A 112,297-nucleotide genomic window follows, 5' to 3' on the forward strand; every position below is an offset into this window, starting at 1 on the left:
TTCAAACTGTCAACGACCTTTTTCCAACTTTTGCGAATTTTTTGCGACAAACTCCCAAACACCAACAAGACCCTGCGTAACCTCACCAAGAATTCCGTCCCCACCCCCTGCAGACCAAGCCGGCGCCGCACAAAGCCTTCAATCCAGGCGCGAAAAGCCCAATCAAATCAGCTCGCAAGACGCGAGACACCCCCAAATCACCTGGAATCGAACACCGAAAAATATCTAGCCGACGCAGATTTTTCGGCGACGGGGCGATTTAGCGGTGATTCACAGCGTGCCAAGGCCAGCCAGCCATCGAGGCGATCGTGCAGCTTCGGAATCCCGATATCCGTATGCCGCTATATGTATAAAGTATGCGGGCAGATCGGCGGGGTGTCCCATCCCGCCTTATATAGAGAGGTAGGGACAAACTCCCCGCCCCGCCCGGAGCCCTATTCCCGCCCCAATGCGGGCAGATGTCTCGATGCGGCCCTGGCGCGGACGAGTCTGTGTGCGCCACTTACATATAGAGAGGGCAAGTTCGACGGTACCGCACGAGCGGCTTCGTTGACTTGGAGCGCCATGACAGGCAAATGTCTTGGCAACTAAAAGCAAGCGGGCGCGAAGCGTCGGGGATTTTAGCCGCACTGGATGCAGGATACGGACCAGACCATAGCCGAGCTCGGCAATGAGCCGCCGCTGATCGCGGATGGCCGCGCCGGTCCCCCGGACCGTCGCGAGGTCTCGGCGCGCTGGCTGTCGGGTACCTTCCTGACCGGCGTGACTTCCTCCGTCTTGATGGGAGTGGCACTTTTCGCTGCGCTCGACGGCCGCGAGAAACTGGCCACCCCGCCCGAGATCGCCGAACTCGCAACCCTTGCTGCCGGTGGCGACGCCGGCCAGAAGGCCAAGACCACGCGCCTCGCGCCGCTGCGCCAGATCGCCAAGGCCAAGGACCGCCGGCGCATGGAAGTGTCGATGGTCACCAAGCAGGGCGACCGCGACGTGATCCGCACCATGCCGTTCGTGCAGATCAAGATGGCGCTCGCCGCCAGCCACCCGACCACGCGCAATTATCCCGCCTTCGATCCGCTGACGGTGTTTGCCGAGGACGGTCCGGCGCAGCCGGTGGCCGTTGCCGCGACCGGCCAGATCTATGGCGTCAAGGTCGAGAGCGAGATGAGCCTCAAGACCGTCGACTTCCCCATCGATACCGCGGCCTTCGACGAGACCTCCGCACTTTCGGCCAACGAGGTCGAAAAAGTCGTCCGCGACGCCGGCGGCGACCTGACCGAGGGCGACATCCAGGTCGCCTCGCTGCATTACGTCGACCCGCAGCGCTTCGGCGACGCTTTCGCCGACCAGACGCTGGCCGGCTCCTACGGCATCAAGATCGTGCCCGAGAACGTCTCGGTCGCCAGCCGCGCCGATGTCGACCCCGAGACGCTGTCTTATGCCGAAGACATCATCGCCTTCGAGAAGGACCGCAAGATCGTCGATGCGCTGGCCGATTCCGGCTATGCCGGCGAGGATGCGCTCGGCATGGCGAATGCCGTGTCGCGGCTGCTCAACGCCACCGCCCTCAAGGCCGGCACCGTGCTGCGCGTCGGTCTCGAAGTCCGCGGCGATGTCGGCAAGATCGTGCGCACCAGCGTCTACGACCGCACCCAGCACATCCTGACCATCGCGCTCGACGACAAGAGCCAGTTCGTGCCCGGCGACGAACCGGAGCCGAATCCGGAGATCGCCACCGCCTTCGAAGATACGCCGACCGTGCCGACGACGGCGCGCGGCGCGCTGCCCACCGTCTATGACGGCATCTACCGGGCCGCCTATTCCTACGGCATGTCGCAAGACATGACCAAGAAGCTGGTCCGGCTGCTCTCTTCAGACGTCGACTTCCAGTCGCGCCTCAATCCCGCCGACCGCATCGAGGTGTTCTTCTCGCAGCCCGACGGCGACGACAAGGCGTCGGAGGATTCCGAGCTGCTTTATGTCTCGGCGAATTTCGGCGGCAACACCCGCAACTTCTACCGTTTCCAGATGGGCGACGGCGCGGTCGACTATTTCGACGAGGACGGCCGCAGCGCCCGCCAGTTCCTGCTGCGCAACCCGCTGCCCAACGGCAAGTACCGCTCCGGCTTCGGCGGCCGCAAGCACCCGATCCTCGGTTACGTCAAGATGCACACCGGCGTCGACTGGTCGGCGCCGACGGGCACGCCGATCATCGCCGCCGGCAATGCCGTCGTCGAAAAGGCCGGCTGGGCCGGCGGCTATGGCAAACAGACGATCCTGCGCCACGCCAACGGCTACGAGACGTCCTACAACCACCAGAGCCGCATCGCCCCGAACGTCACGCCGGGCGCGCGGGTCCGCCAGGGCCAGGTCATCGGTTATGTCGGCACCACCGGCCTGTCGACCGGCTCGCATCTGCACTACGAGCTCATCGTCAACGGCACCAAGGTCGACCCGATGCGCGTGCGCCTGCCCACCGGCCGCGTGCTGACCGGCGAAGACCTCACCGCCTTCAAGCTTGAACGCGAGCGCATCGACGATCTTCTCAAGGAAGAGAGCAAGGACTCGCTGAAGGTGGCGAGCACCGCAAAGGCCAGCGGCTAAGTCTTTCCAGAATATTGCGGACGGCCGTCGGCAGGATCAGCTTGCGACGCTTGCCCTGGCAGCGCCGTCGCGGCCAAACCCGTCGCTCCTGGCGCGCTTGGCGATGTACATCGCACGGTCGGCCGACGCGATCAGCGCCTCGGCGTCGCTGCCGTCGTCCGGGAAGACCGCAATTCCGACCGTGGCACCGACCGTCAGTTGCAGCAAACCGATCTCGATCGGCTTGGCGATGTCGCGTTGCAGCCGCTGGCTCAGGAAGAGCAATGCCTCGGGATTGCCGACGCCCGAGACGACCACGCCGAATTCGTCGCCGCCAAGCCGCGCCACCGTCGCCCCTTTCGGCGCCGCCTGGGTGATGCGCCGCGCCACCTCGACCAGAACGCCATCGCCGACGGCATGACCATGCGTGTCGTTCACCGGCTTGAACCCGTCGAGGTCGATATAGATCACACCACAGCCGGACGAGAACTTTTCAGCGTTGCCGATGGTCGACTTGATCTCCTCGCGGAACCGGCGGGAGTTGGCGAGCCCCGTCAGCGGGTCGTGGCGGGCGGAATCATGGGCCAGGCGTTCCGCCGCTTCGCGCCGCGCGATCTCGCGCGAGAGCTGCCGGGTGCGAAAGGCGAGCATGACAAGCGCGACGATGCCCGCGCTAAGCAGCAGTGACAGCAACTCGTCCAGTTGCCATTCCTCATAGGTTCGGGTTGCCTCGTAGAGGCGCTCGAACAATTCGAGACGCGTGGCGACAGCGAACAAGGCGACGCTGAGTATCAACCAAGGTGCAAACGCTGCCATCCGGCGCCAATCGGCGCCGGCTGACCGGGTGCCTGTCGCCTCGCCCGTTTGCTGCTGCCGACGCTGATCGGATGCCGACATCGTTGCCACCTTGTCCAGAGGTTGAGACTGGCTTGAAGGCCTTAACAAGGTGCTAAACGCCGTCGGCCGTATTTTATCCATCGGCACCGGCCGGCACAGTGCCGCCCTTGTCCGCGGGCGTCTTTCTTTTCCACGACGGCTGCGTGAACCAGGCGACCGCTGACGCAACGAAGCACATCGCAGCCGAGATGGCAGCGATCGCCGCGAAGGCATCGTTGGTGGCCGCCACCCGCAGTGCTTCCGCCGCCGCATCGAGCGGCGTGCGGACATAGGCGCCGAACTCCGCGCCGGGTGCGGCAGACCCAACGACGTTGGCGAAGACGACGCCGGCGACCGCGCCGAGCGAGGCTACCGCCATCAGCCCTGCAGCACGGGCCAGCGCATTGTTGATGCCCGAGGCGAGACCAGTGTCTTCTTCCGGCGTCGCCCGCATCACGGCTGCCGACACCGGCGAGACGACGATCGCCATGCCGAGCCCCTTGAGCAGCAGGATCGGGAACGTCACCTGCCACAGCATCATCAGCGGCATGGTCAAGGCGAGGCCAAGATAGGAGAGGCCGACGATTGCCGCCCCCACGGTCAGCGGCCAGCGCGGTCCGATAGCATCGGAAAGCCGCCCCGAATAGCTCGACAGGCCGGCGATGAACAGGGACAGCGGCAGGAACAGCAGGCTCGCCTCCCACTCCTTCGCTCCCCAGCCCGAGACGACCGTCATCGGCAGGAAAAACAGCACCGCGTTGAAGGCGAAGAACAGGATCAGCGTATAGAGATTGGCGCCGGTGAAGGCGCGCGAGGCAAACAGCTCGAGCTTGACCATCGGCGCGCGCGCCCGGTGTTCCCACAGAATGAAGACGGCGAAGATGACCGCGCCGCCGACGATCCAGGCCCAGGGCGAGACCGCCCGCGCCTCGACCGGCAGGCCGAAGGCGGTCAGCCCCCAGGCCATCAGGCCGAGGCCGGCGGTCGCAAGGATCGCGCCGACGATGTCGAGCCGGCGCTTCGACGACGGACGGTCCTGCGGCACCTTGGTGAGCAGCATGGTCAGCGCAATCAATCCGATCGGCACGTTGATGGCGAAGATCAGCCGCCACATCCAATCGGCACCGAACGACAGCACCATGCCGCCAACGAACGGCCCCATCGCGGTGGTCAGCGAGGAGAAGGCGGCCCATTGGCCGATTGCCTTGCCGCGCGTCGCGTTGGGATAGGATTTGGCGATGAGGGCAAGACTGCCCGGCACCATGAGGGCAGCACCTATGCCCTGTGCCGCGCGCATGACGATCAGCATCTCGGCGTCGACGGCGAGCGCGCAGGCGGCCGAGGTGATCATGAACAGGACGATGCCTGTGGCGAAGATGTTGCGGACGCCGAAGACGTCGCCGGCGGCCCCGCCGAGCAGGACGAGCGCCGAAAGGAACAGCATGTAGCCGTTGCTGATCCACTGGGCATCGACCAGCGACGCGCCGAGGTCCTCGCGAATGACCGGCATGGCAAGCGAGACCACCGAACCGTCGATGAAGCCCATGCTCGATGCCAGGATCGCCGAGACAAGCACGTAGCGCCGCGCCGCGGGCGGGCAGAAGACGTGGTTGTTGTTCTGGGCAGGCGGGGTGGCGGTGGTGTCCATGGCGCGAGACTATGTGCGGGAGGGGTGCGCGGGAAGTGACCAGGAAGACGAATTCTGGCAGCCAGGCGACATTGGGTTCTCCCGTGGTGGCCGGAGCGGGACACCCTCCCTTCTCCCCTTGTGGGAGAAGCTGGCCGAGCGAAGCGAGGTCGGATGAGGGGGTGTTGGACGGAGTGCGACATCTCCGAAATTCCCTGACACATCTGCAGCCTCTCATTTCTTCCAACACCCCTCATCCGTCGCCTTCGGCGACACCTTCTCCCACAAGGGGAGAAGGGGGCGCGCTCCGTTCTGCCACGCCCCGTTTCCGGTCTGGCCATTGCGCATGAAAAGTTCGGGAAGCGGAGCGCGAGGCCGTGCCTGCCGAATGTGAGTACGTGGCGCGAACCTCGCGTCCCGCCGGCGATTTCTGTCCCCGTCCGTTCCGCTTCCGGGGCATCGGGCATTTTCGCCCATGCCCCCACTAGCGCATCGTCCAGCGCACCCGGGCCGTAGTGCCCGAGGGGGAACCCTTGGACGGAACCTCCCCGGATCATGAGCCACGTTAGCCCACGAGCGGAGGCGCCGGTTCCTCCCCGCATGCCACCGTCGCGACCGGCGTTCCCGCGGGAGGAACTGGCGTGGATTGTACGGGAGGTTTGAGGGGCGTGGAGAATGGGGCGCGGCTATCCACGCGGGATGGTGACAGATGGTGACAGATGGTGACAGGGTGCATCGAATAATTGGGCGGCATTGGGCCGCGGAGGCAGTTGCCACGTCACGGCATGGATCCCCGGGTCTCCGCACGTCGCTTCGCTCTTACTCCGCCCGAGGATGACGATGGCGTTGGGGCTCGCGGCACATCGCGGACGTCGGTAACTGGCAGCAAGCGCTTCACTGCAGCCAAATTCCTGCATTCCTGCCAATCGCTGCCCTTGGCGACTAGCGTCCCCCACCAATGCCGTCGTCATCCTCGGGCGGAGCAGGAGCGAAGCGAACTGCAGAGACCCGGGGATCCATGCCGTGACCGTCCCGTCTAGCTGACGGTGAAGGATCGCGACTGAGGAGATGTTGCGAGAGCTTCTGCGTGGCGATTGATCTCAGAAAAAAGCGAAAGCGTGGAAAACCTCTCCACGTTCGACACCTGTCACCCGAGAACAAAGCCCTATACTTTCCGCAATCGGAAACTTTCCCTTGCCAATCTCCCGACGATAAGATAGTTTCCGCAAACAGAAACCATTGGAGTCGCCCGGCATCATGGCGCTGACGCTTTACAGCCACCCCCTCGCCTCGTTCTGCCACAAGGTGCTGATCGCGCTCTACGAGAACGACGTGCCGTTTCAGGCCGAAACCGTCGACTTCGGCGATCCTGGCTCGGCGGCGGCATTGCTGGAGAAGTGGCCGGTCGGCAAGATTCCGGTGCTGCGCGACGATGCCCGCGACCGCACCGTGCCTGAGACCGGCATCATCATCGAATATCTCCAGCAGCATTATCCGGGCCCGGTGCCGATGCTGCCCGCTCACGCCGACAAGCGGCTCGACGCCCGGCTGTGGGAGCGCATTTTCGACCTCTACGTCAGCGTGCCAATGCAGAAGATCGTGACCGACCGGATTCGCCCCGAAGGCAGCAACGATCCGTTCGGCGTGGCCGACGCCCGGCGCACGTTGGACACTGCCTATGCGATGATCGAGACCCAGCTGGCGGGCAAGACCTGGGCGATGGGCGAAGATTTCACCATCGCCGATTGCGCAGCCGCACCGGGACTGTTCTTCGCCTCGATCGCGCATCCATTCGCCAGCGGCCAGCACAATCTCGCCGCCTATTTCGAGCGGCTTGTCGCGCGCCCTTCGATCAAGCGCACGCTTGCCGAGGCACGCCCCTATTTCCAGTTTTTCCCCTACCGCGAGGCGATGCCGGAGAGGTTTCTGCATGACTAGACGACATGCCGGTGGAGTGTGGCGATGATGGACCCGCAGCAACTGGATCGCATGTTCACCGCCCTCGCCGATGCCGGCCGACGCGGCATGGTCGAGCGGCTGAGCATCGGCCCGGCCACCGTCAAGGAACTGGCCGGACCGGCCAACATGCGGCTGCCTTCCGCTCTCAAGCATCTCAAGGTGCTCGAGGACGGCGGCATCGTCGTGTCGCGCAAGGTTGGACGGACGCGGACCTACAACATGCAGCCGGCGGCGTTCGCCGCCATCGACGAGTGGGTGCGCAAGCGTCAGACGGCCATGAACCAGGCCTTCGATCGCCTGGTCGAGGCGATGAACGAAATGCCCGAGGAGCAAGACCGATCATGACCGCGTCATCCGTCGCCCACACCACCTTTGTCATCGAGCGCGAACTGCCGGCTGGCCCCCGGCATGCCTTTCGTTTCTGGTCGGAGCCGGAGCTCAAGGCGCGCTGGAACGACTGCCATCCCGACTGGACCGTGCTCGAAGACAGCTTCGATTTCCGTGTCGGCGGCATCGAGGCCAAGCGCTGGCGCATGCCCGACGGCACCGAGCTGGCATTTCGCGCCGACTATTTCGACATCGCGGCCGGCCAGCGCATCATCTACGGCTTCGAAATGAGCCATGCCGGCAAGCGGATCTCCGCTTCGCTTGCGACCATCGAGCTTTTGCCCGAAGGGGCGCAGACGCGGATGAGGTTCACCGAGCAACTGGCGTTCCTCGGCCCTGCCGACGCCATGGCGGCGCGCATCTCGGGCACAGGAACGGGATTCGACCGGCTGGTCGAGGTCGTCGCAAGGGAGGCGGCAAGCGTGCACTAACTCGCGTCGAAGCCTTCGTGGAAAGCGACCTCGCCGCTGGGAACCTCGTCGCCGAATGCCAGCCGCTGGACATACTCCGATGGGATGTCGCCATAGGTAAGGTCGGGGTCGGCGACGAAGGCAAAGCGGCTGTAGTAGGCCGGATCGCCGACAAGCACGCAGCCCTTGGCTCCCAATTGCCGCAGCGCTTCGAGCCCGTGGCGGATGAGGGACTGGCCGGTGCCCCTGCCCTGCCGGTCGGGCCAGACTGAAACCGGCCCGAGGCCGTACCAGCCGAGGTCCTTGCCACCGATGGTCACCGGCGAGAACGCAACGTGGCCTAGAATCTCGCCATCGTCTTCGGCGACCAGCGACAGCGTCAAGGCACCGGCATCGCGCAAGGCGTCGACGATGGCCGCTTCGGTTTGGCTCGAATGCGGAGCATCGGCGAATGCGGCGCGAGTGAGCGACCGTATGGTGTCGACATCCTCGGGCCGTTCAGCGCGTATCTTCATCCAGGTGCCCTGTGTTCCTTGCGGTCTTGACCGGTTCATGCCCGGCCATGTCCCTCGTCAGCGGTCAGCACGCCTGAGGGTGCCAAGGTGGTTTTCGTCGAGCGATTCGATCGTCACCGCCGAGGCCTTTCCGTCAGGCCCGATGGCAAAGCGGACTGCCGAAGGCATGTCGGGCATTTCCGGATTTGGAAAAGCCAGGAAAAGATCGCGGTCGAAATGCGTCAACGGATAGGATCGGGCGCCATCCGGACCGACCTGAAGCACAAGGCCGTTTTCCGCGCCCGAAACCACGGCGTCGCCGACGAAATCGTTGGAATAACGGCCCGCATAGGCTCCGTTCGGCAATGCTGGCGTGGCCGGCGACGGCGGCGTGGCGTACGTCGCCTTGGCAGCCGCGACAGCCGGGCCAAACAGGCCGTCGAAGACCGTGTTCCACGACTTCACCCAGTCCTTGTCGACCCTTCCATCGAAGACGAGATCAGCGAAGCTGTCCGACAATCCCTCAGGCACGCCTGTCGGGAAAGCGTTGACGAGGATCACGATACCGAGCTTCTGCTTCGGAAACAGCGTGACCAGGCTGCGCGCACCGACGCTGAAAGCGCCGGCATGGCCCCAGCTCAGGCCATGACGACCGAACTCGACATTCCAGCCAAGACCGTAGAACGAAGCCCCGCCCGTGACAGGGTTGCTGCCGCGGGTCATCAGCGGGACATGGGTCTGATCCAGCGCATCGGCCGCGATCAGCGTCTTTCCGCCATAGACCCCGTTGCCGAGTTCGAGACGGACCCACTGCACTAGGTCGCGCACGGTGGAACTGATACCGCCGGCGGGCGCCTGCGCGTCCGGCTGACGCTGGACCTTTGCTGCCCATGCACCGCCGATCTTGACGTGGAGAGCGGCGCGATTGGCATGCTTGACGAAATCGGCATGGCGAGAACTGGTCGATGTCATGTCGAGCGGGCGGTAGAGCTTTTCCTCGGCGACGTCTTCCCACGCTTTGCCTGTCGATTTGGCCGCCGCGACAGCCCCCTCCGTCAGCCCGAAATTGCTGTAGGAATAGCCGGCGCGAAAACTCGACGACGGTGCGACGAACCGCAAGCGGCGCAGGATTTCCGTGCGGTCGTAGCCGATGTCCTCGAGGTCGTCGCCGGCCGTGCCGGGAAGGCCGCTGCGGTGGGCAAACAGGTCGCGGATGGTGAGTTGGCTTGTCGGATAGGGATCGGCAAGCCGAAAGGCCGGATCCAGGTCAACGATCCTCGAGTCCCAGGAAACGAGCCCCTCGCTGAGCAGCGCCGCCACGACGGTGGAGGAAACCGGCTTGGACAACGAGGCGATCTGGAACACGGTGTCGGCGTCGACCGCTTCGGGCTTGCCTACCTCGCGCAGTCCAAATCCCTTGAGGTAGACGACTTCGTCATCATGCACGACGCCGATGGCGAGGGCCGGCACGCCGCCATCGGCAACGACGGCTTCGGCCTGCTGCTCGAGTTTTGACAGCGCGGCAGTCACTTGCTCGGGCGTGACTTGTTCCGGCGTGACCGTCTGAGCCAGGGCCGGGCCCGGCGCGAGCGTCATGGCCGAAAGAACAACCCAGCTCTTCCAGCGGCGAACAAACCAGTCTGCGGGTAGTCGCATGCGCCCGGCTCCCTCTGCACCCAGCCTGCAGCTTCAGGCTACAGGTTGACGCAAGGGAATCCAAGCTTGGCCGTTACCGCCCTATTCCATGAACTCGACCGGCACGCCCGACTTGACGATCTTGGCGAGCTCGCGCGCGTCCCAATTGGTCAGGCGCACGCAGCCATGGCTCTCGGTCTTGCCGATCTTGGACGGGTCGGGGGTGCCGTGGATGCCATAGGTCGGCTTGTCGAGCGCGATCCAGACCGAGCCGACCGGGCCGTTCGGCCCCGGCGGGATGGTCAGCACCTTGTCGTTTTCGCCCTGCTTGAAATTGATCTTGGGATTGTAGGTGTAGTTGGGATCGAGCGCGACCCGCGACACCGCGTGGATGCCGGTCGGCGACGGCGTGTCGCTCGACCCGATGGTCGCGGGATAGGCGGCGACCAGCTGGCCCTCGGCATTGTAGGCGCGGACCTGCTTCAGGCTCTTGTCGGCGATGATGCGCGCGACCGGCTTGTTCACCAGCTTGCCGAAATTGGCGACCTTCACGATAGTGCCGGGGCGGTTGAAATTGGCCTCCGGGTTGAGGGCCTTGAGATAGTTCTCGTCCATGTGGAAACGCTCGGCCAGCATTTCGGTGACCGAGGTGAAGCTCATGCGCTCGAGCTTGGCCTTTTCGCTGTAGTCGGCCGGAACCGAGGCGACGAACGGGCCGGCGGCATCTTCAGGGGTGATGGTGTAGGAGCCGAAGGCGTCGCCGCCGGTCTCGGCCAGGGCCTGCTTGATGCCCTCGGCGTCGGTCGACTTGAGGCTCGTGCCGGTCAGCTCGTTGTAGGCGGCCAGCGCCTTGTCGACATTGGAGCCGAAGCGCCCGTCGATGACGCCGGGCGAAGCACCGGCGCGGTCGAGCAGGATCTGCAGGGCGGCGACGTCCTCGCGGCCCTTGACCGCGATCGACGGCTCGAGCGGCTGTTCGGTGATGCGCGGCGTCGACGGCAGCGCCGGCTGGTCGTCGGGGCTCTGCAGCGGCTCGCGCGCAACGACGCGCGGACCGCCCGGCGCATCGGGGAAGGCGTTGGGGTCGTCGTAATAGTCGTCGTTGGGGTCGGCCGGAACGGCAGGCGCATCGTCGGAATAATAGCCGTCGTCGGCCGGCCCGATCAGCACGTCGCCCTCGCGGTAGTCGCGGCGAAGCTCCTGGCGGCGCAATTCGCGGCGCAGCGCCTGGCGGTTGAGCCGCGTCTCCGGCGGCTGCACGGCGATGACCTTGCCGGTATAGGGATCGACCAGCACGCGGTTACCGCGGCCGTCGTAGAAGATCTCGACGTCCTCGCTTTGGGCGAGGCGGATGGCCTGCGGGTCCCTCTCCACGCGTTGCGGCGCGGCTTCACCGGTGGGCGACACCGCGGCCATTGCCTGGAGGGCCGACAGGCCGGTGGCCATGGCCGAAAGCACAACGATCTTGCGCAACATGGTCGCCAAATCTCTCCGAATCTCGACCGCCGCCAAGGCGGTCACGGTGGAATCACTGTTGTCCACCGTCATCCAATAACGATCTGCTAACCCTTCCAACATGAACAGGGCATGAAAATGGCCGCTTTGCAGGCATTTGCGGTCATTTCCGGCCGCAGGCAGCGGCTGGGCAGGGCGAGCTAGGTTCTAGACGGCAGCCCGAGCAGCTGGCGGGTTGCCTTGGGAAGTTTCACCGCAATCAGCCGGTGGCTTTCGCCGATGTAGTCGCGCAGCCCCCGGTCATCCATGGTTTCGCCGGTCTGGCGCTGGATCCATTTCATGCCGCGCGAGGCAAGATAGGGCGCGGGTCTCAGGCCCGGCTGCTCCTTCAGGATGTCGAACGCCATCTCGGAAACCTTGAAGGAGACGGCGAGCCCTGCGCCGTCACTCCAGCCGCCGATGGCAAAGACCTTGCCGCCGACCTTCCAGACATGCGCACCGCCCCACTGCACGACATGGGTCGTATGCGGCAGCGAGGCGCAGAAGCCATTGTATTCGTCGAGTGTCATGGTCACGATACCCCCCCGCAATTCTTTCAATTATTCCGCAATGGAAGCTAACTTTACTTTCACGATGCCGTGTGATTAGTCCCGGTGCGCACAAAGGAAAATCGTCGATGGAAAACGGCGGCAACATCTGGTCCACGTCGCTACGCATCATGAAGAAAGAGATCATTTACGTCCTGGCGTATTGCGCGATGATCGTGGTTTTCCTGATGATCGAAGAAAAAATGGAGAATACATCCGCGAGCTCCATCGCGCTGACGTTCGCATCCGCGATGTTGGCAATCCCTGCACATTTATCGGTTCTGTCCCGCCTCGGCACGGCAGACGCCATGCGTGAACTGCAAAGCAAGAGCCCAAGATACATCGGCAGCTTCGTGTTCCGCACAATCGTCCTGGGCGTAATTTCCTGCGCACCAATGCTGGCCCTGGTCATATTCCTGTCTGCAAACAACTGGGGAAGGACCAGCCTCATTGCCACGGCAGTTTTGGTACTGCTTTTGTCGGCAGCCCTGGTTTTCGCAAAGTGGGGAACCATGCTGCCCGCCATCGTCATGCAGAGCGACAAAACATTTGCAGCCGCCGGGCGCCGCGGCAGAATGAGTTTTTTCTATGCATTCCCTCGGCTGCTCGTGTCGTTCGGCCTCTTGAGCGTTGTACAGATCCTGGCTATCGCAGCCGCAGCCAACATGCTGGGCGCAGGGGACTCCTACTTCCCGGCAGCAGGCGGCTTTGATTTCGGCCTCCTGCTCAGCGCGATGATTGCCACAGCCATCAGCAGCTACCAGATCGTCATGACTGCGGTCATTCTCTCACGCTCCTACCTGCGGGCCGAAAACGCCGCCAACGGTCGTGATCTCGTTGCGGTTGAGGCGATTTGAAACTGGCCCTTGCTGTTTCCAGCAAGGGCCAGTTCATCACATTACGCAGCCGCCTCTTCGCTCACCACCGTCGGCTTGGAGCGGAAATTCAGCCGGTCCGAGCCTGCGGTGATCTTGACGGTCGAACCGTCGAGGATCTCGCCGCCGAGGATCTTTTCGGCGAGCGGGTCCTGCAGCTCCTTCTGCATGACGCGTTTGAGCGGACGTGCGCCATAGGCCGGGTCGTAGCCCTTGTGCGCCAGCCACTCGATCGCGTCGGGCGCGAGGTCGAGCGTGATCTTGCGGTCGGCGAGCAGCTTTTCCAGCCGCTGGAGCTGGATCGCGACGATCTTGCCCATGTCCTGCTGGCGCAGGCGATGGAACAGGATGACCTCGTCGATGCGGTTGAGGAACTCCGGCCGGAACGCGCTCTTTACCACGCCCATGACTTCGTCGCGGACCTGGTCGACATCCTCGCCCTCGCCCAGCGCCACCAGATACTCGGCGCCGAGGTTCGACGTCATGATGATCAGCGTGTTGCGGAAGTCGACGGTGCGGCCCTGACCATCGGTCAGGCGGCCGTCGTCGAGCACCTGCAAGAGCACGTTGAAGACATCGGGATGCGCCTTTTCGATCTCGTCGAACAGGATCACCTGGTAGGGCCTGCGGCGCACGGCTTCGGTCAGCGTGCCACCTTCCTCATAGCCGACATAGCCGGGAGGCGCGCCGATCAACCGGGCGACGGAGTGCTTCTCCATGAACTCCGACATGTCGATGCGCACCAGCGCGTGCTCGTCGTCGAACAAATAGTCGGCGAGTGCCTTGGTGAGCTCGGTCTTGCCGACGCCGGTCGGGCCAAGGAACATGAACGAGCCGATCGGCCGGTTCGGGTCCTGCAGGCCGGCGCGGGCACGCCGCACCGCCTTGGACACCGCCTGCACCGCCTCGCCCTGGCCGACGACGCGGACGCCGATCTCGTCTTCCATGCGCAGAAGCTTCTCGCGCTCGCCTTCGAGCATCTTGTCGACCGGAATGCCGGTCCAGCGCGACACGACATGGCCGACATGGTCGGGCGTCACGGTCTCTTCGACCATCGTGCCGCGGCCTTCGAGCGCCTCGGCCTCGACCAGCTTCTTTTCAAGCTCGGGGATGCGGCCATAGGCAAGCTCGCCCGCCTTCTGGAACTCGCCCTTGCGCTGGGCGATGGCGAGTTCGTTGCGCGCTTCTTCGAGCTGGCCCTTGAGGTCGGCGGCAAGGCCGAGCTTTTCCTTCTCGGCCATCCACTGGCTCGTCACCCGGGTCGACTCCTCCTCGAGGCCGGCCAGCTCCTTTTCGAGCCTGTCGAGGCGATCGCGGGAAGCTTCGTCCTTCTCGAGCTTGAGCGCCTCGCGCTCGATCTTGAGCTGCATGATGCGGCGGTCGATCTCGTCGAGCGCTTCCGGCTTGGAATCGATCTGCATGCGCAGCCGCGACCCGGCCTCGTCAACAAGGTCGATCGCCTTGTCGGGCAGGAAGCGGTCGGTGATGTAGCGGTTGGACAGCGTGGCCGCAGCAACCAGCGCCGAGTCCGAGATGCGCACCTTGTGGTGCTGCTCGTACTTCTCCTTCAGGCCGCGCAGGATCGAGATGGTGTCCTCGACCGTCGGCTCCGAGACGAAGACCGGCTGGAAGCGGCGGGCCAGGGCAGCGTCCTTTTCGACATGCTTGCGGTATTCGTCGAGCGTGGTGGCGCCGACGCAGTGCAACTCGCCGCGCGCCAGCGCTGGCTTGAGCAGATTGGACGCATCCATCGCGCCATCGGCCTTGCCGGCGCCGACCAGCGTATGCATCTCGTCGATGAACAGGATGATGCCGCCGGCAGCCGAGGTGACCTCGGACAGCACGGCCTTCAGCCGCTCCTCGAACTCGCCGCGATACTTCGCGCCAGCGATCAGCGCACCCATGTCGAGCGCCATCAACTGCTTGTCCTTGAGAGACTCCGGCACGTCGCCATTGACGATGCGCAGCGCCAGGCCTTCGGCGATCGCCGTCTTGCCGACGCCGGGCTCGCCGATCAGCACCGGGTTGTTCTTGGTGCGACGCGACAGCACCTGGATGGTGCGGCGGATCTCGTCGTCGCGACCGATGACCGGATCGAGCTTGCCTGCGCGGGCGTCGGCCGTCAGGTCACGGGCATATTTCTTCAATGCGTCATAACCCTGCTCGGCGCTGGCCGAGTCGGCGGTACGGCCTTTGCGGATGTCGTTGATCGCCTGGTTCAGCGCCTGCGCGGTGACGCCGGCCTTGGCAAGGATGTCGGCGGTCTTGGCCGACTTTTCGACGGCGAGCGCGGTCAGCAGGCGCTCGACGGTGACGAAGCTGTCGCCGGCCTTCTTGGCCAGGTCCTCGGCGGTCGAAAACACCTTGGCAAGCGGCTGGGCCATGTAGAGCTGGCCGTTGCCGCCCTCGACCTTCGGCAGCGCATCGAGCGCCCCCTCGACGCCGAGCTTGACGTCGCGGGCGCGGCCGCCGGCGCGCTCGACAAGCGACGCGGCAAGGCCTTCCTCATCGTCGATGAGGACTTTCAGGATATGTTCGGGGGTGAACTGCTGATGGCTGCGCGAAAGCGCCATCGTTTGCGCCGACTGGATGAAACCGCGGACGCGTTCGGAATACTTTTCAGGGTTCATTCGATGTCTCCATTCCGTACCCGGCCCGCTTTGCGGCACCGGTCTGGCTCAAGGTGACGGATCCGCCCAAACGGGCCGGACCCAACTGAGCGTGATATGGTGAGTAGGACGATATCCCTCAAGACGTATTGATCGAAGTCAAAAAACAAAAAAAGGCGGCGGGAGTTTCTGGCTCCCGCCGCCTTCTATTCTCAATGTTCCGACGATGTCGGCGTGCTGATCAGCTGTCGGCTACGGCAAGCCCGCCTTCGGGCACCGGTGCCTCGGCAGCGGCCTCGCCTTCCGGCGCAGCGGCGCGTTCGCCGCGGCGCGGACGACGGCCACGACGCGGTGCCGCGGCAACTTCGCCCTCGGCCGCTTCAACGGCAGGTGCTGCCTCGGCGACCGCTGCTTCCGGCTGCGGCTGCTCGACGGCAGCGGCTTCGACCTGCGGAGCTTCGGCCTGAGCGGCCTCAGCCTGCTGGTCGGGCTGGCGACGCTCGGGACGGCGGCCTTCGTGACGCGGACGGCGCTCACGGCGACCTTCGCGCGGCTGACCTTCGCCGGCTGCCTCTGGATTGAGGGCGACTTCGGCGGGCGTGCCTTCGATCTCCGGCTGCGGACCAGTGCCGTTTGCGACCGGCTCCTGCTGCGGCTGCTGGACTTGCGCCTGCTGATCGGCAACGTTGTTGCCAACGCCGTCATCGTCGCGCTCGTCGTCCATGTCGCCGTCGAACTCGTCGCGGCTCTGTTGCTGGTGCTGGATCGGCATCTGCGCCATGGCGGCAGCGATGATGCGGTTGTAGTGCTCTGCGTGCTGAAGGTAGTTTTCGGCCATCACGCGATCGCCAGAGCTTTGCGCGTCGCGCGCCAGCGTGGCGTATTTTTCGGCGATCTGCTGCGCGGAGCCACGGATCTTTACGTCCGGACCGTTGCTCTCGTAGTTGCGCGTAAGCGGGTTTGGACCCTTGCGGTTGCTGTTATTATTATTGTTGTTGCTATTGTTATTATTGTTGTTGTTACGACCGCGCATGCGCCTGTTCTGCTGTTGTGGCCTCATCAGATTCTCTTTGTGTTGAATTCATCCGAACGGGGGCACTTAGGCGGCCTGCCGTTTCGTATCTTTCCGCCCGTGATCGCCCGCAACATCTTTGCGTCGGCGCCACATGCCATCCTGTCTCGGTTTCATGTCACTTGCCGGACGATCCCCGCACGAAGCTAGAGCGTCGTCTACGCAAGAAGGCAGCTAGTTTCGAAGGAAACCGAATCGTTAACAGCACTGCCTGCTTCGTCTCATCCGGTTGCCGGAAACTAGCGGCATTCACTTTCCTTGCCAAGCGGTTTTTTTAGAGCCGTTTGGCGGTGGTCAGCGCCGGAACACGAGCACCCGGTCGTTGCCGCCCAAGTCCTTGTGCTGGGCCAACAAATGGTAACCGGCCTGCTCGAATATTTCGGTCACGTCGCGTCGCTGGTCGCGCCCGATTTCGAGCCCGACAAGGCCATCTTTCTCAAGATGGCGCGCAGCACCCGACGCTATCGTTCTGTATGGCTCAAGACCGTCCGGGCCACCGTCGAGCGCGCGGCGCGGATCAAAATTGCGAACCTCGTTCTGCAAATCCTCGATCTCTGATGAGGATATATAGGGAGGATTTGAGACGATTAAATGGTGCCGGCCATCAATCTCTGAAAACCAGTCGGATTTTTTTGCCGAAAAGCGCGCCGAGACCCCCAATTGCCCGGCATTTGCCGCAGCGGTCGCCAGCGCATCGTCGGAGACGTCGACGCCGGTCGCCACGGCCCGCGGCTCCTGGGTGACCAGCGCAAGCGCAATGGCCCCGGTGCCGGTGCCGAGATCGAGAATACGGCAGATGCCGTCGCGCGCCGCAGTCTCGCGCACAAAGGGCAACACCGCATCGACCAGCGTCTCGGTGTCCGGGCGCGGCTCCAGCGTTTCGGCCGAGAGGCTGAGCCGCATGCCGTAGAAATCGCGATAGCCGAGGATGCGGTGTACCGGCTCGCCGGCAAGTCGGCGGTCGAGTGCTGCCTCGATTTCAGCGACCTGCCCGACGATCCTGTCGGGCGAAGAGATCGCGTCAGTGCGTGTCGTGCCGGAGAAATGCTCGACGAGCAGCCGGGAATCGAATGCCGCGTCCGCGATGCCGGCGTCGGCAAGGCGCTGGCGCGCATGACGCAGGAGTTCGCCGAGCGGACGCTCAGCCATCCGAGCCCATGTCGGCCAGAAGCTTCGACTGGTGGTCGGCGATCAGCGCATCGACGACGTCGTCGAGTTCGCCCATCATCACGCGGTCGAGCTTGTAGAGCGTCAGGTTGATGCGGTGGTCGGTCAGCCGCCCTTGCGGGAAATTGTAGGTGCGGATGCGCTCGGAGCGGTCGCCCGAGCCGACCTGCGACTTGCGCGACGACGAGCGTTCCTCGTCGGCGCGGCTGCGCTCCATGTCGTAGAGGCGCGCACGCAGGATCTGCATGGCGCGGGCACGGTTCTGGTGTTGCGATTTTTCCGCCTGGACCACCATGATGCCGGTCGGCAGGTGGGTGATGCGCACCGCCGAGTCTGTCGTGTTGACGTGCTGGCCACCCGAACCCGAGGCACGCATCGTGTCGATGCGGATGTCTTCGGGGCGGATGTCGATGTCGACCTCCTCGGCCTCCGGCAGGACGGCAACCGTCGCGGCCGAAGTGTGGATGCGGCCGCTGCCTTCGGTCGCCGGAACGCGCTGGACGCGGTGGACGCCGGATTCGAACTTCAGATGGGCGAACACGCCCTTGCCCGATACGGTGGCAATGATTTCCTTGAAGCCGCCGGCATCGCCGTCGCTGGCGGAGGCCACCTCGAAGCGCCAGCCACGCGAGGCGGCGTAACGCTCGTACATGCGATAGAGGTCGCCGGCGAACAGGGCGGCCTCGTCGCCACCGGTGCCGGCGCGGATTTCGAGGATGGCGTTGCGCTCGTCGGCCGCGTCCTTGGGCAGGAGCAGGATCTGGATTTCGCGCTGCAGCGCCTCGATGCGGTCCTCGACCTCGGGCTTGTCCATCTCGGCGAGGGCACGCATCTCGGCATCCGTGCCCTTGTCGGACAGCATCGCCTCGAGATCGACGAGTTCCTGCTCGGCGCCGCGCAGTTCGCGGATCCTGGCAACAAGGTCCTGGATGTCGGAATATTCAGACGCCAGCTTGACGTAGACGTCGGGGGCCGGGCCAGCCGCCATCTGTGCTTCGAGCATGTCGAAGCGCTTGACGACCTGGTTCATTCTGTCGTGGGGCAGGCTGATCATAGGGGTATGGAACGGTCGTCCGCAAAGGCCTGGAGCAACGCGCGCATCGGCAGGTTGGCGGCAGGACCGGAAAGGTTGTCGTCGAGGAAGGATTTCAGCTCGCCGAGAGGAAGTTCCGTCAGCATCGCCTTGACCGGGCCGATGGAGGCCGGGGACATGGAGATCGAGCGGTAGCCGAGGCCAAGCAGTGCCATCGCCGAGATCGGCTTGCCGGCGAGTTCGCCGCACAGCGTGACCGGCGTGTGGTTGCGCGCACCGGCATCGGCGATCTGCTTGAGCACCCGGAGGAACGGCACCGACAGCGGGTCGAAGCGGTCGGCGAGCTGGGTGTTGCCGCGGTCGGCGGCCATGACGAACTGGAACAGGTCGTTGGAGCCGACCGAGACGAAGTCGACCGCCTGCATCAACTCGTCGAGCTGCCACAGGAGCGACGGAACCTCGATCATCGCGCCGAGCTTGAGGCTCGTCGGCAGATGGTGGGCGAAGCGCGACAGGTGGCGCACCTCACGGTCGATGATCTCGCGTGCCTGGGCGATTTCCGAGAGTTCGGTGACCATCGGCAGCATGACCTTGAGCTCGCGCCCGCCGGCAGCCTTGAGCAGCGCGCGGACCTGGGTGCGCAGCAGGCCGGGACGGTCGAGGGTGAGCCGGATGGCGCGCCAGCCGAGCGCCGGGTTCTCTTCCTCCTGCACCGAGCCCTTGAAATAGGGCAGCACCTTGTCGCCGCCGATGTCGATGGTGCGGAAGGTGACGGGGCGGCCGCGGGCGATGTCGAGCACGTCGCGGTAGAGTTTTTCCTGCGCTTCGGCGCGCGGGAAGGTGGAGGCGACCATGAACTGCAGTTCGGTACGGAACAGGCCTATGCCGGCAGCGCCCGCCTCGGCCAGCTGCGGCAGGTCGACGGCAAGGCCGGCATTCATCAACAGGTCGACCTTGACGCCGTCCTTGGTCTCGGACGGCTTCTTGCGCAGTTCGCGGTAGAGTTCCTGCCGACGCGCGCGGAAGCGCACCTTTTCGGCGTAAGCGGCTTCCAGATCGGGCTGCGGACGCAGATGAACCGCCCCCTCCTCACCGTCGACGATGATCGGATCGCCGTTTTCCGACATGGAAACGGCGCCCTTCATCTGGCCGGCGACGGGAATGCCCATGGCGCGCGCGACGATGACGACGTGGCTGGTAGGCGCACCGTCTTCCAGCACCAGGCCGCGCAGCCGGTCGCGGGGATAGTCGAGCAGTTCGGCAGCACCCATCGAGCGCGCGACGATGATGGCGTCCTTGGGCAGCGATGCGGCGATCGTCTCGGGACCGCGGCCCATCAGCTGGCGCAGGAGGCGGTTGGCGAGATCGTCGAAATCGCTCATCCGCTCGCGCAAATAGGGATCGGTCATGTGCAGCATGCGGGCGCGCATGTCGCTCTGGACCTTTTCGACCGCAGCCTCGGCCGTCAGGCCATTGCGGATCGCCTCTTCGAGGCGGCGCACCCAGCCGCGGTCGTTGGCAAACATCCGGTAGGCTTCGAGAACCTCGCGATGCTCGCCCTCGAAGGCGACGTCGCGGCGCTCCAGCATGTCGTCGATCGACAGGCGCAGCGAACCGAGCGCATCCTCGAGCCGGCGCAGCTCCTCCTCGCTGTCCTCGTTGAACAGGTTGGTGACGACGATGCGCGGCTCATGCAGCACGACATGGCCAAGGCCGACGCCTTCGTTGAAGGCGATGCCGGTAAAGCTGGCCGGGCGCGACATGTCGAGCTCGAGGCCGGGCCGGCTCAGCCGGCCGATGTCGCCCGACGCAATCATCTCGGCGATGACCATGGCGGTGGTTTCGAGCGCCTCGATCTCGTCGTCGCGATAGTGGCGCATGGTCTTGTTCTGGACGACCAGCACGCCGAGCGTGCGCCCTGCCCTGAGCACCGGCACGCCGAGGAAGGAATGATAGATCTCCTCGCCCGTCTCCGGCAGGTAGGCGAAGGCGGGGTGTTCCTGGGCGTTGGACAGGTTGAGCGCGCGGGCGCTCGCCGCGATCGTGCCGACCAGGCCCTGGCCGAGACGCAGCTGGGCCAGGTGAACGGCATTCGGGTTCAGACCGACGGTGGCGTAGAGCTCAAGCACCGAGTCGGCGCGCAGCACGTAGAGCGAGCAGACCTCGGCCACCATGTTGGCGGCGATATCGCGCACGATCCTGTCGAGCCGTTCCTGTGGCTCGAGAGGCTCCGCCATCAATTCGCGGAGCCGTTTCAGAAGTACGCGTGGCCCAGCGGCCATGTCACGTATCATTCACCGTCTCCAATGGTTTGGACCCGGCACGGCACATGCTGCACGCCGGCAACGCGGTGACGCTCGACTCCTTGATACTACTGCTTATCGAGACCGTAGACGGAATGCAAAGTGCGAACCGCAAGTTCGGTATACGGGCCGTCGATAAGGATCGAGATCTTGATCTCCGACGTGGTGATGGCGCGGATGTTGATGCCCTTGGCAGCCAGCGCCTGGAAGGCAGTGGCCGCAACGCCGGCATGGCTGCGCATGCCGATGCCGATGACCGACACCTTGGACATGCCCTCGTCGTGCTGGACGGCATCGTAGCCGATGTCGGGGCGGATCTTCTCGAGCACGGCCAGCGCCTTGTTGACGTCGCCCGAGGGCACGGTGAACGTCATGTCGGTGAACTTGCCATCCTCCGAGATGTTCTGGACGATCATGTCGACATTGATGTTGGCCTCGGCCAGCGGGCCGAAGATGCCGCCCGCAACACCCGGTCGGTCGGCGACCCGGCGCAGCGAGACCTGAGCTTCGTCCTTGGCGTAGGCGATTCCGGTGACGACCTGCTGTTCCACGATTTCTTCCTCGTCACAAATGAGCGTTCCAGGCGGATTGAGAAAGTCGCCCATGCCGGGCGCATCCGGATCTTCGAAGGAAGAACGCACGAAGGTGCGAACGCGATGCACCATGGCGAGTTCGACCGACCGGACCTGCAGCACCTTGGCGCCGAGCGAGGCCATTTCGAGCATTTCCTCGAACGAGATGCGCGACAGCCGCCGCGCCTTGGGCTCGATCCGCGGATCGGTAGTATAGACGCCATCGACGTCGGTGTAGATGTCGCAGCGATCAGCCTTCACCGCCGCAGCGATGGCGACGGCGCTGGTGTCGGAGCCGCCACGGCCGAGGGTGGCGATGCGGTTATCCGGGCCGATGCCCTGGAAACCGGCGACGACGGCGACCTGGCCTTCCTGGAAGCGCTTGACCAGGAACGAGCCGTCGATGTCGAGGATGCGGGCGGCACCATGGGAGTTGTCGGTCTTGATCGGGATCTGCCAGCCCTGCCAGGACCGCGCATTGACGCCGATGTTCTGCAGCGCGAGCGCCAGCAAGCCAGCCGTTACCTGTTCGCCCGACGCGACCACGGCGTCATATTCGCGTGCGTCGTGCATCGGCGAGGCGTCGCGGGTCCAGGCGACCAGTTCGTTGGTCTTTCCGGCCATGGCCGAAACCACCACCGCAACCTCGTGGCCCGCGTCAACCTCGCGTTTGACATGACGCGCCACGTTGCGGATTCGGGCGATGTCGGCGACGGACGTACCGCCGAATTTCATCACGATGCGCGCCATAGAAGCGAAATGCCCTTACCATAAACGCCGGCCCCGAGGGGGCCGGAAAATGAGTGAAAACACCGGTCTGCGACACGGTGCCGAATGCGCGGCCTGCATAGCCAAAACACGCGCATTCCGCAAGGACGCCCGGCCAGACAAATCAGCGCGATTTTTTTTGCCGGCGCGCAAAGTCGGCGCGTGGATTTCGATGCAGTGTCGAACCGCAGCGGAATTGTCGCCTTGACAATCCCCGCGCCAGACCCGACTTCCTTGCGCTCGAAGGAGACCACAGCAATGCCAGATCCCCGCCCATCGACCATCGATGCCGGAGAAGTCGAGCGGTTCTCGGCGCTCGCCGCCGAATGGTGGAACCCGAACGGCAAGTTCCGCCCGCTGCACAAGTTCAACCCGATCCGCCTGGGCTACATCCGCGACCAGGTCGCCGCACGCTTCGGCCGCGACACCCATGCCGCACGGCCCTTCGAGGGCCTGCGCATCCTCGACATCGGCTGCGGCGGCGGCCTGTTGTGCGAGCCGATGGCCCGCCTTGGCGCCGAAGTGGTGGGGGCGGACGCCTCGGCCACCAACATCGAAGTGGCCAAGATCCACGCAGCCGAAAGCGGCGTGACGGTAGACTATCGCGCCACCACGGCTGAAGACCTCGCAGATGCGGGCGAAAAATTCGACATCATCCTCAACATGGAAGTGGTCGAGCACGTCGCCGACGTCGAGCTGTTCGTCAAGAAATGCGGCGAGATGGTCAAGCCCGGCGGCATCATGTTCGTTGCCACCATCAACCGCACCTTCAAGGCGCTTGGCCTCGCCATCGTCGGCGCAGAATATGTGCTGCGCTGGCTGCCGCGCGGCACCCACCAATACGGCAAGCTGGTGCGCCCGGAAGAACTGGACAAGGCGCTCACCGGTGCCGGCCTCGCCACCATCGACCGTACCGGGGTGACATACAACCCGCTGGCCGATCGCTGGCAGAAATCCCGCGACATGGACGTCAACTACATGGTGCTGGCGGAAAAGGCGGCCTGAGGCCGCCGCTCCCCGTTTCCAGCGACGTTCGGGATCAGGCGTCGAGCGAGCCCGATAGCCGTTGCGCCAGCAGAGCGCTTGAAACTTGCGCCGTCCGTCCGGAACCCTAAAGTGGTGAACTCGCCACATCGGGATCGAGGAGCCATGACACCCGAGAATGTCAGACGGATCGCCCTGGAGCTGCCCGCGGCGACCGAGAAATCGCATTTCGGCAAGCCCGACTTCCGCGTCCGCGACCGTGTCTTCGCCACCCTGCCCGAAGACGGCAACGCCGTGGTCAAGCTGACGCGCGACCAGCAGGAGATGATGTGCGGCCGTGAACCGGCACTGTTTCAGCCGGTGGACGGCGGCTGGGGCAAGCAGGGCTGGACCCGCGTGATACTGGCAACAGCCGACGAGGCGGCATTGCGCAGCGCGGTGGTGACGGCCTGGCGCAACATGGCGCCGGTTACGTTGCGCAAGGCGTTTGATCTGGCGGGTGGGTGAGGTTGCGAGTTTCTCGGCACTAGCTGGGGTCTTCTGTAACAAGCCTTGGGTGGCGGGACGCGACGCCAGTCCGTGAGCGCGCGCTCGGATCGATTTGCAGTTGGTCTGCACCGGAATTGCGGTGGAAAGGTCACGGCATGGATCCCCGACACTCTCCGCTCCACAAGGGCGCAGGTCAGTCACCAGACCCTAGGGCGTGGCAAGTAATAGCCGTCTCACACAGGGGGAGAAGGAAACGTCTCCCAGTCAGTTCCGGTCGTCGGGGAAAACCGGCAGCGGCATGAATTCGATGCCGTCCTCGGCAAGGCCCTTGGCCTCTTCGATGGTCGCAGCGCCATAGATGCCGCGCGCCTCGGTCTCGCCGAAATGGATCTTGCGCGCTTCCTCGGCGAACTTGTCGCCGACATTCTCGGCGTTTTCACGCACCTTCTCGGACAGGTCCTTGAGCGCTGCCATCATCTTGCGCTGCTGCTCGCCCATGGCGAGCGCAACCTTTTCCTGCTTGCGCGAGGTCGAGACGGCTGGCGCCATCAGTGCCTTTTCGACCTTCTGCGAGCCGCATTCGGGACAGGAGACGAAACCGCGCTTGCGCTGGGTTTCGAAGTCGTCGTTGCTGCGGAACCAGCCCTCGAAGTCATGCGCGCGGTCGCAATGGAGGGAAAATCGTATCAAGATGCGGCTCCCCGGAGCGCTCCCTGGCCCGTGCCACGAAGCGATACGCTGAATTCGCGCGCATTCTTGAGATTGGGGATCTTCTTGCGTGCATCGGCCGAATGCTGGGTGTCGATCTCGGCGACGATGACGCCGGGCTCGTCATGGGCGGCCTCGGCAAGAATGCGGCCCCACGGGTCAATGATCAGCGAATGGCCGAAGGTCTCGCGGCCGTCCTCATGCTTGCCGCCCTGGCCAGCGGCGATGACGAAGGCGCCGTTTTCGATGGCGCGGGCGCGCAGCAGGACATGCCAGTGGGCTAGGCCGGTCTGGCGGGTGAAGGCGGCAGGCGCGGTCAGCACCTCGGCACCGGCAAGCGCCTCGGCGCGGAACAGTTGCGGGAAGCGCAGGTCGTAGCAGATGGCAAAGCCGATCCTGGCGAGCGCCGTGTCGGCGACGACGGCTTCCGTGCCCGGCTCGTAGGCCGAGGATTCGCGCCAGCTCTCGCCATTGTCGAGGTCGACGTCGAACATGTGGATCTTGTCGTAGACAGCTAACGTCGAACCATCGGGCCCGAACAGGAACGCCCGGTTGGCGAGCTTGCCGTCGGCCCGCACGATGGCCGTCGAGCCGACATGCAGGTGGATGCCGAGTTCGGCAGCGAGCTTGCGGCCGGTGGCCACGATCAGGTCGCGATCCTCCGAGGTGAAGGCCGTGGCACGGGCATCCTTGTCGCCGACGATGGCGCCGGTCATCTCGGGTGTCTGCACATACGTCGCACCCTGTCCGGCAGCCTCGCGCACCAGGGCCTCGAAATCACGGGCGTTGCGCTCCGGCTCCTTGCCCGAACGCATCTGCACCGCTGCCGCCTTGAAAATCGCCATGGTCCGTCCTCAGGTCTATGCGCCGGCAGCGAGAAGTTGATCGAGCCTGCCTTGCGCATCGAGCGCATGCAGGTCGTCGCAACCGCCGACATGGGTGTTGCCGATGAAAATCTGCGGGAACGTCGCGCGGCCGTTGGCGCGCGTGACCATTTCCTGCCGAAGCTCAGGCGAGAAGCTAGCGTCATGCTCGGTGAATGCAACGCCCTTGCGCTCCAAAAGGCGCTTGGCCGCAGTGCAGTAGCCACACATCATGCGCGTATAGATAGTCACATCGACCATGACAGAAACCCGTTATCCTTGGTCGACTATATAGGGTCTGCATCGTCGGGCCGGAAGTCCCCAGGCAGCACGCGCGCGAATGTCAGAACGTCGACACTGCGCGCGCCGCCTTTCCTGAGCGCCCGGGTGACGGCCGAAACGGTGGCCCCGGTGGTGTAGACGTCGTCGACCAGAAGCACCCGCCGGCCGCGGATTTCGATCTCCGCCTCGGGCGGAACGACAAAGGCCGCCCGGACGTTGTCTTCGCGCTCACGTTGGCCAAGGCCGATCTGCTGGCGAGTGCGCTTGACTCGGCGCACGGCGGTGGGCGCGAAAGGCAGGCTGGAAAGCGAGGCAATGGTGCGGGCAAGCTCCGCCGACTGGTTGAACTGGCGCCAGAAGAAGCGGCGCCAATGCAGCGGAACCGGCACCACGACCTCGGCATCGGCGACCAGTTCAGTGCCGGCGCGCAGCATCCAGCGCGCCATCCATGGCGCGAGATCGGTGCGGTCGTGGAACTTGAGGCCCTGGACCATGCGCCGGGCGACACCGGAATAAGCAACGGCGGCGCGGGCACGGGCGAAGGGCGGCGGATTGGCGATCGCCTCGGCGGACAGGAAGCCGGCGCCGAAATCGTGGGCAAACGGCGTGCCCATCACCTCGCACCATGGCTTTTCAAGGAAGCGAAGCCGGGGCCAGCAGGCACCGCACAAGGCGCCTGGCTGCGTCACCTGCCGCCGGCAGCCGGCGCAAACCGGCGGGAACAACAAGCGCGCCGGCCAGGTGGCGACAGCGGAAGCGAGGCTCTTGATCTCCGGCATCGGATCGGCCACGACAGGTTTGGGTCGGGCGACCATAACAGAAACCCGGCAAGGAAGGACATCGCCCGTGCAACCGATCTTTGACGCCAGCCTCGTGATCGCCCACCGCCGGCGCGCAGTGGCGCAAGCCATTGCCGGCGCGGATTTCCTGATGGCGCGCGCCGCTGAAGACCTAGCCGACAGGCTGGCCGCGGTGGAGCGCAAGTTCGAACGGGGTGCCGCGATCTTCTCGGTCAGCCCGGCGGCGACCGCCGTGCTGGCAGCCAGCGGCAAGGTGGCCGAACTGGTCCGGGTCGAGGCCGACAAGAGCTTTCTCGGCGGCGGTCCGGGCATCGTCTCCGATCCCGAGACCATTGCGCTCGAGCCGGCAAGCATCGACCTCGCGGTATCGCTGCTGGCGCTGCAGGAGGCCAACGACATTCCCGGCCAGCTGATCCAGATCAGGCGTGCGCTGAAGCCGGACGGGCTGTTCCTGGGTGTGCTGGCGGGTGCGGGAACGCTTGCCGAATTGCGCGAAAGCCTGCTGGCGGCCGAAACCGAGCTGACCGGCGGGGCGAGCCCGCGTGTCATCCCCTTCACCGACGTGCGCGACGCCGGCGGGCTGCTGCAACGGGCGGGACTTGCCCTGCCCGTGGCCGACGTCGAGACGGTAACGGTGCGCTACGACACGATGTTCGGGCTGATGGCGGATTTGCGGGCAATGGGCGTAACGAGCGCGCTCGCCGACCGGTCGCGAAAACCGGCGACGCGGCGATTGTTCCAGCGCGCGGCCGAAATCTATGCCGAGCGCTTTTCCGATCCCGACGGGCGCGTGCGGGCGAGCTTTTCGTTCGTCTGGCTGTCGGGATGGGCGCCAGACCCGTCGCAGCAAAAGCCGCTCAAGCCGGGGTCGGCGCAGGTTTCGCTCGCCAGGGTGCTTGGCGAGGAGGGCAAGAAATAGCCCGGTTCAGGCTATGCCTGTTCAATGCCTATTCAGGCCTTGCTGAATGTCCTTGTTGTTGTCGCCCCAAAGCAGCCTGAGCTGCTCTGCCATCTGCGAAAAGCCGCCGGCCATCACCACTGCAATCAGAGCAGCAATGAGGCCATACTCGATCGCCGTGGCACCCCCCTCGTCCCTCAGAAATCGCTTTATCATCGGTCGCGTCCACCCGTGTCGTTGGTCAAAAACATAGCGGCGACAGATTAAGAAAGGTTAATGGCATAGCCTTAACGTGCAGTGAAGCGCACGCGGCACATCCTCAGCACTGGCCGCTGCGGCGGCCGTTGTCGTGAATGACGCATACCGCCTGCGGTGTGTCCTGCAGGACGCTGCGGCGCAGCGTATAGCTGGCATTGCGGCCAACGGAGCCTGTCGCGGTGTAGTCGAGTCCGTCGAAGCGCGCCTGCCCGATCCAAGGGCGCGTGCGGCTGTCGAGATAGGGCGTGGCGATGAGCGCCAGCGCTACGGCCGCAAAGCCGAACAGCAATGCGACACGCAAGATGCCGGCGCTGGCCCTGGCGGCCGAGGACTGGCGTTCGGGGCGGATGAGATCCCACTCCTTGTCAGCCTGCATAGGCACGTCCCCCGCGAAAACCCATGTCGCCGCACATTGCACGCGACGGCCACTCAATTTTTCACGATTGGATAAACTTTGACTTAACGCTGACTGATACGCGTCAGAGCAGGTCGATCAGGAACGGTATCAGCGGCTCGTCGGCGGGCGGCATCGGGTAATCGCGCATCTGCTTGGGCCGGACCCATTTCAGCACCTGGCCTTCCCGCGGCTCAGGCGTGCCCCAGAAACGGCGGCAGACATAGAGCGGCATCAGCAGATGGAAGTCTTCGTAGGTGTGGCTGGCGAAGGTCAGCGGTGCGAGGCAGGCGATCTTGGTTTCGATGCCGATCTCCTCGCGCATCTCACGCACGATGGTTTCCTCCGGCGTCTCGCCCTGTTCGACCTTGCCGCCGGGAAATTCCCACAGGCCGGCAAGCTGCTTGCCCGCGGGCCGCTGGGCCAGAAGCACCCGGCCATCGGCATCGACGAGCGCGCAGGCGGCCACGAGCAGCAGGCGTTTTCCCTGTTGGGTCAAGTCAGGCCTCCGGCGGGCGGCGATAGTGATAGCGATAGACTTCCTTGAAGCCCATCTTCGAGTAGAGGCGGATGGCGCCGACATTGTCGGCTTCGACCTGCAGCCACGCCTGGCGCGCGCCCCTGAGGCGTGCCCATTTGAGCGCCGACAGGATCAGCCGGTGGCCGAAGCCCTTGCCGCGCTCGGCTTCGGTCGTGGCGATCTCGAACAGGCCGGCAAGGTCGGTGTCGTGGACGCAGATTGCAGCCGTCACCGGCTGCTCGTCCTGCTCGAGCACGAACAGGCCGGCTTCCGGCTGGATGGCGCCGATGATCTCGGACAGGCCGGGCCTCAGCGACGGGTCGAGGCCGTGAACGGCCATCGAGGCGCTGACGAAGCGTCCGATGTCCTTGAGCGGGATCTGGTCCATCGCGTTTTCGACGACACCGTCGTCGAGCGACAGGCGCATCACCATCGATTCGGAGAAGACGCTCCAGCGCTCGCGATCGAGATGGGCGGCGACCGCCGGCCCCGACAAGGGCGACATGCGGAAGGTGAGAGGCCGGCCATAGGCCTCGAAGCGGCGGCTGGCGCGGGCGATGCGGTCGGGAATGTTGCGGATGTCGGCCGGGTCGAGCGGGTTGACCGAGTTGAGCCGCTTGGCCGGATGCCCTGCCGTCAGCCGCACCAGCCAGGTGCCGTCATAATGCACCGCCGCCGCCGGCCAGGCGCGAAAGCCCGCCGCCTCATAGCGGCGGACGATTGCGAGTTCGTGCGACGGGCGATTCTGGTTCACGCTGCTGTCAGCTCCGGTAGTCGCCGTTGATGGCAACATATTCCTTGGTCAGGTCGCAGGTCCATACCGTCGCCTTGCCGCGGCCAAGACCGATGTCGGCGCGGATGACGATGTTGTCGCCCTTCATGTAGGCCGAGGTCGCCGCTTCCGAATAACCAGGGTCGCGCTCGCCATTGTGGGCAAGGCGATTGTCGCCGAACCAGATCGACAGCAGGTCGCGGTCGGCAGGCTCGCCAGCCTTGCCGACGGCCATGACGACGCGGCCCCAATTGGCGTCCTCGCCGGCTACGGCGGTCTTGACCAGCGGCGAATTGGCGATGGACAGCGCGATGCGCTTGGCCGAACGCGCGGACTTGGCGCCGGTGACGGTGACTTCGACCTGCTTGCGCGCGCCTTCGCCGTCGCGCACGACCTGAAGCGCAAGCGTCTTGAGCATCTTGTTGAGCGCACGGCGGAAGGCGCCGAGGCGCGCATCCTTGGGATCGGAAATCTTCGGCGCGCCGCGCTTGGCCGCGGCCCCGGTGGCAAACAGCATCAGCGTGTCGGACGTCGAGGTGTCGCTGTCGACGGTCACCGCATTGAAGGTCTTGGCGGTGCCGCGCGACAGCATGTCCTGCAGCACGTCAGCGGCAATCGGCGCGTCGGTGGCGACGAAGGACAGCATCGTCGCCATGTCGGGCGCGATCATGCCTGCGCCCTTGGCGATGCCGTTGATGGTGACGTCGGTGTCGCCGAGCTTGACCGTCGCGGTCACCACCTTGGGATAGGTGTCGGTGGTCATGATCGCCTTGGCGGCCTCGATCCACTGGTCGGACCTGGCGTCCTTGACCATGCCGGAAAGCAAATGGCTGAACTTGCCGGCGTCGAGCGGCTCGCCGATGACACCGGTGGAGGCGAGGAAGACGTCGCCAGGCGTGCAGCCGGCGGCCTTGGCAGCGGCCTGGCCGGTCAGCGTGGTGGTCTCGCGGCCCTTCTTGCCGGTAAACGCATTGGCGTTGCCGGAATTGACGACCAGAATACGCGCCTTGCCGCCCGAAAGGTTCTGGCGGCAGAAATCGACCGGTGCCGAGGGGCACTTGGAACGGGTGAAGACGCCTGCCGCCGCCGTGCCTTCGTCGAACACCATGGCCACCACGTCGGTGCGACCCTTGTACTTGATGCCCGCTTCGGCAGTGGCAATGCGGACGCCATCGATGGCGGGCATCTTGGGATATTTTTTCGGTGCAAGCGGGGAAACGGCAGTCGACATCAGGGAACCTCTGCGGGCTCGGGAAACGGTGAGGGTTGGCACCGTTTGCCCGATAGCGCGAGGCTTCGCAAGGCGTTTCACCTCACGAAGGCGTGGTCCAGCCTCAATGCACCGCCGGATTGAGGAAGCCGCGGAACAGCCGCTGGACGGCGGGGATCAGCCCCCAGATCATCGTCGCCACCATCAGCGGCGCAATCAGCAGGGTGCGCTGCCAGATCGTCCAGCCATCGGTCAGCGGCATGACGACGTAAAGAAGGACCGTGATCAGCGGATAGACACCGATCAGGACCATCAGGGCGAAGCGCGGGCGGGAAAAGCGGGTTTGGGAGGCAGTCATTTCCAATCTCCATCGGAACGAAACGTTTCGTTATATAAAACGGGCCGTTTCGTTTCGTCAAGAGCTGGTGTATGGATTTGTCGACGAACCGGAGAACGAGATGAGCACTGAGCAAGACGCGGCGCGGAAATCGATCGGCGCACGGCGCAGCCCCGAAAGCGCCGACGCGATCCTGGAAGCGGCCGAGGCGGTGCTGATCGAAAACGGCTATGCGGGCTTCTCGATCGAGGCCGTGGCGCGCCGTGCCCGCGCCGGCAAGCCGACGATCTATCGCTGGTGGCCGAACAAGGCATCGCTGCTGCTTGAGGTCTACCAGCGCCAGAAGCGCGACATCGACTATCCCGACACCGGCAGCATCGAGGAAGACCTGTTCGGCTTTGCCAGGAGCCTGTTCGTCCACTGGCGCGAGACGCCATCTGGCGGCATCTTCCGCTCTCTGCTGGCCGAGGCCCAGTCGGATGCTTCAGCAGCCGAAGCGCTGGCCGAATATGCCGCCGGGCGCAGGGCCAACACCGGCAAGATCGTCGCCCGGGCCAAGGCGCGAGGCGAGGTCGCAGCACATGTCGACCCCGAACAGGTCGCCGACATGGTCGCTTCCTACGCCTGGGTGCACCTGCTGACTGGCCGGCTGGATGAGGACGACGCCACGTTGCGCCGGGCGATCCGCATGATCGTGAACGGCATCAAGGCTTGAGGCATCGCTGAAGCTTGAGGCATCGCTGAAGACTGGCTGCAACGCCGCCGGGCGATTCAGCTGCGCTGGAGCGCGATGTGCACGCCGAGACCGACAAGCACTGCACCGCCGGCGCGCCGCATAAGCCTTTGCGCCCGGCTCGAGCGCTGCAGGCGGCCGATCAGGAGGCCGGCCAGCACAACGCCGACAATGTCGGCAACCGTGAACATGGTGTTGACCAGAATTCCGAAGATGAGGAACTGCAGCCAGACCGGGAAAGTCGCGGATGCGTCGATGAACTGCGGCAGGAAGGCCATGAAGAAGATGGCCGTCTTGGGGTTGAGCACTTCGACTGCGACGCTTTCGACGAAGGCGCGACGGCCGGACTTCTGTCCCATGCCGGAGGGGTTGAAATCGCCCTGTTTGCGGCCGCGGAACATCGAAATGCCCAGCCAGACGAGATAGGCGGCGCCCGCAAGCTTGACCGCCATGTAGAGCCACGGAACCGCGTGGAACAGGAATGACAGCCCGGCGGCAGCCGCAACGACATGCACATAGCCACCAATGTGGATGCCCAATGCAGCCATGAAACCGGAACGGCGCCCGCGCGCCATCGTCTGGGCGGCAGCGTAGAGCATGGCCGGTCCGGGGATGAAGGCGAAGATTGCCGCCGTGGCAAGGAACGCGAGGATCAGGTCGGCAGACGGCATGCGATGCTCCTGGAAACGGGGCACTCCGCTCAGCACCCCCTGAGAAGTCCCAATTTGGCGACCATCGGACCCAACGTCATTCAGCCACCGGCGAGGTGAGAACGCGCCAGATGGTCAAACTGCGAGCGTCGCAAACAAAAAGGGCGGCGCCAACTGACGCCGCCCTTCTGAAATCGAGTTGAAAGGGCCTACTTCGATGCGTCGATGGCGTCGATGGCCTTCTTGAGCTCGGGGTCGGTGACTTCGACCTTGCCGGCGGCGCGGATCTGCTTGACCAGGTCGATGTACTTCTCGCGGATGACGAGCGACTTGACCTCTTCCTTGACCGCGTCGAAGGCCGGCGGCTGCTGCGAGCGCTTGTCCTCTACCTTGATGATGTGCCAGCCGAACTGCGTCTGCACCGGCTCCTTCGAGTAGGCGCCGACCTCGAGGGCGAGAGCCGCCTTCTCGAATTCCGGCACCATCTGGCCGGGGCCGAAGAAGCCGAGGTCGCCGCCCGAGGTCTTGCCGCTCGGATCAGTGGTGTTTTCGTTGGCAAGCTTCTGGAAATCCTCGCCGCCATCCAGCTTCTTGATCAGGGCGTCCGCCTCTTCCTTGGTCTTGACCAGGATGTGGCGGGCATGAACCTCGTTGACCGGCTTCTGGGCCGCGATTTCCTTGTCGTAGCGGGCACGGATCTCGTCGTCGGTGACCTTGCCCGCGACTTCCTTCTCGACGAGTTCGCCATGCAGCGCGCGCTGGTCGAGGAAGGCCATGCGGCGCTGGAAGTCGGCGTCCTTGTCGAGACCCTTTTCCACGGCCTGGGCCGCCATCAGCCTGATTTCGATGATCGACGACAGCGCCGCGGCACGACGCTGCTCCGGCGGCAGGCGGCCAAATTGGGCGCCGAGGTCGCTTTCGGCCAGCGAGATGTCGGCTTCGGTGACGTCCTGGCCATTGACCGTGGCAACGATCGTGTTGGGATCTACCGGTGCCGCTGCGGGAGCCGCGGGCTGGGCTGCTGGCGCAGCAGCTTCCTGGGCGGCGAGAGGCAGCGACGACAGCGCCACGAGCCCGGCTGCAAGCCCGACGCGGGCAAGCGAGGCGCTACGGAACGAAAAAGACATCTAAACTCTCCGATGGGGGGATGACGCACTTCCAAATCAACCTGAATGTGGCGGAATTTGGCGTCTTCGGCAGGCTCTCTGCAACGTTGACATAAGTTGTGCCCCCTCTTATCTGTCCATCGTCTTCGCGTCCAGAACCGTTTTCCGGGCGCTTTTCGCGTTGAACCTGCCACCGCCTTGTCCCCGGCAGGTTCGGCCGGCGGACAGTCGGCTTCATTCGAATTGAAAGGGCCACTTGATGGTCAGTCTCGGCGGTCTCGCCCGTAAGATTTTCGGTTCCTCCAACGATCGTCGCGTCAAATCGACCCGACCCCGGGTGGAAGCGATCAATGCACTGGAAAATGAACTGCAGGCGCTGACCGACGACCAGCTTCGGGCGCGAACCGAGCAGTTCCGTCAGGACCTTGCCAACGGGGCAACCCTCGACGACCTGCTGATCCCGGCGTTCGCCACGGTTCGCGAAGGCGCAAAGCGCGCGCTTGGCATGCGTCCGTTCGACGTCCAGATGATCGGCGGCATGGTGTTGCACGGCCGCGGCATCGCCGAGATGCGCACCGGCGAAGGCAAGACCCTCGTCGCAACCCTGCCCGTCTATCTCAATGCCCTGACCGGCAAGGGCGTGCATGTCGTTACCGTCAACGACTATCTCGCCAGCCGCGACGCCGAATGGATGGGCCGGCTCTACAAGTTCCTCGGCCTTTCGGTCGGCATCATCGTGCACGGACTGTCGGACGAAGAGCGCCGCGCGGCCTATGCCTGCGACATCACCTACGCCACCAACAACGAACTCGGCTTCGACTATCTGCGCGACAACATGAAGTACGAGCGCGCCCAGATGGTGCAGCGCGGCCACTTCTTCGCCATCGTCGACGAGGTCGACTCGATCCTGGTCGACGAGGCCCGCACGCCGCTGATCATTTCCGGTCCGCTCGAGGACCGTTCGGAAATGTATAACACGGTCGACGCCTTCCTTCTCCACCTGGTTCCGTCCGACTACGAGGTCGACGAGAAGCAGAAGACTGCCATCTTCACCGAAGAAGGCACTGAGAAGATGGAGAACATGCTGCGCGAGGCGGGCCTGCTGAAGGGCGAGTCGCTCTACGACATCGAAAACGTCGCCCTGGTCCACCACGTCAACAATGCGCTCAAGGCACACCGCCTGTTCCAGAAAGACAAGGACTACATCGTCAAGGACGACGAAATCGTCATCATCGACGAGTTCACCGGCCGCATGATGCCGGGCCGCCGCTTCTCCGAAGGCCTGCACCAGGCGCTGGAAGCCAAGGAACACGTGTCGATCCAGCCGGAAAACCAGACGCTGGCTTCCGTCACCTTCCAGAATTATTTCCGCATGTACGAAAAGCTCGCCGGCATGACCGGTACGGCGCTGACCGAAGCGGAAGAGTTCGGCAACATCTACAATCTCGACGTCACCGAGGTTCCGACCAACCTGCCCGTCAGCCGCATCGACGAGGACGACGAGGTCTACCGGACGGTCGAGGAGAAGTACAAGGCGATCGTCCGCGAGATCAAGGAAGCCAACGCCAAGGGCCAGCCGACGCTGGTCGGCACGACCTCGATCGAGAAATCCGAACAGTTGGCCGAGCGGCTGCGCAAGGACGGCTTCAAGGACTTCGAGGTCCTGAATGCCCGCCACCACGAGCGCGAGGCGGCGATCGTCGCCCAGGCCGGCAAGCCAGGCGCAATCACCATCGCCACCAACATGGCCGGCCGCGGCACCGACATCCAGCTCGGCGGCAACGCCGACATGCGCATTGCCGAGGAACTGGCCGACATGCCGGCAGGCCCCGAGCGCGACGCCAAGGAAAAGGCGATCCGCGAGGACGTTGCCCGCCTCAAGGAAAAGGCGCTCGCCGGCGGCGGCCTCTACGTGCTTGCCACCGAACGCCACGAAAGCCGCCGCATCGACAACCAGCTGCGCGGCCGCTCCGGCCGCCAGGGCGATCCGGGCCGTTCGAAGTTCTTCCTGTCGCTGCAGGACGATTTGATGCGCATCTTCGGTTCCGAGCGCATGGACGGCATGTTGCAGAAGCTCGGCCTCAAGGAAGACGAGGCGATCGTCCACCCCTGGATCAACAAAGCTCTGGAAAAGGCGCAGAAGAAGGTCGAGGCCCGCAACTTCGACATCCGCAAGAACCTGCTCAAATACGACGACGTGTCGAACGACCAGCGTAAGGTGGTGTTCGAGCAGCGCATCGAGCTGATGGACGCGACCAGCCTGACCGATACGGTCGCCGAAATGCGCCACGACGTGATCGAGGATCTGGTCGCCAAGCACATCCCCGAAAACGCCTATGCCGAGCAGTGGGATGTCACTGGCCTCAAGGAAGGCGTGATCCAGTCGCTCAACCTCGATCTCCCGATCGAGGAATGGGCCAAGGAAGAAGGCATCGCCGAGGAAGAGGTCCGCGAGCGCATCACCGCCGAAGCCGACAAGGCGGCCGCCGACCGCGCCGAGCGCTTCGGCCCCGAGGTGATGACCTATGTCGAACGCTCGGTGGTGCTGCAGACGATCGACCACCTGTGGCGCGAGCATCTGGTCAATCTCGACCACTTGCGCTCGGTCGTCGGCTTCCGCGGTTACGCCCAGCGCGACCCGCTCAACGAATACAAGGGCGAGGCCTTCGAGCTGTTCCAGGCGATGCTCGGCAACCTGCGCCAGGCGGTCACCGCACAGCTGATGCGGGTCGAACTGGTGCGCCAGGCAGCCGACGCGCCGCCACCGGAAGCGCCCGAGATGTTTGGCCACCACATCGACGGCACCACCGGCGAGGACGATTTCGGCGAAGGGTCGGTCGCAGTCCTGCAGGATTCGCGCGTCGTCGCGGCCGAAGACCGCGACCCCAACGATCCATCGACCTGGGGCAAGGTTTCGCGCAACGAGGCCTGCCCGTGCGGTTCGGGCAAGAAATACAAGCACTGCCACGGCACCTTCGCCTGACCGGCGACTGGGACAATCCAGCCTCGAACATTGAACGGCGGCCCATTGGGTCGCCGTTACAGTTTCCGAAGCCTTCCGCTCCTAAATGTGCCTGTAGCTGGCAATGTCGGCTTTGATGCCCAGCCGTGCGATCAACTCCTGCGGGTTGAAATTCGCTTGCGCGTGCATCGACTGCACCTTGGCCTTGGCCGATGCGATCGCAGCCTCGCTTTCCCACTCGACGATCGTGATGACATTGTGCTCTCCAGGCATCGATGGCTGCTCCAGAACCATGTCCTGCAGGAAGCCCGGCTGCACTCTCAGCAACTCGTGCGTCTGCCGAACCTTGTCGAGAAACTCGGCGCGCGCACCGTCTGGAACGGTGAACCTGTCGACCCTGTAGATACGTTGCGCCTTGCTGGCGTCCTGACCCATCTCGTCCTCCTCTCTTCGACTTGACAGAAAGGACTTGTGCAACCTCAACCGTTATTGAGGTCAAGCGCCATTTTCAGATTTGCAGCTCGGTCTGGTTTTGCGGGCAAACAGCTTTTGAAGCATCGCAAGAAATGCTTGTACCGTGGTCGCGTGAAGATCTGCCAATGGCGCAGGAGACGCTGGCGAGACAACCGGTTACCGCCATCCCGAAAGGCGGAAGTGCTTCTTTGCCAACCGGCGGTGACCACATTGTGATTCCAAGCGACGGTCCGGTAGTTTGCTTTGCCCGACGGATTGGCTAGAATGGGATTCCTTAATGATATTCCGAAGAGAAATCTCATTGCCTTCCGATACCGGTTCGAATTCATCTAATTTCATTGCGTCTCCCTTTTTGCTCTTCTGGGTCGCGTTATCTGGACTTGTCGTGAGCCTGCTCGCCGCCGCAGTGATGTCGGCGGATATGGCTGCTGCTTTGCTCCGAGAGAACGGGCCGGTAGAGATGGCAAGTGCCGTCTTGCATTTCGTCGTCGCGATCGTTGCGGCAGGCATCTGGTTTCGTCGGGGCGGGCTGGCTGGGCTGATCGCGCTTGGCGCGCTGCTCCTCGGCGTTCGTGAGCTGGATTGGCATCACGCCTTCACGACATACGGCCTTTTCAATCTGCGCCAGTATCTCAGGCCGGAAGTGCCAATCGTGGAGAAACTCGCAAGTGCGGGGACCGTCCTCCTGATCGGCACGGTGGTGGTGGCGTTGCTGATAAGATCGCTGGATCACATCAAGCATCTGGTGACGCGCAGGCCGCCGGCTGCCTATGGCGCGATCGTGCTTGTCGCCTACCTGCCGGCGCTGAAGATCCTCGACGCCATCCCCCGCTGGTTCCGGGAGGCCGATAGCGCCTTGCCTGCAACGGCTCTGAAGTACGCCCGCGCGCTCGAGGAAATCAACGAGATGTGGCTGCCGGTGCTGGTGCTGCTGTTCTTGCTGCAGCTGTATCTGCCGCCGCAGACCAGCCAACGCAACGCGGTCCCGAGCTACCAGGGCGCGCACCGCTGATCCACGTCACTTGACGCCGCCAGGGGCAGGAGCTACGCGACAGGCCTGTCCACGGCGCCTGGAGCTCATGCCCGGCGCCAGTCCCACTCGCGGAGGAGCGGAGACGACCGTCCATGCTCGAACGGCGCGACACCTACGACACCCTCTACCGCGACTTCCGCTGGAACATCCCGCAGAAATTCAACATCGGCACCGCCGTGTCCGACCGCTGGGCTGCGATCGATCCCGAGCGGACGGCGCTCCTCGACTACCATGTCGAGGGGGCGGCCGAAAAACTCTCCTTCGGCGAGCTGTCCCGCCGCTCCAACGCCTTTGCCCATGCGCTGCGCGCCCGCGGCGTGCGTCGCGGCGACCGGGTGGCGCTGCTGTTGCCACAGAGCTTCGAGACGGCCATCGCCCATGTCGCCATCTACAAGCTCGGCGCGATAGCGGTACCGCTGGCGCTGTTGTTCGGCGTCGAGGCGCTCGAATACCGGCTGCAGACGGCGGGTGTGCGGGCCATCGTCACCAACGAGGCCGGTTTCGCCAAGGTCGGCCAGATCGCCGGCCGGTTGCCCCAGCTTGAAACCATCGTCGTTGTCGGCAGCGGCGGGCTGGACGACTTCCAGCGCCTTGTCGCTTCGCATGCACCTGACTTTACCGCCGAGGATACCGGTCCCGACGATCCGGCGATGATGATCTTCACCTCGGGCACCACGGGGCCGCCCAAGGGCGCGCTGCATGGCCATCGCGTGCTGCTCGGGCACCTGCCCGGCATCCAGATGGCGCATGAGTTCCTGCCGCAGCCGGGCGACCTGATGTGGACGCCGGCAGACTGGGCCTGGGCCGGCGGGCTGCTCAACCTGCTGCTGCCGGGCCTCTATTTCGGCCTGCCGGTGGTGTCCGCCCGCTTCGACAAGTTCGATCCCGAGGCAGCGCTTGTGCTGGTCGAGAAGATGGGCGTGCGCAACGCCTTCATCCCGCCGACGGCGCTACGCATACTGAAGACCGTGCCCGACATCGGCAAGCACTTCCGGCTCGGCCTGCGCAGCATCGGCTCGGCCGGCGAAGCGCTCGGCCGCGAGACTTATGATTGGGCGGCCGGCGAACTCGGGCTCACGGTCAACGAGTTCTACGGCCAAACCGAATGCAACGCGGTGCTCGCCTCCTGCGCGGCCCTCGGTGTGAGCCGCGGCGGGGCCATCGGCAAGGCCGTGCCCGGCCACCAGGTCGCCATCATCGACGACAAGGGCCGTCGCGTACCTGCCGGCGAGCCTGGCCAGATCGCCATCGCCAGGCCCAACCCCGTCATGTTCCTCGAATACTGGCAGAGTCCCGAAGCGACCGAGAAGAAATTCATCGGCGAGTGGATGACGACCGGCGACCAGGGCATCAAGGACCACGACGGCTACGTCACCTTCTTCGGCCGCGACGACGACGTCATCACCTCCGCCGGCTTCCGCATCGGCCCGGGCGAGATCGAGGACTGCCTGACCGGCCATCCCGCCGTCGCGCTGGCCGCTGCCGTGGGCAAGCCCGACGCGCTGCGCACCGAGATCGTCAAGGCCTATGTCGTGCTCAAGGACGGCGTTGCGGGCAACGCGGCGCTGGCCGACGAGATCAAGCTCTGGGTGCGCGAGCGCCTGTCGGCGCACGAATATCCGCGCGAGGTCGAGTTCGTCGATTCGATGCCGCTGACCACCACCGGCAAGGTTATCCGCCGCATTTTCCGCGACCGGGCCAAGCGCGAGGCGAAAACGCTCTAGCGTTTGAGCAGGCTGCGCATGCGGTCGCGCAGCTTGACCGCGAGCTTGCGCGTCTGGCGATAGAGATGCAGCTGCGAGGCGGCCTGGCGGGTGACACGGTCGGCATCGGGCGTCAGTCCGACGACGATGGTGCCCATCGGCTTGCGTTCGCTCCACATCCGGCCGACCAGCGGGTGGTCGGGCACGGCGCAGGAATCGGTGACCATGACGTTGGGGTCTTCAAGATGCTGCGCGGTCACCGCCATCATCAGCAGCGCGCCCGGCGAATAGGCAGACAAGGTCTCGTCATAGGCGGTCTTCCAGGTATAGGCGACACCCGCCTCGACGAAGACGACGAGGCTGGCAATGGTGCGGCCGTCGAGCGTCAGCGAGTGGATGCGGCACATGTCTTGTTCCGACATCCGGTGCACCGCCTCGCGGGCGAAGGCGGCACGGTAGCGGTCGATCGCCATGGCGGTGCGCTGGCGGCCTTTCCAGCCGGACGCCTCCAGCGTCAGGAACTGCTCGATGGCATGGCGCACATCGTCCTGGGTGCGCGCAACCTTGTGCTCGACCACGCCCTGTTCGGCGAGCCGGCGCTCGAGCCGGCGGAACTCCTTGTAGTGGCGATTGCCGAGCGCGGCCTTGAGATAGTCGTCGCCGTCGCGCTCGCTTTCGAGGAAGGGGCGCTCGAACTGGCCGGTAATAGCCAGCGGCAAGCCGCGGCTTTCGGCCGTCGCACTCAGCATGCGGGCGACGGCGCCATCGAGGCGCATGTCGGGCAGCACGAAAACCCTCGGCAGCTTGAGATGCGGCCGCGCCAGCATGGCGAAGAAATCGGCGATCACGCCTTCGGGGTCGTCGCGGTCGAGCAGCGGCGTGCCGAGCGGACCGAACGGGCTCGACCAGGTCCGCATCACCGGCACGCCGAGCGGCACCGCCGGCTTCTCGATCGAATAGGGCACGAGCAGGCGCAGCCGGCTGCGAAACTCGTTGCCGTCCCGGATGACGGCAAGCCGCACCTCGCGGTCCTCGAGCCTCGGCATGGCGGGCGCCAGGAAGCGCGGGTTGAAGAAGACGTTGGGCTCGATGGTACGGGCGCAGAGGTGGTCGAGCTCCTCGACCAGGTCGAAGCCGGCCGAAGCCGGATAGATGGCGAGCCGCCTGAGCGGCCGCTCGCTGGCGGTCAATTCAAGCTGGGCGAGGTCGGCAAGGTCGGTCGGAACGCCGGCAATGCCGGCGATCATCGAACCGGCCGGGCCGCCGCTGGTCTCTTCGAGAAGCGGGATGGCTACCATCAGGCTTTCTCCAATGTGCGTCGGACGGGGATGAATAGCACCATGACGATGCCGAGCTTGCGCCATACGGTGAACGACAGCGCGGTCGCCTCGAAGATCATCGCCGCCGAGGTGGCGATTGCCGCGCCCCACAGGCCGAGCGTGGGGATGAACACGACGTTGAGGCCGATGTTGAGGGCGAGTGTCGCGGCATAGACCATGGCGCAGACGTTCTGGTAGCCGCTCATGGTCAACACGCTTTCGCATGGGCCGACCGCCGATCGCGCCACCACCGCAGCCACGAGCAGGAACAGCAGCGGATAGCCCTCGTCGAAGCCGGGGCCGAACATGCCGAGCAGCGGCTTGCCGAGCACCAGCACGACAAGCCCCATCAGCAGCGACGGCCAGAACGTCCAGGACACTGTTTCGCGGGCGAAGCCGGCCAGCTTTTCCGGCTCGCCATGGGCGATATGGGCATAGCGCTGGGCAACGCCCGCCTTGACCGAGAAATAGACGAAGTGGACCAGCGCCAGCGTCTTCACAGTCGCGAAGTAAACCGCGACATGGTCCGGTTCCATGTAGAAGCCGACCATCAGCACGTCGGCATTGGTGAGCAGGAAAAAGAAGCTCTCGACCAGGAAGATCGGCAGCGAGATCTTGAGCCAGTAGCCGAGCAGGATAGTGCGCGGCCCGGCGGGAATGCGCTTGTCGGTCCGCGAAGTGACGCGGACGAGCTGGGCGATGGTGGTGACGTAGGTGGCGGCGATCGCGGCGCTGACGGCGGTCTCGGCGGTCGGCGCAAGGCCCGACACCACGGCCGCCGCCATGAACAACAGGATCAGAAGCGGCCGCACGATGTAGGTCGGCACAAGCGCCTGGAACGCCCAGGCGTTGGCGCGCGCCAGCCCTTGCAGCACGTCCGACAGCGCCAGCATCGGCAGGCAGAACATGCCGAGGAAAAACGGTACGACGTAGTAGCTCTCGATCTTGTCCGAGAGCAGCCAGACGCCGGCCATGGCCAAGGCGGTGATGACGGTCGAAGCGACGAGCACGAACAGCCGGCTCGCCACAAGCACGCCGCGCAGTTCGGCGAGCATGCCCTTTTCGCGGTATTCGGGGATGAAGCGGATGACGGAGGTGTGGAAACCGAAGCAGGACAGGGAACCTGCGATGATCATCGACACCCAGACGAGCACGAAGATGCCGTATTCGAAACCGCCCATCCAGCGGGCCAGCAGCACCTGGCTGACGAATGCGATGGCGGCGCTGACAATGCGCACGGCAAAGGCGATCAGCGACATGCGGCCGGCTTCGCCGCGCTCGTCGGCGCTGAAAAGAACGGCGTCGACGCGACGCAGCAGCGGCGCGATGCGCGAGGCGATCTGCCCCGGCAGCCACCGTTCGGCCGTCATCGCTGCGGAAAAACGCAACTCAACACACTCCATCTTCCGCGAATTTCGCTGACAGGATGTACTGGACAGCGATTAAGAAACGGTTGGGCGGCAACGTTGTGGCCAGGAGATGCCGGGCATGATCTCGCAAGATGAGCGCAAGTCGATGTTGCGGGCCCATTCGATCGGCCCGACAATGATCCGTTATCTCGAAGAGATCGGCATCGGGCGGCTGGCCGATCTTCGCGGCGCCGATGCCGCCGAGATCGCGCTCCGCATCGACATTGCGCTCGGCCGCAAGCACATCAACAGCCTGGGCGTGGCGGCCCTTCGAAATCTGATCGAGCTTGCCAAGCGCGAGACGGGGTGAGCAGGTGCGCTTGCGCGACGGCGTAGGCGTCCCTCGCAGCCAGGCTCTCTTCCACGGTTTAGGGATAACGTCGCGCACGACGATACAAACACTTGGCTCGTGCCGCCGATCACGCGACCGTGCCTCCGGAGTTCGGATCAATCCGCCTGTTGACCGCCCTGCCATGCCCCCATGATCATGCGACGGAAGTGTTCGGCAGCGGGTGAAAGCGTGGCAGCGCGCCGGCGGACGATGCCGATCGTCCGGGAAATCAGCGGATTGCCCAGCGGCCTCGTGATGATGATGGGATGATCGGGTCCGGGTGTCGCCGTGCGCGGAAGCACGGAAATCCCGAGGCCTGCCTCCACCAGGCCGAGCGAGGTCGACAGGTGCGTCACCTCGTAGGACCACCGCAGTTCGATGTTCGACCGCGCAAGCGTCGCGTCGAGCATGGTGCGGTTGCCGCTGGAGCGGTGCACGGTGATCAGCGGGTACGGCGCCAGATCCATCCAGCCGACCTCCTGCCGCATCGCCAGGGGATGATCGCGCCGCGCCGCCAGCACGAACGGATCTTCGGCGATGCGATCGAAGATGAGCTCCGGGTCTGAGGTGCCGATGAAGTTGATCCCGAATTCCACTTCGCCGCGCGAGACGGCCTGCAGCCCCTCCGTCGCCGTCAGGTCGAGGATGCGGAAGCGGATGTCGGGATATTCCTGGTTGAACTGCTTGATCACCGTCGGCAGGAAATAGAAGGCGGCAGTCGGCAGGCAGGCGATCGTCACCAGCTCGCTTCGCCGCACGCCCCGACCGCGGGCCGCAAAGAGGGAGCTGTCGAACTCCTCCAGCATGCGCTGCACCAGCGGCACAAGTTCGAGGCCGAGCGCGGTGGGCGAAACATGCCGGGTGGTGCGCTCCAGAAGCGGCGCACCTATCGATGCCTCCAGCTTCTGGATGCGGCGGCTGAGCGCCGGCTGCGACAGGTTCAGGGCATCGGCCGCCCGGTGAAAGCTTTCAAGCTCGACGACGCCGAGAAAAGCCCTGAGATCGAGGATTTCACAATTGATGCTCATGACGCATCACTGCTCCAAAATTTTGCACTTAACTTAATAATCCAGTTGGCGCATATGCCTCAAGGGTGAAACGACGAAGATCATGCCCGCCGATGGCGATCATGGGACTTGGCGTTTCCAATCGTTATGTGTACGTTTGTATACATTTGAACGCATAGCTATTTTGGGGAGGAAAAACATGGCTGATTTTACGCGTCGTCAACTGCTTGCCGCCGGCTCCGCCGCAGCGGTACTTGGACTAGGCGGAGTGCGCCCGGCATTTTCGCAGGCCTCGGTCGATTTCGCCGGCAAGACCGTCGAATGGTGGATGCCCTTCTCCGAGGGCGGCGGTTCGGACGTCTGGGCGCGATTCTTCGCCCCCTATCTCTCGAAATATCTTCCGGGCAACCCGAACGTCGTGGTCCGGAACGTGCCCGGCGGCGGGTCGATCACCGGGTCGAACGAATTCGTCGCCCGCGCGCGGCCCGATGGGCTTGCGATCCTTGGCACGTCGGGATCGACGCAGTTTCCGTTCCTGCTCGGCGATCCACGCGTGCGCTACGATTACGCCAAGCTCATTCCCGTACTCGTCTCGCCGACGGGCGGCGTCTGCTACCTGCCCGCCAAGTTCGGCGTCAAGACGCCGGCCGAACTGAACAAGATCAAGGACCAGGACCTGGTCTACGGCAGCCAGGGCGCGACCTCGCTCGACCTCGTGCCGATGCTTGCCTTCCGCCTGCTCGGCCTCAAGGTCCGCCATGTGTTCGGCATGCAGGGGCGCGGCGACGGCCGCCTTGCCTTCGAACGCGGCGAAGCGACGATCGACTACCAGACCTCCTCCGCCTACCTGACCAACGTCACCCCGCTCGTCGAGGCCGGCACGGCCGCTCCGATGTTCTCCTGGGGCGTCCTCGACGCCCAGGGCAACGTCGCCCGCGATCCGACATTCCCCGACCTTCCCCACTTCGTCGAAGCCTACGAGATGATGCATGGCAAGAAACCGTCCGGCATCGAATATGACGCCTACCTCGCCTTCTTCGGCTCCGGCTTCGCGGCCCAGAAGCCCTGCATGCTGCCGGAAGGCACGTCGGACGACATCGTTGCGACCTATCGCAAGGCCTTTGCCGACGCCGTGGCCGATCCGGAACTACAGAAGGCCAAGGGCGACGTTCTCGGCGACTACACGCAGGCCGTCGGCAGCGACATCGAGCAGCTCTACAAGGTCGCCACGACGATCAAGCCCGAAGCGCGTGACTGGGTGCGCAACTTCCTGAACACGGAATACCAGGTCAAGCTCTGATCGACAGAGTGCCCGCCGCCGACAGGCGGCGGGCAAGCCTGCACGACGCCTGTCGGCGCTCGAACATCCACCTGCCGACATTGACCAGGCTGGCGCGAAGGCGCCGCCCAGCAACTGTTGCCCATCGAAAGGACAGCCACAGTGATCGATGTGTTCGTCACTTCGCTCCAGAACCTGCTGACCCTCCACCACCTCAGCTACATGATGATCGGCGTTGCGATCGGCCTCGTCGTCGGCATCCTGCCGGCGCTCGGCGGCATTGCCGGCATGTCGCTGCTGCTGCCATTCGTCTACGGCATGGAGCCGACCGCAGCGATTGCGATGATGGTCGGCCTGCTGGCGGTCATTCCCACCTCCGACACCTTCTCCTGCATCCTCATGGGCATTCCGGGGTCGTCCGCCTCGCAGGCGACAGTGCTCGACGGCTTCCCCCTCGCCCGCAAGGGCGAAGCAGCACGCGCGCTGAGTGCGTCTTTCTCGGCGTCCATGATCGGCGGCCTTTTCGGCGCGCTGTGCCTGACCGCCATCGTCATCGTGGCGCGTCCGCTCATCCTGAGCTTCACCTCGGCCGAACTGTTCATGCTGGCCATTTTCGGCCTGTCCATGGTGGGCGTGCTGTCGGGCAGCAGCCTCGCCAAGGGCGTGGCCGCCTGTGCGCTGGGCCTCGCCTTCGGGGCGATCGGCACCGCTCCGGCAAATGGCGGCGAACGCATGACCTTCGATTCGCTGTACCTGATGAGCGGCCTCGAGATCACCATCATCGGCCTCGGCATCTTCGCGCTGCCGGAAGTGCTCGACCTGCTGCGCGGCCAGACAAGCATCTCGAGCACCGGCAAGCTCGGCCAAGGCTGGCTGACCGGCGTGCGCGACACCTGGCGGGAAAAGTGGCTGACGCTGCGCTGCGCGACGATCGGGGCCTGTGTCGGCCTGATGCCGGGCCTTGGCGGCAGCGTTTCGGACTGGATCTCCTACGGCCACACCGTCCAAAGCGCCAAGGACAAGTCGCAATTCGGCAAGGGTGACATCCGTGGCGTCATCGGCCCGGAAGCGGCCAACAATTCCTGCGCCGGCGGCAACCTGATCCCGACCCTGCTGTTCGGCATCCCCGGCTCCGGCTCGATGGCGATCTTTCTCGCCGCGATGATCCTGATCGGGCTGCAACCAGGGCCCGGCATGGCCGATCCGAAGCGCGACCTCGACCTCACCTATACCGTGGTCTGGACGCTGGCGCTCGCCAACGTCGTCGGCACCGCGGCCTGCATCGCCCTGTCGCCGAGCATCGCGCGCCTCACGACGATCCGCTTCGTGCTGTTCGCGCCCTTCATGATCCTCATCATCGTCTTCGGCGCATTCCAGTCGACCCGCTCCTTCGAGGACATCCTGGCCCTGCTGGTCATAGCGCTGACGGGCATCTTCCTGAAGCGCTTCGGCTGGCCCCGACCGGCCTTCCTCATCGGCTTCGTGCTTGCCGGCCAGGTCGAGACCTATTTCTACCAGGCGGTCCAGTTCTACGGCTATGGCTTCCCGCTTCGGCCCATCGCCGTCGCCATCGCACTGATTACGATTGCCTCGCTCTGGTTCACCAGCCGGTCGCGCCAGGCCCCGAAGGAGGAAACCGTCCCCGGCGGCATCACGACCGACATCGACTTCGAGCGCGAGGAAGACGAAACGGCCGCCGCCAAGAACCTGTGGCCGCAGGTGATCTTCACCGCTGTCACCTTCGGCTTCTTCATCTTCACGATCGCCGAAGGCGCACAGAACTCGTTCCTCGACGCGGTGTTCCCGGTCTCGGTGGGAATTGTCGGCCTCCTCACTGCCGCCTTCGTGCTGTTCTGGCAGGTCAGGGGCGCGACGGGACGTGGGCCGGCAGGCACCGTCAATTTCGATCTCGATGACGGCGCGAGCAGCGGCAGCCTGTGGCGGTTCGTCGGCTGGCTGGTCGGCTTCGTCATCGCGATTGGCCTTCTCGGCTTCACCCTCGCACTCGTCGGCTTCTTCCTGACGTTCCTGAAGGTCGTCGCCAAATCAAGCTGGCTGCAGGCGAGCGTCCTGACCGCTGCAGCCGTCGGCCTGGTGCTGGTGCTGACGTCGATCCTCAACATGAACCTGCCGGGCGGCCTGCTGCAGCACTACTTCTACAGCCAGCTGGTCTGGCCCCTGCGCTGAACTTCCGCCCCGGCGGCAACGCCGGGGCTTTTGCATGCCGATTTTCAGAGTGTGCAATTGCATCCAATTGTCGACATTACCGAACGAGGTCACCTTGCCCGCACAACACGCCATTCCCTGTATCCTCATGCGCGGAGGAACATCGAAGGGACCCTATTTCAAGATGCAGGATATCCCGCAGGACCCAGATGTCCGCGCGCGGGTGCTGCTGGCCGCCATGGGCTCGCCCGACATCCGCCAGATCGACGGCATCGGCGGCGCCGATACGCTGACCAGCAAGGTCGCGATGGTCGGCCCGTCCGACCGGGAAGGCGTCGATGTCGACTATCTCTTCGCACAGGTTTCGGTAGACAAGGCAATCGTCGACACCTCGCCCTCCTGCGGCAACATGCTGTCCGGCGTCGGCCCCTTCGCCATCGAGATGGGCATGGTGCCGGTCAACGGCGAAAAGACCAGCGTCGTCATCTACGACATCAACACCCAGAGCCGCATCGAGGCGATCGTCGAGACGCCGGACGGTGTCGTCAACTACGAGGGCAAAGGGCGGATCGACGGGGTCCCGGGCACGGCGGCCGAGATCCGGCTCAATTTCATGGACATCGTCGGCTCGAAGACGGGCACCCTGTTGCCGACGGGCAAGCCGGTGGAGGTGATCGACGGGGTCAAGGCCACGCTCATCGACGTCGCGGTGCCGATGATGATCGTCCGCGCCGCCGACCTCGGCAAGACGGGCTATGAGTCAGCCACGGAACTCGATGCCGACAAGGATTTCTTCGCGCGCATGGAAGCGATGCGCATGGAAGCGGGCCGGCGCATGGGCCTCGGCGACGTGACCGGCAAGGTGGTGCCGAAGATGGCCATGCTGGCGGCGCCGCGCGAGGGCGGAAGCGTCGCCGCCCGCTACTTCGTTCCGCACAAGACCCACGCGGCCTTCGCCGTCACCGGCGGGCTGTGCGTCTCCTCCTGCGTGCTGGTTCCCGGCACGGTGGCAGCCGGCATCGCCAACCGGCCCGAAGGCGACGACTGCACGGTGATCATCGAGCATCCGACCGGCGTCATCGACGTCGCCATGACGACGAGGCCCGACGGCAACTCCGTCGAGATCATCAGCGGCGGCGTCGTGCGCACCGCGCGCAAGCTGATGGAAGGCACCGTCTTCGTGCCCGCCGCCACGCTGGCATCGACGCCGGCGGCCTGAGCCGCTGGCCGCCCAAACAACGGCATACCCGCTTCTGGAGTCCGTAACATCATGAAACTGCTTGTCCTTCCCGGCGATGGCATCGGCCCTGAAATCGTCGGCGCGACCGTGGCGGTGCTGGATGCGGTCGACCGCCGCTTTTCGCTCGGCTTCAGCTACACGACACGGGACATCGGCCTCGCATCACTGCAAAAGATCGGCACGACGCTGCCGCCAGACCTGCTCAAGCAGGCGCGCCGAATGGACGGAACCCTGCTCGGCCCGATTTCCACTCTGGACTATCCGCCCCGCGACAAGGGCGGTATCAACGTCTCGGCTGCCTTCCGCACCCAGCTCGACCTCTTTGCCAACATCCGCCCCGCACGCACCCGCGAGGGCGTCTTCCATCGCGGCACGGCGATGGACCTCGTCATCATGCGGGAGGCGACGGAGGGCATGTATCCCGACCGCAACATGTATGCCGGCAACGGCGAATACATGCCAACGGAAGACATGGCGATCTCGATGCGCAAGGTGACGGCAACGGCAAGCGAGCGCATCGCAAGGGCTTCCTTCGAACTGGCGCGGAGGCGCCGCAAGAAGGTCACGGCGGTGCACAAGGCGAATGCCTTCGTCCTGACCGACGGACTGTTCCTGAAGGAGGTGCGCAAGGTCGCAGCCGACTATCCCGACGTGCAGTTGGAGGAGGTCCTGATCGACGCGATGGCCGCACTGCTGGTTCGCGACGCAAGTCGCTACGACGTGATCTGCACGACCAACTTCTACGGCGACACCCTGTCCGACCTGGCTTCCGAACTCTCCGGCAGCCTGGGCCTGGCAGGCTCCCTGAATGCCGGAACGGACAATGCCGCCGCCCAGGCCCAGCACGGCTCAGCGCCCGACATCGCCGGCCAGGACAAGGCCAATCCGACCTCCATGATCCTGTCGGCGGCGATGCTTTTGCACTGGCACGGCGAGCGTTCGGGCGACCCGCGCCACGTCGAGGCCGCGACCTTGATCGAGCGCACCGTCGACCGGGTCATCTCCAACGCTGCGACCCGTACCGGCGACCTCGGCGGGCCACTCGGCACGAAGGCGTTCACCGACACCCTCATCGCCGCTTTGGGCTGAACTGGAGACGAAGACGGCGCGTGGGCCTTGCCCTCGCGCCGTCGCGATCGATGGGTCACCATGTGGCCCTAGCCCAGTCAGCCCGCCTGATGCACGGCCTTGTCGGCCACCAGAACGCCGTCCGCGTCGGCATAAAGATATTGCCCCGTACGGAACTCGACGTTGCCGAAAGCAAGCGGCACGTCGCGTGCACCGTGGCCCGTCTTGCCGCTCTTCTTCGGCGCCTGGCCGAGCGCCATAACGCAGAAGTCCATGGCATCGATATCGGCGCTGTCGCGGATCGCGCCGTGGATCAGCAGCCCGCGCCAGCCATTCGCCAGGCCGAGGGCCGCGATCTGGTCGCCGACCAGGGCACAGCGCAGCGATCCGCCTCCGTCGACGACGAGAACCCTGCCCGTGCCGTCGCTTTCGAGCGTTGCCCGCAGCAGCCGATTGTCCTCGAAGGTCTTCAGCGTGACGACTTCGCCATGAAATCCCTTGCGCCTGCCGTATGTTTTCCATTGCATTTCGCAGAAGCGCACCTCGGCGTCGTTGCTATCGACCAGGTCCGCCGTCTTAACGATGTCCGTCACGATCTTCCTCCCTCTTCGGCTCGGCCAGCAGCCGTATGGGCGCGCCGGCGCGCCAGGCCTTAATATTCTCGACCGCATCACGATAGAAGGCCCCATAGGCACCCTCGGTCACATAGCCGAGATGCGGCGTCAGCACGGTATTGGGCGCCGTGCGCAACGGATGGCCGGCCGGAAGGGGCTCGATGTCGAAGACGTCGAGTCCGGCCTTGATCCGCCCCTGCCGAAGCGCCTGCACCAGGGCCGCCTCGTCCACCAGCGGCCCGCGTGCGGTGTTGATCAACCACGCGCCCTGTTTCATCTGTCCGAGTTCGCCGGCCCCGACGACACGCCGGCTTCGCTCGCTGAGGACGAGGTGCAGCGACACCACATCGGCCTCGCGAAACAGCGTCTCCTTGTCGACGCGGCGTGCGCCGGTCTCGGCGGCGCGTTCGTCCGTCAGGTTCGGGCTCCAGGCGATCACCTCCATCCCGAACGCCTTGGCGATCGGCACCATGCGTCCGCCCAGCTTGCCGAGCCCGACGAGCCCCAGCGTCCTGCCGCCGATGATCGTGCCGACCGTTTGCTGCCATCCCCCCGCCCGGATGCGGGCGTCCTCCTCGGGGATCGAACGGGCGAGCGCCAGGATCAGCCCCCATGCGATCTCCGGCGTTGCATGGGCGGATTCGCCCGCATGGGTGTGACAGACGGTGATGCCGTGATCGACCGCCGCCTCCATGTCGATGGTGCGCACGCGAGCGCCGGTGACAACCACCAGCTCCAGGGCCGTCAGCCTGCCGAGCAGCGAGGCCGGCAGCGGCATGCGCTCCCGCATGAGGCAGAGCACGTCGAAACCGGCGAGAGCGCGGGCGGCTTCGTCCTCTGTTGCGAGGTTCCGGCCAAAACGGACGATCTCGCAATCATCGCCGAGCGAGGCCCAGTCGGCAAGCGAGAGTGCCACATCCTGATAATCATCGAGGATCGCGATACGGAGCATGCGTTCAGACCTTTCCAAGCGCGTCTGGATCAAGGGAAATGCCCGCCCGCCCGGCATCGCGAGCCCGCCTACCCCAGAGGGATGTAACTCTTGCGCGCGAGCGTCAGGAATTCGCGGATTGGCCTCGAAAGCGGGCTCGACTTGCGGCGCACGGCGAGCAACTTGCGGATCGCCCAGTCGTCCGAAAGGCGAACACTGATGACATCGGTTCCGGCAAGCAGATGCAGGCTCGTCGAGCGAAGGAAGCCGATGCCGAAACCGGCTTCCACCATCCGCACCAGCGACGGGAAGGTTTCGACCCGCACCCGCTCGCCGAGCGCCCGGCCGCTGCGGGCGGCAGCAGCGCTCAGCAGCCGATCCAGCGCGCCGCTGTGGTGGATTCCCACCACCTCGTGTTGCGCGACATCGTCGAAGGCAATCGGCTTTCCCGATCGCAAGCGCTCCGCCAAAAGATGGTCCGGCGCGCAAAGCACGATCACATTGTCGTCCTCGAATATCTCGGTCTCGAAGCGGGCGACATCGTTGTTGTCGGCCACGAAAGCGATATCGGCCTGTCCGTCGTCCATCGCCGCAAGCGCAAGACCGGCCGACATCTCCTGGATATCGAGGCTGATGCCCGGATTGGTTTCCGCAAAGGTCGCCAGCAGTTCGGGAAGCCTGCCCGACAGGGCCGAACTGGTGCAGGCGAGCCGCAGCGATCCGCGGGTGCCGGTGGCAAAATCGACCATCTGGGTATGGAGATCGGCGATCTCCCTCAGGATCTCCCGGCACCCGGAAACGTAGAGCTCTCCCGCCGGGGTCAGGCGCACCCCCTGCAGGGAGCGGTCGAAGAGCGCGACCCCGAGCCGGGCCTCGACTTCGCTGATCCGCCGGCTGACAGCCGAAGCGGCGATGTTTTCATGCTCTGCCGCCCGCCCGATGGACCCGTATCGGGAAACCGCGACGACGAGGCGCGCGGTCACTGGATCGAACGGTGGCATGTCGCCCCTCCGTCAGTGCCGGCACGGCCGTGTGGTCGGCCAGAGCAAAGTCGCGTCTGATCCGCCCGAGCAGCCGGTCGTCGAAACGGTGCAGCCGATAGTCGGCGCAGCGCCGGACGAATGCCAGATACCGCTCGATAGCCACTATAGAATTGGTGAGGATGACCAGTGCCACGGCACGCTCCACCGACTGGAGATTGTTCTGTGTCCATGGTCTATCGGCTCCTGTTGCTGCCGTGTAGCGACGGTTGGCGAGGGCGGCATCTCGGTTGGGCAACACCCGCCATCTTCTTCAGCCCTTACCCGTCGCTCCTGCCAGCCGCAACCAGGCCGGCAGGATCAAGGGAGTGGCGACAACGATGATCACCACGCGGCTGAGATGGTGCAGGCTCACGAAGGCGGGGTCCGCATTGAACGAGATGGCAATCAGGCTCATCTCCGGCAGGCCTCCGGGCACAAGCGCGAGCAGGCCGATGGCGAAGGGGATATCGAGAAACCGGTCGAAACCGATGGCGAAGATCACCGCCATGGCCAGGCTGAAGCAGGTGAGCACCGTCCCGAGGATGACGCCGGTGACCAGCACCCGCCGCTCGACGCCGATAAAATGCTGCCCGATCGTTGCCCCGATCACCACCTGAGCGACCGCGATCACCAGACCGGGCACTCCCGCACCCGTCAGGCCCGTGACGTGGGCCAGGGCGCTCAGCATCAGCGGGCCGGTCAGATTTGCGGCCGGCAGGCGGAGACGGCGGCCGAGCAGGACACCAACGACGGCGCAGAAGACCAGCACGGCCGCGTCTGCGAGCGGCAAGGCCATGGTCCAGTCGACCGTGCGGTCGACAGTGCCCCCGCCGATCGCCGCAAGCGCCCCCGACAGGCTGAGCGACAGCGGCACGGTGGTGATCAGCAGCACCAGGCGCGTCGCGTGAACCATGCTCACGCTGCGCACGTCGGCCTTGAAGGACGAGGCCATCACGATCAGTTCGCTCAGGCCGCCCGGCATGCCGCTCAGGGCCGCCGTGGTCGGGTCGAGCCTGCCCAGGCGGCGGCAGATGAAAATACCGAAAGCGGCGGTGATGATGGTGTAGACGGCGACGGCGGCGAGACTTGCCGACCACTCGCCTGCCTGGCGCAGGACCTCGGGCTTGAAGGCGCTTCCGACCATGAGCCCGATGACGGCGATCATGGCCGCCCGGGGCTTCGGCGAGGCGTTCACGCGCACACCCGCAATGGCAAGCACCGTCGTGACCGCCATGGCGCCGAGCATCCAGCCGAGGGGCAGGCCGAGCAAATAGCCCAACGCGCCGCCGGCCGTGCCGAAGGCAAGCGTGCGCAGCGTATGGAACAGAGGGATGGCCTCACCTCCCCCTCGCATTGTCCAGCTGTCATACATCGGCAGGCGCCAAATCACGTCGCTCTATTCTGCATCCAATTGTATGCAATACAGCAAGACCGTGGACAATGGCCAGTTCCTTCTATAGCCGGAATGTCCACACTGGAGAGAGCATGCGATGACCGCATCGAAGGATCTGCTGTCCAAGACCCGCGGCCAGAGCACCTATCAGGCCATTCTGGCGGCCATCCGGGACGGCATATACCGGCCGGGCGACCCGCTGCGCGAGGAAGAGGTGGCGGCACGCCTGAGCGTCAGCCGGACGCCCGTCCGCGAGGCCCTCGGCCGGCTGCAGGAGAAAGGCCTTCTCGAGGCGGCACCGGGTCGCGGCGTCGCCGTGTCGATCCTGTCAATGCGGCAGATTTTCGAACTCTACGCCATGCGCGAAGAGCTCGAGGGCATTGTCGCCCGCTATGCCGCGCGACACGCAACCGAAGCCGAGATCGCCAATCTCGAACGCCTCAACGCCCAATTCGCCGCCGCGGCCGACGATCCGAAGCTCGCCGCGCAATGGAACCGTCAGTTCCACGCCCGGCTCTACGATGCTGCCCGCAACCGCTACCTTCGCCAGGCCGTCGAAGACCTGCAGGAAACGATCGCGCTTCTGCCTGACACGACCTTCATCCAGGAAGGCCGCACGGCTACCGCGACCCAAGAGCATGTCTCCATCATGGAGGCAATTCGCCAACGCGACGCGGAAGGCGCGGAGAAGGCCGCCGTCGACCACATCAAGGCCGCGCTCGAAGTCCGCCTGATCATCACCAAGACCGATAGCTGAAACCGCTCGGCCGCCTGCCTCAGGCCAGACAGGGGCCCCGGCCGAGAACGCTCAGGCGAGTTGCATCAGTCCCGAGACGAAATAGACGGCGCCGATCCCGGTCACGATCCAGCGTGTCCAGGCGCGGAAATTCGCATCCGTCATGCGCTGCAGGATGATGTTTCCGGACCGTGTGCCGAGGACCGCGATGGGCACCGCCGCGACGACCGCGAGCCAGCCCTCCGACGAGAGCGTCAGCGCGGCGTCCCAATAGAATGCCACCTTCGTCGCATGGGTCAGGAACTGGATGGCAGCCTTGGTGGCGATGATCGTCCGCCTGTCCATTGCGGTACGGATGAAGAAGATGTCGATGCTCGGTCCCGAAACCCCGACGCTGATCGCCAGGCCGCCGGATATGAAGCCGCAGGCGTAGGCATGCAGCGGCTTCGACGCATCGAGTTCCAGCTTCTTGACCGGCACCCATACGAGAACCGGCATCAGGCCGATGACGATGGAGACGACGACGAGGCTCGGGCGGTAGGCGACGACGTACAGCAGGAGAGCGGCGCTGAGCAGCCCGGCGCTCAGGATGGCCAGGATGCGCAGGTCCAGGTAGTCGCGCGAGAACCAGGCCCGCGATCCGTTCGAGACCATCTGCACCATGCCGTGGACCGCGATCGCGGTCGCCACCGGCACGAGGAAGAACAGGACCCAGAGCAGGATCATCCCGCCGGCCATTCCGAAGATGCCCGACAGCAGCGATGTCAGGAACACGGTGATCGTCATGCAGGCGAAGAGAACAGCGGTCACGGATCGGTCCGGGATTGTCCGGGCGGAGGCGCCGGCGCGGGGTCGTTCGGCGGCAGGATCTGCCGCCGTCTTTTGGCATGGGCGCCGGATTGATCGCCGGCGCCCACTTCGAGTTGTCCGCGCCTACGCTGCGAGGTCACGCAGGACGTATTGCAGGATGCCGCCGTTCTTGAAGTAGTCGAGTTCGTCGAGCGTATCGATGCGGCACAGGATCGGCACGTCCTTGGTCGAACCGTCGGCGAAGGTGACCTTGGCGACCATCTTCTGGCGCGGCTTGATCGTCTCCAGGCCCTCGATCGTCACCTGCTCGTCGCCCTTGAGGCCGAGCGTCTTCCAGCTCGTGCCGTCCTCGAAGGTGAACGGGATCACGCCCATGCCGACCAGGTTGGAGCGGTGGATGCGCTCGAACGACTGGGCGATGACCGCGCGCACGCCGAGCAGGTTGGTGCCCTTGGCCGCCCAGTCGCGCGACGAGCCGTTGCCGTATTCGACGCCGGCGAAGATCACCAGCGGCACGCCCTCGGCGCGGTACTGCATCGCCGCATCGTAGATCGGCATCTCTTCCTTGGACGGGTAGTGGAAGGTGTAGCCGCCCTCGCGGCCGTTCTCGCCGAGCATGTGGTTGCGGATGCGGATGTTGGCGAAGGTGCCGCGCATCATCACCTCATGGTTGCCACGGCGCGTGCCGTACTGGTTGAAGTCGGCGACGCCGACGCCATTGTCGGTCAGGTACTTGCCAGCGGGCGAGGCCGCCTTGATCGAACCGGCCGGCGAGATGTGGTCGGTGGTGATCTTGTCGCCGAACAGGCCGAGCACGCGTGCGCCCTCGATCTTGCCGATCGCACCCGGGCGCGCGCCCATGCCGACGAAGTAGGGCGGGTTCTGCACATAGGTCGACTGGTCGTCCCAGGCATAGGTCTGGCCTTCCGGCGCCTGCACGTTCTGCCAGTTCTCGTCGCCCTTGAAGACGTCGGCATATTTGCGCGCAAACAGCTCGCGGGTGACGTTTTCGGCGATGAACTGGTCGATCTCGACATTGGTCGGCCAGATATCCCTCAGGAACACCGGCTTGCCGTCGCGGTCCTCGCCGAGCGGCTCTGTGGTCAGGTCCTTGGTCACCGAACCGGCAAGCGCATAGGCGACCACCAGCGGCGGCGAGGCCAGGTAGTTGGCCTGCACGTCGGGCGAGACGCGGCCTTCGAAGTTGCGGTTGCCCGAAAGCACCGCCGCACCGATCAGGCCCTTGTCGTTGATGGTCTTGGAGATCGGGGCCGGCAGCGGTCCGGAGTTGCCGATGCAGGTCGTGCAGCCGAAGCCGACGAGGTTGAAGCCGATCTGGTCGAGCTCCTTCTGCAGGCCGGCCTTCTCGAGATATTCGGCCACCACCTGCGAACCCGGCGCCAGCGAGGTCTTGACCCACGGCTTCTGCTTGAGGCCGAGGCGGTTGGCGTTGCGGGCCAGCAGGCCGGCACCGATCAGCACGCTCGGGTTCGAGGTGTTGGTGCACGACGTGATCGCCGCGATCACCACGTCGCCATGGCCGAGGTCGAAGTTTTCGCCCTCGACGGCATAGCGCTTCGACTGGTCGACGGTCTTCTTGTATTCGGCTTCGAGCGCGGTCGCAAAGCCCGCGGCGATGCCTTCGAGCGGGATGCGGCCTTCGGGACGCTTCGGGCCGGCCATCGACGGCACGACGGTTTCGAGGTCGAGTTCGAGCAGGTCGGTGAAGACGGGATCGGCCGACGAGGCGTCGCGCCACATGCCTTGCGCCTTGGAATATTCCTCGACCAGTGCGATGCGGTTTTCGGCGCGGCCCGACATGTTGAGGTAGCGGATGGTCTCGGCATCGACCGGGAAGAAGCCGCAGGTCGCGCCATATTCGGGCGCCATGTTGCCGATGGTGGCGCGGTCGGCCAGCGTCATGTTGGACAGGCCCGGGCCGAAGAACTCGACGAACTTGCCGACGACGCCCTTCTTGCGCAGCATCTGGGTGACGGTCAGCACCAGGTCGGTGGCGGTGACGCCTTCCTTCAGCTTGCCGGTCAGGCGGAAGCCGATGACCTCGGGCAGCAGCATCGAGACCGGCTGGCCGAGCATCGCCGCTTCCGCCTCGATGCCGCCGACCCCCCAGCCCAGCACGCCAAGGCCGTTGACCATGGTGGTGTGCGAATCGGTGCCGACGCAGGTGTCGGGATAAGCGGTGGTTTCGCCGTCCTCGGTGTTGGTCCACACCGTCTGTGCCAGGTATTCGAGGTTGACCTGGTGGCAGATGCCGGTGCCGGGCGGCACGACGCGGAAGTTGCGGAACGCCTGCTGGCCCCACTTCAGGAACTTGTAGCGCTCTTCGTTGCGCTCGTATTCGAGCTCGACGTTGCGGGCGAACGCCAGCGGCGTGCCGAATTCGTCGACGATCACCGAGTGGTCGATGACGAGATCGACCGGCACCAGCGGGTTGATCTTCTGCGGATCGCCGCCGAGCGAGGCGAGGCCGTCACGCATGGCGGCCAGGTCGACGACGGCGGGGACGCCGGTGAAGTCCTGCATCAAAACGCGCGCCGGGCGGTAGGCGATCTCGACACCGGCGGTGCCCTTGTCGGTCAGCCAGCCGGCAACCGCCTGGATCGCCTCCTTGGTGACGGTGCGGCCGTCTTCGTTGCGCAACAGGTTTTCCAGCAGCACCTTCATCGAATAGGGCAGCTGCGAGATGCCGGTCAGGCCGTTCTTCTCAGCCTCGATCAGGCTGTAATAGACATAGTCGGTGCCAGCAGCAGTCAGCGTGCGGCGGCAATTGAAACTGTCGAGTGATTTGGACACGTGCGATCCATCCTTGTCTGTTCAGCCTACACGGGAACGGACTCCGATGGCATGCAATCACGCGCAAAGGTGCGGGTACGGCCATTTCCGCTGTCCGGCCCCAAGCAACCCGAGCCGTTCAAGGCGGCGCGTGCGCTGGTTCGGCGCATATTCGCTTTCCATGCCGACCGCTGGCATGGTCGAACTGGCATATAGCGGATTCCCGAAATCCCGCCACAAGAATGCATCCATTTGCATACTGCCATTAGGCGATTGGGGGCTTCTCCAAAGGCGAAGCCTTGTTTTCATTTCATTTTCATCGATCGAAAGGCAGTCACCCAGCCGTGGCCAACTTGACTGTATACAAATGTGTGCAATAAGGCACTGGAGGTCAAATCAACGGCAGAGGCGGATCGGTTCCAGGGATGATTGGCGCATCGACAGAATACGACGTGCTCGTCGCCGGCGGCGGCAATGCCGCCCTGTGCGCGGCAATCAGCGCCAGGCGCGCGGGCGCCAGCGTGCTCGTCGTGGAAGCAGCCCCGCGCTTCTATCGGGGCGGCAATACCCGCCACACCCGCAACATGCGCTGCGCGCACGACGCAGCAACGGAAACGCTCTCCGGCCCCTATTTCGAGGACGAGTTCTTCGACGACCTGCTGCGCGTGACCGGCGGCAACACGGACGAGGATCTGGCGCGCATGATGATCGCCGAATCCAAGCGGATGCTGACCTGGATCGCCGAGCAAGGCGTGCGTTTCCAACCCTCTCTCGGCGGCACACTCAGCCTGGGTCGCACCAACTCCTTCTTCCTCGGCGGCGGGCGGGCCATGCTCAACGCCCTCTACCGGACCGCCGAAAGCCTCGGAGTCGAGGTCGTCTATGACGCGGAGGTCGTGGGCCTCGACATTGAAGGCCCGCAATTCCGCTCGGCTCGGGTCCGGCACGCCGGCAGGGAAACCGCCGTCCGGGCAAGGACCTTCGTCGCGGCCAGCGGCGGCTTCGAGGCGAACATCGAATGGCTGAAGGAGGGCTGGGGCGAGATCGCCGATAACTTCCTGATCCGCGGCACGCCCTACAATCGCGGCACGGTGCTGAAGATGCTGATCAACAGCGGCGTCAGGCACATCGGCGACCCGACTCAATGCCATGCCGTTGCGATCGACGCGCGCGCGCCGAAGTTCGACGGCGGCATCATCACGCGTCTCGACTGCGTGGTCTTCGGCATCGTCGTCAACAAGCATGCCGAGCGGTTCTACGACGAGGGCGAGGACGTCTGGCCGAAGCGCTACGCCATCTGGGGCCGTCTTGTCGCCGCCCAGCCCGACCAGATCGCCTATATCGTCTTCGACGCCTCGTCGCTCGAGCTCTTCATGCCGTCCCTCTTTCCGCCGGTGCAGGCGTCGACGCTGGGCGAGCTTGCCGGCAAGCTCGGGATCGAGGCCACAGCGCTCGAACGCACGGTCGCCGCCTTCAACGACGCGGTTCGGCCCGGCCACTTCGACCACACGAGCCTCGACGACTGCCGCACCGAAGGCATCGAGCCCCAAAAGAGCCATTGGGCGCGGCGCATCGAGCAGGCGCCCTTTTATGCCTATCCGGTCCGGCCGGGCATCACCTTCACCTATCTCGGCGTCAAGGTGGACCGCCGGGCGCGCATGGTGATGGAAGACGGACGGCCTGCCGACAACATGTTCGCCGCCGGCGAGATCATGGCCGGCAACGTGCTCGGCCAGGGCTATGCCGCAGGGATCGGCATGACCATCGGCAGCGTCTTCGGACGCATCGCCGGCCGCGAAGCCGCTGCACTCGTTTCGTCCACCTGCCCGTCGTCGGAGGCCGCATGAACATCCACGCTCCGTTTGAGCCGGCGCATGCGACGGCAAGCCTCGCCGAGGCGGATCGCCTGATGACGGTCTGCAACTCCTGCCGCTATTGCGAAGGGCTCTGCGCCGTCTTTCCGGCAATGGAGATGCGGCGCGCCTTCTCGGACGGCGATCTCAACTACCTTGCCAATCTCTGCCACAGTTGCGGCGCCTGTTTTCACGACTGCCAGTTCTCGCCGCCGCATGAGTTCGACGTGAACGTGCCTAAGACGCTGGCGATCGTGCGCAACGACTCCTACCGTGCCTATGTCTGGCCGCGCGCCTTTTCAGGCCTTTTCCATCGCAACGGGCTGGCGATCAGCCTCATCGCCGCAGTGAGCGTCGCCGTCTTCGTCGCCGGCTTTGCTGCCTGGCACGATCCGTCCGTGCTGTTCGACGCGCATACCGGCCCGGGCGCCTTCTACAAGCTGATGCCGCACGATGTCATGGCCCTGCTTTTCGGTGCGGCCTTTGCCTACGCCATCGTCGCCCTCGCCATGGGCGTCCGCAATTTCTGGAAGGACATCGGCGAACCCTTGGCAACGCTCGGTGAACCTGCCTCGCTGTGGCAGGCGATCAAGGATGCCTGCAGCCTGCGCCATCTCGACGGCGGCGGCGTCGGCTGCATGAACGAGGACGAGGCCCCGACCGACCGCCGGCGCCTCTATCATCACATGACGTTCTACGGTTTCATGCTCTGCTTCGCCGCCACGTCCACGGCGACGCTCTACCACTACGTGCTCGGCATGGAAGCGCCCTACCCGGTCTACGATCTCCCTGTCGTGCTCGGCACGATCGGCGGCATCGGCCTCCTCGTCGGACCTGCCGGCCTTCTTCACGCGAAATGGCGGCGCGACCCCGTCCTCAAGGACGGCTCGCGCACCGGCATGGACGTTGCCTTCCTCGCCATGCTGTTCCTGACCAGCCTGACGGGGCTGCTGCTGCTCGTCCTGCGGGCCACGCCTGCCATGGGCCTGCTGCTCGCCCTCCACCTTGGCGTCGTCTTCAGCCTCTTCGTCACCATGCCCTACGGCAAGTTCGTCCACGGCATCTACCGGTTCCTGGCCCTGGTTCGCTACGCCAGGGAAAAGCGGCAGATCGGCGGCGCCTGACCGAGAATCTGGTGAAGAGCACTCTCAGAATATCGAGCCTGAATGGATCAAAATGCGGTGCGATGAAAAGCATTTGTATCCGGCATCTCTAATAAATGTTGATACCCATAGCCGGCGCTGTTGTGGCAAGGGCGGTTACTTTTCAGATTGCAGGAAGCGTGTTATCGACCCCCCACGGACAATTGTACTTGGGGGACCTATGAGACAGCTATTGCTTGCCACGAGCGCGCTGGCGCTTGGTGCCGGAACTGCTGCCGCGCAGGATCAGGCTTACGACTGGTCGGGAGCGTATGTCGGTGTGCAGGCCGGGTATGCCGTGGGTCAATCCCTCTACACAAACACGGACTTCCCCACCGAATACGTCAACTACGATCCTGACGGTTTCTTTGGTGGCGTCTACGCGGGCTACAATTTTCAGATGTCAAACAATGTCGTTCTGGGCGTTGACGGTGACCTGAACTTCACGGGCATCAAGGGAACCAATGACTACTGGTGGGTAGGCGGAATCCCGGTTCCGACAGCAAGCGCTGAGATCAAGTACACAGCCGCGCTTCGTGCGCGTCTCGGCTATGCAGTGGGTCGGTTCCTGCCATATGTCGCCGGCGGGCTTTCCGCGGCAAAATACGACTTCGATTTCGTTAGGGATAGTACCGGCTTCGTATACTATGATGAAAGCAAGTCCATGTTCGGCTGGAATGTCGGCCTGGGCGCCGAATATGCGGCCACCGACAATCTGGTTCTGCGCGCCGAGTATCGCTATTCTGATTATGGCTCCAAAAGCTTCGCGCAGCCGGACTTCTTCAGTATAGATGATGCCAACGTCACGCTGTCGTCGCACGACTTCCGCTTAGGGGTCGCCTACAAGTTCTGACGCCGGCCCCGTCATGATCGGCATATGCACTTCCATCTTTGGTGGCGGCCCCATACCCGCAAGACGGAGTGTCAACGCATTGGTCATCTGTCAGAGGGGCCGAGCCCCCCTGACACTCAAGGTCATTTCTTCAATGCAGCGAATTCTTTCGAGACCCTGTCGCCCTTGGAAAGTCGCGATGGCTCATTGTCTCGATATGCGTCCGCTTTCGCTTCATCGCCGGACCAGCGCATAAAGTACTTCTCGCCCGATTTGTGCCACGTGTAGCAGTCATCGACCTTCTGCTTTTTTCCCGATGCCACTTGAACGGTTTCAATGGTCAGGCACATCTTGTTGCCAGACACTTTCCAGTTGCCTTCGCCGTAGGCCTTTTTGTCTTTACGCACCATTTTCGCAGAGCCATCGGAAGCGAAGAAGATGCGGACGCTTTTCCAGTCAGACGACTTACCCTCGTACATGCTACGGACTTCTTGAGACGACAGCTCAGTCGCACCTTCCGGTAATGTCGCAGATAGCGTCGTTGACAGTGGTACACATGTAAAGAAAATCGCAGTCACACTAAGCCTGAATTTCATCACACAACCCTCCCAATCTCGCGATCAGTATTAGCAATGACTAATGTATCACGAAAGAAGGGGATATACTATGAGAAGTGAGAGCCTGCCTGCGGGCCGCGTAGCGGGTCCCTTCAGGTACGATGCTGATTTATTGGCTTTCCACCATAGTTAGTGGTGCCCCTAGCCGGGATCGAACCAGCACTCCTTGCGGAACTCGATTTTGAGTCGAGCGCGTCTACCAATTCCGCCATAGGGGCCTGCCCTAAACGGACAGATCGGTCGCGGACTATACGGTCAGCCACCCGTCCGTCAACTGCCCTGGCATGCGATTGTGCGACAGATTGTGCAAGTAAAGCTCGTTTCGCATTCGTGAACTCCTCACGCATTGTGCGCCACAGCATTTCTTCCTAAACAGGCAGCGCGTTATCCTAGGGGGCCAGATGCTTCGCCGACTCTACGACTGGACCTTGTCGCTCGCGGCAAGGAAATCCGCCGAATGGTGGCTGGCTTTCATCGCCTTCATCGAAAGCTCGATCTTCCTGGTGCCGGCCGACGTGCTCTATCTGCCGATGGCGCTGTCGCGGCCCGACCGCGCCTACCGCTACGCGATCGTGGCGACCGTGGCCTCCGTGCTCGGCGGAATCGCCGGCTGGTTCCTCGGCCATTACGCCTTCGAGGCGGTGGCAAAGCCGGTGCTCGAATTCTACGGCAAGTATGACGAATTCGAAGCGCTCAAGCTCGCGTCCGGCACCGGCATCATCCTCTTGATGCTGGTCACCTCCGGCCTTTCCCACCTGCCGCCGATCAAGGTGGTGACGATCCTTGCCGGCGTCGTCGGCTTCCCGCTCGGCTGGTTCATCGTCTCGGCGATCATCGCCCGCGGCGCCCGCTTCCTGTTTTTGGCATGGCTGCTCAGGACCTATGGCGAGCCGATCAAGCACTTCATCGAAAAGCGCCTCGGCCTGCTGGCCGGCATCGCGGCCGCTGCCCTCATTTTGCTCTATCTTCTCGTCAAATACCTCCACTGAGCGGCAAGCGCCGGTAACAACAGCTGGGCAACACGAAATGACCACCCTCGCCTCCCCGACAGGCCGCAGCCAGACGCTGACGGCGCTTTTCCTCGCCGTTGCCATGGCCGTCGTCGTCGGCACCGCCCTCGGCTTCCAGCACATCGGCGGCTACATGCCCTGCAAGCTCTGCCTAGAGCAGCGCACGCCCTATTATGTCGGCGTGCCGCTGATGGCTCTGGCCGCCCTTTCGTCGGCCATGCACTGGCCGGCCTGGATGACCCGGGCGCTGCTGGCACTTGGCGGGCTGCTGATGCTCTACGGGCTTTATCTCGGCGCCTTCCACGCCGGCGTCGAATGGCGCTGGTGGGCCGGCCCGACCGACTGCGCGGCGGTGAGCGGCACCATCGACACCGGCGGCAAGGGCTTGCTCGACGTGCTCAACGAGGTCGTGCCGCCGCGCTGCGAGGATGCGGCACTTCGCGTGCTCGGCCTGTCCTTCGCCGGCTGGAACGTGCTCGCCAGCGCATTCCTGGCGGTCGTGGCGCTGCGCGGTGCGTTCAGGAAGGGGTGACGGCGTTGGGGAGTTCGCGATCTGTCGCGCCCCGTCCCGCCGGACATCTCCCCCGCAAGGGGGGAGATCAGATCAGCCTTCATCAAGGCTCCAGTTCGACATCCCAATAGAGATAATCCATCCAGCTTTCGTGCAGATGGTTGGGCGGGAACAGCCGGCCGTTGTTGTGCAGGTCGTGCACCGTCGGCTGGAACGGTTTCTGCAGCGGCCACATCTTGGCCTTGGCCGGCATCAGTCCGCCCTTGCGCAGGTTGCACGGCGAGCAGGCGGCGACGACGTTTTCCCAGGTCGTCGCCCCGCCGCTGTGGCGCGGGATGACATGGTCGAAGGTCAGATCCTCCGGCGTGCCGCAATACTGGCACTGGAAGCGGTCGCGCAGGAAAACGTTGAAGCGGGTGAAGGCCGGATAGCGCGACGGCTTCACATAGGTCTTGAGGCTGACGACGCTGGGCAGCTTCATCGAGAAGGTCGGCGAGGAAACGGCGTGCTCGTATTCGGCGACGATGTTGACGCGCTCGAGGAACACCGCCTTGATCGCGTCCTGCCAGGACCAGAGCGACAAGGGGTAGTAGCTGAGCGGACGATAATCCGCATTCAGCACTAGTGCTGGGAGCCCATCCGGAGACACGGCAACCGTCACTTCGTGTACCTCCTTGGCTCCCGAACCTAACGGTGCGGATACTGTAAGCCCGAGGTGACAGGAATGTGAAGCGCCTTGTCGGTCACAAAGCCCGTCAAAAATACGCGATTTTGCGCATTCAGGCGGGATTTCCGGCCGGCGGCGCGCCATCGCGGCCCCGGGTCTCGCGATAATACGCCCAGAACAGCCGCGACGCGACCCCCCGCCACGGCGCCCATGATTCGGCAAGCCGAATCAGCGCCCTCTCGCCGGGGCGCGGATCGATGCCGAGCGCATGGCCAACGGCCGACTGCAGGGCGACGTCGCGGGCCGGAAAGATGTCGGGGTGGCCGGCGGCGAACAGCAAATAGACCTCCGCCGTCCACGGCCCGATGCCTGATATGGCGACCATCCTTGCCATGGCTTCCTGCGCTTCGAGGCGACAGAGACCATCAAGGTCGAGGCCGTCGGCGGTAGCCTGGGCGACGGCCAGCAGCGTGCGCTGCTTGGGCCTGGACAGGCCGGCTTCGCGGAACATGTCCTCGCCGGCAGCGAGCAGCGCCGCGGGTGTCAGCGGGTCGACAAGTGTGGTCAGCCGACCGAAGATCGCCTTGGCGCTTGCCGTCGAGACCTGCTGCGAAACAATGATCGAGGCGAGGCTGGCGAAACCGGGCTCGGTCAACCTGAGCGGCACCTCGCCGGCAATGCCACGCACGACCTCCAGCCGCGGGTCGATCGCGCAGAGAGCATCGAGACCGCGATGTACGTCGTCGAGATTGGAGATCCGGCGCATGGCGTCACTTGTTAGGTTGCGTCGGGCAACGTAGCAATCGGCAACGCAAACCTTCAATGCGAAACCGCAACGCTCATGACTGCTCCTGTCTTCCGCTTCGCCCCCAGTCCGAATGGTGAGTTGCATCTCGGCCATGCGCTTTCGGCGCTGACCAACCAGCGCATGGCAAAGGCCGTCGGCGGCCGGCTGCTGCTGCGCATCGAGGACATCGACGTCACCCGCTGCACGCCGGAATTCGAGGCCGGCATTTTCCGCGACCTATCCTGGCTCGAGCTGACCTGGGAGGAGCCGGTTCGCAGGCAGTCGGAGCATTTCGGCGCGTATGAAGCCGCGCTCGAACGCCTCAAGCGCGAGGGGCTGGTCTATCCGGCATTCATGAGCCGGGGCGATATCCGCGCCGCGATCATGACGTTCGAGGCCACGGGGAAGACCTGGCCGCGCGATCCCGACGGCGCGCCGCACTATCCCGGCACCGACAGGACCATTTCGACGCGCGAGCGCAAGCGACGCATAGATGCAGGTGCACCCTTTGCCTGGCGGCTCGACACGGCAGAAGCGCTAGCGCGGCTCGATGGCCGGCTGAACTGGCTTGAATGGACCGACGAAACGATGGGCACGACCACCGACGTGGCAGCGGACCCGCTGCAATGGGGCGACGTCGTCATCGCTCGCCGCGAGATTCCGACCAGCTATCATCTGTCGGTGGTTGTCGACGACGCGCTGCAGGGAGTGAGCCACGTCGTGCGCGGTCGCGACCTCTATTTCGCAACCTCGGTGCAGAGGCTGCTGCAGGAGATGCTCAGGCTGCCGCAGCCGACCTATTTCCACCACAGGCTGGTGCTCGGGCCGGATGGCCGCAAGCTGTCGAAAAGCCAACGCGACACCGGCCTCGCGGCATTGCGCGAGGCCGGTGAGTCGCCGCAATCGGTGATGCGGATGCTACAGACCTAGAACCTGGCAAATCCCGCCTTGACCAGCGCCAGCACGCTGATGAAGACGAACGCGCCGCCAAGCCCCCAGGCGACGGCGAGGTTCAGGTCGCGCAGTGTAATGCCATAGCTGTTGGCGACCAGGACGGCGCCAAAGAAGCCGACCGTGAACAACAGCATGTTGCCGGTCGGGCCAAAGCCGTCGTCCTTCATGATGGCGTCGAGTGCAGCGCCAAAAAAGAACGCCATGACGGCGACGAAGGCGATTGCCATCATCAACCAGCCCGGGTCGAGATTCCACAACATCCTCGGTCCTTTCAGAGGCCGACTGTGTAGTTTCTACCGGGCCGCCTCCCGGGTGCGCTCACCCAGATCGGATCGTCAGATCAGGTTCGGTGAATCTATGGATCAATCGTTTCATTTTGCTTGCGCGAATATTCGGCATTAGAGCGATCGCATGAACTCCTACCGGGCGCGGCGTCCGGCGACGCGCGGTGGACCCATGACATCCTCTCCAAAGCGGCTGATCCCGGCCACCTTCGTGCTGTTGTGGGCGACCGGCTTCATCGGTGCGCGCTATGCCATGCCGTGGGCGGAACCGTTCACCTTCCTCGCCATCCGTTTCGTGCTCGCCTTCCTCATCCTCGGCGGCGTGATGCTCGTGCTGGGCTCCGGGCGGCTTTCACGACGCGCGGCACTGCATGCCGTGCTGATCGGCATGCTGCTGCACGGCGTCTATCTCGGCGGCGTGTTCTGGGCGATCCACCAGGGCCTGCCGGCCGGGTTGTCGGCGCTGATCGCCGGGCTCCAGCCACTGGTGACGGCGGTGCTGGCCGGCAAGCTGCTTGGCGAAGAGATCCGCCCGCGCCATTGGGTCGGGCTCGCCACAGGCTTCGTCGGCGTGGTGATCGTGCTGTCGCCGAAGCTCGGCACGCTCGGCGGAGGCGTGACCTGGCAGACGCTGACCGCATCGGTCATCGCCATGGCCGGCATCAGCGCCGGCACCATCTGGCAAAAGCGCGTCGGCGCGACCGGCGACCTCGTCACCGGCACCTTCTGGCAGTATGTCGGCGCGGCGATCCTGATGACCATCGCCTCGCTGGTGTTCGAGACGCGGCAGATGACCATCAACGGCGAACTGATCTTCGCCATGACCTGGCTGGTGTTCGTGCTGTCGATTGGCGCGATCTTCCTGCTGATGGTGATGATCCGCGACGGCGCCATGTCGAAGGTCGCCTCGCTGTTCTACCTCGTGCCGGCGGTGACGGCCGTCATCGCCTGGGCCCTGTTCGGCGAGCAACTGTCGGCAATCCAGCTTGTCGGCATGGCGATCGCCACGCTGGGCGTCGGCCTTGCCACGGCTCAGCCGGGCACGCGGGCGCGGGCCTCGAGATAGCGGCTGATCGCGGCATTGAGCTCGCCGCCGAGGATGAAGATCGCCGAGACGATGTAGAGGAACACGACCGCGATCATGATCGAAGCGAGGCCGGCATAGGTGGTGACATAGGACGAAAAGGTGTCGAGATAGGCGGCGAAGATCGTCGATCCGACGAGCCAGGCGAGCAGCGTGAAGACGATGCCGGGTAGAATGCTCATAAAGCGCCGGCGGCCGGCCGGAAGCCAGATATGCACGGCAAACAGCCCGAACACGATGACCGCCGAGGCGATGATGAAGCGCCAGACGGTGATGGTGCCCATGTAGGGCTGGATCCATTCGAACTTGGCCTCGAGGATGCGCGCGATGATCGGCGCGAACACCAGCAGCACCGAGATGGCAACGAAGCCGATCGTGGCGATGAGCACGAAAATCAGGCTCTGGGTGCGCCGGAACCAGAAGGTGCGGGTTTCGGCGACGCGGTAGGCGCGGTTGAGCGAGGTGCGCAGCGCCTCGACGCCGTTGGAGGCGAAGTAGGCGGCGAGCAGCACGCCATAAGTCAGAAGGTCTGTGCGCGGCACGGTGAGCACGTTGACCACCTCGCGGGCGATGGGTGCCGCGATCTGCTCGGGCCAGGTGTCGAACACCAGGTGCACTGCGGTTTCGGCAAAGGCGTCGGCGCCGAGGAAGCTGGCAAGCGTGGTGGCGAAGATGAGGAACGGAAACAGCGCCATCAGCGTCGAGATGGCGAGATGACTGGCCATCGCCCAGCCGTCGTCGTCATGGAAGTGGCCGGCTGCGTCAAAGAGCACGCGCCTTGTGGCGACGATCTTGCGCATCAGCTCCAGTTTACCGCTCCATCCGATTGTTTCCAGGGCGCGAATATGGGAAGGGTTTGCCCCGGTTGGCAAGTGTTGGCGGCAGCGAAGTGAACCCGATCAAGGAGTTACGCACGATAATCGTGACCGGCGCGTCGTCGGGCATCGGCGCGCATTGCGCCCGTGCGCTGCAGGCGGAGGGCTGGCGGGTGTTCGCCACGGCGCGCAAGCCGGAAGACATCGCAGCCCTGGAGGCAGATGGCATCGAAGCACTCTATCTCGACTACGCCGAACCGCAATCGATCGAAGCGCTGGTGGAAACCGTGCTCGAACGCACCGGCGGCAGGCTCGACGCGCTGTTCAACAACGGTGCGCATGCCCAGCCCGGCGCGGTCGAAGACCTGCCGATGGCGGCACTCCGTGACCAGTTCGAGGCCAACTTCTTCGGCTGGCACGACCTGACCCGCCGCATCGTGCCCATCATGCGCGCCCAAGGACATGGCCGCATCGTCAACTGCTCTTCGATCCTCGGGCTGACGCCAGTGCCCTTCCGCGGTGCCTATACCGCCTCCAAGCACGCGCTAGAGGGCCTGATGCTGTGCATGCGACAGGAACTCAGCGGGACAGGCATCCATGTCTCGATGATCGAGCCGGGCCCGGTGAAATCGAAGATCGCCACCAACGGGCTGACCTGGTTCCTGCGTTACATCGATCACGAACGCTCGGCCCACCATGAAGCCTATCGTGCCCAGCTCGCAAGGCTGTCCAGCGGCGGCTCCAAATCGCGGATGAAACTGGGGCCGGAAGCGGTTCATGCGGTATTGCGACACGCCCTGCTGTCGCCGCGCCCGCGTCCGCATTATGTTGTCACGACCCCGGCGAGAATCGGCGTCGTGCTGAAACGCCTCCTGCCCGCCTCGCTGCTCTATCGCATTCTGGCCCGCCAAGCCTGACCGGCGGCCAATCGAACTGGAACTCAAATGGCTACCGTATTCAACATCATTGCCGTCGTCCTCATGTTTGCCGTGGTGGTCGTCCTGATCCGCGGCCTCATCAACATGCTGCGCGGCGGCTCGGGCAACACCTCCAACAAGCTGATGCAGGCACGCGTGCTCTTGCAGGCGGTGGCGCTGGTGTTCATCCTGCTGACCCTCTATTTCACGCGCGGCTGAGCGGAAATGGTCAAGCTCAACAAGATCTACACCCGCACCGGCGACGACGGCACGACAGGGCTCGGCAGCGGCGAGCGCCGCCTGAAATCGGACCTGCGTGTCGAGGCCTACGGCGCGGTCGACGAGGCCAATGCCTGCATCGGCATGGCGCGGGTTCATACGGCAACCGAGCATTCCGACATCGACGCCATGCTCGGTCGCATCCAGAACGACATGTTCGACCTCGGCGCCGACCTGTCGACGCCCGACACCGGCAAGGACCTTGGCTACGAGCCGCTGCGCATCGTCGCCAGCCAGACCGCGCGCATCGAAGCCGACATCGATCGGCTCAACGCCGACCTCGCCCCGCTCAGGTCGTTCGTGCTGAATGGCGGCTCGCCGGCGGCTGCGGCGCTCCATCTCGCCCGTACGGTCGCCCGGCGCGCCGAGCGCGTGATGGTGGCGCTGGCCCAGGACCCGGCCGAGCGCGTCAACCGCGAAGGCATCCGCTACATCAACCGCGTCTCCGACCTGCTGTTCGTCGCCGCGCGCGTGGTCAATGACAACGGAAAAGCCGATGTGCTATGGGTTCCCGGCAAGAACCGCTGATCAGCAGATAAAGTCGCCGGGAGGCGGAAGCGAGCCGCATGTTCATTCCGCTCTACGATTCGAACCGCCTGCGCCACATCCGGATGCAATATGTGACGTTGGGCCTGATCGCCATCAACGTCATCGCCTATTTCGTGACGTCGCTCGGCAGCGAGGAGTTCGCAACCGCCGCGGTCTTCGGCCTGGGCTACATCCCCTCGGTGGTGCATGACCTTGCCGAACTGTCGCCGGACCTGATCATCATCCCGGAAGACCTGAGCTACGTCACCTATTCCTTCCTGCATGGCGACATCCTGCATCTCGGCGGGAACATGCTGTTCCTGTGGGTGTTCGGCGACAATGTCGAGGATGCGCTCGGGCACTTCCGCTTCCTGGTCTTCTACCTGCTCTGCGCCGTTGCCGGCGCTTTCCTGCACGGCCTGATCCTGCCCGACTCCCAGACGCCGCTGATCGGCGCGTCGGGCGCCATCGCCGGCATCGTCGTCGCCTATCTGATCCTCTATCCCCGCGTGAAGGTGTGGGTGCTGGCCTTCGCCCGTATCCCGCTGCGCATCCCGGCCTGGATTCCGCTCGTCCTATGGGTGCTCTTCCAGTTCCTGATGATCGCCATCGGCGGCGACGACGAAGTGAGCTGGGCGGCCCATGTCGGCGGCATCGTTGCCGGCGCCGTCCTGGTGCTGGTGCTGCGCCGGCGCGACGTGCCGTTGTTTGCAGATGCGGAAGCGGCCGTGCCAAGCCCCGAAAAGACCGAAGCGCCCGCCATGCCCGAGCCCGCGACGCCGGAACCGCCGACGGCGCAACCGGCACCGCGCTGGGGCCGGCAATAGCGGGAAAAACGCAGCTTGTTTCAAACGATTTGAGCTTGAAGCAGATATTGACGCTAACGTCAGCCACAACTACGTTCCGCCCGCTTGCGGCAGCCCTCCCGCCACCAAAAGCGCGAGATCAAGTCTGTTTTTCCGCCCAATATGTCGGCAATCGACAATTGCGTCGGCCCGAGCGCTGCTATAGCGCGCCTAACATCGCTGTTCAGAGAGGTACCAGCCCATGAAAGTTCTCGTCCCGGTGAAGCGGGTTGTCGATGCGAACGTTAAGGTGCGCGTGAAGAGCGACGGCTCGGGTGTCGAGCTTGCCAACGTCAAGATGGCGATGAACCCGTTCGACGAAATCGCGGTCGAAGAGGCGATCCGGCTCAAGGAAGCCGGCAAGGTCGAGGAGATCGTGGTGGTCTCGATCGGGCCTGCCCAGGCCCAGGAAACGCTGCGCACGGCACTCGCCATGGGCGCCGACCGCGCCATCCTGGTCAAGGTCGACGAGGCGGTCGAGCCGCTCGGCGTCGCCAAGGTGCTGAAGGGCGTGGTCGACGCAGAGAAGCCGGGCCTGGTGCTGCTCGGCAAGCAGGCGATCGACGACGACAGCAATCAGACCGGCCAGATGCTGGCTGCCCTTCTGGGCTGGGCCCAGGGCACCTTCGCCTCGAAGATCGAGCTTGGCGGCGACAAGGCCAGCGTGACGCGCGAAGTCGACGGCGGCCTGCAGACCGTCGAGCTCAAGATGCCGGCGATCGTGACGGTCGACCTGCGTTTGAACCAGCCGCGCTATGCCTCGCTGCCCAACATCATGAAGGCCAAGAAGAAGCCGCTCGACGAGAAGTCGGCCGCCGACTTCGGCGCCGACGTCACGCCGCGCCTCAAGGTTCTGAAGACCGAGGAGCCGGGCGGACGCAAGGCAGGCGTCAAGGTCAAGACGGTGGCCGAGCTGGTCGACAAGCTGCGTAACGAAGCCGGCGTGCTGTAAGCGAAGCGAAAGGGATCAAAAACATGGCAATTCTCCTCATCGCCGAACACGATAACGCTTCGCTCTCCGACCAGACCGCCAAGGCGCTGTCGGCAGCACAGAAGATCGGTTCCGACATCGACGTGCTGGTTGCCGGCAAGGGCGCCAAGGCCGCGGCCGACGCCGCCGCCAAGCTCAAGGGCGTGCGCAAGGTTCTGCTGGCCGAAGCCGACGAACTGGCCGAGCGCCTGGCCGAGCCGATGGCGGCCCTGGTCGTCTCGCTCGCGCCCAACTACGACACCATCGTCGCTGCCGCGACCTCGACCGGCAAGAACGTCGCCCCGCGCGTCGCGGCCCTGCTCGACGTCGCCCAGGTGTCGGAGATCATCGAGGTGATCTCGGCCGACACCTTCAAGCGCCCGATCTATGCCGGCAACGCCATCCAGACGGTGCAGGCGACCGACGCCAAGAAGGTGATCACCGTGCGCACCGCCTCGTTCCAGGCAACTGGCGAAGGCGGCTCGGCTTCGGTCGAGACGGTTTCGGCTGCAGCCAATCCCGGCCTGTCCTCGTTTGTCGAGAACAAGCTGTCGGAAAGCGACCGTCCGGAGCTGACCTCGGCCAGGATCATCATCTCGGGCGGCCGTGCGCTCGGCAGTTCAGAGAAGTTCCAGGAGGTCATCCTGCCGGTCGCCGACAAGCTCGGTGCCGCCGTCGGCGCCTCGCGTGCTGCCGTCGACGCCGGCTACGCCCCCAACGACTGGCAGGTCGGCCAGACCGGCAAGGTAGTGGCGCCCGACCTCTACATCGCCTGCGGCATCTCGGGTGCGATCCAGCACCTCGCCGGCATGAAGGATTCCAAGGTCATCGTCGCCATCAACAAGGACGAGGAGGCCCCGATCTTCCAGGTTGCCGACTACGGCATCGTCGGGGATCTGTTCGTCATCCTGCCGGAACTCGAAAAGGCGCTTTGACGCCCCAACGAGTGACGTACTAAAATGTGATGGCCGGGGTAGACGATGCTACCCCGGCCATTTAGTTTGCATTGCACAAAACTAAAAAGCCTGCGACGGGATAGGTGTGATGACGGGTAAGATCGAGACGATCGGCATTGTCGGCGCTGGCCAGATGGGCGGCGGTATCGCACATGTCTCCGCGCTGGCCGGCTACAGCGTGCTGCTCTACGACATTTCTCCGGAACGCATCGAAAAGGGCATCGCCACCATCAACGGCAACCTGGCGCGCCAGGTCGCGTCGGGCAAGCTCGAGGACCAGGCCCGCAAAGACGCCATGGCCCGCATCGGCTCGGCGCCTGCCATGGCCGACCTCGCCAGCGCCGACCTTGTCATCGAGGCGGCGACCGAGGACGAGACGATCAAGCGCAAGATCTATGCGCAGCTCTGTCCGCAGCTGAACCCCGAGGCGATCCTCGCCACCAACACCTCCTCTATCTCGATCACCCGCCTGGCCGCCCAGACCGACCGTCCGGAGCGCTTCATCGGCATCCACTTCATGAACCCGGTTCCGGTGATGAAGCTGGTCGAGCTGGTGCGCGGCATCGCCACCGAAGACAAGACCTTCGAGGCCGCCAAGGACTATGTCCGCCACCTCGACAAGACGGTAACGGTGTCGGAAGATTTTCCGGCCTTCATCGTCAACCGCATCCTTCTGCCGATGATCAACGAGGCGATCTACACGCTCTATGAGGGCGTCGGCACCGTCGAAGCCATCGACACCGCCATGAAGCTTGGCGCCAACCATCCGATGGGCCCGCTGCAGCTGGCCGACTTCATCGGCCTCGACACCTGCCTGTCGATCATGCAGGTGCTGCATGACGGCCTGTCGGACTCGAAATACCGCCCCTGCCCGCTGCTGGTGAAATATGTCGAAGCCGGCTGGCTCGGCCGCAAGACCGGGCGCGGTTTCTACGATTACCGCGGCGAGCACCCCGTTCCGACGCGCTGATCGCCTTCAGTTCAAGAGGCTGGGCGCAAGCCAGCCGGGCGTCAAGTCCGGCGGCATCGGCGCAAGCTCGACGCGATTGCGCCCCGCGCCCTTGGCTTCGTAGAGATGCAGGTCGGCGACGCGGAAAAGCTCCTCGAAGCCGACCGGGCTGTTGAACACCGCCCCGCCGACGCTGACCGTCAGCCGATGGAGCCGGCCGGCAGGCTGGAACGGAGCCTCCGCCACCGAACGGCGGATGCGCTCAGCGATGTCGGCGGCATTGACCGGCGACGCTCCCGGCAGAAAGACCGCGAACTCCTCGCCACCGAGGCGGCCGAGCATGTCGTCCGAGCGCAGGCAAGGCTGGATCGCGGCGACGATGACGCGCAGCGCCACATCGCCCTCGGCATGGCCGAAACTGTCGTTGATCGTCTTGAAGTGGTCGGCATCGATGACCAGCAGCGCGCCCATGGTGCGCTGGTTGCGACGTGCGATCTCGCGCGCCAGCACGTCGTTGACACGGCTGGAGAATGCACCCCGGTTGAGGCAGGCGGTCAGGGCATCGGTCGATGCAGCGACGACGAGCTTGTGGTTGACGATCGCCAGTTCGCGCAATTTCAGCGTCAGGTAGAAGAACAGCGGCGCCGCCAGCAGGATCGGAACCACGGTCGCCTCGATCAGCACCAGGTCGAAGACCTCGGCGCCGGCATTTTGGAAAAGCACGAAGGTAACAGCGAGCGAAAACGCGACGCAGCCAAGCGTTCCGAACACCGTCCAGCCGGCCAGTTGCAGCCACGCGCTCCACGACAGCTTCTTCAACGATGCCCGCAATGCCGCCACCTCCTTGATCCTACACCGATCTTCGGTCGAGCGGCATGAACAACAGGTTATCGCCGGCGCTCAAATGCAAGCGATGTGGCGATCGGTTGCGGTTGCGGTTGTTGGGTTGTGCGTCCTTCGACAGGCTCAGAATAAGGATCTCAGGCGAACGTCAGCGCAAACTCCCTCATCCTGAGCCTGTCGAAGGACGCAAGACGGCACGACCGCGCTGCTGGCCCGCGCAATCGCCAAGCATCAGACCCGTTTGCCGTCGCTGCCGAAGAAATGCACCTTCTCGCGCCGGGCGAGCACCGGCAACTGGTCGCCGACGGCCACGGCAGTGCGGCCGGGCACCCGAACGACGATCCGCCCGCCGGCGGCCTCGCAGTAGAGAAAACTCTCCGCACCGACCGGCTCGACGCCCAGGACGCGGGCCATGAGCCGAAGCCCGCCTTCCGACGCGGCGCCATCCGCACCGACTTCGCAATCCTCCGGCCTGAAGCCGATCGTCGCAGCATTGGCGGGAATCGCCGGCAGCGACACCGCGCCCTCAAGCTGGCCGCTGCGCAGCGGCAGGAGGTTCATCGGCGGCGCGCCGATGAAGGAGGCGACGAATGTCGAGGCGGGCTTTTCGTAGATGTCGAGCGGCGCGCCGAGCTGTTCGACGAGGCCGGCATTCATCACCACCAGCACGTCGGCCAGCGTCATGGCCTCAAGCTGGTCGTGGGTGACGTAGACCGAGGTGACGCCGAGTTTGCGCTGCAGGCTCTTGATCTCGACGCGCATCTGGCCACGCAGCTTGGCGTCGAGGTTGGACAGCGGCTCGTCGAAGAGGAAGACCTTGGGGCTGCGCACGATGGCGCGGCCCATGGCGACGCGCTGACGCTGGCCGCCCGACAGTTCGCGCGGGCGCCGCTCGAGCAGATGGGCGAGCTCCAGCGTCTCGGCAGTGGTGCGGACGCGCTTGTCGATCTCGTCCTTCGGCATGCCGCGGTTGCGCAGGCCGTAGGCCATGTTGTCGTAGACCTTCATATGCGGGTAAAGCGCATAGTTCTGGAACACCATGGCGATGTCGCGCTCGGTCGGGCCGATGGCGTTGACCACCTTGCCGTCGATCGAGCAGGTTCCGGCCGAGATCGTCTCCAGGCCGGCGATCATCCTGAGCAAGGTCGACTTGCCGCAGCCGGACGGCCCGACGAGCACGCACAGCTCCTTGTCGGGAATGGCGATGGAAACGCCCTTCACCGCCTCGACCCCGCCCGGGTAGACCTTCTTGACGTCCTTGAGATCGACGGTTGCCATTATTTCTCCGTATCGACGAGGCCGCGGACGAACCAGCGCTGCATCAGCACCACGACCAGGATGGGCGGCACGATGGCCAGCATGGAAGTGACCATGACCAGATGCCATTCGGTGTCGGCATCGGCGAACGAGATCATCTTCCTGAGCGCAATGACGATGGTGTTCATGTCGTTGCGGTTGGTGACGAGCAGCGGCCAGAGATATTGCGTCCAGCCATAGATGAAGAGGATGACGAACAGCGCCGCGATGTTGGTGCGCGACAGTGGCAGGAGGATATCCCAGAAGAAGCGCCATGGCCCGGCGCCATCGACGCGCGCGGCCTCGACCAGCTCGCCCGGGATGGTGAGGAAGAACTGGCGGAACAAAAGCGTCGCCGTCGCCGACGCGATCAGCGGCACGATCAACCCGGTATAGGTGTCGATCAGGCCGAAATCGACCATCACCTTGTAGGTCGGCAGTATGCGCACCTCGACCGGCAGCATCAGCGTGATGAAGATCAGCCAGAAGAACGTCATCCTGAGCGGGAAGCGGAAGAACACGATGGCATAGGCCGACAGCAGCGAAATGATGATCTTGCCGATGGCGATGCCGAGCGCGACGACCGTGGTGTTGAACAGCAGTGTCGCCACGCTGACCCCGCCGATGCGCCCCACCCCGCCGAACAGCGCCTCGGAATAGTTCTCGACGAAACGATCGCCGGGCAGGAGCGGCAGCGGCGGACGCAGGATGGTCTGCAGCGAATGCGTCGAGGCGACGAAGGTGTAGTAGATCGGAAACGCCACGATCAGGATGCCGAGCACCAGCACCAGGTGGGCGATGAACGTGCGGATGGGGGAATTGTCGATCATGGGTAGACACCGCCCTCCCTTCTCCCCCTGCGGGAGAAGGTGTCGCCGAAGGCGACGGATGAGGGGTGTTCCAGCAAGCACTCGGTCGCGAGTTTGGTGGGACGAAGGCCTGCGCCCTGTCCAACACCCCTCATCCGACCTCGCTGCGATCGGCCACCTTCTCCCACAAGGGGAGAAGGCAAAAACATCTCACCCATAGTGCACCTTCTTCTCGACATAGCGGAACTGGACGGCGGTGAGCGCAATCACGATGACCATCAGGATCACCGACTGCGCCGCCGAGTCACCGAGGATCAGATTGACGAAGCCGTCGTTGTAGACCTTGTAGACCAGCGTCTCGGTGGCCTTGCCCGGCCCGCCGCCGGTGACGGCGTGGATGATGCCGAAGGTGTCGAAGAAGGCGTAGACGGTGTTGACGACCAGCAGAAAGAAGGTGGTCGGCGCAAGCAGCGGAAAGACGATCGTCCAGAAGCGCTTGAATGGTTTGGCGCCATCAATGGCTGCCGCCTCGATCAAGGTCTTCGGGATCGCCTGCAGGCCGGCGACGAAGAACAGGAAATTGTAGCTGATCTGCTTCCACGAGGCGGCGGCAACGACCAGCACCATCGCCTGCTCGCCGTCGAGCAGAGGGTCCCAGTTGATGCCGAGCCAGCGCAGGCCATAGGCGAGTGAGCCGATCGACGGGTTGAACAGGAACAGCCACAGCATGCCGGCAATCGCCGGCGCGACCGCATAGGGCCAGATCATCAGCGTGCGGTAGACGCCGCGGCCGCGGATGACCTTTTCGGCCATGACGGCGAGCAGCAAAGCCGTGCCCATCGCGACGGCTGCGGTGGCAATTGAAAATACCGCCGTGACCTGGATCGAATTGAGATAGTTGGGGTCCGACAGGACCTTCTTGAAATTCGCGAACCAGACGAACTTCGACGACAGGCCGAACGGGTCTTCCCGGAGCATCGACTGGCGCAGCGCCTGGCTGGCCGGCCAGTAGAAAAAGACCAGCGTGATCGCCAGCTGCGGGGCGACCAGCAGGTAGGGCAGGATCTTGTTGGGAAAGACGACGCGTGGGGACAATGAGAGCCTCGTGACGAACGTCGAACGTCAATGCCGCCCCTCATCCGCCTGCCGGCACCTTCTCCCCGTGAAAGACGGGAGAAGGAACAAGCGGGAACGTGGATGCCCCCTCTCCCCGTTTTTCACGGGGAGAGGGTAATGGTGAGGGGCAATTCTGGGCCTGGCGTCCGGCTTAGTTTCCGATCGCTTCCTGGATCGCCTTGTTGCCGCGCGCAACGATGTTGTCGAGTGCCTGCTGGGCGGTCTGCTGACCGGCGAGCATCTTCTCGTACTCTTCGTTCTGGATGTCGCGGACCTGCGGCAGGTTGACGAGGCGGACGCCCTTCGAGTTTTCGGTCGGCGCCTTGCCCATCATCTGCTTGATCGGAATCTCGCGGGCCGGGTTCTTGTCGTAGAAGCCCGACTTCTTGGTTTCCTCGTAGGCCGCGAGCGTGACCGGCAGGTAGCCCGAGACCTGGTGCAGCCGCGCCTGGATCGGCGTCTGCGACAGGAAGTTGAAGAAGGCGCCGACGCCCTTGTATTGCTCTTCCGGCAGGCCGGCGAAGATCCACAGCGATGCGCCGCCGGGGATGGTGTTCTGCGGCGCGCCCGCAGCATCGGCTTCGTAGGGCAACTGGCCGGTGCCGTAGTTCATGCCCGACTTGACGATGTCGCCAAGACCACCGGAGGACTCGGTGAAGATGCCGCATTCGCCTGCGAGGAAGATCTGCTTGGCCTCGGAGGTGCGGCCGCCATATTTGAACGTGCCGTCCTTGGCGAGATCGGCAAGCTCCTGGAAGTGCTTGACGAAGGCCGGAGCGTTGATCTTGAGCTCGACGTCGGTGCCGCCGATGCCGTTTTCATTGGTGCCGTAGGACAGGTTGTTCCAGGCGGCGAAATTCTCGGTGTGGATCCAGGTCAGCCAGGTCGAGGTAAAGCCGCAAGGTGCAGCACCGCTCGACTTGATCTTTTTGGCGGCGTCCCAGACCTCGCCCCAGGTCTTGGGCGGATTGTCGACGTCGAGGCCGGCTTTCTGGAAGATGTCCTTGTTGTAGTAGAGGATCGGCGAGGACGAGTTGTACGGGAACGACAACATGGTGCCGTCGGGCTTGGAATAATAGGCGACGATGCCCGGCAGGTACTGGCTCTTGTCGAAGGCCTGGCCGCCCATCGACAGGATTTCGGCGACCGGCTTGATGGCGCCTTCGGCACCCATCATCGTGCCCGTGCCTGCATCGAAGACCTGCATGATCGTCGGCGGCTGCTTGGCGCGGAACGCGGCGATGCCGGCATTAAGCGTCTCGGGATAGGTGCCCTTGAAGACCGGAACGACCTTGTATTCGCTCTGGCTCTCGTTGAATTCCTTGGAAAGCTGGTCGACGACCTCGTTGTTCGCGCCGGTCATGGCGTGCCACCATGAAATCTCGGTGACGGCGAAGGCGGAGGTGCTGGACAACAGCGTCATGGTGGCGGCAACACCGGCCGCGAAGCCTAGGGTCTTCATTGTCTCGCTCCCGTTCTGGTTGGCGAAATGTTTAGTTCCGCGGGGAGCAGTATTGTCGGATTATGACAGCGCTACAACAGTTTTGTATTGATCGTATGAAGGGCGCATTTGGCGCACTTCATTTTCACTTGCGTTGCAACCTGGCAATGAATATTCGGATCGTTCGAAAACGAAACCGAATTGCCGACAATTAGGCGCATCTGAATTACCGGCAACGCCGGCTAACGAAAGGCACGGCCAACGCCGTCAGACAACGAAAAAGCCTTTCGCGCACGAATGGCGCGAAAGGCTTCGCCTTCGCTTTGCAATCTGGAATTGCAGTCGGCAAAACGACTGCGGTGTGGAAACGCCGGGCTTATTTGGCCAGCGCCGCCTCGATGAGCTTCTTGGCGTCGGGGCTGGCCCATTCCGCCGGGCCGTTCATGTTGGCGAGCAGGCAGCCTTCGCCGTCGACCAGCAGCGTCACCGGCAGGCCCAGCGCCAGGCCGCGCTTCTTGAGGTCATTGAAGACGGCAAGCGTGTTGTCTCTGTAGTAGCCGAGCGAGGTGATGCCGATCTCGTCGAGGAACTTCTTTGGCTTGGTGTCGTCGCCGGTGTCGACGTTGACCGCCACGACCTCGAAATTCTCGCTGCCCATCTCGCGCTCCAGCGCATCGAGCGCCGGCATTTCGGCGCGGCAGGGCGCGCACCATGTCGCCCAGAGATTGATCAGCAACGTGCGGCCCCCATGATCGGCCACCGTCATCGGCTTGCCCTCGGGGTCGTTGAAGGCGAGCTTCTTCAGCGACTGCGGCGGATCGGCCGGCATCATTGCCGCCACCTGGCCGGTGGCTGCGGCCCCGACCGCCTTGGCGATGTCCGCCTTGGCGGCACAAACCTTGTCCTCGGCGCTTGCGTCCGCGCTCGTATCAGTGGCGAGCTGAGGCGCAGAGGCGTTGTTGCCAGGAAGGGTGCTGCTGACATATACCGCGACCGCGCCGGCGATCACGCCTGCAACGGCGGCTAGGACGATATGGCGTGGCGCGGGGATCATTTTTCTGCGGTCCGACATCTAATCAATTTTCTCCGGAGCCCGGTATCACGATGAGCGACAAGAAGGCCAGCAACCAGATGTGGGGCGGACGTTTTGCCTCGGGCCCGGCCGCGATCATGGAGGCGATCAACGCCTCCATCGGCTTCGACAAGAAGCTCTACGCCCAGGACATCCGAGGTTCCGTCGCCCACTCCGAGATGCTGGCGGAAACGGGCATTATTTCTGTCGCAGATCAACAGAAAATCGCTCACGGGCTGAACACGATCCTGCGAGAAATCGAAGACGGCAAGTTCACCTTCTCGACCCGGCTCGAAGACATCCACATGAACATCGAGTCGCGCCTAGCTGAGCTGATCGGTCCGGCCGCCGGCCGCCTGCACACCGCCCGCTCGCGCAACGACCAGGTGGCGGTCGACTTCCGCCTCTGGGTCAAGGATGAATTCCACCGCATCGCCGAGGCGCTGAAGGGGCTGATCGCGGCCTTCCTCGAACGCGCCGAGCAGCACGCAGGAACGGTCATGCCCGGCTTCACCCATCTCCAGACGGCGCAGCCGGTGACCTTCGGCCATCACTGCATGGCCTATGTCGAGATGTTCGCGCGTGACCTCAGCCGCGTCCGCGACGCGGTTCAGCGCATGGACGAGAGCCCGCTGGGTGCCGCCGCTCTCGCTGGCACCGGTTTCCCGATCGACCGTTTCAAGACCGCCGCAGCGCTCGGCTTCCGCGAGCCGACCCGCAACTCGCTCGACAGCGTCTCGGACCGCGACTACGCGCTCGAGTTTCTGTCGATCGCCGCGATCTGCGCCACGCATATGTCGCGGCTCGCCGAGGAGATCGTCATCTGGTCGACGCCGCAATTTGGCTTCGTGCGCCTGTCGGATTCCTTCTCCACCGGCTCGTCAATCATGCCGCAGAAGAAGAACCCTGACGCCGCCGAACTGGTGCGTGCCAAGACCGGCCGCGTCAACGGTCATCTGATCGGTCTTCTGACTGTGATGAAGGGCCTGCCGCTGACCTATTCCAAGGACATGCAGGAAGACAAGGAAGCGGTGTTCGACGCCGCCGAGACGCTCGACCTGATGCTCGCCGCCATGACCGGCATGGTCGGCGACATGACCATCAACGACCAGGCAATGAAGCGCGCCGCCGGCTCGGGCTATTCGACCGCGACCGACCTTGCCGACTGGTTGGTGCGCGAGATCGGCCTGCCCTTCCGCGAGGCCCACCACGTCACCGGCCGGGCCGTGGCACTGGCCGAAAGCAAGAAGGTCGGGCTGGAAAAGCTCACGCTTGACGACCTCAAGTCGATCCACGACGGCATCACCGACGACATCTTCTCGGTGCTGTCGGTGCAGAACTCGGTGAAGAGCCGCACTTCCTTCGGCGGCACGGCACCCGCAGAGGTGAAGAAACAGATCCGCTACTGGAAGAAACGTCTTACCAAGGCCTGAGGTCTGAGATGGAAACCGACGACATCTTTGTAAGGCATGCCAATCAAGGCAAGGCCAAACTGAGTCTGTCGCTCCTTCCGAACGAAAGTGAGGAAGAGGCGGCCGCCCCACTCATTCTCATTCAGTGGCCCCAGCAAGCACTGCGTCTGTTGGGCGAACTTCTGATCGCAATAGCAGACAGCGAAAAAGAGCGGCATAGGTCGGCCAGTCCCAAAGGCGCCGGAAGCTTTCACTTTGATCCGGCGTCGGAATTCGGTTTCTACATTAATCGACTGGACGAATAGCTGAAGACAACGCGGCGCGTGATTGCCGGGGTGCAAAGCCCAAAAATCTCCGCTACAAGCGGCGAGGAATTTTTCTCGGATGGATGGGTCATGACCGCTGGCAGGATTTTGGTGACGCTTGGGCTGATCGCGGCGGTCGGCATGGTTTCGGCCTGCGGCCGCAAGGGCGACCTCGACACCCCTTACGATGCAGCAGTGCAGGCGCAAAAAGATGCTGCAAAGGCCGGCCAGCCCGCGACCGCCACGCCGCAGAAACCGGTCGAGGACAAGCCTTTCATCCTCGACCCGCTGCTCTGAGCCGCGCTCCACCTTTCGAAAGCAGTTGCCGTGAACCATTTCGACTATCGTGACGGCGTCCTCCACGCTGAAGACGTAGCGCTGACCGACATCGCGCGGATCGTCGGCACGCCGTTCTATTGCTATTCCACGGCGACGCTGACGCGACACTTCAACGTCTTCTCCAAGGCCTTTGCCGACCTCGACGCGCTGGTCTGCTACGCCATGAAGGCGAATTCCAACCAAGCAGTGTTGAAGACGCTTGCCCGGCTCGGCGCCGGCGCCGACGTGGTGTCGGAAGGCGAGATGCGGCGTGCGCTGGCCGCGGGCATTCCGGCGAACAAGATCCTGTTCTCCGGCGTCGGCAAGACGGCCCGCGAGATGGATTTCGCGCTGCAGGCCGGCATCCTGTGCTTCAATGTCGAATCCGAACCGGAACTCGAGCTTCTGTCGGCACGCGCAGTGGCCAATGGCAAGGCCGCACCGGTGTCGCTGCGCATCAACCCCGATGTCGACGCCAAGACGCACAAGAAGATCTCGACAGGTCTCGCCGAAAACAAGTTCGGCATTCCAAGGCAGCACGCACGTGAGGTGTATGCCCGCGCGGCCGCCCTGCCCGGTCTCAAGGTGACCGGCATCGACATGCATATCGGCAGCCAGATCACCGAGCTGCAGCCCTTCGACGACGCCTTTGCGCTGCTGGTCGAGCTGGTCGCGACGCTGCGCGCCGACGGCCATGCCATCGACCATGTCGATCTCGGCGGCGGGCTGGGCATTCCTTACAAGACCGACAACTCGCCGCCGCCGCTGCCCGACGCCTATGCCCAGATCGTGCACAAGCATGTCGGCAAGCTCGGCCTCAAGGTGATGTTCGAACCGGGCCGCCTGATCGTCGGCAATGCCGGCATCCTGGTGTCCGAAGTGATCTTCGTGAAGGAAGGCGACGCCAAGAACTTCCTCATCGTCGACGCGGCGATGAACGACCTGATCCGGCCGACGCTCTACGACGCCTATCACGACATCCGCCCGGTGGTGCAGGCCAAGGCCGATGCGCCGCGCATGACGGTCGACATCGTCGGGCCGGTCTGCGAGACCGGCGATTTCCTCGGCCTCGACCGCGACCTGCCAAGGCTCAACTCAGGCGACCTGATCGCGGTCAGCACTGCCGGCGCCTATGGCGCGGTGCAGGCGGGCACCTACAACACCCGTCCCTTGGTGCCGGAAATTCTGGTCGACGGCGACCGCTTCCACGTCATCCGCAAGCGCCAGACCTATGACGAACTGATCGGCCTCGATTCTGTACCGGACTGGCTGGCGTAGGAGCGTCGTATCTGGTGCGGTTGCTCGGCCGTGCGTCCTTCGACAAGCTCAGGATGAGGACGGTCAGCGCCAGCGATGTATCGTCGAACCGTTCAAATCGAACTCCTTCAACGTGAGCGCCACCAGCACCAACGGTCCACATCCTGAGCTTGTCGAAGGACGCATGATCGAGCAACCGCACTAACTCGATCAACAATCAGCGAAGATAAACCTGGGTGGCTATTTCACGATTGCGTTGGTCGCCTCGCCTTCGCCGTGATTGATGGTATTCTGCCATAGGCAGGTGGCCGCATCCCGCGCCGCCCAAGCGGAAGGGCCGATGACGGAACCGACCAGATCAGCTCTGCATCGAGACATCGCCGCCAGACTGGGCAGGACACGCCTGGCCATAGGCGCGGCCATGATCGTCGAGCGTGGCTGGCCGCTGGTGCTGCCGCTGCTCGTCACAGCCAGCTTGTTCCTCAGCCTGTCATGGCTCGGCCTGTTCCGCCTGTTGCCCGACATGGCGCGACTGGCGCTGATCGTGGCCTTCGCCATCGCCGGGCTCGCGTCGCTCTATCCCCTGCGTTTTTTCCGCCTGCCTTCCTGGGCCGAGATCGACAGCCGCCTCGAACGCGCCAACCAGCTGCTGCACACGCCGGTGCAGGTCCAGACCGACCGGCCATCGGGCAAGGCGGACGGGTTTGCCGACGCCCTGTGGCGCGAGCACCAAAAGCGCATGGCCGAGCGGCTGGGCACCCTTGGCGGCGACATGCCGCGCACCAACGTGCCGGAGCGCGACCCCTGGGCGCTGCGGGCGGCGGCGGCACTGCTGCTGGTCTGTGCCTTCGCCTTCTCGTTCGGCCCGATGGGCGGCCGGCTGGGCGACGCCTTCCGGGCGCATGCGGCGCGCGACGCCGTTCCGCCGCGCATCGACGCCTGGGTGACGCCGCCGACCTACACCGGCAAGGCACCGATCTTCCTGACCGCCGACGCCAGCAAGGACGTTCCCGTCATCAGCGTGCCGGAAGGCAGCGAACTGTCGTTGCGGGTGACCGGCGGCAGCGGCGAGGAAACGCTTGCCTACACCAATGCCAAAGGCGAGGTCCGTGATATTGCACCGAGCGGAGCCAACGCCGATCCGGCCAAGCCGGCAATGACAGGCCCGGTTGCCGCCGTGCGGCAGTTTGCCGACAAGCTGACCACCGAGGGCCGGCTTACGCTGAAATCCGGCAACGACGATCTGGACAGCTGGGCCTTCACCGTCGTCGCGGACAATGTGCCGAAGATCAGCTTCGTCGGCGAGCCCAAGCGCGCCGTCAACGGTACGCTGGAACTGACCTACAACATCGAAGACGACTACGGCGCCGCTTCGGCCAAGGCCGATTTCGCCCTTGCCGAGGACCAGGCGCCGGATGCGCGCCCGCTCTACGGCGCACCCGAAATGCCGCTTTCACTGCCGCGCCGCGGCGCCGCGAAGAAGCCTGTGAAGGCAACGCGCGACCTGACTGAGCATGTCTGGGCCGGCGCCTCCGTCAGGCTCACACTGCACGCCGTCGACGACGCCGGCCAGGAAGCGAAAAGCGAAACCAAGACGATCATCCTGCCCGAAAAGCCCTTCACCAACCCGCTGGCCCGGGCGGTGATCGAGCAGCGCCGGCTGCTGGCGCTCGACGCCAACGCCAAGCCGCGCGTGCTCGAGCTGATGGACGCCATCACGCTGAGACCAGAGGACACGATCGACAACCTCTCGCACTATCTCGCTTTGATGAGCGCGCGTGCGCGGCTGAAGATGGCCGGCTCCGACGACCAGTTGCGCGAGGTCGTGACCTATCTCTGGCAGGTCGCGCTCGGCATCGAGGAAGGCGACCTGTCGGCGGCGGAGAAGCGTCTGCGCCAGGCGCAGCAAGCACTTCAGGATGCGCTCGAACGCGGCGCCAGCGACGAGGAGATCGACAAGCTCATGGCCGAGCTCCGCGAAGCCATGAACGATTTCCTGCGCGAGTTTGCCGAACGCAACCAGCAGAACCAGACCACCCAGAACCAGGCGCCCGGCCAGGAGCTGCGCCAGAGCGACCTGCAGCGCATGCTCGACCAGATCGAGAACCTGGCCAAGTCGGGCAATCGGGACCAGGCCCGCGAGTTGCTGTCGCAGTTGCAGGACATGATGAACAACCTGCAGGCCGGCAGGCGCCAGCAAGGCCAGCAGGGCCAGCAGAACTCCGAAATGCGCCAGCAGATGGACAAGCTCGGCGAGATCATGCGGCGCCAGCAGGAGATGATGAACGAGACGTTCCGCATGGACCAGATGCAGCGCGGCCAGCAGCAGCAGGACAACCCTTTCGGCGAGAACGGCGAGCCCGGCGAGCAGCAGCAACAGGGCCAGCAAGGCGAAGGCCAGCAGGGCCGGCCGATGACGCCGCAGGAATTTGCCGACGCGCTCAAGCAGTTGCAGCAGGGCCAGGGCCAGCTTGAAAAAGACCTCGAAGCGCTGATGAAGGGCCTCGAAGGCATGGGCATCAAGCCGGGAGAAGGTTTCGGCGATGCCGGCGAATCGATGAACCAGGCCGAGGGTGCGCTCGGCAAGGGCGAAGGCGACCGCGCCGTCGGCCACCAGGGTCGCGCGCTGGAAGCCCTGCGCAAGGGCGCGCAGGACATGATGCAGCAGATGCAGGCCATGCAGGGCGACCAGGGCGGCAGCGAGGAAGGCGGCCGCCAGCAAAACGCCGACCGCGACCCGCTGGGCCGTCCGCGCGCCACCACCGGCCCCGATTTCGGCGATTCGGTGAAGGTGCCTGACGAGATCGACGTCCAGCGCGCGCGCCAGATCCTCGACGCCATCCGCAAGCGGCTCGGCAACGCGCTCAGCCCCGAGCTGGAGCGCAGCTATCTCGAACGGCTGCTCGAGTTGAAGTAGCCGGCCTCCAGCCGGCCGGCTGCATCAGATTGGGATCTTCAGCCTGGAACCATCCCCGCTTCGCGCGCCATGGCGAAATCCTTCTGGCTGGCGCGCTGGAAGGCCGGCCGGGCGGTCAGCCTGTCGAGATATTCCTTGAACACCGGCTTCTCGGGCAGGACCTTCAGCACCTGGGTGCCAAAGTTGATGCCGCCGCCGATCTGGGTGTCGGCCGCGGTGAAGCGGTCGCCGGCGATGTAGGGCCGCGACGACAGCGTGCGTTCCAGATTGGTGATCATTTCGCTGAACGAACCGTAGGAATAGCCGCTGCCCATGAACTCGTGGCCATGCGCCTTGGCCGCCAGGACGGGGTCGAACACCCCATCGGCATAGACAAGCCAGGTCAAATAGGGTGCGCGCATCTTGTCGCCGATGGCGGGCGCCAGGCCCGCTTCGGGGAAGGCATCGCAGAGATAGGTACAGATCGCAGCCCGCTCGGTGACGACCGTGCCGTCATGGACAATCGCCGGGACCTTCTTGTTGGGCTGGATCGACCGGTATTCTTCCGGCGCCCCGTCAGGCGCACGGATATCGATCTTCTCGATCTGGTAAGGCGCGCCGAGTTCCTCGAGCAGCCACAGGATGTTGGACGCGCGCGACCATGGCGCATGGTAAAAAGTGATCATGGCTTCCTCCTCGTTTCAGCTGCCCCCAGCATAGCATCGCCCTCCTGACAGCAGTTTGTCAGGAGCATTGACAGGAAGTCGCCCCAGTCCGGGATCAGCGGCGCTGATGGAAAGCGTCGCGGATGGCGTCCGCCATGGCGTCGACGGCTTCGCTGATGGCGCGCGGGTTACGATGCAGCACGACCCTTGTCGTATCGATCGGGCCGAAGCCTTCGGCTTCCGTCAACTCCCGGCAGTCGGCCGGGATATTGCTGCGCGCGATCGGCGCCACGCCCAGGCCGGCAGTGACGGCAAGGGTCAGCCCGTTCGTGGTGTCGCTGGTATAGGCGAACCGGTAGTCGATGCCGCGCTGTTCGAGCGAGCGGAGTGCCAATTCGCGACACCAGCCCTCGCGGGTGTAGATGGCGACCGGCAAGGGCCGCTCCCGATGCAGGTCATGATGATTCGAGGTGACCCAGACAGTCGGGTCATGCATCAGCACCTCGACGCCCGTAGGCGCCTGCCATTCGAAAACCACCGCCAGGTCAAGCTCTCCAGCCGCAAGAGCCGCCAGTTGGGAGACCGAATAGCCGAACCGGACCGTCACTTCCACCTGGGCGTGGCGCTTGGTGAATGCTCCCAGCGCACGCGACAGGACGGGCTGCCCATACTCCTCCGGCAGCCCGATGCGGACCGGGCCGCCGAGCGGCGCCGACCGCATCGACGAGGCCGTCTCGTCGAGCAATGCGATGATGCGGCGGGCATTGTCGACAAGATCGCCGCCTCGCTGCGTCAGCGTCACGCCACGCGCGCCGCGTTCGAACAGGACGTCGCCGACGACCTCCTCGAGCCGCTTGATCTGCATGCTGATCGCCGACTGGGTGCGCCCGACGGCTTCCGCCGCGCGGGTAAAATTGCCGCTGTCCGCTACCGCCAGGAACGTACGCAAGAGGTCGCTGTCGAGGCGAACGGTCATGGCATTTCACCACCAGTCATAAGGAATTCTAATGACTGCCATCATTCCAATTCGTTTGCATCGTGTCAAACGCCAATGGATAGTCCGCCTACCCATTGGAAGGTGGCCGTTAGATGCGGCTACGGACTGGTAAGTACCGTCCTCACTTTCACCCGCCGCGGTTTTCACGGCGGGTATTTTTTTGCCCGATTCAAAATGCTGCGACGTCCGTTGCGCGTCCGATGGGACGCGCAAAGCTGTAGACCGCTGGACCAACAGCCGGCTGCGACAAGCGCTCTCTATCCGCCGCGTCTCGCGGTAGAACTATCCGACGATCTCATGCGACAGGCCGACGGAGACCATGCAGAACAGAACGCTTCTCGGCATCCTGTGCCTGTGCCTGGGCGTGCTGGTGTTTTCGATCCAGGATGCGCTGATCAAGGCCGTGGCCGGCACCTATCCGGTCAGCCAAGCGCTGCTGATCCGCGCCGTCGTGGCCCTGCCGATCCTGCTTTTTCTCGTACATCGTGATGTTGGCCTGGGCGCGCTGGCGTCACCGAACTGGCGCTTCCTGGCGACACGCTCGTCGATCCTGTTCATCTCCTACTGCGCCTACTACCTAGCGATCCCCGCCCTGCCGATCGCCGATGCCGCGGCACTGTTTTTCCTGGCACCGCTGCTGATCATGACGATGGCAGGCCCCTATCTCGGCGAACGGGTGCCGTGGCAGAGCCTCGTTGCCGGCGCTGTCGGCCTGCTCGGCGTCATCGTGATGGTCAATCCGGGTGCCGGAATTTTCGAATGGGCCGCGCTGCTGTCGCTGGTCTCGGCCTTCCTCTATGGCTTCTCACAGCTGATGGCGCGCAAGATCGGGGTGACCGAAAGCGCCACCACCATGGCCTTCTACCAGAACGCCGCCTATCTCGTCGGCGCGGTCGCGATCGGCGCCACGTTCTCGGCAACCGGCTTCACCCAGACGGGCCACCCCAGCCTCGACTTCCTGATGCGTCCCTGGGTCTGGCCGAGCCTGCGCGATTTCCTGATGATGGGAGCCTGCGGCGTCATTGCCGCGGTCGGCATGACCCTTCTGGGCCAGGCCTACCGGCTTACGCCCGCCAACAAGGCAGCGACGTTCGAATATACCGGCCTGCTATGGGCGCCGCTGTGGGGTTTCCTGTTCTTCACCGAGATCCCGGACAGCGGCACGATCATCGGCGCCCTGTTGATCGTCGGCGCCGGCATCTTCGCGCTGAATGTCGGCGGCCGGTCGCCTCAGGCCGCGCCAGCGAATGCCGCGGCCGACTGACCCGTCCTGGCCAATGCCAGCGACACCCGGTCGCGAATATCGGCAAGCGTGAACGGCTTCTGCACGACATCGATGATGATCGCGTCGAGCTCCTCGGCGCGTTCACGCTGGTCGGCGTAGCCTGTCATCAAAAGGATCGGCAGCCCCGGGAAGGAGCGTGCCGCCAACTGCGCCATCTCGATGCCGTCCATCTCCGGCATGCGGATGTCGGAGACGACAAGGTCGTAGACGCCCTTTTCGGCATGGATGCAGTCGAGCCCCTGCGCACCGTCGCAGGCGACATCGACAATATGGCCGGCGCGTTCGAGCGCGCGGGCAGCGAGGGTACGGACGGACTCGTCGTCCTCAACGATCAGAAGCTTTGCCATGGCGGCGATATTTGCCGCGACAGGTTGACGATTTCTGAAGGCCGGCGAGATTTGTGCCCCGTTGCGGGATCAGGCCTCGCCCTTGACCACCCCGACGAAAGGCAGTTCGCGGAATGCGTGCGCCACGTCCATGCCGTAGCCGACGACGAAATAATCCGGGCAGTCGAAACCGACATAATCGGCATCAAGGTCGGTCTTGCGGCGCATGCGCTTGTCGAGCAGCACGGCGATCGAGCAGCTCTTGGCGCCGCGCGACATCATCAGCTCGCGGGTGAACTTCAGCGTCTTGCCCGATTCGAGGATATCGTCGATCAGCAGCACATCGCGGCCCTTGACCTCGTTGTCGATGTCGCGCAGCACGCGGACCTCGCCGCTGGTCGTGCCGGCGCCGTAGCTCGAGATGAAGATGAACTCGACTTCCGGCGACAGGCCGACATCGTGCATGGCGCGGATCAGGTCGGCGGCGAAAATGAACGAGCCCTTGAGCACCGAGATGACCAGCAGGTCGGTGTAGTCGTGCGCCGCGATATCCTTGGCGAGTTCGAGATTGCGCCGCGCAATCGCCGAAGCGGAGAACAGCACTTCGATTTCCTTGTCGCGCACAACTGGCATGACTTCATCCTATTCCGAGAAAGCGACCGTGACGGTCTTTATCCCGTTCATAGGCACCTCGAGCCGGCTCGAAAAGGCCCATCTTGCGCCTGGCGCCACCGGATCGGCGCCTTTCCCCAGCCTGTAGCGCAGGATCTTGCCGTCGTTTGCCGCAACGGCAATGTCGATCGGTGGCAATGGCGCAGCCGCCTTGCCATCGTTGAACGCAGCCCCGTCGACGAGCAGCACCGGCCTGCGGCCGGAGCTGTCGACCCGCGACGTGACCTCGGCAATGCGCAAGGAAGAGGCCTGCCAGGCCAGCGGAAACGCCGCCGCACGCACGACCGCATGGCCGCCGGACACCCAGAATGCCATTGCCGCCAACGAGATGCCGGCGAGCCAGAAGATCGGACCACCACGAACGGGACTTGGTTCCCGACGTGCTCTTGTCGCCCGCAGCATCTCCATTCCGCCGGCCGAAGCCGCCGAGCCGGGGAAGGCCGGCGGGTCGTCAGCTGATTCGTTGCGGGTATGGGAAGGTTCAATGACCTCGAAATCGGCGTCGACGATGTCTGCCGAATCCACAGCTATCGGCTGGGCGAATGTGTCGCGGGCGTCGGCGGCCATGATTTCGCCGGAAACCGGGCGTGCTTTCCGCTGCTCAGCCATCAGACCCCTTAGACATTTTGCCGAGAGGGGGTAAACGGAAATGGTTAATGCTTCGCCACCGAGGTGCTTTCGAGCCCCACCCCGGACGGAAACTTAACCGTCCGTTAACCATGCGGACCCAAGGTCGTTTCATAGAAACGGGCGACCGGGGTCCCGAGAAAAATCATCGGGATCGATAAACCCAAGGTCTGCAGCACGTGATCCGATTCGAGAATGTCGGCCTCAGATACGGAATGGGACCGGAGATCCTGCGCGATGTCTCCTTCCACATTCCCGAGCGCTCGTTCCAGTTTTTGAGCGGGCCTTCCGGTGCGGGCAAGACCACCCTGCTCCGCCTGCTGTTCCTGTCGCTCAAGCCGACACGCGGGCTGATCAGCGTTTTCGGCAAGGATCGCACCCGCATTTCGCGCGCCGAGTTGCCATTGATGCGCCGGCGCATCGGCGTGGTGTTCCAGGATTTTCGCCTGCTCGACCACATGACCACCTACGAGAACGTGGCGTTGCCGCTGCGCGTGCGCGGACGCGAGGAGGCGAGCTACCGCACCGACGTCATCGAACTGCTGAAATGGGTCGGCCTGGGCGAACGCATGCATGTGCTGCCGCCAGTGCTTTCGGGCGGCGAAAAGCAGCGTGCCGCGATTGCCCGCGCACTGATCGAGCAGCCGGAGATCCTGCTGGCCGACGAGCCGACCGGCAATGTCGATCCGCCGCTGGCGCGACGCCTGCTCAGGCTATTCATCGAACTCAACCGGCTCGGCACAGCAGTGGTCATTGCCACCCACGATCTCGGCCTGATGGACCAGGTCGACGCCCGGCGCATGATTCTCGCCGGCGGAAAGCTCGACATCTATGACTGAAGCTCCTGCCGACACCCGCGACCACGACGAGGAATTCGAGGACGAATTCGAAGATGCGCCGATGCAGCAGCCGGCTCCGCGCCTGCAACGCAAAACGGCACCCATCGTGCCGTCGCAGAACGTCGCCGGCCGGGCGCTGGTGCTGGTCATCGCCATCATGACGTTCCTGTCGTGCCTGACACTGGGTGCGGTGACGCTGGTGCGCGATACCGCCTCGGTGTGGGAGAACCAGATTTCGCGCGAGGCCACGATCCAGATCAAGCCGGTCGACGGGCTCGACATGGACGCAGCGCTTGAGACTGCCGCCCGCATCGCCGGTGAATTTGCCGGCGTGGTTTCGACCAGGATCGTCGACCGCGAGGCCACTGCCCGCCTGCTCGAACCCTGGCTCGGTTCGGGGCTCAACATCGACGAACTGCCGGTGCCGCGGCTGATTATCGTCACCATCGATGAAACCAGCCCGCCGGACTTCGGCGCCATGCGCGCCGCCATCACGCCGAAGGTGCCGACAGCTTCGCTCGACGACCATCGCACCTGGGTCGACCGGCTGGTGGCGATGGCGCGCACCACTGTGACGATCGGCACCGGCGTGCTGGTTTTGATGCTGGCGGCGACCGTGCTGTCGGTGGTGTTTGCCACGCGCGGCGCCATGGCCGGCAACGGTCACATCATCGAGGTGCTACATTTCGTCGGCGCCGAGGCGCGCTTCATCGCCAGCGAATTCCGCCGCCACTTCCTGCTGACCGGCATGAAGGGCGCGGCCGCCGGCGGCGCGGCCGCGGTCATCGTGTTCATCATCTTTTCCTGGTGGTCGTCGCGCAACCTGGCGACGCCGGAAGCCGACCAGGCGACGGCACTGTTCGGCAACTTCGCCATTGGTGCCAACGGCTATCTCGGGGTCGCGGTCATCGTCGCCGTCATCGGCGGGCTGACCGCCGCCACGTCGCATTTCACCGTGGTTCGCTTCCTCGGCGACATGGATCTGCACCAGCCGGACGGGATGTAGACCATGCCGCTATCACGGATCATGTCAAAACGTCACGCAATGTGCATAATGGGGCTCTGTAAATGCCGCATTCCCTGCTTAACCATGGCTTCGTGATGGGACAGAACGCGCTCGCTGCATCGGGGACGGTTTCAGGAACGAGATTCTACCCGGCCGGGCGCTCGCCGCGCCGGAGAACAATCTTTTTGCGCCGCATTCTGTTCATCCTCGTGACGTTCGCCGTCATCTTCACCGGCGGATTCGGCTTCTTTGCCGTCCATGTCAGCGGCATGAGCACGCCTGCGAACCCCGACAAGGCCGACGCCATCATCGTCCTGACCGGCGGGCAGTCGCGGCTCGACGCGGCACTTGACCTGCTCAAGGCGGGCAAGGGCGAGCGTCTGCTGATCAGCGGCGTCCACCCCTCGGCGACGCGCCACCAGTTGCAACTGGCCACCGGCAGCGACAAGTCGCTGTTCAACCGGGTCGACATCGATCGCGCCGCGCTCGACACCATCGGCAATGCCGAGGAAAGCGCCAAGTGGGTCGTCAGCCACGACTACGAGCGCGTCATCCTCGTCACCAACAACTACCACATGCCGCGCAGCCTGCTGGAAATGGGACGGCTGCTGCGCAACGCCAGCCTGGAGCCCTATCCTGTCGTCAATTCCAAGCTGGACGAAGGCCGCTGGCTGACCAAGCCCGAAGCGTTCCGCGTCCTGTTCACCGAATACAACAAGTACCTGCTGGCCCTTGCCCGCGGCATCGTGCCGGTCAAGCCGACGGCCGACGGCGTGCTTGTCGTCCAGGCCCAGGCGGCCGACTAGCTTTTCATTTTCAGCTTTATCGACGTGAACGGCGCGACGCGCCGTTTTCCTTTTTCGGCAGCTTGGTGTAACCAACGGCAACTTCCGTCCTCAGGCGTTCCCCGACAATGCTCCAAATCCGCTCGCTGGCATTCAACTTCGTCTTCTATGTCAGCCTAGTCGTCCAGATGATCCTGTGGACGCCCTACTATTTCCTGTCGCCGCGCCATCGCGCCTGGTTCGTGCCGAAGTTCTGGGCGCGCACGAGCCTGTGGCTGCAGGAAAAGATCGCGGGCACGAAGAGCGAGATATCAGGCATGGAGAACCTGCCGGAAGGCTCGTTCATCCTGGCGCCAAAGCACCAGTCGTTCTGGGACGCCATCGCCTTCTTCCCCTACCTGCGCGACCCGCTCTACATCCTCAAGCGCGAGCTGATGTGGATCCCGTTCTTCGGCTGGTACATCGCCAAGATGAAGATGATCCCGGTTAACCGCGGCAAGCGCTCGGCGGCGCTGAAGGCGGTGGTCGTGGCGACCCGCAAGGAGATGCAGCACGACCGCCAGCTGATCATCTATCCAGAGGGCACGCGCCGCGCACCGGGCGACGAACCGGCCTACAAATGGGGCATCGCCGAGCTTTATGCGGCACTCAACATGCCGGTGGTGCCGGTTGCCCATGTCGCCGGCCTTTACTGGCCGCGCCGCAAGTTCCTGCGCTTTCCCGGCACCATCAAGGCGCGCTTCCTGCCGCCTATCCCTGCCGGGCTGAGCCGCGAAGAATTCATGTCGCGACTGGTCGCTGAAACCGAAGCCGCCTGCGACCAATTCCTGATCGAGGCCGCCAGGTCCGACAACCCGCCGCCTATGCCGCCCACGGCGGTGAAGCGACTCAGGGAACTGGGTATCGAAGTCGGCTAGCCCTGGGTCATCCGTCGCTCGTGCTCGAGCAGCCAGCGCTTGCGCCAGAGGCCGCCGCCATAGCCTGTCAGGTCGCCGCTGACACCGACGACGCGATGGCAGGGAATGACCACGGCGATCGGATTGGCGCCGTTGGCGCGCCCGACCGCGCGCACGGCGGCTGGCTTGCCGATCTCGGCGGCAAGGCCGGAATAGGTCGCCGAGGTACCCGCCGGAATGCGCCGTAGACCATCCCAGACCTGACGCTCGAAAGCGGTGCCCTGCGGCGCCAGCCGGGTGGTGAAAATGGCAGATTTGCCAGCGAAATAGGCGCCCAACTCTGCTTCGATCTGGTCGATCGGTGCAGCCCGCCCAAAGGCGATGGCCGAGCCGGTGGCAGCCTGCAGCTTGTGCACCTCCAATGCCAGGGCCTTGCGTTCGAGGAATTCGAGAATGTGCAGGGCGCGCCGGTCGGCAATGGCGATCATCGGACCGATGGGCGTTTCGATCCAGTCGGCCTTGAGCATGGTCTTGCCGCGCAGCCTGGCCGGTGCCTCGCCGAGGAGCCGGGTCACCGCCGCGCGAAAGCCGCTGCCGGAATCGAAGCTGGCATCGAGTTGCGCGTCGATGACGCTGTCACCCGAAACCAACCGCTCCGCCGCCTGCCCGAGCCGGCGCAGCCGCGCCATCTCGAGAAAGCTCATGCCGAAGCGGCGCTTGAAGGCGCGGCGCACGGTCGAGGCATCGAAGCCCATCGCAATGATGTCGGTTTCGAGCCAGCGCCGCTCCGGTTCGCGTTCGAGCGCGTCGAGCAGGGTCGACACGACCGGCTCGGGAGCACCCGTGCCCATCATCGGCCGGCAGCGCTGGCAGGGCCGGAAGCCGGCATGCAAACATTGGGCGGTGGTGTCGAAGAACTGCACGTTCTCGCGCTTGGGCTTGCGGGCAGCACAGGTCAGCCAGCAGAAGATGCCCGTCGTGCGCACCCCGACATAGGCAAATCCGTCGTAGCCCGGATCGCGCGCGATCAGGGCATCGTAGAGCGTATCATCGCTGGGGCGTTGGAAAAGCATGGCCAATGCTTAGCGCGAGTCCGCTTCCTGGTGCGCCGAAAATCGGGCACGCATTTTTCGCTGCTGACAGGTCATTTGCCGACCAGCCGCGCCACCTCTTCCAGCCAGTGATCGCGGATGCCGAGCGCCTTGAGGTGCTCGACCGTGCTTGCGACGTAGTCCTCGTTGCGGCCGGACTGTCCGACCGCCCCGGTGACGATCTCGGCGGCATGAGCGGCATCGAGATTGCCGGCATATTGGGAATGCTTGCGGTCGGCGACATAGCAGACCGCCTCCACCTTTTCGCCCTGGTCGAGCTGGATCGCGAGCCGGCGCTCGAGATAGACGCTGGTGACGAGTTCCCGGTCGCGCAGATAGGCAAGCACTTCGTCGCGCAGATCTCCAGGCACGCGGAAGGCGAGGCCGACGCAGGAGCCTCCGCGGTCGAGGCCGAGTACCAGCCCGGGCCGCTGCTCGGTGCCGCGATGGACCCAGGACCGGATGCACAGCGCGCGGCGAAAGCCCATCAGCCGGGCGCGGCGCGTTTCGACATGGGCGAACCCCGGACGCCACATCAGCGAGCCATAGCCAAAAACCCAAAAATCGCCCATATCGCCAAGCCTGTTGGTGGTTCGCGGTCGAACCGCGTTAGCGAGAGCCTTAGCATGACGTCAAGCCAGGACCGGAAACCGAACTCAAGCCGCCGCTTCCTGTGGCTGGCACTGTTCATCATCGTGCTGTTCGGTGGCTACAGCGCCGGGTGGTTCTGGTTTGCCGAGCGGGCGCAGCAGGAAGTGGTCCGGCGTATCGCCGAAGTCAACCGCGACGGCGTATCCGCCACCTGCGCCAAGCCCGAGATCAAGGGCTTCCCGTTCCGGATCGGCCTGTTCTGCGACAGGCTGGAATTCGAGGACGCGACGCGGCGGGTTTCGGTGAGCGCCGGCAGCCTGCGCACCGCGGCCCAGGTCTACCAGCCGATGCGCACGGTGCTCGAAATCGACGGGCCGCTGCGCCTGACGGCGCCGGACCTGCCGCAACTCCAGTTCGACTGGGAACTGCTGCATGCCAGCGCTCGCATCGCCCAGCCGCTGCCCGAACGGCTGTCGATCGAGACGCGCAAGCTCGTCGGCCAGGCATCATTCAGCGACGGCACGCCGATGCCGCTGTTCACCGCCGAGGACACCCAGTTGCATCTGCGTCCCAACGGCCCCGATATCGACATTGCCGGCACCTTCACCGGGTTGGCGATCGACCCCAAGGCAACGCATGGACGTCAGCTGCCGCCGCTGGACGGCAGCGCCGACACCTCGCTCAAGAACGGCGTGGCGCTGCTTGCAGACAAAGCGAGAAGCCTGCGTGGCCAGGCAGGCACGATCCGTTCGATGACGCTGTCGACCGGCGGCAACGCGGGTGCTGCGATCAGCGGGCCATGGTCCATCGCTGAAGACGGGCTGTTGGACGCCGACCTCAAGGTGACGATCCGCAACCCGCGCGAGCTGTCGCGCATCCTTTCGGAGATCGTGCCGGAACAGCGCCAACAGTTCGAGACCGCCTTCTCGGGCCTCGCAATTCTCGGCGACGCACCGACCCTGCCGCTCAAGATCGTCAAGGGCAAGGCGACGCTGGGGTTCATTCCGCTGGGCATGGTGCCGGCGGTGGAGTGAGGTGAGCGAATAGCGAATAGCGACGATGTCAGCCCGTGCGGCAGATGCCTGTCACTATTCGCTACTCACTACTCCCTATTCGCTATTCCCTAGTTCTTCACCGGATGTTCGATCGCCTCGCGGCCGAAGTTCGGCACGTCGACCTCCTGGCCGGCGTCGATGATCGACCGGCGGATGGCGCGGGTGCGGGTGAACATCTCGAACAGCTTGTCGCCGTCGCCCCAGCGGATCGCCCGCTGCAGCGAGGCGAGGTCCTCGGAGAAGCGCGCCAGCATTTCCAGGATCGCGTCCTTGTTGTGCAGGCACACGTCGCGCCACATCGTCGGGTCGGAGGCGGCGAGACGGGTGAAGTCGCGGAAACCCGAAGCCGAATACTTGATGACTTCCGACTTGGTCACCGACTCCAGGTCGTCGGCGGTACCGACGATGTTGTAGGCGATGATGTGCGGCAGGTGCGAAACGATGGCGAGCGTCATGTCGTGATGCTCAGGGTCCATCGTGTCGATGTTGGAGCCGCAGCGGCGCCAGAACTCCGACAGCTTTTCGAGCGCCACGGGATCGGTATCCGGCAGCGGCGTGAAGATGCACCAGCGGTTCTCGAACAGGTCGGCGAAGCCGGCGTCGGGTCCCGACTTCTCGGTACCGGCCAGCGGGTGGCCGGGGATGAAGTGCACGCCCTCGGGCACGTACGGGGCCATCTGCGCGATGACGGAGGCCTTGGTCGAGCCGACGTCGGTGAGGATGGCGCCGGGCTTCAGTGCCGGCGCTATCTCGGCTGCCACGACGCCGGAGGAGCCGACCGGCACCGAAACGATGATGAGGTCGGCATCCTTCACCGCTTCCTTGGCGTCGGTCGAGTAGCTGTCGCCGAGGCCGAGTTCCTCGGCCCGCGCCAGGGTTGACGCGCTACGGGTCGAAATGGCGATGTGGCGGGCAATTCCTTCGCGGCGGATGACGCGGGCCAGCGACGAGCCGATCAGGCCGATGCCGACGAGGGCGATCTTGTCAAACAGGGCTTTGGACATTTTTCAACTTTTCAGGAATTCGGTGAGTGCGGCAATGACGCCGCGATTGGCCTCTTCGGTGCCGATGGTCATCCGCAGCGCATTGGGGAAGCCGTAGCCGGCGACCCTGCGCAGGATATACCCGCGCGCGCTGAGATACTCATCGGCAACTGCTGCCGAATGCTTGGCATCGTCCGGGAAGTGAACCAGCAGGAAGTTGCCGACCGAAGGCGTAACGCGCAGGCCGAGCTTCTCGAATTCCTGCACCAGCCACTCAGCCCACTGGGCGTTGTGGGCGATGGTGCGTTCGACATGGGCGCGGTCTTCCATCGCCGCCACTCCGGCCTCGATGGCCGCCGCGTTGACGTTGAACGGTCCGCGCATGCGCTCCAGCACGTCGATGACGTGCGACGGCGCGTAGACCCAGCCGATGCGCATGCCGCCGAGGCCATGGATCTTGGAGAAGGTGCGCGTCATCACCACGTTCTCGTTGGCCGCCACCAGTTCGACACCCGCCTCATAGTCGTTGCGGCGGACATACTCGGCATAGGCGGCGTCGAGCACCAGAAGCACGTTCTTCGGCAGCGCCGCGTGCAGGCGACGGACCTCCTCGAACGGCACGTAGGTGCCGGTGGGGTTATTGGGGTTGGCCAGGAAGACGATCCTGGTCTTCGGCGTCAGCGCGGCAATGATGGTGTCGACGCTGGCCTTCTCGGCGTCTTCCTTGGCGACGACCGGCGTGGCGCCGGCGGCCTGGATGTAGATCTTGTAGACCATGAAGCCGTGCTCGGTGTAGACCGCCTCGTCGCCCGGCGACAGGTAGCTCTGCGACAGCAGGCCGAGCACCTCGTCCGAGCCGTTCGAGCACAGGATGTTGGCCGGGTTGAGCCCATGGGTCGCCGCAATCGCCTGCCTCAGGCGTGACGACGACCCGTCGGGATAATACTCCATCTTGTCGGCGAGTTTCTTCACCGCCTCGATGGCATGGGGCGAGGCACCGAGCGGATTTTCGTTCGACGAGAGCTTATGGACCTTGGTGACGCCTGCGGGAGCTGCGCTCTTGCCGGGGACATAGGCTGCGATGTCCATGATGCCGGCGCGGGGTTCGGGGCGAATCTGCTCAGGTGCCTTGGTCATGTCGAAAATCCTGGATTGGCGCCTCCGGATGGAGGCCGCAGCGGAAATACCCCCCGGGGCCGCCAATGTCGAGGAAAACCGAAGGAAACGGCCGTCCTGGCTGGACCATTGGGTCGCGGTTGACGCAATCCGCGCCCAGGCGTAATAGCAGGGCATAGACCCGTGGTGATTTGGCCGGTCGGCTTGCAGCCACGTTAAACAAGTCGCTAAAGGGCCGTTTGCGATCCGTAAACCGGCTTTGCGACAGCAATGCCGGTTTTTGTTTTTTGGAGTTCGCAACAGTGCCGATCAAGATCCCGGATCAACTCCCCGCCCGCGAAGTACTGGTGAAAGAGGGCGTCTCCGTCATGGACGAGCAGACAGCGCTCCGCCAGGACATCCGTCCGCTGCAGATCGGCCTGCTCAACCTGATGCCCAACAAGGTTCGGACGGAGACCCAGATCGCGCGGCTGATCGGTGCCAGCCCGCTGCAGGTGGAACTGACGCTGGTGCGTATCGGCACCCACAAGGCCAAGAACACCTCCGAGGACCATCTCATTGCCTTCTACCAGACCTGGGAAGAGGTGAAGGACCGCAAGTTCGACGGTTTCATCATCACCGGCGCGCCGGTGGAACTGCTGCCCTTCGAGGACGTGACCTACTGGGACGAACTCAAGCAGATCATGGACTGGACGACGACCAACGTGCACTCGCCATTCTTCATCTGCTGGGGAGCGATGGCGGCCGCATGGCATTTCCACCGGGTTCCGAAGCACACGCTGGACCAGAAGGCCTTCGGCGTGTTCCGGCACAACAACAACGCCCCCGCTTCCCCCTATCTCGCCGGCTTCTCGGACGATTTCGCCATTCCGGTGTCGCGCTGGACGGAGGTCCGCGCCCAAGACATTCCCGAGGGCTCCGGCCTGGAACTGCTGATGGAATCGGAAGAGACGGGCCCGAGCCTGCTGGCCGAAGAGGCCGGCAACCGGCTCTACATGTTCAACCACATCGAATACGACTCGACCTCGCTCAAGGAAGAGTACGACCGCGACGTGGCCGCCGGCGTCGAGATCGCGGTGCCGCACGAATATTACCCCGACGACGACCCGCAGCGCCGGCCGCTCAACCGCTGGCGCTCGCATGCCCATTTGCTGTTCGGCAACTGGATCAACCGGGTCTACCAGACCACCGAGTACGACATGGAAAGCATCGGCAAGGGTCGGTAGCCGATCGCAACATGGCCGCGCTCGGCATCCGGGCGTGGCCTGGCACCCTACCCCGCCGATGCCCGGTGTTCGCGGAAGGCGCAGGCGAGGATGCGCAGCGCCTCGCGCGACCGGCGGTCGGTCAGCGTGGTGTGCAGCACGATCTCCGATGACGGCACTGCCGGCAGGCCGAACTTGCGGCTGATCTCGACGGTGCCGGGCGGCGCCAGCCTGCTCGGGAAAACGGACGTCGCAAGCCCTGCTGCGACACCTGCCGTCACCAGCGATGAGCCGCCACCGACGAACACCTCGACCCACGGGATACCGGCATCGTCGAGCGTGCGCGTGGCCACGTCGCGCACGCCGCAAGCTCGCGACAGCGTCGCCAGCCGGATCGGCTCGCCCTGGCGATGATGGAAGTCCGGAGTGGCGAACCAGCCGAAATGCTCGGGTCCCAAGACCTCGCCATCGCGGCGGTCGTCCTCGCGCCTGACGATCGCCGCATCCAGCTTGCCGCGATCGAAGGCATCGAGCAGATTGCTCGAATTGTCGACCTGGACCTCGATCGTCAGCGCCGGGTCATGCTGGTTGAGCCGTGCCAGCAGCGTCGTCACCTCCGGCCCGGCGACATGCCCGGCAATGCCGAGCGCGAAGTGGCGCGTGCCGCAGGAAAGGCCGGCGACTGCATTGTCATGCGCGACAAGAAACGCGCGCGCGGAATCGATGAACAGAGCGCCTTCGGCCGAGAGCCTAACGCGGCGCGGCGTGCGTTCGATCAGCTTGCGGCCGACCCGCTCCTCCAGCCGCTTCAGCTTGACGCTGACGGCCGCCTGCGTCGAACCCAAAGCGTCGGCGGCGCGCGTGAAACTCTGCAGTTCCGCCACCATGACGAAGTTCCGCACCGCTTCTGCATCCAGCCACAGCATCTCATTTATTCCATTTCGTTATCACTGAAATAGGATTGCATAGCATTTTTATATGTACAAGCGTCGCTTATCTGGAACGCTCAAAGCAACAGTACGGCAGTGCCCATCGCACCTGCCTGCAGCAGAGGTGCCAGATGAACCAAGCAAGCAGAAACTACATAGCGCTCGGCGCAGTCTGTCTGGCCTCGCTGATGTTCGGCCTCGAAATTTCCAGCGTGCCGGTGATCCTGCCGACACTCGAACATGTGCTGCAGGCCGACTTCAAGGACATGCAGTGGATCATGAATGCCTACACCATCGCCTGCACGACGGTGCTGATGGCCACCGGCACGCTTGCCGACCGCTTCGGGCGCCGGCTTGTCTTTGCCATTACCGTCATTGCGTTCGGCGTAACGTCGCTGATGTGCGGCATTGCACCCAACACCGAAGTGCTGATCATTGGCCGGTTCCTGCAGGGCATGGCTGGCGGAGCGATGTTCATCTGCTCGATCGCCATCCTCTCCAACCAGTTCGACGATGCCAAGGCGCGCGGCAATGCCTTCGCCATCTGGGGCGTGATCGCCGGTATCGGCCTGGGCTTCGGACCGATCATCGGCGGCATGATCGTCGCCCTGTCGGCCTGGCAGTGGGTCTTCCTGGTCCACGCGCCGCTGGCGCTGCTGTGCCTGGGGCTGACCTTCAGCGGCGTGGAAGAATCGCGCGACCCGCAGGCCAGGAAGCTCGACCTGCTCGGCATCGCCACGCTGAGCGCCACGGTCCTCGGCCTGACCTTCTACATCACCCAGAGCGCCGATCTTGGCTTCCTGAGCCCGACCGCCATCGGTATCGCAGCCGCAACGCTGGTAGGCCTGGTCGCCTTTGTCGCTGTCGAGCGGCTGCATCCCCATCCGATGTTCGATTTCTCGGTGTTCAGAATCCGCGATTTCTCCGGCGCCATCGTCGGTTGCATCGGCATGAACTTCAGCTACTGGCCGTTCATGGTCTATCTGCCGATCTACTTCACCGTCGGCCTTGGCTACGACAGCACCGCGACCGGACTGGCACTGCTCGCCTACACCGTGCCCTTCCTAGTGATGCCGCCGGTGGCCCAGTATCTGCTCCTGCGCACCAGCGCCCGCACCGTCATCCCGCTCGGCCTGTTCACCATCGGCCTCGGCTTCATCGGCATGTGGGTGGGCAGCCGCATCGACGGCGCAAGCGGCCTGGCCGTGCTGCCCGGCGCGTTGATTGCCGGCATCGGCCTCGGCCTGACGACGACCCCCGCCACCAACATGACCACCGGCTCGGTGCCGGCCAGCCGTGCCGGCATGGCCTCGGGCATAGACACCAGCGCAAGGTTGATCGCGCTCGCCGTCAACATTGCCGTGATGGGCTTCGTGCTGGTCGAGGGCATCCTCTCGGGGCTGAGAAGCGCCCTGCCCGCAGTTGACGACACCGGCCAACTGAGGATGCTTGCCGAGCGTATCGCCGCCGGCGGCGCGACGCCTTCGCTCGAGGGCTCGCAAGGCGCGCTTGAAGTGCCGGCCGATGTCGTCCACGCCGCACTGGTCAATGGCTTCGGCTGGGTGATGCTTTATAGCGGCATCGGCGTGTGGGTCCTTGCGGCGATCAGCTTCGCGCTGTTCGGGGCCGGCAAGTCGGCTGACGTGACGAAGGCCGAGACGTCGGCAATCTGACGCTCAAGGGCCGGGCCCTTTTGGCGCCCGGCCTTATCCCTTCGGCGCGAACACGCGAACCGACTTCGGCCGGATGCGGAAATGCGCCGGGGTCCAGGTGACCAGTTCGCCGTCGGTGTTGACCGGACGCGGCCGCTTGGTGCGGATGGTCACCTCGGTGGTCTTGAAGGCGCGGACGTCGTCCCACTGGCCTTGGGTGCCCTTGCGCAGGCTGGGCAGCAGGCGCAGCAGCCGCCACCAGTGGTCGACCTCGAGGCTGTAGAGGTCGAGCCAGCCGTCGTCGGCCGTCGCCGTCTCCTCGACCGTCATGCCGCCGCCATAGTGGCGGCCATTGCCGACCGAGACCTGCATGGTGTGGATTTCTTCGGTCGTGTCGTCATGGTCGACATAGGCAGTGAACAGCCGCGAGCGCATCAACAGCCGCGCCGCGACGATGCCGTAACCGAGCGTGCCCCAGCGCTTCTTGGCGTGCTCGGTGAGTTCGCCCGCCAGTTCGGCGCTGAAGCCGATACTGGCAACGTTGAAGAACAGATGGCCATTGACCTCGCCGAGATCGACCGTCGTCTCATGACCGGCGGCGATGACTTCGGCAGCCTTCACCGGATCGGTCGGGATGCCCATAGTACGGGCGAAATCGTTGGCAGTGCCCAGCGGCAGCACGCCGAGCGCCAGGCCGCAATAGGCAAGGCCGGAGGCCGCATTGTTCAACGTGCCGTCGCCGCCGCCGACGATCGCCATGTCGAAATGGTCGGCATGGCGCGAAATCAGCTCGGAGGCGTTCTCATCCTTGCTGGTCGTCATTTCCTCGATGTCGATGCCGGCATCGACAAGCACCTGACGGGCAGCATCTATGGAGCCGCCACCGCGTCGGGCGCGCGGATTGACGATCAGCATCGCGCGCTTGCCCTTGGAATGTTGCACGGCGCGTTTCTGGTGGATGACGTCGGTCAGGAGGGCATTCCCTGTTGTTGTCGAAAGGCAGGTCTGTCCCGCGTCATCTAGGAAGCAAACCGTACTATTTTAAGATGCACCCCCTAAATCAGGAGGGATAACCTACCGGTCGAGTTGGGGAAAATAGGGATCGGAATAGATCCGCCGGTCGCGCTCGCCGGCCATGCAGTCAACCGGAGCGGCCGCATCGATCCTGACGACCGGCGACAGGTCGGTATTGCCGCTGACCTCGAGCACCAGCTTGCGCCGGATGGCCATCGCGAACTCCGCCGCGGCACGGATCGGCAAGACGAACGAGCCCGGCCCGCCTGTGACGCATTCGGCATAATAGCGATCGAGCTCAGCGGCCGTGCGCGACGGCCGGATCAGGATCGGCAGGCCGTTGATGACGATGCCCTGCGCCACCGCGGCGTCGCGGGCCCGGACCACCGGTGAGCCGAAATTGTTCGGCCCGTCGCCCGAAATGTCGATGACGCGGCGAAAGCCCTCGGCGGCGTTGCGGTCGAACAGGGCCGCGCCATAGGTGACGGCGCCAGAGATCGAGGTGCCGCGAAAGCCGGTGAACGGCCGCGCCTCCAGTTTGGCCGCGAATGCGGCAGCACTCGCAGCACTGTCGATGACCTCCCAGGGTACGACCGACTCCTCGCGGACGGTGCCGGCCCATTCGAAATAGGTGATGGCGACACGGCCGTTCTGGCCGGACAGAACCGCATCGACGAAATCGGGATGGCGCAACGCTTCGACATAGCCGGCACGCTGGACCGTGAACTCCTCCAGGTCCATCGAGCGCGACACGTCGACGGCCAGCACCAGTTCGACATCGACAGACAAGCCCGCCACAGGCACGACCAGGGGCTTGGGCAATTCGCAGCCCAGGCACAAGACGATCGCCAGCGCTTCCAGCATCGACGGACACCCCTGTCGGCCGCTGGAGTGTCGCGGCAATGGCGCCGGAATGGAAGTGCCCCGGCTTCACCCCTTCGTGAGGTGAAGCTCAGCCGCCACGCTCGTCGCCGCGCCGCAAGGCAGGAAAGCCGCGCGTGGCGCCGCTGGGCGACAGCACCGGCATGAACACGCGGCGCGAGGCGCGCTGCGCCACCGGGATGCCCTGGTAGACGCGCTTTTGCGCCTCGACCACGATGACGCCTGAGAAGATCGGCCACAGGCGACGACCGGCGCGTTCGAACAGGTGGTCGAACTTCATCATCCACTTGCGCCGCGACGGCGGGAAATGCAGCGCGTCCGACCACGCCGACACGGTGAAATTGGCTTCGCGCAGAAGCTCGTTGAGCTGACCGGAGGAGAACGGCCGGCCGGTCCCGAACGGCGTGTGCTCGAAACGGGCCCAGACGCCGCGCCGGTTGGGCACGACGATGACGATGCGCCCGGCCGGCGACAGCACGCGCCAGATCTCCTTCAGCGTCTCGCGCGGGCTCTCGGCATGTTCGAGCGAATGGACGAGCAGCACCCGGTCGATGGAGGAATCGACAAGCGGCAGTTCCTCGTCGAAGACAAGCGCCGTCGACGACGGGCCATTCGCCGGCCACACGACCGCGCCCTGCGTTGCCGGCATGAAGGCGAAGACCCGCTCGGCATCGCTGCCGAAGCGGTCGAGCCAGGGCAGCGTGTAGCCGAGCCCGACCAGCCGCTCGTTGGGTAGGCCTGCCCACACCGACGACAACCCCATGGTGATCGACTGCTCGGCCAGGCGGCCGAGCGGTGTCGAGTAGAACGAGCGAAGGTCGACGATGTCGGAATTCATCACCGGAACGTAGACGCGCGCACGGCCGACTTCAACGACCCCGCCCCAATTGGGGTGACAGCGCCTGACGCGCGCCCTATCGTTCCCGCCAGAAGTGGAGTTTTGCGATGCCGGTCGAGATCAGACTTTTCATGTGCCGCACCGACAATTTCGGGGCGCTGTTGCACGACCGCGAGAGCGGCGAGACGGCGATCGTCGACGCGCCGGAGGAGGCACCGATCCTTTCGGCGATCGAACACAGCGGCTGGACGCCGTCGATGATCCTGACGACCCATCATCACGCAGACCATGTCGAAGCCAATCTGGCGCTCAAGCAGCGCTACAAGCTGCGTATCGTCGGCCCGGAGGCCGAGCGCGACAAAATTCCCGGCATTGACGACACGGTCGAGCAAGGTTCGGTGATTCCCTTCGGCAATGAGACCATCGAGGTCATCGAGACGCCCGGCCACACCGCCGGCCATGTCTGCTACCACCTGCCGAAGTCGAAGATCGCCTTCACGGCCGACACGCTGTTTGCGCTCGGCTGCGGCCGGCTGTTTGAGCGCCCGGCGCCGGTCATGTTCGAATCACTGAAGAAGCTCGCCGCCCTGCCCGCTGAGACCGTGGTCTATTGCGGGCATGAGTACACGCTGTCCAACGCCCGCTTCGCCCTGACCATCGACCCGGACAATGCTGCGTTGCGGGCCCGCGCCGAAAAGATCGAGGCGCTGCGGGCCGACGGCAAGCCGACGCTGCCGACGACCATCGGCGAGGAACTGGCCACCAACCCGTTCCTGCGCTGGGCCGATCCTGGTGTGCGCAAACATCTCGGCATGGAAAAAGCCAGCGACGTCGACATCTTCGCCGAGATCCGCAGGCGCAAGGACAATTTCTGAGCGATGCTGGCCGCCGAGATCATCGCCAGCCTCGGCATGCGCCGCCATCCCGAGGGCGGCTGGTATGTCGAGACCTTTCGCGACAATCCCGAGGGCGGGCCGCAGGGTGCGCGCGGCCACTCGACGGCAATCTACTTCCTGCTGGAAAATGGCGACGTCTCGCACTGGCACCGGGTCAGGGATGCCGCCGAGATATGGCACTATCATGCCGGCGCACCGATCGAGCTCAGGCTGCATCGGGAGGGCGGCGGAACCGTCGCCCAGACGCTCGGCATCAACCTTGCGGCAGGAGAACGCCCGCAATGCGTCGTGCCTGCGGGCTGGTGGCAGACCGCGCGTTGCCTCGGCGACTGGACGCTGCTCGGCTGCACGGTCTCGCCCGGCTTCGATTTCGCCCAGTTCGAACTGGCCGAACCCGGCTGGGAGCCCAAGCCGGACTAAGCCCCTACCCCGTCTGCTGCCGTCCCCTTGCGCCCGCCGAAAATCAGCGATTTGGCTGCCAGCACCGCACCGCCGGTGATGAGCACGCAAGCCGCCAGGATGCGCAAGCTTGGCTCGGCGAAGCCGGCTGCGATCAGCACCAGCGTCGACAATAGCGGCGCGGCATAGCTCGCCGCCCCCAACACCTGAATGTTGCCGCGCTTGACGCCGATATCCCAGGCATAGAAGGCCGCACCGACCGGCATCAGGCCAAGGCCGAGCACTGCAAGCCACTGGCCGGCATTGGCCGGCAGCACGGTCTCTTCCAGCGCCAGATGGCAGACAAGCGACAGCACCGACGTTGCCAGGCAGAACCAGGTGACGATTGTCGTCGGCACCGACGGGAAGCGGCGCGACAGCAGCGAATAGCCCGACCACAGGAAGGCGCAGGCGAAAGCCATGGCATAGCCGAAGCTGTATTGCGCGTCGAAGGCTAGCCCGCCGCCCTTGGTGACGATCAGGAAGGTGCCGGCAAGGCCGAGCAGCGCGCCGGCGATGTGGTTCCAGCGCAACCGCTCGCCTGGCATCAAGGCCGAGCCCAGCACGATGAACAGCGGCCAGAGATAGGCGATCAGGCTGGCCTCGACCGCCGGCGCGTTGCGCAGCGCCGTGAAGTAGAAGAAATGGTAGCCGAACAGCCCGGCAATGCCGATCACCCAGACCTGCGGCGGAATTCTCTCGGCCTTCTCAGGCTTGGCCATGAACAGTCGTGCCACGAGGCCGACGCAGGTGCCGATGGCAAAGGTGATGGCCGAAAGCAGGAACGGCGGCACCGAGCCCGAAGCGTCGGTCAGCAGCGCCAGCAGTGCCCACATGGCGACTGCCGAAAATCCGATCAAAGTCGCGCGCCCCACTTACCCCTCCCGGTCTAATCGGTCGCTTCGAACCGCCGTGCCTTCACCGTGATCGTGCCGATCTCCGTGCTGACGGTGGCGTAGATGGGCGCATATACCCCGGTTTCGCCGAGCGGCGCAAACGTCACCATGATGCGGCTGCGGTCACGCAGGAAGGTCAGCGCCTTCTTGTCGGTGCGGTAGCCCGAGACCGGCTGGAAACCCATGCGGCAGGTGACCGTGTCGCCGGAGAAACCCTTGACCGACATCTTCTTGCGCGAAACCTCGGTCAGCCTGAGGTCGGCACGCAACTCGCCATCGTACATCTTGACCGTCCGGCCGCAGACCTTGTCGAGGCCGGGGGCACGGATGATCGTTGCGGCAATCGGATCGGCAACGGCGCGAAGGTCGCCCGCTCCGAGCGGAATCCAGGTCTTGCCGCGTTTCCTGGGCGGCGGCACGACCTCGCTGCGGCTGACTTGATCGCCGGAGAAGCGGACATCGACGAGCGAGTTGACCTTGCCCGAGACATAGTCGGCACGGAAGGCGCGCGGGCGGGTGCGGCCTTCGCCAAAGCTGCCGCGCGACGAGATCGTGCCGCGGGTGTCGTCGAAGAATGCAGCAAGTCCGGCGCTGGAGACCTTGCCCGTCACTTCGTAGGAATCGCCATCGTAGCGGCTGTCGAAGGTGGCCTTGGCAACCGGAATGCCGAGGAAGGACAGCGAATAGTCGCCGCTGAAGGATTTGGCCGCCGCCGGCGATTGCGAGGGCAGCATGGCGAGAGCGAAAGCAAGCAGGATAGGCGAAAGGCGCGGCATTGTAGGGAACACCTCATCGTCAGCGGAAGCTGACTTCCGGCTGTTCGTGTCCCTTGCAATCGGTTATAGAACCAATTCCGGCCATTCTGTGGAGTTGGGGACAACGCCCCGAAACCACCGGGACGCTTGACGCGTCAGCCAAATACACCTATGGAACGCCAACTTTTTCCATGAGGCCGCCTGACTGAGACCGCGCGCCATCCTTAATCGGTGCGTTATCGTCGCTTGGTCCGCCAGAACTGAAGGTAAGTAACATGTCCCGCGCTTGCGAACTCACCGGCAAAGCCGTCATGACCGGCAACAATGTGAGCCACGCCAACAACAAGACCCGTCGTCGCTTCCTGCCGAACCTGGTCAACGTCACGCTCATCTCCGAGACGCTGAACCAGAACGTGCGCCTGCGCATTTCGGCCAACGCCCTGCGTTCGGTCGAGCATCGCGGTGGCCTCGACGCCTTCCTGATCAAGGCTGACGCCGAAGAGCTGTCGCAGCGCGCGCGCCTGCTCAAGAAGCAGATCGCCAAGAAGACCGCCGAGCAGGCTGCAGCCTAATCGACGAATCAAGGCGGGGGACGACCGCCTGGAGCCTCTGCGCGCCGCAAGGACGATAGAGGCTCCGACCAAATCCGCCCGGGCGACGCCCGTACCGCTGGTTCCATTACCCAGGATAAAAAAATGAACTCCGGTTCAAAATATCTGCCTTTCGTGGCGGCCATGGCGCTTGTCGTCGTCGCTTCCAATATTCTCGTCCAGTTCCCGATGCAGGGACAGGTCGGATCGCTCGCGCTTGCCGACATCCTGACCTGGGGCGCCTTCACCTATCCCTTCTCGTTCCTGGTCACCGACCTCGCCAATCGCCGCTACGGGCCGAAGCTGGCGCGGCGGATCGTCTTCGTCGGTTTCATGATCGCGGTGATCTGCTCGATCGTCATTCCGCCGGTCCTGTTCCGCTACGGACTCATTCCGTTCGACACTGCCGCCGATCGCCTGGCCCGCATCGCGGTGGCCTCCGGCACCGCCTTCCTGACCGCTCAGCTGCTCGACGTCACCGTGTTCAACTGGCTGCGCCGGCAGAGCTGGTGGCGCGCACCGATCTTCGGCACGCTGGTCGGCTCGGTGTTCGACACGGCGATCTTCTTCGGCGTCGCCTTCGCCGCAGCCTTCGCCTTCCTCGGCCCCGAGGACGCCTTCGCGATCGAACCGGCACCGCTGTTCGGCATCATGGCCACCGAAGCCCCTCGCTGGGTTTCCTGGGCGCTTGGCGACCTGATCGTGAAGCTGTTGATCGCCGTCTTCGCGCTGATCCCCTACCGGCTGATCGCCACGCGCTGGAGCCAACCTGCGCTGGCCGCCCACTAGACAGCCCTATCTGTCGATTCGCGTCGACAGGATGATCGACGACAGGGTGCGTTCGACGCCGTCGAGCGCACCGATACGGTCGATCAGCGTATCGAGGTCCTGCACCGACGGGGCCTCCACCACCACGATCATGTCGAAGTTGCCGCTGACCGAGTGCAGCGTGCGCACCTCGGGAATGCGGCGCAGCACCGACTCCACTGCAGCCGACACCTTGGGCAGGGCCGTGACCAGGATGTGGGCGCGGACGAGATTCTTCTCGTAGTCCGCCGACAGCTTGACGCTGTAGCCCGATATCACCCCGCGCTGTTCCAGCCGCTCGATGCGGCTTTGCACCGTCGTCCGCGACACCCCGAGCTTGCGTGCCAGTTCGGCGGTCGAGGCGCGGGCATTTTCGCGCAGCAGGGCAATCAAGGCGCGATCGGCATCGTTCGTCATTTCAACAAATCTCTTCGGCGAATAGCTCAAATCATATCGGCTTTTCGGCAATATCGATACTGCCTTTCGACAGCAGGCAGGCATAGAATCCGCGCGAAATCCATTTGCAGGGGACATGACCATGAAACAGATCGTTGTCGTAGGCGCAGGCAAGATCGGCTCGACCATCGCCGACATGTTGGCTGAAACGGGCGATTACCAGGTAACCGTGGTCGACCGCTCGCAGGCGGCCCTCGATTCGCTCGAAACCGGCAACCCCGTCGAGACGCTGAAGGTCGAGATCTCGGAAGCCGGCGCGCTCGACGCCGTTCTGGCCGGCAAGTTCGCCGTGCTTTCGGCGGCCCCCTTCCACCTCACCACGCGCATCGCCGAGGCCGCCGCCAAGGCCGGCGTGCACTATCTCGACCTGACCGAGGACGTCGCCTCGACCCGCATCGTCAGGGAACTGGCCGTCACCGCCAAGAGCGCCTTCATCCCGCAATGCGGCCTGGCGCCAGGCTTCATCTCGATCGTCGCCAACGACCTTGCCAAGCGCTTCGACACGCTGGAAAGCGTGCGCATGCGCGTCGGCGCCCTGCCGCAGTACCCCTCCAATGCGCTCAACTACAACCTGACCTGGAGCACCGACGGCGTCATCAACGAATATTGCGAGCCCTGCGAGGCGATCGTTGAAGGCTCGCTCGTCGAAGTGCCGCCGCTCGAGGAGCGCGAGGAGTTCTCGCTCGACGGCATCACCTATGAGGCGTTCAACACCTCGGGCGGTCTCGGCACGCTGTGCGAGACCTACAAGGGCAAGGTGCGCACGCTGAACTACCGCACCATCCGCTATCCCGGCCACGCCGCGATCATGAAGGCGCTGCTCAACGACCTCGGCCTGCGCCACCGCCGCGACGTACTCAAGGACATCCTGGAGAACTCGCTTCCGGCCACAATGCAGGACGTGGTGGTGATCTTCGTCACCGTCAGCGGCCGCAAGGGCGGTCGCCTGCTGCAGGAGAGCTATGCCAACAAGATCTACAGCCGCCAGATGGGCAAGGTGACGCGCAGCGCCATCCAGATTACCACTGCGTCAGGCATCTGCTCGGTGCTCGACATGCTCGCTTCCGGCGCGCTGCCGCAGCAAGGCTTCATCCGCCAGGAAGACATCGCACTCGACGCTTTCCTGGCCAACCGCTTCGGCCACAACTACGCCCAGGCAGGCACCGCGCACCTGGCGGCCTGATCCGCCGGTCGCCTCACGGAGAGGATGCTCCGGAGGCCAAGAATTATGGGCAGCGAGGGGTTGGGGGACCCCTCGCTTTTTTTTGCATTTCGCGTGGGGTTCAGCGGGAGCGCGGGCCTGGGCAGACGCGGCTCCCTCTTTCTCCAGCGACCGACATCAGATCGGCATCATCGGCCCGAAAAAGCCGACGATACGCTCGATACGCTCACCGTCTGGCGTCAGGAAGGCGACATCGATCCCTTCGGGCAGCGGTGTGCCGTCAGCCTCGACGACACGCCATCCGAAACGTGCGATGCAGTGGTGAAGGTCGACCGCGCTCGTACGGACGATCACCGCGCCGGGGCGGCCAGCCCT

At 64.5% G+C, this 112,297-nt stretch carries 112 protein-coding genes, 1 tRNA gene and 1 riboswitch (1 of these 114 cut by a window edge); of the genes, 50 read left to right on the forward strand and 63 right to left on the reverse strand.

What is annotated here, in order from left to right:
* The first annotated feature begins 633 nt into the window (after positions 1–633).
* Positions 634–2,601, forward strand: a complete 1,968-nt coding sequence (locus GGQ99_RS09755; protein WP_183262412.1) for a M23 family metallopeptidase — start codon at positions 634–636, stop codon at positions 2,599–2,601.
* A 36-nt stretch (positions 2,602–2,637) separates the two neighbouring features.
* Here GGQ99_RS09755 and GGQ99_RS09760 read toward each other — a convergent pair whose 3' ends face one another.
* Positions 2,638–3,477: a GGDEF domain-containing protein gene (locus GGQ99_RS09760; RefSeq protein WP_183262413.1), complete on the reverse strand. Its 840-nt coding sequence runs from the start codon at positions 3,475–3,477 to the stop codon at positions 2,638–2,640.
* 73 nt (positions 3,478–3,550) lie between these two features.
* Entirely contained in the window at positions 3,551–5,104 is a 1,554-nt protein-coding gene (locus GGQ99_RS09765; protein ID WP_108606923.1) for an MFS transporter, read from the reverse strand.
* A 1,236-nt stretch (positions 5,105–6,340) separates the two neighbouring features.
* Here GGQ99_RS09765 and GGQ99_RS09770 point away from each other — a divergent pair.
* From GGQ99_RS09770 to GGQ99_RS09780, 3 genes are read left to right on the forward strand one after another with little or no spacing between them, the layout of a single operon-like run.
* A complete protein-coding gene (locus GGQ99_RS09770) occupies positions 6,341–7,021 on the forward strand; it encodes a glutathione S-transferase family protein (protein ID WP_183262414.1) in 681 nt (226 codons plus the stop codon).
* 24 nt (positions 7,022–7,045) lie between these two features.
* Entirely contained in the window at positions 7,046–7,387 is a 342-nt protein-coding gene (locus GGQ99_RS09775; RefSeq protein WP_183262415.1) for an ArsR/SmtB family transcription factor, read from the forward strand.
* Positions 7,384–7,860 carry an SRPBCC family protein gene (locus tag GGQ99_RS09780; RefSeq protein ID WP_108606921.1) on the forward strand — a complete coding sequence of 159 codons (477 nt, stop codon included), beginning with the start codon at positions 7,384–7,386 and terminating at the stop codon, positions 7,858–7,860. The genes GGQ99_RS09775 and GGQ99_RS09780 overlap by 4 nt, the downstream gene beginning before the upstream one ends.
* On the opposite strand, the gene GGQ99_RS09785 is transcribed toward GGQ99_RS09780, so the two are convergent.
* From GGQ99_RS09785 to GGQ99_RS09800, 4 genes are all read right to left on the reverse strand, one after another.
* Complete coding sequence (locus tag GGQ99_RS09785) at positions 7,857–8,354, reverse strand: GNAT family N-acetyltransferase (RefSeq protein WP_183262416.1); 498 nt, start codon at positions 8,352–8,354, stop codon at positions 7,857–7,859. The genes GGQ99_RS09780 and GGQ99_RS09785 overlap by 4 nt on opposite strands.
* Before the next feature lie 57 nt (positions 8,355–8,411).
* Positions 8,412–9,989, reverse strand: a complete 1,578-nt coding sequence (locus GGQ99_RS09790; RefSeq protein ID WP_183262417.1) for a serine hydrolase — start codon at positions 9,987–9,989, stop codon at positions 8,412–8,414.
* An 81-nt stretch (positions 9,990–10,070) separates the two neighbouring features.
* Positions 10,071–11,444, reverse strand: coding sequence for a L,D-transpeptidase family protein (locus GGQ99_RS09795; RefSeq protein WP_183262418.1), 1,374 nt, complete (start codon positions 11,442–11,444; stop codon positions 10,071–10,073).
* Between the two features lie 179 nt (positions 11,445–11,623).
* On the reverse strand, positions 11,624–11,992 hold the full coding sequence (locus GGQ99_RS09800) for an MmcQ/YjbR family DNA-binding protein (protein WP_183262838.1): 369 nt from the start codon (positions 11,990–11,992) through the stop codon (positions 11,624–11,626).
* 107 nt (positions 11,993–12,099) lie between these two features.
* On the opposite strand from GGQ99_RS09800, the gene GGQ99_RS09805 reads away from it, so the two are divergent.
* Positions 12,100–12,867, forward strand: a complete 768-nt coding sequence (locus GGQ99_RS09805) for a hypothetical protein (RefSeq protein ID WP_183262419.1) — start codon at positions 12,100–12,102, stop codon at positions 12,865–12,867.
* A 41-nt stretch (positions 12,868–12,908) separates the two neighbouring features.
* Here GGQ99_RS09805 and clpB read toward each other — a convergent pair whose 3' ends face one another.
* The 6 genes from clpB to GGQ99_RS09835 form a co-directional block, all read right to left on the reverse strand.
* A complete protein-coding gene (gene clpB / locus GGQ99_RS09810; protein ID WP_183262420.1) occupies positions 12,909–15,515 on the reverse strand; it encodes an ATP-dependent chaperone ClpB in 2,607 nt (868 codons plus the stop codon).
* Positions 15,516–15,735: 220 nt separating this feature from the next.
* Positions 15,736–16,554, reverse strand: coding sequence for a DUF4167 domain-containing protein (locus GGQ99_RS09815; protein ID WP_108606916.1), 819 nt, complete (start codon positions 16,552–16,554; stop codon positions 15,736–15,738).
* Positions 16,555–16,860: 306 nt separating this feature from the next.
* Complete coding sequence (gene prmC, locus GGQ99_RS09820; RefSeq protein ID WP_183262421.1) at positions 16,861–17,715, reverse strand: peptide chain release factor N(5)-glutamine methyltransferase; 855 nt, start codon at positions 17,713–17,715, stop codon at positions 16,861–16,863.
* On the reverse strand, positions 17,708–18,787 hold the full coding sequence (prfA, locus tag GGQ99_RS09825) for a peptide chain release factor 1 (RefSeq protein ID WP_183262422.1): 1,080 nt from the start codon (positions 18,785–18,787) through the stop codon (positions 17,708–17,710). The genes prmC and prfA overlap by 8 nt, the downstream gene beginning before the upstream one ends.
* Entirely contained in the window at positions 18,784–21,060 is a 2,277-nt protein-coding gene (ptsP, locus tag GGQ99_RS09830; protein ID WP_210307832.1) for a phosphoenolpyruvate--protein phosphotransferase, read from the reverse strand. The genes prfA and ptsP overlap by 4 nt, the downstream gene beginning before the upstream one ends.
* Positions 21,061–21,137: 77 nt before the next feature.
* A complete protein-coding gene (locus GGQ99_RS09835) occupies positions 21,138–22,391 on the reverse strand; it encodes an aspartate kinase (protein WP_108606913.1) in 1,254 nt (417 codons plus the stop codon).
* Positions 22,392–22,667: 276 nt separating this feature from the next.
* On the opposite strand from GGQ99_RS09835, the gene ubiG reads away from it, so the two are divergent.
* Together ubiG and GGQ99_RS09845 are read left to right on the forward strand one after the other, a co-directional pair.
* Positions 22,668–23,414: a bifunctional 2-polyprenyl-6-hydroxyphenol methylase/3-demethylubiquinol 3-O-methyltransferase UbiG gene (ubiG, locus tag GGQ99_RS09840; RefSeq protein ID WP_108606912.1), complete on the forward strand. Its 747-nt coding sequence runs from the start codon at positions 22,668–22,670 to the stop codon at positions 23,412–23,414.
* A gap of 144 nt (positions 23,415–23,558) precedes the next feature.
* Entirely contained in the window at positions 23,559–23,900 is a 342-nt protein-coding gene (locus GGQ99_RS09845) for an MmcQ/YjbR family DNA-binding protein (protein ID WP_183262423.1), read from the forward strand.
* Positions 23,901–24,146: 246 nt separating this feature from the next.
* Here GGQ99_RS09845 and GGQ99_RS09850 read toward each other — a convergent pair whose 3' ends face one another.
* The 4 genes from GGQ99_RS09850 to GGQ99_RS09865 are packed head-to-tail and all read right to left on the reverse strand — an operon-like array spanning position 24,147 to position 26,526.
* On the reverse strand, positions 24,147–24,572 hold the full coding sequence (locus tag GGQ99_RS09850; protein WP_108606909.1) for a DUF1178 family protein: 426 nt from the start codon (positions 24,570–24,572) through the stop codon (positions 24,147–24,149).
* Positions 24,569–25,435 (reverse strand): carbon-nitrogen hydrolase family protein, encoded by an 867-nt coding sequence (locus GGQ99_RS09855; protein ID WP_183262424.1) that lies wholly within the window; start codon positions 25,433–25,435, stop codon positions 24,569–24,571. Before GGQ99_RS09855 ends, GGQ99_RS09850 begins: the two co-directional genes overlap by 4 nt.
* Positions 25,436–25,450: 15 nt before the next feature.
* Positions 25,451–25,714, reverse strand: a complete 264-nt coding sequence (grxC, locus tag GGQ99_RS09860) for a glutaredoxin 3 (protein ID WP_183262425.1) — start codon at positions 25,712–25,714, stop codon at positions 25,451–25,453.
* 26 nt (positions 25,715–25,740) lie between these two features.
* The gene (locus GGQ99_RS09865; protein WP_183262839.1) at positions 25,741–26,526 is read right to left on the reverse strand and encodes a double zinc ribbon domain-containing protein; all 786 of its coding nucleotides are present in this window, start codon (positions 26,524–26,526) and stop codon (positions 25,741–25,743) included.
* A gap of 55 nt (positions 26,527–26,581) precedes the next feature.
* Here GGQ99_RS09865 and GGQ99_RS09870 point away from each other — a divergent pair, with 55 nt between their 5' ends.
* The gene (locus tag GGQ99_RS09870; protein WP_183262426.1) at positions 26,582–27,454 is read left to right on the forward strand and encodes a methyltransferase domain-containing protein; all 873 of its coding nucleotides are present in this window, start codon (positions 26,582–26,584) and stop codon (positions 27,452–27,454) included.
* A 21-nt stretch (positions 27,455–27,475) separates the two neighbouring features.
* Here the strand turns inward: GGQ99_RS09870 and GGQ99_RS09875 are convergent, their stop codons facing one another.
* The 6 genes from GGQ99_RS09875 to GGQ99_RS09900 form a co-directional block, all read right to left on the reverse strand.
* Positions 27,476–27,649 carry a Flp family type IVb pilin gene (locus tag GGQ99_RS09875; protein ID WP_108606905.1) on the reverse strand — a complete coding sequence of 58 codons (174 nt, stop codon included), beginning with the start codon at positions 27,647–27,649 and terminating at the stop codon, positions 27,476–27,478.
* A 103-nt stretch (positions 27,650–27,752) separates the two neighbouring features.
* Complete coding sequence (locus tag GGQ99_RS09880; RefSeq protein ID WP_108606904.1) at positions 27,753–28,067, reverse strand: hypothetical protein; 315 nt, start codon at positions 28,065–28,067, stop codon at positions 27,753–27,755.
* Between the two features lie 103 nt (positions 28,068–28,170).
* A complete protein-coding gene (locus GGQ99_RS09885; protein WP_183262427.1) occupies positions 28,171–28,584 on the reverse strand; it encodes a (deoxy)nucleoside triphosphate pyrophosphohydrolase in 414 nt (137 codons plus the stop codon).
* Position 28,585: 1 nt separating this feature from the next.
* Positions 28,586–29,359, reverse strand: coding sequence for a GNAT family N-acetyltransferase (locus GGQ99_RS09890; protein WP_108606902.1), 774 nt, complete (start codon positions 29,357–29,359; stop codon positions 28,586–28,588).
* A gap of 7 nt (positions 29,360–29,366) precedes the next feature.
* Positions 29,367–30,608 (reverse strand): bifunctional glutamate N-acetyltransferase/amino-acid acetyltransferase ArgJ, encoded by a 1,242-nt coding sequence (argJ, locus tag GGQ99_RS09895; protein ID WP_183262428.1) that lies wholly within the window; start codon positions 30,606–30,608, stop codon positions 29,367–29,369.
* Positions 30,609–30,711: 103 nt separating this feature from the next.
* A complete protein-coding gene (locus tag GGQ99_RS09900; RefSeq protein ID WP_108606900.1) occupies positions 30,712–30,945 on the reverse strand; it encodes a putative antibiotic biosynthesis monooxygenase in 234 nt (77 codons plus the stop codon).
* 100 nt (positions 30,946–31,045) lie between these two features.
* Here GGQ99_RS09900 and GGQ99_RS09905 point away from each other — a divergent pair, with 100 nt between their 5' ends.
* Positions 31,046–31,639: a TetR/AcrR family transcriptional regulator gene (locus tag GGQ99_RS09905; protein WP_108609719.1), complete on the forward strand. Its 594-nt coding sequence runs from the start codon at positions 31,046–31,048 to the stop codon at positions 31,637–31,639.
* A gap of 56 nt (positions 31,640–31,695) precedes the next feature.
* On the opposite strand, the gene GGQ99_RS09910 is transcribed toward GGQ99_RS09905, so the two are convergent.
* Complete coding sequence (locus GGQ99_RS09910) at positions 31,696–32,328, reverse strand: LysE family translocator (protein WP_183262429.1); 633 nt, start codon at positions 32,326–32,328, stop codon at positions 31,696–31,698.
* Positions 32,329–32,516: 188 nt separating this feature from the next.
* On the reverse strand, positions 32,517–33,434 hold the full coding sequence (locus GGQ99_RS09915) for a peptidylprolyl isomerase (RefSeq protein WP_108606899.1): 918 nt from the start codon (positions 33,432–33,434) through the stop codon (positions 32,517–32,519).
* A gap of 238 nt (positions 33,435–33,672) precedes the next feature.
* On the opposite strand from GGQ99_RS09915, the gene secA reads away from it, so the two are divergent.
* Entirely contained in the window at positions 33,673–36,396 is a 2,724-nt protein-coding gene (gene secA, locus GGQ99_RS09920) for a preprotein translocase subunit SecA (protein WP_108606898.1), read from the forward strand.
* A gap of 81 nt (positions 36,397–36,477) precedes the next feature.
* On the opposite strand, the gene GGQ99_RS09925 is transcribed toward secA, so the two are convergent.
* Complete coding sequence (locus tag GGQ99_RS09925; RefSeq protein ID WP_183262430.1) at positions 36,478–36,810, reverse strand: antibiotic biosynthesis monooxygenase family protein; 333 nt, start codon at positions 36,808–36,810, stop codon at positions 36,478–36,480.
* A 424-nt stretch (positions 36,811–37,234) separates the two neighbouring features.
* Between GGQ99_RS09925 and GGQ99_RS09930 the strand changes: the two genes are divergently transcribed.
* Together GGQ99_RS09930 and GGQ99_RS09935 are read left to right on the forward strand one after the other, a co-directional pair.
* On the forward strand, positions 37,235–37,861 hold the full coding sequence (locus GGQ99_RS09930; RefSeq protein ID WP_183262431.1) for a hypothetical protein: 627 nt from the start codon (positions 37,235–37,237) through the stop codon (positions 37,859–37,861).
* Between the two features lie 113 nt (positions 37,862–37,974).
* Positions 37,975–39,606: an AMP-binding protein gene (locus GGQ99_RS09935; protein ID WP_183262432.1), complete on the forward strand. Its 1,632-nt coding sequence runs from the start codon at positions 37,975–37,977 to the stop codon at positions 39,604–39,606.
* Here the strand turns inward: GGQ99_RS09935 and GGQ99_RS09940 are convergent.
* Together GGQ99_RS09940 and GGQ99_RS09945 are read right to left on the reverse strand one after the other, a co-directional pair.
* The gene (locus tag GGQ99_RS09940) at positions 39,603–40,883 is read right to left on the reverse strand and encodes a GNAT family N-acetyltransferase (protein WP_183262433.1); all 1,281 of its coding nucleotides are present in this window, start codon (positions 40,881–40,883) and stop codon (positions 39,603–39,605) included. The two genes, GGQ99_RS09935 and GGQ99_RS09940, sit on opposite strands and share 4 nt — an antisense overlap.
* Entirely contained in the window at positions 40,883–42,292 is a 1,410-nt protein-coding gene (locus GGQ99_RS09945; RefSeq protein ID WP_183262434.1) for a lipopolysaccharide biosynthesis protein, read from the reverse strand. Before GGQ99_RS09945 ends, GGQ99_RS09940 begins: the two co-directional genes overlap by 1 nt.
* 100 nt (positions 42,293–42,392) lie before the next feature.
* Here GGQ99_RS09945 and GGQ99_RS09950 point away from each other — a divergent pair, with 100 nt between their 5' ends.
* Positions 42,393–42,623: a hypothetical protein gene (locus tag GGQ99_RS09950; RefSeq protein ID WP_183262435.1), complete on the forward strand. Its 231-nt coding sequence runs from the start codon at positions 42,393–42,395 to the stop codon at positions 42,621–42,623.
* Positions 42,624–42,760: 137 nt separating this feature from the next.
* On the opposite strand, the gene GGQ99_RS09955 is transcribed toward GGQ99_RS09950, so the two are convergent.
* Positions 42,761–43,672: a LysR family transcriptional regulator gene (locus GGQ99_RS09955; RefSeq protein WP_108606893.1), complete on the reverse strand. Its 912-nt coding sequence runs from the start codon at positions 43,670–43,672 to the stop codon at positions 42,761–42,763.
* Positions 43,673–43,850: 178 nt separating this feature from the next.
* Between GGQ99_RS09955 and GGQ99_RS09960 the strand changes: the two genes are divergently transcribed.
* The 4 genes from GGQ99_RS09960 to GGQ99_RS09975 all read left to right on the forward strand — a co-directional run bounded on the left by GGQ99_RS09960 (position 43,851) and on the right by GGQ99_RS09975 (position 49,425).
* Complete coding sequence (locus GGQ99_RS09960; RefSeq protein WP_183262436.1) at positions 43,851–44,951, forward strand: Bug family tripartite tricarboxylate transporter substrate binding protein; 1,101 nt, start codon at positions 43,851–43,853, stop codon at positions 44,949–44,951.
* A 141-nt stretch (positions 44,952–45,092) separates the two neighbouring features.
* A complete protein-coding gene (locus GGQ99_RS09965; RefSeq protein WP_343061707.1) occupies positions 45,093–47,117 on the forward strand; it encodes a tripartite tricarboxylate transporter permease in 2,025 nt (674 codons plus the stop codon).
* Positions 47,118–47,166: 49 nt separating this feature from the next.
* Positions 47,167–48,315: a 4-oxalomesaconate tautomerase gene (locus GGQ99_RS09970; protein WP_425486801.1), complete on the forward strand. Its 1,149-nt coding sequence runs from the start codon at positions 47,167–47,169 to the stop codon at positions 48,313–48,315.
* 51 nt (positions 48,316–48,366) lie between these two features.
* Positions 48,367–49,425 carry an isocitrate/isopropylmalate dehydrogenase family protein gene (locus GGQ99_RS09975; RefSeq protein WP_183262438.1) on the forward strand — a complete coding sequence of 353 codons (1,059 nt, stop codon included), beginning with the start codon at positions 48,367–48,369 and terminating at the stop codon, positions 49,423–49,425.
* Positions 49,426–49,502: 77 nt separating this feature from the next.
* On the opposite strand, the gene rraA is transcribed toward GGQ99_RS09975, so the two are convergent.
* The 4 genes from rraA to GGQ99_RS09995 form a co-directional block, all read right to left on the reverse strand.
* Positions 49,503–49,997 carry a ribonuclease E activity regulator RraA gene (gene rraA / locus GGQ99_RS09980; protein WP_343061708.1) on the reverse strand — a complete coding sequence of 165 codons (495 nt, stop codon included), beginning with the start codon at positions 49,995–49,997 and terminating at the stop codon, positions 49,503–49,505.
* Positions 49,981–50,970, reverse strand: a complete 990-nt coding sequence (locus tag GGQ99_RS09985; RefSeq protein ID WP_183262439.1) for a D-2-hydroxyacid dehydrogenase family protein — start codon at positions 50,968–50,970, stop codon at positions 49,981–49,983. Before GGQ99_RS09985 ends, rraA begins: the two co-directional genes overlap by 17 nt.
* A gap of 68 nt (positions 50,971–51,038) precedes the next feature.
* Entirely contained in the window at positions 51,039–51,932 is an 894-nt protein-coding gene (locus GGQ99_RS09990) for a LysR substrate-binding domain-containing protein (protein ID WP_183262440.1), read from the reverse strand.
* Positions 51,933–52,242: 310 nt separating this feature from the next.
* The gene (locus GGQ99_RS09995) at positions 52,243–53,343 is read right to left on the reverse strand and encodes an AbrB family transcriptional regulator (RefSeq protein WP_183262441.1); all 1,101 of its coding nucleotides are present in this window, start codon (positions 53,341–53,343) and stop codon (positions 52,243–52,245) included.
* A 118-nt stretch (positions 53,344–53,461) separates the two neighbouring features.
* On the opposite strand from GGQ99_RS09995, the gene GGQ99_RS10000 reads away from it, so the two are divergent.
* Complete coding sequence (locus GGQ99_RS10000; RefSeq protein ID WP_183262442.1) at positions 53,462–54,121, forward strand: GntR family transcriptional regulator; 660 nt, start codon at positions 53,462–53,464, stop codon at positions 54,119–54,121.
* Positions 54,122–54,172: 51 nt separating this feature from the next.
* On the opposite strand, the gene GGQ99_RS10005 is transcribed toward GGQ99_RS10000, so the two are convergent.
* Both GGQ99_RS10005 and acnA read right to left on the reverse strand, forming a co-directional pair.
* Positions 54,173–54,910 carry a TSUP family transporter gene (locus GGQ99_RS10005; protein ID WP_199914579.1) on the reverse strand — a complete coding sequence of 246 codons (738 nt, stop codon included), beginning with the start codon at positions 54,908–54,910 and terminating at the stop codon, positions 54,173–54,175.
* Positions 54,911–55,033: 123 nt separating this feature from the next.
* Complete coding sequence (acnA, locus tag GGQ99_RS10010; RefSeq protein WP_183262443.1) at positions 55,034–57,724, reverse strand: aconitate hydratase AcnA; 2,691 nt, start codon at positions 57,722–57,724, stop codon at positions 55,034–55,036.
* 404 nt (positions 57,725–58,128) lie between these two features.
* Here acnA and tcuA point away from each other — a divergent pair, with 404 nt between their 5' ends.
* The 3 genes from tcuA (at position 58,129) to GGQ99_RS10025 (ending at position 61,551) form a co-directional block, all read left to right on the forward strand.
* Positions 58,129–59,550 (forward strand): FAD-dependent tricarballylate dehydrogenase TcuA, encoded by a 1,422-nt coding sequence (gene tcuA, locus GGQ99_RS10015; protein WP_183262444.1) that lies wholly within the window; start codon positions 58,129–58,131, stop codon positions 59,548–59,550.
* Positions 59,547–60,680 carry a tricarballylate utilization 4Fe-4S protein TcuB gene (gene tcuB / locus GGQ99_RS10020; RefSeq protein WP_183262445.1) on the forward strand — a complete coding sequence of 378 codons (1,134 nt, stop codon included), beginning with the start codon at positions 59,547–59,549 and terminating at the stop codon, positions 60,678–60,680. Before tcuA ends, tcuB begins: the two co-directional genes overlap by 4 nt.
* Before the next feature lie 199 nt (positions 60,681–60,879).
* The gene (locus GGQ99_RS10025) at positions 60,880–61,551 is read left to right on the forward strand and encodes an outer membrane protein (RefSeq protein ID WP_183262446.1); all 672 of its coding nucleotides are present in this window, start codon (positions 60,880–60,882) and stop codon (positions 61,549–61,551) included.
* 122 nt (positions 61,552–61,673) lie between these two features.
* Here the strand turns inward: GGQ99_RS10025 and GGQ99_RS10030 are convergent, their stop codons facing one another.
* Both GGQ99_RS10030 and GGQ99_RS10035 read right to left on the reverse strand, forming a co-directional pair.
* The gene (locus GGQ99_RS10030; RefSeq protein ID WP_183262447.1) at positions 61,674–62,126 is read right to left on the reverse strand and encodes a DUF995 domain-containing protein; all 453 of its coding nucleotides are present in this window, start codon (positions 62,124–62,126) and stop codon (positions 61,674–61,676) included.
* A 154-nt stretch (positions 62,127–62,280) separates the two neighbouring features.
* Positions 62,281–62,365: transfer RNA gene (locus GGQ99_RS10035), tRNA-Leu, on the reverse strand.
* A 183-nt stretch (positions 62,366–62,548) separates the two neighbouring features.
* On the opposite strand from GGQ99_RS10035, the gene GGQ99_RS10040 reads away from it, so the two are divergent.
* A complete protein-coding gene (locus tag GGQ99_RS10040) occupies positions 62,549–63,136 on the forward strand; it encodes a YqaA family protein (protein WP_108606856.1) in 588 nt (195 codons plus the stop codon).
* A gap of 37 nt (positions 63,137–63,173) precedes the next feature.
* The gene (locus GGQ99_RS10045; RefSeq protein ID WP_108606855.1) at positions 63,174–63,689 is read left to right on the forward strand and encodes a disulfide bond formation protein B; all 516 of its coding nucleotides are present in this window, start codon (positions 63,174–63,176) and stop codon (positions 63,687–63,689) included.
* 82 nt (positions 63,690–63,771) lie between these two features.
* Here the strand turns inward: GGQ99_RS10045 and GGQ99_RS10050 are convergent, their stop codons facing one another.
* Together GGQ99_RS10050 and GGQ99_RS10055 are read right to left on the reverse strand one after the other, a co-directional pair.
* Entirely contained in the window at positions 63,772–64,329 is a 558-nt protein-coding gene (locus tag GGQ99_RS10050) for an HNH endonuclease (RefSeq protein WP_108606854.1), read from the reverse strand.
* A 118-nt stretch (positions 64,330–64,447) separates the two neighbouring features.
* Positions 64,448–65,101 (reverse strand): DNA-3-methyladenine glycosylase family protein, encoded by a 654-nt coding sequence (locus GGQ99_RS10055; protein WP_183262448.1) that lies wholly within the window; start codon positions 65,099–65,101, stop codon positions 64,448–64,450.
* Positions 65,102–65,176: 75 nt separating this feature from the next.
* Here GGQ99_RS10055 and gluQRS point away from each other — a divergent pair, with 75 nt between their 5' ends.
* Complete coding sequence (gene gluQRS / locus GGQ99_RS10060; RefSeq protein ID WP_108606852.1) at positions 65,177–66,052, forward strand: tRNA glutamyl-Q(34) synthetase GluQRS; 876 nt, start codon at positions 65,177–65,179, stop codon at positions 66,050–66,052.
* Here gluQRS and GGQ99_RS10065 read toward each other — a convergent pair.
* Positions 66,049–66,336: a hypothetical protein gene (locus GGQ99_RS10065; RefSeq protein WP_055973121.1), complete on the reverse strand. Its 288-nt coding sequence runs from the start codon at positions 66,334–66,336 to the stop codon at positions 66,049–66,051. The genes gluQRS and GGQ99_RS10065 overlap by 4 nt on opposite strands.
* A gap of 196 nt (positions 66,337–66,532) precedes the next feature.
* Between GGQ99_RS10065 and GGQ99_RS10070 the strand changes: the two genes are divergently transcribed.
* Positions 66,533–67,426 carry a DMT family transporter gene (locus GGQ99_RS10070; RefSeq protein ID WP_183262449.1) on the forward strand — a complete coding sequence of 298 codons (894 nt, stop codon included), beginning with the start codon at positions 66,533–66,535 and terminating at the stop codon, positions 67,424–67,426.
* Here GGQ99_RS10070 and GGQ99_RS10075 read toward each other — a convergent pair.
* Positions 67,393–68,244 carry a YihY/virulence factor BrkB family protein gene (locus tag GGQ99_RS10075; RefSeq protein ID WP_183262450.1) on the reverse strand — a complete coding sequence of 284 codons (852 nt, stop codon included), beginning with the start codon at positions 68,242–68,244 and terminating at the stop codon, positions 67,393–67,395. The two genes, GGQ99_RS10070 and GGQ99_RS10075, sit on opposite strands and share 34 nt — an antisense overlap.
* An 89-nt stretch (positions 68,245–68,333) precedes the next feature.
* On the opposite strand from GGQ99_RS10075, the gene GGQ99_RS10080 reads away from it, so the two are divergent.
* The 7 genes from GGQ99_RS10080 to GGQ99_RS10110 all read left to right on the forward strand — a co-directional run bounded on the left by GGQ99_RS10080 (position 68,334) and on the right by GGQ99_RS10110 (position 73,724).
* Entirely contained in the window at positions 68,334–69,176 is an 843-nt protein-coding gene (locus GGQ99_RS10080) for an SDR family oxidoreductase (protein ID WP_425486794.1), read from the forward strand.
* Positions 69,177–69,203: 27 nt separating this feature from the next.
* The gene (locus tag GGQ99_RS10085) at positions 69,204–69,395 is read left to right on the forward strand and encodes a twin transmembrane helix small protein (protein ID WP_108606850.1); all 192 of its coding nucleotides are present in this window, start codon (positions 69,204–69,206) and stop codon (positions 69,393–69,395) included.
* A 6-nt stretch (positions 69,396–69,401) separates the two neighbouring features.
* Complete coding sequence (locus tag GGQ99_RS10090; RefSeq protein ID WP_183262451.1) at positions 69,402–69,983, forward strand: cob(I)yrinic acid a,c-diamide adenosyltransferase; 582 nt, start codon at positions 69,402–69,404, stop codon at positions 69,981–69,983.
* Between the two features lie 38 nt (positions 69,984–70,021).
* Positions 70,022–70,810, forward strand: a complete 789-nt coding sequence (locus tag GGQ99_RS10095; RefSeq protein WP_183262452.1) for a rhomboid family intramembrane serine protease — start codon at positions 70,022–70,024, stop codon at positions 70,808–70,810.
* Positions 70,811–71,030: 220 nt separating this feature from the next.
* Positions 71,031–71,780, forward strand: a complete 750-nt coding sequence (locus GGQ99_RS10100; RefSeq protein ID WP_108606847.1) for an electron transfer flavoprotein subunit beta/FixA family protein — start codon at positions 71,031–71,033, stop codon at positions 71,778–71,780.
* Between the two features lie 23 nt (positions 71,781–71,803).
* Positions 71,804–72,733, forward strand: coding sequence for an electron transfer flavoprotein subunit alpha/FixB family protein (locus tag GGQ99_RS10105; protein WP_183262453.1), 930 nt, complete (start codon positions 71,804–71,806; stop codon positions 72,731–72,733).
* A gap of 109 nt (positions 72,734–72,842) precedes the next feature.
* On the forward strand, positions 72,843–73,724 hold the full coding sequence (locus GGQ99_RS10110) for a 3-hydroxybutyryl-CoA dehydrogenase (RefSeq protein WP_108606845.1): 882 nt from the start codon (positions 72,843–72,845) through the stop codon (positions 73,722–73,724).
* A gap of 6 nt (positions 73,725–73,730) precedes the next feature.
* Here the strand turns inward: GGQ99_RS10110 and GGQ99_RS10115 are convergent, their stop codons facing one another.
* The 6 genes from GGQ99_RS10115 to tlpA all read right to left on the reverse strand — a co-directional run bounded on the left by GGQ99_RS10115 (position 73,731) and on the right by tlpA (position 80,280).
* Positions 73,731–74,534, reverse strand: a complete 804-nt coding sequence (locus GGQ99_RS10115; RefSeq protein ID WP_159091605.1) for a GGDEF domain-containing protein — start codon at positions 74,532–74,534, stop codon at positions 73,731–73,733.
* A 243-nt stretch (positions 74,535–74,777) separates the two neighbouring features.
* A complete protein-coding gene (ugpC, locus tag GGQ99_RS10120; RefSeq protein WP_183262454.1) occupies positions 74,778–75,824 on the reverse strand; it encodes a sn-glycerol-3-phosphate ABC transporter ATP-binding protein UgpC in 1,047 nt (348 codons plus the stop codon).
* On the reverse strand, positions 75,824–76,672 hold the full coding sequence (gene ugpE, locus GGQ99_RS10125; RefSeq protein WP_183262455.1) for a sn-glycerol-3-phosphate ABC transporter permease UgpE: 849 nt from the start codon (positions 76,670–76,672) through the stop codon (positions 75,824–75,826). The genes ugpC and ugpE overlap by 1 nt, the downstream gene beginning before the upstream one ends.
* A gap of 189 nt (positions 76,673–76,861) precedes the next feature.
* A complete protein-coding gene (ugpA, locus tag GGQ99_RS10130; protein ID WP_183262456.1) occupies positions 76,862–77,746 on the reverse strand; it encodes a sn-glycerol-3-phosphate ABC transporter permease UgpA in 885 nt (294 codons plus the stop codon).
* Between the two features lie 172 nt (positions 77,747–77,918).
* A complete protein-coding gene (gene ugpB, locus GGQ99_RS10135) occupies positions 77,919–79,229 on the reverse strand; it encodes a sn-glycerol-3-phosphate ABC transporter substrate-binding protein UgpB (RefSeq protein WP_183262457.1) in 1,311 nt (436 codons plus the stop codon).
* Positions 79,230–79,584: 355 nt separating this feature from the next.
* The gene (gene tlpA / locus GGQ99_RS10140) at positions 79,585–80,280 is read right to left on the reverse strand and encodes a thiol:disulfide interchange protein TlpA (protein WP_183262458.1); all 696 of its coding nucleotides are present in this window, start codon (positions 80,278–80,280) and stop codon (positions 79,585–79,587) included.
* A gap of 32 nt (positions 80,281–80,312) precedes the next feature.
* On the opposite strand from tlpA, the gene argH reads away from it, so the two are divergent.
* The 5 genes from argH (at position 80,313) to GGQ99_RS10165 (ending at position 86,489) form a co-directional block, all read left to right on the forward strand.
* Complete coding sequence (argH, locus tag GGQ99_RS10145) at positions 80,313–81,713, forward strand: argininosuccinate lyase (RefSeq protein ID WP_183262459.1); 1,401 nt, start codon at positions 80,313–80,315, stop codon at positions 81,711–81,713.
* Between the two features lie 8 nt (positions 81,714–81,721).
* Positions 81,722–81,997 carry a hypothetical protein gene (locus GGQ99_RS10150; protein ID WP_183262460.1) on the forward strand — a complete coding sequence of 92 codons (276 nt, stop codon included), beginning with the start codon at positions 81,722–81,724 and terminating at the stop codon, positions 81,995–81,997.
* Between the two features lie 90 nt (positions 81,998–82,087).
* Positions 82,088–82,294, forward strand: a complete 207-nt coding sequence (gene lptM, locus GGQ99_RS10155; RefSeq protein ID WP_183262461.1) for an LPS translocon maturation chaperone LptM — start codon at positions 82,088–82,090, stop codon at positions 82,292–82,294.
* A gap of 30 nt (positions 82,295–82,324) precedes the next feature.
* Entirely contained in the window at positions 82,325–83,593 is a 1,269-nt protein-coding gene (gene lysA, locus GGQ99_RS10160; RefSeq protein ID WP_183262462.1) for a diaminopimelate decarboxylase, read from the forward strand.
* Between the two features lie 319 nt (positions 83,594–83,912).
* Positions 83,913–86,489 carry a TIGR02302 family protein gene (locus GGQ99_RS10165; RefSeq protein ID WP_183262463.1) on the forward strand — a complete coding sequence of 859 codons (2,577 nt, stop codon included), beginning with the start codon at positions 83,913–83,915 and terminating at the stop codon, positions 86,487–86,489.
* A gap of 38 nt (positions 86,490–86,527) precedes the next feature.
* On the opposite strand, the gene GGQ99_RS10170 is transcribed toward GGQ99_RS10165, so the two are convergent.
* Entirely contained in the window at positions 86,528–87,154 is a 627-nt protein-coding gene (locus GGQ99_RS10170) for a glutathione S-transferase family protein (protein ID WP_183262464.1), read from the reverse strand.
* Positions 87,155–87,248: 94 nt separating this feature from the next.
* On the reverse strand, positions 87,249–88,109 hold the full coding sequence (locus GGQ99_RS10175) for a LysR substrate-binding domain-containing protein (protein ID WP_183262465.1): 861 nt from the start codon (positions 88,107–88,109) through the stop codon (positions 87,249–87,251).
* 340 nt (positions 88,110–88,449) lie between these two features.
* Here GGQ99_RS10175 and GGQ99_RS10180 point away from each other — a divergent pair, with 340 nt between their 5' ends.
* On the forward strand, positions 88,450–89,394 hold the full coding sequence (locus GGQ99_RS10180) for a DMT family transporter (RefSeq protein ID WP_183262466.1): 945 nt from the start codon (positions 88,450–88,452) through the stop codon (positions 89,392–89,394).
* Here the strand turns inward: GGQ99_RS10180 and GGQ99_RS10185 are convergent.
* The 3 genes from GGQ99_RS10185 to GGQ99_RS10195 form a co-directional block, all read right to left on the reverse strand.
* Positions 89,361–89,762, reverse strand: a complete 402-nt coding sequence (locus tag GGQ99_RS10185; RefSeq protein WP_183262467.1) for a response regulator — start codon at positions 89,760–89,762, stop codon at positions 89,361–89,363. The genes GGQ99_RS10180 and GGQ99_RS10185 overlap by 34 nt on opposite strands.
* A gap of 69 nt (positions 89,763–89,831) precedes the next feature.
* Entirely contained in the window at positions 89,832–90,374 is a 543-nt protein-coding gene (gene hpt, locus GGQ99_RS10190; RefSeq protein WP_183262468.1) for a hypoxanthine phosphoribosyltransferase, read from the reverse strand.
* A gap of 9 nt (positions 90,375–90,383) precedes the next feature.
* Positions 90,384–91,022, reverse strand: a complete 639-nt coding sequence (locus GGQ99_RS10195) for a hypothetical protein (RefSeq protein ID WP_343061709.1) — start codon at positions 91,020–91,022, stop codon at positions 90,384–90,386.
* Between the two features lie 197 nt (positions 91,023–91,219).
* Here GGQ99_RS10195 and ftsE point away from each other — a divergent pair, with 197 nt between their 5' ends.
* From ftsE to GGQ99_RS10215, 4 genes are all read left to right on the forward strand, one after another.
* Positions 91,220–91,879: a cell division ATP-binding protein FtsE gene (gene ftsE, locus GGQ99_RS10200; protein ID WP_055973192.1), complete on the forward strand. Its 660-nt coding sequence runs from the start codon at positions 91,220–91,222 to the stop codon at positions 91,877–91,879.
* Entirely contained in the window at positions 91,872–92,885 is a 1,014-nt protein-coding gene (locus GGQ99_RS10205; protein ID WP_183262469.1) for a cell division protein FtsX, read from the forward strand. Before ftsE ends, GGQ99_RS10205 begins: the two co-directional genes overlap by 8 nt.
* 62 nt (positions 92,886–92,947) lie before the next feature.
* Entirely contained in the window at positions 92,948–93,691 is a 744-nt protein-coding gene (locus GGQ99_RS10210; protein WP_404801256.1) for a YdcF family protein, read from the forward strand.
* Between the two features lie 107 nt (positions 93,692–93,798).
* Positions 93,799–94,587: a lysophospholipid acyltransferase family protein gene (locus GGQ99_RS10215; RefSeq protein ID WP_108606828.1), complete on the forward strand. Its 789-nt coding sequence runs from the start codon at positions 93,799–93,801 to the stop codon at positions 94,585–94,587.
* On the opposite strand, the gene GGQ99_RS10220 is transcribed toward GGQ99_RS10215, so the two are convergent.
* Positions 94,584–95,639: a bifunctional transcriptional activator/DNA repair enzyme AdaA gene (locus GGQ99_RS10220; RefSeq protein WP_183262470.1), complete on the reverse strand. Its 1,056-nt coding sequence runs from the start codon at positions 95,637–95,639 to the stop codon at positions 94,584–94,586. The two genes, GGQ99_RS10215 and GGQ99_RS10220, sit on opposite strands and share 4 nt — an antisense overlap.
* A 71-nt stretch (positions 95,640–95,710) precedes the next feature.
* Positions 95,711–96,229, reverse strand: coding sequence for a gamma-glutamylcyclotransferase (locus GGQ99_RS10225; protein ID WP_183262471.1), 519 nt, complete (start codon positions 96,227–96,229; stop codon positions 95,711–95,713).
* A gap of 54 nt (positions 96,230–96,283) precedes the next feature.
* Here GGQ99_RS10225 and GGQ99_RS10230 point away from each other — a divergent pair, with 54 nt between their 5' ends.
* Positions 96,284–97,282: a DUF2125 domain-containing protein gene (locus GGQ99_RS10230; RefSeq protein WP_183262472.1), complete on the forward strand. Its 999-nt coding sequence runs from the start codon at positions 96,284–96,286 to the stop codon at positions 97,280–97,282.
* 89 nt (positions 97,283–97,371) lie between these two features.
* On the opposite strand, the gene GGQ99_RS10235 is transcribed toward GGQ99_RS10230, so the two are convergent.
* Positions 97,372–98,307, reverse strand: coding sequence for a prephenate/arogenate dehydrogenase family protein (locus GGQ99_RS10235; RefSeq protein ID WP_183262473.1), 936 nt, complete (start codon positions 98,305–98,307; stop codon positions 97,372–97,374).
* Between the two features lie 3 nt (positions 98,308–98,310).
* On the reverse strand, positions 98,311–99,423 hold the full coding sequence (gene hisC / locus GGQ99_RS10240) for a histidinol-phosphate transaminase (RefSeq protein WP_183262474.1): 1,113 nt from the start codon (positions 99,421–99,423) through the stop codon (positions 98,311–98,313).
* A 152-nt stretch (positions 99,424–99,575) separates the two neighbouring features.
* A riboswitch (SAM riboswitch) is annotated at positions 99,576–99,653 on the forward strand.
* 51 nt (positions 99,654–99,704) lie between these two features.
* On the opposite strand from hisC, the gene metA reads away from it, so the two are divergent.
* Positions 99,705–100,628, forward strand: coding sequence for a homoserine O-acetyltransferase MetA (gene metA, locus GGQ99_RS10245; RefSeq protein ID WP_183262475.1), 924 nt, complete (start codon positions 99,705–99,707; stop codon positions 100,626–100,628).
* A gap of 47 nt (positions 100,629–100,675) precedes the next feature.
* On the opposite strand, the gene GGQ99_RS10250 is transcribed toward metA, so the two are convergent.
* On the reverse strand, positions 100,676–101,533 hold the full coding sequence (locus GGQ99_RS10250) for a LysR family transcriptional regulator (RefSeq protein WP_183262476.1): 858 nt from the start codon (positions 101,531–101,533) through the stop codon (positions 100,676–100,678).
* Positions 101,534–101,667: 134 nt separating this feature from the next.
* On the opposite strand from GGQ99_RS10250, the gene GGQ99_RS10255 reads away from it, so the two are divergent.
* The gene (locus GGQ99_RS10255; protein WP_183262477.1) at positions 101,668–103,209 is read left to right on the forward strand and encodes an MFS transporter; all 1,542 of its coding nucleotides are present in this window, start codon (positions 101,668–101,670) and stop codon (positions 103,207–103,209) included.
* Between the two features lie 33 nt (positions 103,210–103,242).
* Here GGQ99_RS10255 and GGQ99_RS10260 read toward each other — a convergent pair whose 3' ends face one another.
* The 3 genes from GGQ99_RS10260 to GGQ99_RS10270 form a co-directional block, all read right to left on the reverse strand.
* The gene (locus GGQ99_RS10260; protein WP_108606822.1) at positions 103,243–104,130 is read right to left on the reverse strand and encodes a lipid kinase; all 888 of its coding nucleotides are present in this window, start codon (positions 104,128–104,130) and stop codon (positions 103,243–103,245) included.
* A gap of 132 nt (positions 104,131–104,262) precedes the next feature.
* On the reverse strand, positions 104,263–105,066 hold the full coding sequence (locus GGQ99_RS10265) for a DUF1194 domain-containing protein (RefSeq protein ID WP_183262478.1): 804 nt from the start codon (positions 105,064–105,066) through the stop codon (positions 104,263–104,265).
* Positions 105,067–105,154: 88 nt separating this feature from the next.
* Entirely contained in the window at positions 105,155–105,922 is a 768-nt protein-coding gene (locus tag GGQ99_RS10270; protein ID WP_108606820.1) for a class I SAM-dependent methyltransferase, read from the reverse strand.
* Between the two features lie 107 nt (positions 105,923–106,029).
* On the opposite strand from GGQ99_RS10270, the gene gloB reads away from it, so the two are divergent.
* A complete protein-coding gene (gene gloB / locus GGQ99_RS10275) occupies positions 106,030–106,797 on the forward strand; it encodes a hydroxyacylglutathione hydrolase (protein ID WP_183262479.1) in 768 nt (255 codons plus the stop codon).
* A 3-nt stretch (positions 106,798–106,800) separates the two neighbouring features.
* Positions 106,801–107,238, forward strand: a complete 438-nt coding sequence (locus GGQ99_RS10280) for a cupin domain-containing protein (RefSeq protein WP_183262480.1) — start codon at positions 106,801–106,803, stop codon at positions 107,236–107,238.
* Here GGQ99_RS10280 and yddG read toward each other — a convergent pair.
* Both yddG and GGQ99_RS10290 read right to left on the reverse strand, forming a co-directional pair.
* Positions 107,235–108,131 (reverse strand): aromatic amino acid exporter YddG, encoded by an 897-nt coding sequence (gene yddG, locus GGQ99_RS10285; protein WP_108606817.1) that lies wholly within the window; start codon positions 108,129–108,131, stop codon positions 107,235–107,237. The two genes, GGQ99_RS10280 and yddG, sit on opposite strands and share 4 nt — an antisense overlap.
* Before the next feature lie 14 nt (positions 108,132–108,145).
* Positions 108,146–108,928, reverse strand: a complete 783-nt coding sequence (locus GGQ99_RS10290; RefSeq protein ID WP_108606816.1) for a DUF3108 domain-containing protein — start codon at positions 108,926–108,928, stop codon at positions 108,146–108,148.
* A gap of 254 nt (positions 108,929–109,182) precedes the next feature.
* On the opposite strand from GGQ99_RS10290, the gene rpmB reads away from it, so the two are divergent.
* Positions 109,183–109,479, forward strand: a complete 297-nt coding sequence (rpmB, locus tag GGQ99_RS10295) for a 50S ribosomal protein L28 (protein ID WP_108606815.1) — start codon at positions 109,183–109,185, stop codon at positions 109,477–109,479.
* Positions 109,480–109,602: 123 nt separating this feature from the next.
* Positions 109,603–110,286: a queuosine precursor transporter gene (locus tag GGQ99_RS10300; RefSeq protein ID WP_183262481.1), complete on the forward strand. Its 684-nt coding sequence runs from the start codon at positions 109,603–109,605 to the stop codon at positions 110,284–110,286.
* Positions 110,287–110,292: 6 nt separating this feature from the next.
* On the opposite strand, the gene GGQ99_RS10305 is transcribed toward GGQ99_RS10300, so the two are convergent.
* On the reverse strand, positions 110,293–110,721 hold the full coding sequence (locus tag GGQ99_RS10305; protein ID WP_183262482.1) for an Lrp/AsnC family transcriptional regulator: 429 nt from the start codon (positions 110,719–110,721) through the stop codon (positions 110,293–110,295).
* Positions 110,722–110,836: 115 nt separating this feature from the next.
* Between GGQ99_RS10305 and GGQ99_RS10310 the strand changes: the two genes are divergently transcribed.
* On the forward strand, positions 110,837–111,943 hold the full coding sequence (locus GGQ99_RS10310) for a saccharopine dehydrogenase family protein (protein WP_183262483.1): 1,107 nt from the start codon (positions 110,837–110,839) through the stop codon (positions 111,941–111,943).
* 156 nt (positions 111,944–112,099) lie between these two features.
* On the opposite strand, the gene GGQ99_RS10315 is transcribed toward GGQ99_RS10310, so the two are convergent.
* Positions 112,100–112,297: the 3' portion of a nuclear transport factor 2 family protein gene (locus GGQ99_RS10315; RefSeq protein WP_159091604.1), read on the reverse strand. It continues 174 nt past the right edge of the window; 198 of the gene's 372 nt are visible here — the last part of the coding sequence; its start codon lies off the right edge, out of view; its stop codon occupies positions 112,100–112,102.

The sequence above is a fragment of the Aminobacter niigataensis genome, assembly GCF_014200015.1.
GTDB classification, from domain to species: domain Bacteria; phylum Pseudomonadota; class Alphaproteobacteria; order Rhizobiales; family Rhizobiaceae; genus Aminobacter; species Aminobacter niigataensis.

Coding starts and splice junctions, on each gene's coding strand:
- GGQ99_RS09755 (WP_183262412.1), top strand. CDS start 634: ATGCAGGATACGGACCAGACCATAGCCGAGCTCGGCAATGAGCCGCCG.
- GGQ99_RS09760 (WP_183262413.1), bottom strand. CDS start 3,477: ATGTCGGCATCCGATCAGCGTCGGCAGCAGCAAACGGGCGAGGCGACA.
- GGQ99_RS09765 (WP_108606923.1), bottom strand. CDS start 5,104: ATGGACACCACCGCCACCCCGCCTGCCCAGAACAACAACCACGTCTTC.
- GGQ99_RS09770 (WP_183262414.1), top strand. CDS start 6,341: ATGGCGCTGACGCTTTACAGCCACCCCCTCGCCTCGTTCTGCCACAAG.
- GGQ99_RS09775 (WP_183262415.1), top strand. CDS start 7,046: ATGATGGACCCGCAGCAACTGGATCGCATGTTCACCGCCCTCGCCGAT.
- GGQ99_RS09780 (WP_108606921.1), top strand. CDS start 7,384: ATGACCGCGTCATCCGTCGCCCACACCACCTTTGTCATCGAGCGCGAA.
- GGQ99_RS09785 (WP_183262416.1), bottom strand. CDS start 8,354: ATGAAGATACGCGCTGAACGGCCCGAGGATGTCGACACCATACGGTCG.
- GGQ99_RS09790 (WP_183262417.1), bottom strand. CDS start 9,989: ATGCGACTACCCGCAGACTGGTTTGTTCGCCGCTGGAAGAGCTGGGTT.
- GGQ99_RS09795 (WP_183262418.1), bottom strand. CDS start 11,444: ATGTTGCGCAAGATCGTTGTGCTTTCGGCCATGGCCACCGGCCTGTCG.
- GGQ99_RS09800 (WP_183262838.1), bottom strand. CDS start 11,992: ATGACACTCGACGAATACAATGGCTTCTGCGCCTCGCTGCCGCATACG.
- GGQ99_RS09805 (WP_183262419.1), top strand. CDS start 12,100: ATGGAAAACGGCGGCAACATCTGGTCCACGTCGCTACGCATCATGAAG.
- clpB (WP_183262420.1), bottom strand. CDS start 15,515: ATGAACCCTGAAAAGTATTCCGAACGCGTCCGCGGTTTCATCCAGTCG.
- GGQ99_RS09815 (WP_108606916.1), bottom strand. CDS start 16,554: ATGAGGCCACAACAGCAGAACAGGCGCATGCGCGGTCGTAACAACAAC.
- prmC (WP_183262421.1), bottom strand. CDS start 17,715: ATGGCTGAGCGTCCGCTCGGCGAACTCCTGCGTCATGCGCGCCAGCGC.
- prfA (WP_183262422.1), bottom strand. CDS start 18,787: ATGATCAGCCTGCCCCACGACAGAATGAACCAGGTCGTCAAGCGCTTC.
- ptsP (WP_210307832.1), bottom strand. CDS start 21,060: ATGATACGTGACATGGCCGCTGGGCCACGCGTACTTCTGAAACGGCTC.
- GGQ99_RS09835 (WP_108606913.1), bottom strand. CDS start 22,391: ATGGCGCGCATCGTGATGAAATTCGGCGGTACGTCCGTCGCCGACATC.
- ubiG (WP_108606912.1), top strand. CDS start 22,668: ATGCCAGATCCCCGCCCATCGACCATCGATGCCGGAGAAGTCGAGCGG.
- GGQ99_RS09845 (WP_183262423.1), top strand. CDS start 23,559: ATGACACCCGAGAATGTCAGACGGATCGCCCTGGAGCTGCCCGCGGCG.
- GGQ99_RS09855 (WP_183262424.1), bottom strand. CDS start 25,435: ATGGCGATTTTCAAGGCGGCAGCGGTGCAGATGCGTTCGGGCAAGGAG.
- grxC (WP_183262425.1), bottom strand. CDS start 25,714: ATGGTCGATGTGACTATCTATACGCGCATGATGTGTGGCTACTGCACT.
- GGQ99_RS09875 (WP_108606905.1), bottom strand. CDS start 27,649: ATGATAAAGCGATTTCTGAGGGACGAGGGGGGTGCCACGGCGATCGAG.
- GGQ99_RS09880 (WP_108606904.1), bottom strand. CDS start 28,067: ATGCAGGCTGACAAGGAGTGGGATCTCATCCGCCCCGAACGCCAGTCC.
- argJ (WP_183262428.1), bottom strand. CDS start 30,608: ATGTCGACTGCCGTTTCCCCGCTTGCACCGAAAAAATATCCCAAGATG.
- GGQ99_RS09900 (WP_108606900.1), bottom strand. CDS start 30,945: ATGACTGCCTCCCAAACCCGCTTTTCCCGCCCGCGCTTCGCCCTGATG.
- GGQ99_RS09905 (WP_108609719.1), top strand. CDS start 31,046: ATGAGCACTGAGCAAGACGCGGCGCGGAAATCGATCGGCGCACGGCGC.
- GGQ99_RS09910 (WP_183262429.1), bottom strand. CDS start 32,328: ATGCCGTCTGCCGACCTGATCCTCGCGTTCCTTGCCACGGCGGCAATC.
- GGQ99_RS09915 (WP_108606899.1), bottom strand. CDS start 33,434: ATGTCTTTTTCGTTCCGTAGCGCCTCGCTTGCCCGCGTCGGGCTTGCA.
- secA (WP_108606898.1), top strand. CDS start 33,673: ATGGTCAGTCTCGGCGGTCTCGCCCGTAAGATTTTCGGTTCCTCCAAC.
- GGQ99_RS09925 (WP_183262430.1), bottom strand. CDS start 36,810: ATGGGTCAGGACGCCAGCAAGGCGCAACGTATCTACAGGGTCGACAGG.
- GGQ99_RS09935 (WP_183262432.1), top strand. CDS start 37,975: ATGCTCGAACGGCGCGACACCTACGACACCCTCTACCGCGACTTCCGC.
- GGQ99_RS09940 (WP_183262433.1), bottom strand. CDS start 40,883: ATGGTAGCCATCCCGCTTCTCGAAGAGACCAGCGGCGGCCCGGCCGGT.
- GGQ99_RS09950 (WP_183262435.1), top strand. CDS start 42,393: ATGATCTCGCAAGATGAGCGCAAGTCGATGTTGCGGGCCCATTCGATC.
- GGQ99_RS09955 (WP_108606893.1), bottom strand. CDS start 43,672: ATGAGCATCAATTGTGAAATCCTCGATCTCAGGGCTTTTCTCGGCGTC.
- GGQ99_RS09960 (WP_183262436.1), top strand. CDS start 43,851: ATGGCTGATTTTACGCGTCGTCAACTGCTTGCCGCCGGCTCCGCCGCA.
- GGQ99_RS09975 (WP_183262438.1), top strand. CDS start 48,367: ATGAAACTGCTTGTCCTTCCCGGCGATGGCATCGGCCCTGAAATCGTC.
- GGQ99_RS09985 (WP_183262439.1), bottom strand. CDS start 50,970: ATGCTCCGTATCGCGATCCTCGATGATTATCAGGATGTGGCACTCTCG.
- GGQ99_RS09995 (WP_183262441.1), bottom strand. CDS start 53,343: ATGTATGACAGCTGGACAATGCGAGGGGGAGGTGAGGCCATCCCTCTG.
- GGQ99_RS10000 (WP_183262442.1), top strand. CDS start 53,462: ATGACCGCATCGAAGGATCTGCTGTCCAAGACCCGCGGCCAGAGCACC.
- tcuA (WP_183262444.1), top strand. CDS start 58,129: ATGATTGGCGCATCGACAGAATACGACGTGCTCGTCGCCGGCGGCGGC.
- tcuB (WP_183262445.1), top strand. CDS start 59,547: ATGAACATCCACGCTCCGTTTGAGCCGGCGCATGCGACGGCAAGCCTC.
- GGQ99_RS10025 (WP_183262446.1), top strand. CDS start 60,880: ATGAGACAGCTATTGCTTGCCACGAGCGCGCTGGCGCTTGGTGCCGGA.
- GGQ99_RS10030 (WP_183262447.1), bottom strand. CDS start 62,126: ATGAAATTCAGGCTTAGTGTGACTGCGATTTTCTTTACATGTGTACCA.
- GGQ99_RS10040 (WP_108606856.1), top strand. CDS start 62,549: ATGCTTCGCCGACTCTACGACTGGACCTTGTCGCTCGCGGCAAGGAAA.
- GGQ99_RS10045 (WP_108606855.1), top strand. CDS start 63,174: ATGACCACCCTCGCCTCCCCGACAGGCCGCAGCCAGACGCTGACGGCG.
- GGQ99_RS10055 (WP_183262448.1), bottom strand. CDS start 65,101: ATGCGCCGGATCTCCAATCTCGACGACGTACATCGCGGTCTCGATGCT.
- gluQRS (WP_108606852.1), top strand. CDS start 65,177: ATGACTGCTCCTGTCTTCCGCTTCGCCCCCAGTCCGAATGGTGAGTTG.
- GGQ99_RS10065 (WP_055973121.1), bottom strand. CDS start 66,336: ATGTTGTGGAATCTCGACCCGGGCTGGTTGATGATGGCAATCGCCTTC.
- GGQ99_RS10070 (WP_183262449.1), top strand. CDS start 66,533: ATGACATCCTCTCCAAAGCGGCTGATCCCGGCCACCTTCGTGCTGTTG.
- GGQ99_RS10075 (WP_183262450.1), bottom strand. CDS start 68,244: ATGCGCAAGATCGTCGCCACAAGGCGCGTGCTCTTTGACGCAGCCGGC.
- GGQ99_RS10085 (WP_108606850.1), top strand. CDS start 69,204: ATGGCTACCGTATTCAACATCATTGCCGTCGTCCTCATGTTTGCCGTG.
- GGQ99_RS10090 (WP_183262451.1), top strand. CDS start 69,402: ATGGTCAAGCTCAACAAGATCTACACCCGCACCGGCGACGACGGCACG.
- GGQ99_RS10095 (WP_183262452.1), top strand. CDS start 70,022: ATGTTCATTCCGCTCTACGATTCGAACCGCCTGCGCCACATCCGGATG.
- GGQ99_RS10100 (WP_108606847.1), top strand. CDS start 71,031: ATGAAAGTTCTCGTCCCGGTGAAGCGGGTTGTCGATGCGAACGTTAAG.
- GGQ99_RS10105 (WP_183262453.1), top strand. CDS start 71,804: ATGGCAATTCTCCTCATCGCCGAACACGATAACGCTTCGCTCTCCGAC.
- GGQ99_RS10110 (WP_108606845.1), top strand. CDS start 72,843: ATGACGGGTAAGATCGAGACGATCGGCATTGTCGGCGCTGGCCAGATG.
- ugpC (WP_183262454.1), bottom strand. CDS start 75,824: ATGGCAACCGTCGATCTCAAGGACGTCAAGAAGGTCTACCCGGGCGGG.
- ugpE (WP_183262455.1), bottom strand. CDS start 76,672: ATGATCGACAATTCCCCCATCCGCACGTTCATCGCCCACCTGGTGCTG.
- ugpB (WP_183262457.1), bottom strand. CDS start 79,229: ATGAAGACCCTAGGCTTCGCGGCCGGTGTTGCCGCCACCATGACGCTG.
- tlpA (WP_183262458.1), bottom strand. CDS start 80,280: ATGTCGGACCGCAGAAAAATGATCCCCGCGCCACGCCATATCGTCCTA.
- argH (WP_183262459.1), top strand. CDS start 80,313: ATGAGCGACAAGAAGGCCAGCAACCAGATGTGGGGCGGACGTTTTGCC.
- GGQ99_RS10150 (WP_183262460.1), top strand. CDS start 81,722: ATGGAAACCGACGACATCTTTGTAAGGCATGCCAATCAAGGCAAGGCC.
- lptM (WP_183262461.1), top strand. CDS start 82,088: ATGACCGCTGGCAGGATTTTGGTGACGCTTGGGCTGATCGCGGCGGTC.
- GGQ99_RS10165 (WP_183262463.1), top strand. CDS start 83,913: ATGACGGAACCGACCAGATCAGCTCTGCATCGAGACATCGCCGCCAGA.
- GGQ99_RS10170 (WP_183262464.1), bottom strand. CDS start 87,154: ATGATCACTTTTTACCATGCGCCATGGTCGCGCGCGTCCAACATCCTG.
- GGQ99_RS10175 (WP_183262465.1), bottom strand. CDS start 88,109: ATGACCGTTCGCCTCGACAGCGACCTCTTGCGTACGTTCCTGGCGGTA.
- GGQ99_RS10180 (WP_183262466.1), top strand. CDS start 88,450: ATGCAGAACAGAACGCTTCTCGGCATCCTGTGCCTGTGCCTGGGCGTG.
- GGQ99_RS10185 (WP_183262467.1), bottom strand. CDS start 89,762: ATGGCAAAGCTTCTGATCGTTGAGGACGACGAGTCCGTCCGTACCCTC.
- hpt (WP_183262468.1), bottom strand. CDS start 90,374: ATGCCAGTTGTGCGCGACAAGGAAATCGAAGTGCTGTTCTCCGCTTCG.
- GGQ99_RS10195 (WP_343061709.1), bottom strand. CDS start 91,022: ATGGCTGAGCAGCGGAAAGCACGCCCGGTTTCCGGCGAAATCATGGCC.
- GGQ99_RS10205 (WP_183262469.1), top strand. CDS start 91,872: ATGACTGAAGCTCCTGCCGACACCCGCGACCACGACGAGGAATTCGAG.
- GGQ99_RS10210 (WP_404801256.1), top strand. CDS start 92,948: ATGCCGCATTCCCTGCTTAACCATGGCTTCGTGATGGGACAGAACGCG.
- GGQ99_RS10215 (WP_108606828.1), top strand. CDS start 93,799: ATGCTCCAAATCCGCTCGCTGGCATTCAACTTCGTCTTCTATGTCAGC.
- GGQ99_RS10220 (WP_183262470.1), bottom strand. CDS start 95,639: ATGCTTTTCCAACGCCCCAGCGATGATACGCTCTACGATGCCCTGATC.
- GGQ99_RS10225 (WP_183262471.1), bottom strand. CDS start 96,229: ATGGGCGATTTTTGGGTTTTTGGCTATGGCTCGCTGATGTGGCGTCCG.
- GGQ99_RS10230 (WP_183262472.1), top strand. CDS start 96,284: ATGACGTCAAGCCAGGACCGGAAACCGAACTCAAGCCGCCGCTTCCTG.
- GGQ99_RS10235 (WP_183262473.1), bottom strand. CDS start 98,307: ATGTCCAAAGCCCTGTTTGACAAGATCGCCCTCGTCGGCATCGGCCTG.
- hisC (WP_183262474.1), bottom strand. CDS start 99,423: ATGACCAAGGCACCTGAGCAGATTCGCCCCGAACCCCGCGCCGGCATC.
- GGQ99_RS10250 (WP_183262476.1), bottom strand. CDS start 101,533: ATGCTGTGGCTGGATGCAGAAGCGGTGCGGAACTTCGTCATGGTGGCG.
- GGQ99_RS10255 (WP_183262477.1), top strand. CDS start 101,668: ATGAACCAAGCAAGCAGAAACTACATAGCGCTCGGCGCAGTCTGTCTG.
- GGQ99_RS10265 (WP_183262478.1), bottom strand. CDS start 105,066: ATGCTGGAAGCGCTGGCGATCGTCTTGTGCCTGGGCTGCGAATTGCCC.
- GGQ99_RS10270 (WP_108606820.1), bottom strand. CDS start 105,922: ATGAATTCCGACATCGTCGACCTTCGCTCGTTCTACTCGACACCGCTC.
- gloB (WP_183262479.1), top strand. CDS start 106,030: ATGCCGGTCGAGATCAGACTTTTCATGTGCCGCACCGACAATTTCGGG.
- GGQ99_RS10280 (WP_183262480.1), top strand. CDS start 106,801: ATGCTGGCCGCCGAGATCATCGCCAGCCTCGGCATGCGCCGCCATCCC.
- GGQ99_RS10290 (WP_108606816.1), bottom strand. CDS start 108,928: ATGCCGCGCCTTTCGCCTATCCTGCTTGCTTTCGCTCTCGCCATGCTG.
- rpmB (WP_108606815.1), top strand. CDS start 109,183: ATGTCCCGCGCTTGCGAACTCACCGGCAAAGCCGTCATGACCGGCAAC.
- GGQ99_RS10300 (WP_183262481.1), top strand. CDS start 109,603: ATGAACTCCGGTTCAAAATATCTGCCTTTCGTGGCGGCCATGGCGCTT.
- GGQ99_RS10305 (WP_183262482.1), bottom strand. CDS start 110,721: ATGACGAACGATGCCGATCGCGCCTTGATTGCCCTGCTGCGCGAAAAT.
- GGQ99_RS10310 (WP_183262483.1), top strand. CDS start 110,837: ATGACCATGAAACAGATCGTTGTCGTAGGCGCAGGCAAGATCGGCTCG.